Origin of the sequence: Streptomyces sp. NPDC127197, assembly GCF_042672405.1 — a bacterium.
In the GTDB taxonomy this organism is placed as follows: Bacteria; Actinomycetota; Actinomycetes; order Streptomycetales; family Streptomycetaceae; genus Streptomyces; species Streptomyces flavusporus.
Window position 1 is genome coordinate 1 of record NZ_JBHXVG010000015.1, and the last position, 115,343, is coordinate 115,343.

At 70.0% G+C, this 115,343-nt stretch carries 88 protein-coding genes, 1 tRNA gene, 1 other RNA gene and 1 pseudogene (1 of these 91 running past the window's edge); 53 read left to right on the forward strand and 38 right to left on the reverse strand.

Features of this window, described 5'->3' with window-relative positions; genetic code table 11:
- Positions 1 to 118 precede the first annotated feature (118 nt).
- Genes ACFVJQ_RS23245 through ACFVJQ_RS23265 form a run of 5 tightly spaced genes read right to left on the reverse strand, consistent with a single transcriptional unit; the run spans position 119 to position 5,747 of the window.
- Positions 119 to 1,429: a DUF58 domain-containing protein gene (locus ACFVJQ_RS23245; RefSeq protein WP_385512713.1), complete on the reverse strand. Its 1,311-nt coding sequence runs from the start codon at positions 1,427 to 1,429 to the stop codon at positions 119 to 121.
- On the reverse strand, positions 1,429 to 2,418 hold the full coding sequence (locus tag ACFVJQ_RS23250; RefSeq protein ID WP_385512827.1) for an AAA family ATPase: 990 nt from the start codon (positions 2,416 to 2,418) through the stop codon (positions 1,429 to 1,431). The genes ACFVJQ_RS23245 and ACFVJQ_RS23250 overlap by 1 nt, the downstream gene beginning before the upstream one ends.
- Positions 2,418 to 3,614: a DUF4350 domain-containing protein gene (locus ACFVJQ_RS23255; RefSeq protein WP_385512714.1), complete on the reverse strand. Its 1,197-nt coding sequence runs from the start codon at positions 3,612 to 3,614 to the stop codon at positions 2,418 to 2,420. Before ACFVJQ_RS23255 ends, ACFVJQ_RS23250 begins: the two co-directional genes overlap by 1 nt.
- Positions 3,611 to 4,429 carry a DUF4129 domain-containing protein gene (locus ACFVJQ_RS23260; RefSeq protein WP_385512715.1) on the reverse strand — a complete coding sequence of 273 codons (819 nt, stop codon included), beginning with the start codon at positions 4,427 to 4,429 and terminating at the stop codon, positions 3,611 to 3,613. Before ACFVJQ_RS23260 ends, ACFVJQ_RS23255 begins: the two co-directional genes overlap by 4 nt.
- A 4-nt stretch (positions 4,430 to 4,433) precedes the next feature.
- Positions 4,434 to 5,747 carry a hypothetical protein gene (locus ACFVJQ_RS23265; RefSeq protein ID WP_385786417.1) on the reverse strand — a complete coding sequence of 438 codons (1,314 nt, stop codon included), beginning with the start codon at positions 5,745 to 5,747 and terminating at the stop codon, positions 4,434 to 4,436.
- Between the two features lie 140 nt (positions 5,748 to 5,887).
- Between ACFVJQ_RS23265 and mtnA the strand changes: the two genes are divergently transcribed.
- The 7 genes from mtnA to ACFVJQ_RS23300 all read left to right on the forward strand — a co-directional run bounded on the left by mtnA (position 5,888) and on the right by ACFVJQ_RS23300 (position 15,011).
- Positions 5,888 to 7,030 (forward strand): S-methyl-5-thioribose-1-phosphate isomerase, encoded by a 1,143-nt coding sequence (gene mtnA, locus ACFVJQ_RS23270; RefSeq protein ID WP_385512717.1) that lies wholly within the window; start codon positions 5,888 to 5,890, stop codon positions 7,028 to 7,030.
- Between the two features lie 188 nt (positions 7,031 to 7,218).
- Positions 7,219 to 7,908 (forward strand): two-component system response regulator MtrA, encoded by a 690-nt coding sequence (mtrA, locus tag ACFVJQ_RS23275; protein WP_015659998.1) that lies wholly within the window; start codon positions 7,219 to 7,221, stop codon positions 7,906 to 7,908.
- 1 nt (position 7,909) lies between these two features.
- A complete protein-coding gene (mtrB, locus tag ACFVJQ_RS23280; protein WP_385512718.1) occupies positions 7,910 to 9,985 on the forward strand; it encodes an MtrAB system histidine kinase MtrB in 2,076 nt (691 codons plus the stop codon).
- A complete protein-coding gene (locus ACFVJQ_RS23285) occupies positions 9,975 to 11,825 on the forward strand; it encodes an LpqB family beta-propeller domain-containing protein (protein ID WP_385786422.1) in 1,851 nt (616 codons plus the stop codon). The genes mtrB and ACFVJQ_RS23285 overlap by 11 nt, the downstream gene beginning before the upstream one ends.
- A gap of 265 nt (positions 11,826 to 12,090) precedes the next feature.
- Entirely contained in the window at positions 12,091 to 13,050 is a 960-nt protein-coding gene (locus tag ACFVJQ_RS23290; RefSeq protein WP_385786425.1) for a ComF family protein, read from the forward strand.
- Between the two features lie 315 nt (positions 13,051 to 13,365).
- The gene (gene hpf, locus ACFVJQ_RS23295) at positions 13,366 to 14,058 is read left to right on the forward strand and encodes a ribosome hibernation-promoting factor, HPF/YfiA family (protein WP_385512721.1); all 693 of its coding nucleotides are present in this window, start codon (positions 13,366 to 13,368) and stop codon (positions 14,056 to 14,058) included.
- A 206-nt stretch (positions 14,059 to 14,264) separates the two neighbouring features.
- Positions 14,265 to 15,011 (forward strand): response regulator, encoded by a 747-nt coding sequence (locus ACFVJQ_RS23300; protein WP_385786428.1) that lies wholly within the window; start codon positions 14,265 to 14,267, stop codon positions 15,009 to 15,011.
- A gap of 12 nt (positions 15,012 to 15,023) precedes the next feature.
- Here ACFVJQ_RS23300 and ACFVJQ_RS23305 read toward each other — a convergent pair whose 3' ends face one another.
- The gene (locus ACFVJQ_RS23305; RefSeq protein ID WP_385786431.1) at positions 15,024 to 16,220 is read right to left on the reverse strand and encodes a winged helix-turn-helix domain-containing protein; all 1,197 of its coding nucleotides are present in this window, start codon (positions 16,218 to 16,220) and stop codon (positions 15,024 to 15,026) included.
- 98 nt (positions 16,221 to 16,318) lie between these two features.
- On the reverse strand, positions 16,319 to 16,885 hold the full coding sequence (locus tag ACFVJQ_RS23310) for a GNAT family N-acetyltransferase (RefSeq protein WP_385786434.1): 567 nt from the start codon (positions 16,883 to 16,885) through the stop codon (positions 16,319 to 16,321).
- A 302-nt stretch (positions 16,886 to 17,187) separates the two neighbouring features.
- On the opposite strand from ACFVJQ_RS23310, the gene secA reads away from it, so the two are divergent.
- Complete coding sequence (gene secA / locus ACFVJQ_RS23315; protein WP_385512725.1) at positions 17,188 to 19,995, forward strand: preprotein translocase subunit SecA; 2,808 nt, start codon at positions 17,188 to 17,190, stop codon at positions 19,993 to 19,995.
- Positions 19,996 to 20,075: 80 nt separating this feature from the next.
- Here secA and ACFVJQ_RS23320 read toward each other — a convergent pair whose 3' ends face one another.
- Positions 20,076 to 20,753, reverse strand: coding sequence for an Rv3235 family protein (locus ACFVJQ_RS23320; protein ID WP_385512726.1), 678 nt, complete (start codon positions 20,751 to 20,753; stop codon positions 20,076 to 20,078).
- A gap of 313 nt (positions 20,754 to 21,066) precedes the next feature.
- On the opposite strand from ACFVJQ_RS23320, the gene ACFVJQ_RS23325 reads away from it, so the two are divergent.
- Both ACFVJQ_RS23325 and ACFVJQ_RS23330 read left to right on the forward strand, forming a co-directional pair.
- Complete coding sequence (locus tag ACFVJQ_RS23325; RefSeq protein ID WP_224736051.1) at positions 21,067 to 21,582, forward strand: DUF6912 family protein; 516 nt, start codon at positions 21,067 to 21,069, stop codon at positions 21,580 to 21,582.
- A gap of 93 nt (positions 21,583 to 21,675) precedes the next feature.
- A complete protein-coding gene (locus ACFVJQ_RS23330; RefSeq protein WP_385512727.1) occupies positions 21,676 to 22,341 on the forward strand; it encodes an HAD family hydrolase in 666 nt (221 codons plus the stop codon).
- 157 nt (positions 22,342 to 22,498) lie between these two features.
- On the opposite strand, the gene ACFVJQ_RS23335 is transcribed toward ACFVJQ_RS23330, so the two are convergent.
- Positions 22,499 to 23,065: a DJ-1/PfpI family protein gene (locus tag ACFVJQ_RS23335; RefSeq protein WP_129799805.1), complete on the reverse strand. Its 567-nt coding sequence runs from the start codon at positions 23,063 to 23,065 to the stop codon at positions 22,499 to 22,501.
- Between the two features lie 750 nt (positions 23,066 to 23,815).
- Here ACFVJQ_RS23335 and ACFVJQ_RS23340 point away from each other — a divergent pair.
- A complete protein-coding gene (locus tag ACFVJQ_RS23340; protein ID WP_385512729.1) occupies positions 23,816 to 28,744 on the forward strand; it encodes an NAD-glutamate dehydrogenase in 4,929 nt (1,642 codons plus the stop codon).
- A gap of 96 nt (positions 28,745 to 28,840) precedes the next feature.
- Here the strand turns inward: ACFVJQ_RS23340 and ACFVJQ_RS23345 are convergent, their stop codons facing one another.
- Both ACFVJQ_RS23345 and ACFVJQ_RS23350 read right to left on the reverse strand, forming a co-directional pair.
- Positions 28,841 to 29,683: an ABC transporter ATP-binding protein gene (locus tag ACFVJQ_RS23345; protein ID WP_385786710.1), complete on the reverse strand. Its 843-nt coding sequence runs from the start codon at positions 29,681 to 29,683 to the stop codon at positions 28,841 to 28,843.
- Between the two features lie 25 nt (positions 29,684 to 29,708).
- Positions 29,709 to 30,641, reverse strand: coding sequence for an ABC transporter permease (locus ACFVJQ_RS23350; protein ID WP_385512730.1), 933 nt, complete (start codon positions 30,639 to 30,641; stop codon positions 29,709 to 29,711).
- A gap of 175 nt (positions 30,642 to 30,816) precedes the next feature.
- Here ACFVJQ_RS23350 and ACFVJQ_RS23355 point away from each other — a divergent pair, with 175 nt between their 5' ends.
- Positions 30,817 to 31,455, forward strand: coding sequence for a TetR/AcrR family transcriptional regulator (locus ACFVJQ_RS23355; RefSeq protein ID WP_129799801.1), 639 nt, complete (start codon positions 30,817 to 30,819; stop codon positions 31,453 to 31,455).
- Between the two features lie 15 nt (positions 31,456 to 31,470).
- Here the strand turns inward: ACFVJQ_RS23355 and galE are convergent, their stop codons facing one another.
- Positions 31,471 to 32,451 carry a UDP-glucose 4-epimerase GalE gene (galE, locus tag ACFVJQ_RS23360; protein ID WP_385512732.1) on the reverse strand — a complete coding sequence of 327 codons (981 nt, stop codon included), beginning with the start codon at positions 32,449 to 32,451 and terminating at the stop codon, positions 31,471 to 31,473.
- A gap of 101 nt (positions 32,452 to 32,552) precedes the next feature.
- Positions 32,553 to 33,026 carry a MarR family winged helix-turn-helix transcriptional regulator gene (locus ACFVJQ_RS23365; protein WP_385512733.1) on the reverse strand — a complete coding sequence of 158 codons (474 nt, stop codon included), beginning with the start codon at positions 33,024 to 33,026 and terminating at the stop codon, positions 32,553 to 32,555.
- 119 nt (positions 33,027 to 33,145) lie between these two features.
- Here ACFVJQ_RS23365 and ACFVJQ_RS23370 point away from each other — a divergent pair, with 119 nt between their 5' ends.
- Entirely contained in the window at positions 33,146 to 33,559 is a 414-nt protein-coding gene (locus ACFVJQ_RS23370) for an organic hydroperoxide resistance protein (protein WP_385512734.1), read from the forward strand.
- A 49-nt stretch (positions 33,560 to 33,608) separates the two neighbouring features.
- On the opposite strand, the pseudogene ACFVJQ_RS23375 reads toward ACFVJQ_RS23370, so the two are convergent.
- From ACFVJQ_RS23375 to ACFVJQ_RS23395, 5 genes and pseudogenes are all read right to left on the reverse strand, one after another.
- A pseudogene (locus ACFVJQ_RS23375) lies at positions 33,609 to 34,607 on the reverse strand (glycosyltransferase family 2 protein); the annotation flags it as partial.
- A gap of 200 nt (positions 34,608 to 34,807) precedes the next feature.
- Positions 34,808 to 35,698, reverse strand: coding sequence for a carbohydrate ABC transporter permease (locus ACFVJQ_RS23380; protein WP_385512735.1), 891 nt, complete (start codon positions 35,696 to 35,698; stop codon positions 34,808 to 34,810).
- The gene (locus tag ACFVJQ_RS23385) at positions 35,695 to 36,978 is read right to left on the reverse strand and encodes a carbohydrate ABC transporter permease (RefSeq protein ID WP_385512736.1); all 1,284 of its coding nucleotides are present in this window, start codon (positions 36,976 to 36,978) and stop codon (positions 35,695 to 35,697) included. Before ACFVJQ_RS23385 ends, ACFVJQ_RS23380 begins: the two co-directional genes overlap by 4 nt.
- An 82-nt stretch (positions 36,979 to 37,060) precedes the next feature.
- The gene (locus tag ACFVJQ_RS23390) at positions 37,061 to 38,449 is read right to left on the reverse strand and encodes an ABC transporter substrate-binding protein (protein ID WP_385786713.1); all 1,389 of its coding nucleotides are present in this window, start codon (positions 38,447 to 38,449) and stop codon (positions 37,061 to 37,063) included.
- 298 nt (positions 38,450 to 38,747) lie between these two features.
- On the reverse strand, positions 38,748 to 42,347 hold the full coding sequence (locus ACFVJQ_RS23395) for an FHA domain-containing protein (RefSeq protein WP_385786444.1): 3,600 nt from the start codon (positions 42,345 to 42,347) through the stop codon (positions 38,748 to 38,750).
- A 492-nt stretch (positions 42,348 to 42,839) separates the two neighbouring features.
- On the opposite strand from ACFVJQ_RS23395, the gene ACFVJQ_RS23400 reads away from it, so the two are divergent.
- The 4 genes from ACFVJQ_RS23400 (at position 42,840) to ACFVJQ_RS23415 (ending at position 48,103) form a co-directional block, all read left to right on the forward strand.
- The gene (locus tag ACFVJQ_RS23400; RefSeq protein ID WP_385786447.1) at positions 42,840 to 44,552 is read left to right on the forward strand and encodes a serine/threonine-protein kinase; all 1,713 of its coding nucleotides are present in this window, start codon (positions 42,840 to 42,842) and stop codon (positions 44,550 to 44,552) included.
- A gap of 150 nt (positions 44,553 to 44,702) precedes the next feature.
- Positions 44,703 to 45,944 (forward strand): serine/threonine-protein kinase, encoded by a 1,242-nt coding sequence (locus tag ACFVJQ_RS23405; protein ID WP_385786450.1) that lies wholly within the window; start codon positions 44,703 to 44,705, stop codon positions 45,942 to 45,944.
- 153 nt (positions 45,945 to 46,097) lie between these two features.
- Entirely contained in the window at positions 46,098 to 47,204 is a 1,107-nt protein-coding gene (gene prfB / locus ACFVJQ_RS23410; protein ID WP_385786453.1) for a peptide chain release factor 2, read from the forward strand.
- 296 nt (positions 47,205 to 47,500) lie between these two features.
- A complete protein-coding gene (locus ACFVJQ_RS23415) occupies positions 47,501 to 48,103 on the forward strand; it encodes a hypothetical protein (RefSeq protein WP_385786456.1) in 603 nt (200 codons plus the stop codon).
- Between the two features lie 131 nt (positions 48,104 to 48,234).
- On the opposite strand, the gene ACFVJQ_RS23420 is transcribed toward ACFVJQ_RS23415, so the two are convergent.
- The gene (locus tag ACFVJQ_RS23420; RefSeq protein WP_129799790.1) at positions 48,235 to 48,426 is read right to left on the reverse strand and encodes a hypothetical protein; all 192 of its coding nucleotides are present in this window, start codon (positions 48,424 to 48,426) and stop codon (positions 48,235 to 48,237) included.
- 307 nt (positions 48,427 to 48,733) lie between these two features.
- On the opposite strand from ACFVJQ_RS23420, the gene ftsE reads away from it, so the two are divergent.
- The 8 genes from ftsE to ACFVJQ_RS23460 all read left to right on the forward strand — a co-directional run bounded on the left by ftsE (position 48,734) and on the right by ACFVJQ_RS23460 (position 55,651).
- Positions 48,734 to 49,423 carry a cell division ATP-binding protein FtsE gene (ftsE, locus tag ACFVJQ_RS23425; RefSeq protein WP_141314236.1) on the forward strand — a complete coding sequence of 230 codons (690 nt, stop codon included), beginning with the start codon at positions 48,734 to 48,736 and terminating at the stop codon, positions 49,421 to 49,423.
- 55 nt (positions 49,424 to 49,478) lie between these two features.
- Complete coding sequence (ftsX, locus tag ACFVJQ_RS23430) at positions 49,479 to 50,396, forward strand: permease-like cell division protein FtsX (RefSeq protein WP_224738816.1); 918 nt, start codon at positions 49,479 to 49,481, stop codon at positions 50,394 to 50,396.
- 67 nt (positions 50,397 to 50,463) lie between these two features.
- Complete coding sequence (locus ACFVJQ_RS23435; protein ID WP_385786461.1) at positions 50,464 to 51,627, forward strand: S41 family peptidase; 1,164 nt, start codon at positions 50,464 to 50,466, stop codon at positions 51,625 to 51,627.
- Between the two features lie 74 nt (positions 51,628 to 51,701).
- Positions 51,702 to 52,244, forward strand: coding sequence for an SsrA-binding protein SmpB (smpB, locus tag ACFVJQ_RS23440; protein WP_385512830.1), 543 nt, complete (start codon positions 51,702 to 51,704; stop codon positions 52,242 to 52,244).
- Positions 52,245 to 52,335: 91 nt separating this feature from the next.
- Positions 52,336 to 52,704, forward strand: a transfer-messenger RNA (tmRNA) gene (gene ssrA, locus ACFVJQ_RS23445).
- Positions 52,705 to 52,937: 233 nt separating this feature from the next.
- A complete protein-coding gene (locus tag ACFVJQ_RS23450; RefSeq protein ID WP_385786463.1) occupies positions 52,938 to 54,014 on the forward strand; it encodes a DUF4232 domain-containing protein in 1,077 nt (358 codons plus the stop codon).
- Positions 54,015 to 54,356: 342 nt separating this feature from the next.
- Complete coding sequence (locus ACFVJQ_RS23455) at positions 54,357 to 54,584, forward strand: hypothetical protein (protein WP_385786466.1); 228 nt, start codon at positions 54,357 to 54,359, stop codon at positions 54,582 to 54,584.
- A 77-nt stretch (positions 54,585 to 54,661) separates the two neighbouring features.
- A complete protein-coding gene (locus ACFVJQ_RS23460; protein WP_385786469.1) occupies positions 54,662 to 55,651 on the forward strand; it encodes an alpha/beta hydrolase family esterase in 990 nt (329 codons plus the stop codon).
- A 587-nt stretch (positions 55,652 to 56,238) separates the two neighbouring features.
- Here ACFVJQ_RS23460 and ACFVJQ_RS23465 read toward each other — a convergent pair.
- Positions 56,239 to 57,249, reverse strand: coding sequence for a LacI family DNA-binding transcriptional regulator (locus ACFVJQ_RS23465; RefSeq protein ID WP_385512746.1), 1,011 nt, complete (start codon positions 57,247 to 57,249; stop codon positions 56,239 to 56,241).
- Positions 57,250 to 57,319: 70 nt separating this feature from the next.
- Entirely contained in the window at positions 57,320 to 58,648 is a 1,329-nt protein-coding gene (locus tag ACFVJQ_RS23470) for an MFS transporter (protein ID WP_385786473.1), read from the reverse strand.
- Positions 58,649 to 58,732: 84 nt separating this feature from the next.
- On the opposite strand from ACFVJQ_RS23470, the gene ACFVJQ_RS23475 reads away from it, so the two are divergent.
- The 4 genes from ACFVJQ_RS23475 to ACFVJQ_RS23490 all read left to right on the forward strand — a co-directional run bounded on the left by ACFVJQ_RS23475 (position 58,733) and on the right by ACFVJQ_RS23490 (position 64,289).
- Entirely contained in the window at positions 58,733 to 59,704 is a 972-nt protein-coding gene (locus tag ACFVJQ_RS23475; RefSeq protein ID WP_385512748.1) for a LysR family transcriptional regulator, read from the forward strand.
- Between the two features lie 225 nt (positions 59,705 to 59,929).
- Positions 59,930 to 60,877 carry a hypothetical protein gene (locus tag ACFVJQ_RS23480; protein WP_385786477.1) on the forward strand — a complete coding sequence of 316 codons (948 nt, stop codon included), beginning with the start codon at positions 59,930 to 59,932 and terminating at the stop codon, positions 60,875 to 60,877.
- A 20-nt stretch (positions 60,878 to 60,897) separates the two neighbouring features.
- Complete coding sequence (locus ACFVJQ_RS23485) at positions 60,898 to 63,099, forward strand: glycosyltransferase (RefSeq protein WP_385786481.1); 2,202 nt, start codon at positions 60,898 to 60,900, stop codon at positions 63,097 to 63,099.
- Entirely contained in the window at positions 63,096 to 64,289 is a 1,194-nt protein-coding gene (locus ACFVJQ_RS23490; protein ID WP_385786484.1) for an acyltransferase family protein, read from the forward strand. The genes ACFVJQ_RS23485 and ACFVJQ_RS23490 overlap by 4 nt, the downstream gene beginning before the upstream one ends.
- Positions 64,290 to 64,381: 92 nt before the next feature.
- On the opposite strand, the gene ACFVJQ_RS23495 is transcribed toward ACFVJQ_RS23490, so the two are convergent.
- On the reverse strand, positions 64,382 to 67,858 hold the full coding sequence (locus ACFVJQ_RS23495) for a DNRLRE domain-containing protein (RefSeq protein WP_385786487.1): 3,477 nt from the start codon (positions 67,856 to 67,858) through the stop codon (positions 64,382 to 64,384).
- Positions 67,859 to 68,343: 485 nt separating this feature from the next.
- Here ACFVJQ_RS23495 and ACFVJQ_RS23500 point away from each other — a divergent pair, with 485 nt between their 5' ends.
- Positions 68,344 to 75,195 (forward strand): RHS repeat-associated core domain-containing protein, encoded by a 6,852-nt coding sequence (locus ACFVJQ_RS23500; RefSeq protein ID WP_385786490.1) that lies wholly within the window; start codon positions 68,344 to 68,346, stop codon positions 75,193 to 75,195.
- Positions 75,196 to 75,264: 69 nt separating this feature from the next.
- Here the strand turns inward: ACFVJQ_RS23500 and ACFVJQ_RS23505 are convergent, their stop codons facing one another.
- Entirely contained in the window at positions 75,265 to 75,906 is a 642-nt protein-coding gene (locus tag ACFVJQ_RS23505) for a hypothetical protein (RefSeq protein ID WP_385786493.1), read from the reverse strand.
- 222 nt (positions 75,907 to 76,128) lie between these two features.
- Here ACFVJQ_RS23505 and ACFVJQ_RS23510 point away from each other — a divergent pair, with 222 nt between their 5' ends.
- Positions 76,129 to 76,260, forward strand: a complete 132-nt coding sequence (locus ACFVJQ_RS23510) for a hypothetical protein (protein ID WP_385786496.1) — start codon at positions 76,129 to 76,131, stop codon at positions 76,258 to 76,260.
- A gap of 238 nt (positions 76,261 to 76,498) precedes the next feature.
- On the opposite strand, the gene ACFVJQ_RS23515 is transcribed toward ACFVJQ_RS23510, so the two are convergent.
- From ACFVJQ_RS23515 to ACFVJQ_RS23545, 7 genes are all read right to left on the reverse strand, one after another.
- The gene (locus ACFVJQ_RS23515) at positions 76,499 to 76,987 is read right to left on the reverse strand and encodes a hypothetical protein (protein WP_385786499.1); all 489 of its coding nucleotides are present in this window, start codon (positions 76,985 to 76,987) and stop codon (positions 76,499 to 76,501) included.
- A 97-nt stretch (positions 76,988 to 77,084) separates the two neighbouring features.
- Positions 77,085 to 77,309, reverse strand: coding sequence for a DUF397 domain-containing protein (locus ACFVJQ_RS23520; RefSeq protein ID WP_385786502.1), 225 nt, complete (start codon positions 77,307 to 77,309; stop codon positions 77,085 to 77,087).
- A gap of 568 nt (positions 77,310 to 77,877) precedes the next feature.
- The gene (locus tag ACFVJQ_RS23525; RefSeq protein WP_385786505.1) at positions 77,878 to 78,720 is read right to left on the reverse strand and encodes a helix-turn-helix domain-containing protein; all 843 of its coding nucleotides are present in this window, start codon (positions 78,718 to 78,720) and stop codon (positions 77,878 to 77,880) included.
- A gap of 15 nt (positions 78,721 to 78,735) precedes the next feature.
- Entirely contained in the window at positions 78,736 to 79,251 is a 516-nt protein-coding gene (locus ACFVJQ_RS23530; RefSeq protein ID WP_385786508.1) for a DUF6879 family protein, read from the reverse strand.
- Positions 79,238 to 79,465, reverse strand: a complete 228-nt coding sequence (locus ACFVJQ_RS23535; RefSeq protein WP_385786511.1) for a hypothetical protein — start codon at positions 79,463 to 79,465, stop codon at positions 79,238 to 79,240. The genes ACFVJQ_RS23530 and ACFVJQ_RS23535 overlap by 14 nt, the downstream gene beginning before the upstream one ends.
- A gap of 113 nt (positions 79,466 to 79,578) precedes the next feature.
- Positions 79,579 to 79,761, reverse strand: coding sequence for a DUF397 domain-containing protein (locus ACFVJQ_RS23540; protein WP_385786514.1), 183 nt, complete (start codon positions 79,759 to 79,761; stop codon positions 79,579 to 79,581).
- Positions 79,762 to 79,768: 7 nt separating this feature from the next.
- Positions 79,769 to 80,620, reverse strand: a complete 852-nt coding sequence (locus ACFVJQ_RS23545; RefSeq protein ID WP_385786517.1) for a helix-turn-helix domain-containing protein — start codon at positions 80,618 to 80,620, stop codon at positions 79,769 to 79,771.
- A 227-nt stretch (positions 80,621 to 80,847) separates the two neighbouring features.
- On the opposite strand from ACFVJQ_RS23545, the gene ACFVJQ_RS23550 reads away from it, so the two are divergent.
- The 10 genes from ACFVJQ_RS23550 (at position 80,848) to ACFVJQ_RS23595 (ending at position 92,429) form a co-directional block, all read left to right on the forward strand.
- Positions 80,848 to 81,354 carry an ATP-binding protein gene (locus tag ACFVJQ_RS23550; RefSeq protein ID WP_385786520.1) on the forward strand — a complete coding sequence of 169 codons (507 nt, stop codon included), beginning with the start codon at positions 80,848 to 80,850 and terminating at the stop codon, positions 81,352 to 81,354.
- A gap of 35 nt (positions 81,355 to 81,389) precedes the next feature.
- The gene (locus ACFVJQ_RS23555) at positions 81,390 to 82,316 is read left to right on the forward strand and encodes a hypothetical protein (protein ID WP_385786523.1); all 927 of its coding nucleotides are present in this window, start codon (positions 81,390 to 81,392) and stop codon (positions 82,314 to 82,316) included.
- Between the two features lie 190 nt (positions 82,317 to 82,506).
- Entirely contained in the window at positions 82,507 to 83,892 is a 1,386-nt protein-coding gene (locus ACFVJQ_RS23560) for a nitrate/nitrite transporter (protein ID WP_385786526.1), read from the forward strand.
- A 99-nt stretch (positions 83,893 to 83,991) separates the two neighbouring features.
- Entirely contained in the window at positions 83,992 to 85,188 is a 1,197-nt protein-coding gene (locus ACFVJQ_RS23565) for a uroporphyrinogen-III synthase (protein WP_385269802.1), read from the forward strand.
- A gap of 118 nt (positions 85,189 to 85,306) precedes the next feature.
- The gene (locus tag ACFVJQ_RS23570; protein ID WP_385512760.1) at positions 85,307 to 85,903 is read left to right on the forward strand and encodes a CGNR zinc finger domain-containing protein; all 597 of its coding nucleotides are present in this window, start codon (positions 85,307 to 85,309) and stop codon (positions 85,901 to 85,903) included.
- Positions 85,904 to 86,231: 328 nt separating this feature from the next.
- Positions 86,232 to 86,753, forward strand: a complete 522-nt coding sequence (locus ACFVJQ_RS23575; protein ID WP_010039908.1) for a sigma-70 family RNA polymerase sigma factor — start codon at positions 86,232 to 86,234, stop codon at positions 86,751 to 86,753.
- 50 nt (positions 86,754 to 86,803) lie between these two features.
- Positions 86,804 to 87,586 (forward strand): anti-sigma factor family protein, encoded by a 783-nt coding sequence (locus ACFVJQ_RS23580; RefSeq protein ID WP_385512761.1) that lies wholly within the window; start codon positions 86,804 to 86,806, stop codon positions 87,584 to 87,586.
- Positions 87,587 to 87,701: 115 nt separating this feature from the next.
- Positions 87,702 to 89,999, forward strand: a complete 2,298-nt coding sequence (locus ACFVJQ_RS23585; RefSeq protein ID WP_385512762.1) for a HelD family protein — start codon at positions 87,702 to 87,704, stop codon at positions 89,997 to 89,999.
- Positions 90,000 to 90,368: 369 nt separating this feature from the next.
- Positions 90,369 to 91,793 carry an NAD-dependent malic enzyme gene (locus ACFVJQ_RS23590; protein ID WP_385512763.1) on the forward strand — a complete coding sequence of 475 codons (1,425 nt, stop codon included), beginning with the start codon at positions 90,369 to 90,371 and terminating at the stop codon, positions 91,791 to 91,793.
- Positions 91,794 to 92,147: 354 nt separating this feature from the next.
- Positions 92,148 to 92,429 carry an HU family DNA-binding protein gene (locus tag ACFVJQ_RS23595; protein WP_129799764.1) on the forward strand — a complete coding sequence of 94 codons (282 nt, stop codon included), beginning with the start codon at positions 92,148 to 92,150 and terminating at the stop codon, positions 92,427 to 92,429.
- Between the two features lie 103 nt (positions 92,430 to 92,532).
- On the opposite strand, the gene murA is transcribed toward ACFVJQ_RS23595, so the two are convergent.
- On the reverse strand, positions 92,533 to 93,873 hold the full coding sequence (murA, locus tag ACFVJQ_RS23600) for a UDP-N-acetylglucosamine 1-carboxyvinyltransferase (protein ID WP_385512764.1): 1,341 nt from the start codon (positions 93,871 to 93,873) through the stop codon (positions 92,533 to 92,535).
- A gap of 307 nt (positions 93,874 to 94,180) precedes the next feature.
- Here murA and ACFVJQ_RS23605 point away from each other — a divergent pair, with 307 nt between their 5' ends.
- The 7 genes from ACFVJQ_RS23605 (at position 94,181) to ACFVJQ_RS23635 (ending at position 103,368) form a co-directional block, all read left to right on the forward strand.
- Positions 94,181 to 94,753, forward strand: a complete 573-nt coding sequence (locus tag ACFVJQ_RS23605; RefSeq protein WP_129799762.1) for a YqgE/AlgH family protein — start codon at positions 94,181 to 94,183, stop codon at positions 94,751 to 94,753.
- 29 nt (positions 94,754 to 94,782) lie between these two features.
- A complete protein-coding gene (locus ACFVJQ_RS23610) occupies positions 94,783 to 95,070 on the forward strand; it encodes a DUF3039 domain-containing protein (protein WP_030054422.1) in 288 nt (95 codons plus the stop codon).
- Between the two features lie 229 nt (positions 95,071 to 95,299).
- Positions 95,300 to 96,931, forward strand: a complete 1,632-nt coding sequence (locus ACFVJQ_RS23615) for a beta-N-acetylhexosaminidase (RefSeq protein ID WP_385512765.1) — start codon at positions 95,300 to 95,302, stop codon at positions 96,929 to 96,931.
- Between the two features lie 225 nt (positions 96,932 to 97,156).
- The gene (locus ACFVJQ_RS23620) at positions 97,157 to 98,050 is read left to right on the forward strand and encodes an FAD binding domain-containing protein (RefSeq protein WP_385512766.1); all 894 of its coding nucleotides are present in this window, start codon (positions 97,157 to 97,159) and stop codon (positions 98,048 to 98,050) included.
- A complete protein-coding gene (locus ACFVJQ_RS23625) occupies positions 98,047 to 99,720 on the forward strand; it encodes a (2Fe-2S)-binding protein (RefSeq protein ID WP_385786537.1) in 1,674 nt (557 codons plus the stop codon). The genes ACFVJQ_RS23620 and ACFVJQ_RS23625 overlap by 4 nt, the downstream gene beginning before the upstream one ends.
- Positions 99,717 to 102,026, forward strand: a complete 2,310-nt coding sequence (locus tag ACFVJQ_RS23630) for a xanthine dehydrogenase family protein molybdopterin-binding subunit (RefSeq protein ID WP_385786540.1) — start codon at positions 99,717 to 99,719, stop codon at positions 102,024 to 102,026. Before ACFVJQ_RS23625 ends, ACFVJQ_RS23630 begins: the two co-directional genes overlap by 4 nt.
- A gap of 163 nt (positions 102,027 to 102,189) precedes the next feature.
- A complete protein-coding gene (locus tag ACFVJQ_RS23635; RefSeq protein ID WP_385786543.1) occupies positions 102,190 to 103,368 on the forward strand; it encodes an SUKH-4 family immunity protein in 1,179 nt (392 codons plus the stop codon).
- A gap of 11 nt (positions 103,369 to 103,379) precedes the next feature.
- Here ACFVJQ_RS23635 and ACFVJQ_RS23640 read toward each other — a convergent pair.
- Positions 103,380 to 103,454, reverse strand: a tRNA-Cys gene (locus tag ACFVJQ_RS23640).
- Between the two features lie 182 nt (positions 103,455 to 103,636).
- Here ACFVJQ_RS23640 and ACFVJQ_RS23645 point away from each other — a divergent pair.
- From ACFVJQ_RS23645 to ACFVJQ_RS23660, 4 genes are all read left to right on the forward strand, one after another.
- Positions 103,637 to 105,082: an MFS transporter gene (locus tag ACFVJQ_RS23645; protein ID WP_385512770.1), complete on the forward strand. Its 1,446-nt coding sequence runs from the start codon at positions 103,637 to 103,639 to the stop codon at positions 105,080 to 105,082.
- 217 nt (positions 105,083 to 105,299) lie between these two features.
- Complete coding sequence (locus tag ACFVJQ_RS23650) at positions 105,300 to 107,099, forward strand: DEAD/DEAH box helicase (protein ID WP_385512771.1); 1,800 nt, start codon at positions 105,300 to 105,302, stop codon at positions 107,097 to 107,099.
- A gap of 375 nt (positions 107,100 to 107,474) precedes the next feature.
- The gene (locus ACFVJQ_RS23655) at positions 107,475 to 108,116 is read left to right on the forward strand and encodes an IclR family transcriptional regulator (protein WP_224733547.1); all 642 of its coding nucleotides are present in this window, start codon (positions 107,475 to 107,477) and stop codon (positions 108,114 to 108,116) included.
- A 56-nt stretch (positions 108,117 to 108,172) separates the two neighbouring features.
- Positions 108,173 to 108,964, forward strand: a complete 792-nt coding sequence (locus tag ACFVJQ_RS23660) for a S16 family serine protease (protein ID WP_385786547.1) — start codon at positions 108,173 to 108,175, stop codon at positions 108,962 to 108,964.
- Positions 108,965 to 108,976: 12 nt separating this feature from the next.
- Here the strand turns inward: ACFVJQ_RS23660 and ACFVJQ_RS23665 are convergent, their stop codons facing one another.
- The 5 genes from ACFVJQ_RS23665 to ACFVJQ_RS23685 are packed head-to-tail and all read right to left on the reverse strand — an operon-like array spanning position 108,977 to position 113,188.
- The gene (locus ACFVJQ_RS23665; protein WP_385786550.1) at positions 108,977 to 109,939 is read right to left on the reverse strand and encodes a glycine betaine ABC transporter substrate-binding protein; all 963 of its coding nucleotides are present in this window, start codon (positions 109,937 to 109,939) and stop codon (positions 108,977 to 108,979) included.
- Positions 109,936 to 110,796: an ABC transporter permease gene (locus ACFVJQ_RS23670; protein ID WP_385786552.1), complete on the reverse strand. Its 861-nt coding sequence runs from the start codon at positions 110,794 to 110,796 to the stop codon at positions 109,936 to 109,938. The genes ACFVJQ_RS23665 and ACFVJQ_RS23670 overlap by 4 nt, the downstream gene beginning before the upstream one ends.
- On the reverse strand, positions 110,793 to 112,031 hold the full coding sequence (locus tag ACFVJQ_RS23675; RefSeq protein ID WP_224733544.1) for a betaine/proline/choline family ABC transporter ATP-binding protein: 1,239 nt from the start codon (positions 112,029 to 112,031) through the stop codon (positions 110,793 to 110,795). The genes ACFVJQ_RS23670 and ACFVJQ_RS23675 overlap by 4 nt, the downstream gene beginning before the upstream one ends.
- On the reverse strand, positions 112,024 to 112,671 hold the full coding sequence (locus ACFVJQ_RS23680; RefSeq protein ID WP_385512775.1) for an ABC transporter permease: 648 nt from the start codon (positions 112,669 to 112,671) through the stop codon (positions 112,024 to 112,026). Before ACFVJQ_RS23680 ends, ACFVJQ_RS23675 begins: the two co-directional genes overlap by 8 nt.
- 46 nt (positions 112,672 to 112,717) lie before the next feature.
- Entirely contained in the window at positions 112,718 to 113,188 is a 471-nt protein-coding gene (locus tag ACFVJQ_RS23685) for an Lrp/AsnC family transcriptional regulator (RefSeq protein ID WP_224733542.1), read from the reverse strand.
- Positions 113,189 to 113,312: 124 nt separating this feature from the next.
- Here ACFVJQ_RS23685 and hppD point away from each other — a divergent pair, with 124 nt between their 5' ends.
- A complete protein-coding gene (hppD, locus tag ACFVJQ_RS23690; protein WP_385786557.1) occupies positions 113,313 to 114,458 on the forward strand; it encodes a 4-hydroxyphenylpyruvate dioxygenase in 1,146 nt (381 codons plus the stop codon).
- A 56-nt stretch (positions 114,459 to 114,514) separates the two neighbouring features.
- Here hppD and ACFVJQ_RS23695 read toward each other — a convergent pair whose 3' ends face one another.
- Positions 114,515 to 115,343, reverse strand: the 3' portion of a protein-coding gene (locus ACFVJQ_RS23695; RefSeq protein WP_385786560.1) for a tetratricopeptide repeat protein. 623 nt of this gene lie beyond the right edge of the window; 829 of the gene's 1,452 nt are visible here — the last part of the coding sequence; its start codon lies off the right edge, out of view; it ends in the stop codon at positions 114,515 to 114,517.

Here is a 115,343-nt window from a genome sequence, read left to right on the forward strand (position 1 = left end):
TGGTACTGCAGGGGGGACCCTGTGGGAGAGTAGGACACCGCCGAACAATCATTGAGAAAACCCCCGTGCCGTCCGGCACGGGGGTTTTCTGCGTTCACGGGGGTTTTCTGCGTTTCCCTCACAGCCGCCCTGCCGTCTTCAGGGACAGATACGCATCGGCCAGGGCCGGGGCCAATTCGTCGGGGATCGCGTCGACGACCGTAACGCCATGTCGGCGGAGTTGTTCGGTGGTGCGATGGCGTTCGGATTGGGCCTGGGCAGCGGCTGCGGCGTCGTAGACGGATTCGGCGTCGCCGCGAGACGTTGCCATGCGGGCGATATGTGGATCTGCCACTGATGCCACCAGGACTGTGTGGCGCTGGGTGAGTCGAGGGAGGACGGGCAGCAGGCCTTCCTCGACGGGGGCCGCGTCGAGGGTGGTGAGCAGCACGATCAGGGAGCGGCGAGGGGCTGTCCGGAGTGCTGTGGCCGTGAGGCCCCGGGCGTCCGTTTCGATCAGCTCGGGCTCGAGGGTCGCCATGGCGTTGACCAGGGAAGGGAGGACGTCGCCTGCTGTGCGGCCCTGGACGAGGGCGCGCACTCGTCGGTCGTATGCGAGCAGATCGACGCGGTCGCCGGCACGGGACGCGAGGGCCGCCAGGAGCAGGGCCGCGTCCATCGAGGCGTCGAGCCGTGGGGCGTCGCCTACGCGGCCGGCGGAGGTGCGGCCGGTGTCGAGGACGAGGAGGATGTGGCGGTCGCGCTCGGGGCGCCAGGTGCGTACGGCGACCGTGGACTGGCGGGCTGTGGCGCGCCAGTCGATCGAGCGGGTGTCGTCGCCGGGGATGTATTCGCGAAGGCTGTCGAATTCCGTGCCCTCGCCGCGCTGCAGCACGCTCGTGCGGCCGTCGAGTTCGCGTAGGCGGGCGAGTTTGGAGGGGAGGTGCTTGCGGCTGGTGAAGGGGGGCAGGACGCGTACCGTCCAGGGGACTTTGTGAATGCCCTGGCGGGTGAACAGGCGCAGGGGGCCGTATGAGCGGATGGTCACTCGGTCGGCTTGGCGGTCGCCGCGGCGGGTGGGGCGTAGGCGGGTCGTGACGCGGCGGCGTTCGCCGGCGGGGACCGTCAGTTGGTGGCGGGAGGCTGTCACCTCGGTGCCAGGGGGCCAGCTGCTGGGGGGCCAGGCGTCGCGGAGGTCGGCACGGAGTGGCCGGCGGGACGGGTTGCTGACCGTGAGAGTGACGTCGGCTGTTTCGCCCAGGCGTACCGAGGTGTCGCCGGAGCGGGTCAGGCGCAGGCGTCGTACGGGTGCTGCGAGGGCGAAGTCGCAGGCGCAAGCGATCGCCAAGGGTGCGTTCACGGCGAGAATGCCCGTCCAGCTGGGTTCCCACAGGCCGACGGGGAGGGAGCCGAGGGCCGCGAGGAGGGCGGCGCGTCCGGTGAGTGCCATCAGCGGGGTACGGGGACGTGGGCGAGGACGGCGTTGATGACGGAGTCGGCTGTCACGCCTTCCATCTCGGCTTCCGGGCGGAGTTGGACGCGGTGGCGGAGCGTGGGAAGGGCCAGGGCTTTCACATCGTCCGGGATGACGTAGTCGCGGCCGGTCAGCCAGGCCCACGCGCGGGAGGTGGCGAGCAGGGCGGTGGCTCCGCGGGGGGAGACGCCGAGGGTGAGTGACGGCGAGTCGCGGGTGGCTCGGCAGATGTCGACCACATAGGCCGTGATCTCCGGGGACACCGTGGTCTTGGCGACTGCCGCGCGGGCGGCCTCCAGGACGGCTGGGCCCGCTACAGGGCGTACGCCGGCTGCGCGCAGGTCGCGAGGGTTGAAGCCCTCGGCGTGGCGGGTGAGGACGTCGATCTCGTCCTGGCGGGAGGGGAGGGGGATGGTGAGCTTGAGGAGGAAGCGGTCCAGCTGGGCTTCGGGGAGTGGGTACGTGCCCTCGTACTCGACGGGGTTCTGGGTCGCGGCGACCAGGAACGGCTCGGGGAGGGGGCGTGGGATGCCGTCGACCGTGACCTGGCGTTCCTCCATGGCTTCGAGGAGGGACGACTGGGTCTTGGGCGGGGTGCGGTTGATCTCGTCGGCGAGGAGGAGGTTGGTGAAGACCGGGCCGGGCTGGAAGGAGAACTCGGCGGTGCGGGTGTCGTAGATCAGGGAACCGGTCACGTCGCTGGGCATGAGGTCGGGGGTGAACTGGACGCGCTTGGTGTCGAGTTCGAGTGCCGAGGCGAGGGTGCGGACGAGCAACGTTTTGGCGACTCCGGGGACTCCTTCCAGTAGAACGTGTCCGCGGCAGAGGAGTGCGACGACGAGGCCGGTCACGGCGGGGTCCTGGCCGACCACAGCCTTGGCGATCTCGGCGCGCAGGGCCTCCAGGGCGGCTCGGGCGTTGCCCGGGTCCCCGGTCTGCCCGGCGTTGTCAGTGGTCGGGTCCATCATGGACGGCGTACCTCTCTTTCGAGGGCGTCGAGTTGGTCGGCGAGGGCGATGAGGGCCGCGTCGTCGCTGGGCGGCGGGCCGAAGAGAAGGGTGTGCAGGGACTGGCCGTCGCTGTGGAGGTGGGCGGACAGGGCGGGGAGCAGGGCTTCGGGCGCGTGCGCCTGGGCGACGGGGACGCCTACGAGGGGAGCGAGGCGGGTGCGGGTGGTGGAGCGGAGAGCGGCGGCCGCGCGGTCGTGGGCGTTGGCCTTGCGGTAGAGACGGGCGCGGCCTTCGACGGTTTCGGAAGCGCGGATCGCCACGGGGAGTTTTTCGGGCACCAGAGGGCCGAGTCGGCGTGCTCGCCACAGGGCGGCGAGGGCTGCGGCGATGAAGAGCTGCAGGGTGCCCCAGAGCCAGCCCGAGGGGAGGAGGTCGAAAAGGGTTTGGTCGTCGTCCTGGTCGGTGGCCGAGGTGTCGGAAAGCGAGGGGAGGTACCAGACCAGATGGGGGCGCGAGCCGAGGAGTTGGAGGGCGAGCGAAGCGTTGCCCTGCTCGTCGAGGCGGTCGTTGAAGAGGATGTCGGGCGCGCCGAGGACGACGGTGTCTCCGTCCCCGGATGCGTCCGGGACGCGGATCAGGGTGGCCAGGCGTTCGCTGGGGTAGCACTGGTCGGCATCGAGGTGGGTGGTGGTGTAGCGCAGGCCGCCCGTGTCGGCGGTGCCGGCGCGCTGCGCGGCGGGGAAGTCACAGTTGGGGGCGAGTGTCGACTCGAGGCTGGTGGCGGGGTCCGCGGTGACGCCAGGGGCGAGCTGCTCGACGGAGGAGCTGCCGGCGGCAACGAGGACGGTACGTCCACCGGATTCGGCGATCGTGGAACGCAGCACGGTTTGTTGACGGTCCGTCAGCAGATCGGGGACCGCGACCAGGAGGGTGGTGTCCGGGGCGGCTGCGGCGCGTGCCGCGTCCAGGGTGGTGACCACGCGGGTGGACACGCCGCGTTCGGCGAGGAGTTCGGCGATGGCGCGGCTGCCCTCGGGGTCTGCGGAGCGCGGGTCGAGGCTGCCGCGGTGGGTGTCGGAGCGGATGAGGGCGATCGCGACGGCGGCCGCCAGAAGGAGGACGAGGGCGAGTGCGACGCCTCGCGTGCGGGTCCACACCTGGCGGGGGGTGGGCGAGGTCGAGGTGGACGGGAGCGTGGCCTCGGCGGTCATCCGGCGGCTCCCTGGCGGGTGGTGTGGTCGGCGCTGTGGGCGCTGGTGCTGGTGAGCTGTGGTTTGGTGCGTTCCAGGTCGCGGTCGAGTTCGGCGATGCGGCGGTACGACTGCTCGGTCGCCGCGCGTCCGCCGTATGTCACGTCGTCGAAGTCCCGGGCGGCGGCGCGCAGTCGGTCCGTGTGGGAGGGCAGGGCGCGGCCTGCTTCCGCGGCCGCCTCGTCGGCGGTGCGGCCGGGGCGGGCGTCGAGGAGGGCGCGTTCCTCCAGAGAGCGGACGATGGCCCGCATGCGTTCCTGGAGGGCTCGGTTCCAGTGGTGCTGGGCAGCGTGGGCCTCGGCGGCCGCGCGGTGTTCGGCTGCACTGCGGGGACGGTCGTCGAACAGGATGGCGGAAGAGGTCGGTTGGCGGCGCGGGGTGCCCAGGCGCCACCACAGGGCGGCCAGGACGGCGACGACGGCGATGATAATGACGACGAGGCCGAGCGCGCCTCCGGGTGTGGCAGCGGACGCGGCGCCCAACAGGTCGTTGACCCAGCCCCAGAAGGCGTCGAGGGCCCGTTGGAAGAGGCCGGGGTCGTCCTCGTGGTACAGCCGCTTGGACAGCTCGCGCCGGGCCGCCTCCCGCGCGGGGTCCCGCGGGGTCGTCAGCGGCGGTTCGTCGCTCGAGCCGGCGAGGGCCGACACAGACGTGCTGCCGCCGTGGTGCGACGGGCGCACGGCATGGTCGCCGGCGCGGAGCCAGGCACGTACGGCCGTGTCGGTGGCGCGCGACAGGGCCGGCGCGGCTGTGAGGACGTCCCCGGCCAGGCTCACGGCATCAGCTCCCGGGCGTGGTGTCGGCAGTGCCGGAGCCGTAGCCCTGGACGCCGGCGGCGCGGGCGAGTTCGAGGTCGAGAGCCTCGCGGCGGATGCGCTGGTCGATGTAGAGGAGCACGGTCACGCCTGCCGTGATCGGGAACGTGATCATGGAACCGATCACCGAGCCGATCCCGCTGATGATCAGGAACGTCCAGCCGAAGTCGCCGGTGCCTTCCAGGAAGCCGCTGACGCCGTCACCGCTGAGCGCTGCGGCGAGGAACCCGAAGGGGATGACGACGATCGCAGCGACGATGTTCGCGATGATCGTGGCGAGCAGCTGGATGCCGAAGACCCGCCACCAGGAGCCGCGCACGAGCTTCGCAGAGCGGCTCATTGCCTTCATGATGCCCTGCTTCTCCAGCATCAGCGCCGCGGAGGCCAGGGAGAAGCGGATCATCAGCCACAGGGCGACGACACCGGTGCACAGGCTGCCCAGGACGATGAGTCCGGCGCCGGCGGCGCCCCCTCCCGCCAGTGCCACGAGGATGCCGGGGACGGCACCCACGAAGGCGACTCCAACGGCGATGAGGAGCAACAGGAAGATCAGGCCGAACAGTTTCACCACCCGCGGGCGGGCGTCGCCCCAGGCCTCAGCTGTGGTCACGGGCTTGCCGAGGACCGCACGGCTGGTCACGGTGGTGAGCAGCGCGGTCGCCGCGACGGTGCCGATCAGGGAGATCAGGAAGACGACTCCGGAGCTGAGCAGCGCGTCGCCCAGGGCGCGGGTCAGTTCGCCGAGGGTGGCGCTCGGGTCGTTGAGGGCCTCCGTGCTGGTCCTGTCGTTCAGGACGAGGCCCTGGAGCAGGATGACGACGATCTCCGTGACGACCGCGACCGTCAGCGAGATGCCGAGCACGGTGCGCCAGTAGGTGCGCATCGTGGAGACGGCGCCGTCGAGGATCTCGCCGACGCCGAGCGGACGCAGAGGGATCACGCCGGGCTTGGCCGCGGGCGGGGGACCGCCCCACTGGCCGCCCCAGCCGCCGTGTCCTCCAGGGCTTTGCCAGTTGCCGTGGCCGCCGCCGTGTCCGCCGGGGGGCCGGCTGCCCCAGCCGGGACCGGGCGGTGGGGGCGGCGGTGCCTGGCCCGGGCCCGGGGAGCCGCCCGGGGCGGACCACTGGGCGGGTGGCGGCTGCTCCTTGGACCACTTCGAGCCGGGGTCCTGCGGCTGCGAGGCCGGCTGTTCGGGCTGCTCGGCAGGGCCGGACGTGCCGGGTTCCTGCCCGTCGGACGGGGCGGATCCGGGCGAGGCCCAGCCCGGCGTGTCTTTCATCGTCGCTCCTTCACGGTGCCCGTCCGCTGTCGCGGCGGCAGGTTGGCAGACATCGTGCCATGGGGTGGTAGCCCAGGGACCGGCCGCGGTATGGGCTGCACACCTTCAATTGTCCGCCGCACTGCGGGCAGACTGACCGCATGGCTGATCAGTACGCGCAATCCGGCGAGGACAAACCGCCGACCGGGATACCGGCGATCCGTTGGGAAGAGCCCCCCGAGGGTCCGGTCGTGGTCCTGCTCGACCAGACAAGGCTGCCGGCCGAAGAGGTCGAGCTGGTCTGTACGGACGCACCCGCGCTGGTGGAGGCGATCCGTTCGCTCGCTGTGCGCGGAGCGCCATTGCTCGGCATCGCGGGCGCGTACGGCGTCGCGCTCGCCGCCGCGCGCGGGTTCGACGTGGACGAGGCCGCAAACGCGCTGGCGGGCGCCCGGCCCACCGCGGTGAACCTCTCCGTCGGTGTGCGCCGGGCCCGGTCCGCATACTTGGCGGCGCTCGACCGGGGCGGGAGCGCCGGGTCGGCCGCCGAGGCGGCGCTGGCGGCGGCGCGGCAGCTGCACCGGGAGGACGCGGAGGCCAGTGCCCGGATGGCTGCGCACGGGCTGGCGCTGCTGGACGAGCTGCTGCCCGGCGGCGGTCACCGGATCCTCACGCACTGCAACACCGGGTCACTGGTGTCGGGCGGCTCGGGGACGGCGTTCGCGGTGGCGCTCGCCGCACACCGGCAGGGACAGCTCAGGCGGCTGTGGGTGGACGAAACGCGTCCCTTGCTGCAGGGGACCCGTCTGACGGCGTACGAGGCGGCGCGCAGCGGCATGGCCTACACCCTGCTCACCGACAACGCCGCGGGTTCGTTGTTCGCGGCCGGGGAGGTGGACGCGGTGCTGATCGGGGCGGACCGCATCGCGGCCGACGGTTCGGTGGCGAACAAGGTCGGGAGCTATCCGCTGGCGGTGCTCGCGCGGTACCACCATGTGCCGTTCATCGTGGTGGCGCCGGTGACGACGGTGGATCCGGACACTCCGGACGGGGTGTCCATCGAGGTCGAGCAGCGGCCGGGATACGAGGTGACCGAGGTTGCGGCCCCCAACGTGCCGGTGACGGGAGCGGGCGGCGGGGTGCCGGTGGCGCCGCTGGGGACGCAGGCGTACAACCCGGCGTTCGACGTCACACCACCCGAGCTGGTGACAGCGATCGTGACCGAGGAAGGGGCCGTGTCGCCGGTGACCGCTGAGGCCCTGGCCGAGATGTGTGCCAGGTCGCGCCAGGCCGTGATCGGCTGACGAGCACCGTCCTTATGGCCCCTGAGCGGGAGGTCGGGGCCGATTGCTGTGCGCACGGGGCGCGGCCCGGGATCCCCCGCTGAGATCAACGGCGACGGGCGAGGGCAGACAGTAGCGACCTCGTACGACTATCGTCACGGGCCAGTGACCTCCCTCACCAGCGGCCCGGTCACTGTTACGAGAATGGGATGATGTCGTTTATGAAGGGACGAGTCCTTGTCGTCGACGACGACACCGCACTGGCCGAGATGCTCGGCATCGTGCTGCGTGGTGAAGGTTTTGAGCCGTCTTTCGTAGCCGACGGCGACAAGGCGCTGGCCGCTTTCCGGGAGACCAAACCCGATCTGGTACTGCTCGATCTGATGCTGCCCGGCCGGGACGGCATCGAGGTATGTCGCCTGATCCGGGCGGAGTCCGGGGTGCCGATCGTGATGCTCACGGCCAAGAGCGACACCGTCGACGTGGTGGTGGGCCTGGAGTCGGGCGCCGACGACTACATCGTGAAGCCGTTCAAGCCGAAGGAGCTCGTCGCCCGGATCCGGGCGCGGCTCAGGAGGTCCGAGGAGCCCGCTCCCGAGCAGCTCGCCATCGGTGACCTGGTCATCGACGTGGCCGGACACTCCGTGAAGCGGGACGGGCAGTCCATTGCGCTGACACCGCTGGAGTTCGATCTGCTGGTCGCGCTGGCCCGTAAGCCGTGGCAGGTGTTCACGCGTGAGGTGCTCCTGGAGCAGGTGTGGGGCTACCGGCACGCGGCGGACACGCGGCTGGTCAACGTCCATGTGCAACGGCTGCGTTCCAAGGTCGAGAAGGACCCGGAGCGGCCGGAGATCGTGGTGACCGTGCGTGGTGTCGGTTACAAGGCGGGGCCGAGCTGACATGTCCGGGGACAGTGCCGCTTCGGCGCCCGGCAGGTCCGGGGGCGGTGCGGGGCGGCCTGTCGGCCGGAAGGCGGCGGGCTCCCGCTGGGGACGTTTTCTCGAGAGCGGGCTGCTGCAGGGCGGGGTCCAGGGCAGCCCCGTTCTGCGTCTGTTCATGCGCTGGGTGCGTCGGCCGTTGCTGCCCGTCATGCGGTTGTGGCGGCGCAACATCCAGCTCAAGGTCGTCGTCACGACGCTGCTGATGTCGCTGGGTGTCGTCCTGCTGCTCGGCTTCGTCGTCATCGGGCAGGTGCGCAACGGACTGCTGGACGCCAAGGTGAAGGCGTCGCAGAGCCAGGCCACGGGCGGATTCGCGGTGGCCAAGCAGAAGGCCGACGAGGCGGCGAGCGGAACCGGTGACGGGGCGGCCCAGGTCGACGGCCGGCCCTCCCAGAACGTGATCCAGTGGATGAGTGATCTCGTCTCCTCGCTCTCCAGCGGTGGTCAGGGCGCCTTCGACGTGGTGACGCTTCCGGCCGGGGACGACAGCGGCGGTGGGCGTGGCCCGCGTGCCTCCGGCGGTGTGGATCCCAATGAGAGCGTGCCGGAGGCCCTGCGCGCGCGGGTCACCAGCAGTACGGCGGCCGCCCAGAGCTACACCCGCATCGTCTACAGCGGTGAGAAGGAATCCCAGCCGGCGCTGGTCATCGGCAAGGAGGTCGACGACCCGAACGGTGACCCGTACCAGCTCTACTACCTCTTCCCGCTCACGCAGGAGGAGAAGTCACTAAGCCTGGTCAAGGGGACGCTCGCGACGGCCGGTGTCTTCGTCGTCGTACTCCTCGGGGCGATCGCCTGGCTCGTGGTGCGCCAGGTTGTCACGCCGGTGCGGATGGCGGCCGGTATCGCCGAGCGGCTGTCCGCAGGGCGGCTGCAGGAGCGGATGAAGGTCACCGGCGAGGACGACATCGCACGTCTCGGCGAGGCCTTCAACAAGATGGCGCAGAACCTGCAGCTGAAGATCCAGCAGCTGGAGGACCTATCGCGGATGCAGCGGCGGTTCGTGTCGGACGTGTCCCATGAGCTGCGAACGCCGCTGACGACCGTGCGGATGGCCGCCGATGTCATCCACGAAGCGCGGGAAGACTTCGACCCGGTGACCGCGCGGTCGGCGGAGTTGCTCGCCGACCAGCTGGACCGGTTCGAGTCGCTGCTGTCTGACCTGCTGGAGATCAGCCGCTTCGACGCGGGCGCGGCGGCGCTGGAGGCCGAGGCGATCGACCTCAGGGAGGTCGTACGGCGGGTCGTCAGCGGTGCCGAGCCGCTCGCCGAGCGCAAGGGCACGCGGATCCGGATCGTGGGCGATCAGCAGCCCGTCGTCGCCGAGGCCGACGCCCGGCGAGTGGAACGGGTGCTGCGCAACCTCGTCGTGAATGCTGTGGAGCACGGCGAGGGCAAGGACGTCGTCGTCAAGCTCGCCGCGGCGGGCGGGGCGGTGGCGGTCGCGGTGCGCGACTACGGCGTCGGGCTCAAGCCCGGCGAGGCGACCCGGGTCTTCAACCGCTTCTGGCGTGCCGACCCGGCACGCGCGCGTACGACGGGTGGTACGGGCCTGGGTCTGTCGATCGCCCTGGAGGATGCGCGGCTGCACGGCGGCTGGCTGCAGGCATGGGGTGAGCCGGGCGGTGGATCGCAGTTCCGGCTGACGCTGCCGCGGACCGCGGACGAGCCGCTGCGGGGCTCGCCGATACCGCTGGAGCCCAAGGACTCGCGCCGGAATCGTGGACTCAATGACGCGGGTCTGCCGCGCGGCGGCGGGGCGAAGACCGCCACGGTGCCCGCACAGACAACGGGCAGCGGACCGCTGCCGCCGCGGGATCCGATCACGCCCAGGCTGGCCGCCGTTGCCCCCACGGCCGATCCGACGGCGCTGCCCGGCAACGGCGCGCGGGTGGTGCCGCGGCCCGCGGGGGGCGCACGACGGCAGGACGACCAGCCCGCCGTGGAGGCGGCACGCAGCGCGGCCCTGAACCGTTCGACGGAGGCAGGGCCGGACGAGGCGAACGATCAAGGGGAGGCATTTCGTGGGCGCTGACCGCGAGGGGGGCGCCCGGCGGACGTCGGCGCGCGCGGTGGCGTACGTCGCCTGTGGTGCCGTACTTCTGACGGGATGTGCCTCGATGCCGGACAACGGGGATCTGCGGGGCGTCGAGTCGACCCCGCGCCAGGACACTCAGGTGCGGGTCTTCGCCATGCCGCCCCGGGAGGACGCCCCGCCCTCCGAGATCGTGCAGGGCTTCCTCGAGGCGCTGACCAGTGACGATCCGCACTATGCGACGGCGAAGCAGTATCTGACCGCGCAGGCGGCGAAGACCTGGCGGCCGGAGCTGTCCACGATGGTGCTCGCGGACGGGCCGGCCACCGAGGCCGGTCCTGCGGGAGGCCGGGAGGACGGCGACAACGTCTCCTTCACACTCACCGGCACCAAAGTCGCTCTGGTGGACGCGGAGCAGTCGTATGCGCCGGCCGAGGGTGCCTACAGCAGGCAGGTGTACCTCACGCGGGATGAGAAGAACGGACAGTGGCGCATCGACGGGCTACCGCCGGGTGTCGTCATGGGGCAGTCGGACTTCCAGCGCAACTACATGTCCGTCAACAAGTACTACTTCGCCTCGAACTCCGCGGTCGGGGCGGCCTCACAGTCGGCCGCCGTCGCCGATCCCGTGTACGTGCGCCGGCGCGTGGATCCGATGACGTACATCGTGCGCTCGCTCCTCAACGGGCCCACGGCCTGGCTGGGGCCCGTGGTCCGGTCGAGCTTCCCGACCGGTACGGCCCTGGAGAAGGGCGCCGGCTCGCTGACGCCCGACGACCAGAACAAGCTGACGGTGCCTCTGAACGGGAAGGCCACCCGCGTGGGGCTGGCCAAGTGCAACGAGATGGCAGCCCAGTTGCTGTTCACGCTACAGAGCCTCACACCCGCGGTGGACGAGATCGAAGTGCAGGCCGACGGAGCGCAGTTGTGCGTGCTCGACGAGGACGGGGCAGCGGCCGTCGCCGCGCGCGGTTCGGCCGAGCGTCCCGAGTACCTGTACTTCATCGACGGTGAGCACCGTCTGGTACGGATTCCGGGCGGCAGCAGGAGCTCGAACGCCGAACCGGTGCCGGGCGAACTGGGCGAGGGTGCACAGGCGTTGCGGTCGGTGGCGGTGTCGCGCGACGAGGACACCGCGGCCGGGGTCGCCATCGATGGCAAGGAGCTGTACGTCGGCTCGCTCGTGTCGGGCGGTTCGCTCGGGGAGCCGGTGGTGCGCAGTACGGGCAGGACGGAGGATGACCGGCTGACCGCGCCCAGTTGGGACGCGCGGGGCGACCTGTGGGTGGCCGACCGCAACCCCGAGAAGCCGCGCTTGCTCATGCTTCAGGAAGGCAAGGGCGAGCCGGTGGAGGTGGAAGTCCCGGGGCTGGACGGGCGGATCAAGTCCGTGCGGGTGGCGGCCGACGGGGTGCGGATCGCGCTGGTCGTGGAGAACGACGGTAAGCAGTCCCTGCTGGTCGGGCGGATCGAGCGGGCGGCGAAGGACGAGACGGGTGAGAAGGACGGCGAACAGCCCGGGGTCTCTGTTTTCGAACTGCGGCCTGCCGCACCGGCGTTGGAGGAGGTCACCACCATGTCGTGGGCCGGTGACGGCCGGCTCGTGGTGGTCGGACGCGAGGAGGGCGGCGTGCAGCAGATGCAGTACGTCCAGGTCGACGGCTCCACGCCGGAGGGACCGGCGCCCGACGCTCTGACCGGGGTGAAGGCGATTGCCGCCGCCGAGGACGACCGGCTGCCGCTGGTGGCGTACTCGGAGGACGGGATCGTACGGCTGCCGGACGGGACGCAGTGGCAGACGGTGGTCAAGGACGGCTCTGCGCCGGTTTATCCGGGGTGATTCCTGGCCGGGTGTGGCTTTGCCGCTGCGCTGAGCCGGTGCCAGGGGTGGTGGATCGGCGCCCGGCGCGGTGCGGTTGTTGCGCCGTGTTGGTGATGGCGCCGGTCAGGGCTGTGTTGTGACGCGTTGAAGGGCGGCCGTCTTCGTCGAGGAGAGACTCGGCGGAGACGGCCGTTTCTGCTGGTGGTGGTGCGACGGGGAGTTATCCACAGGCAGTTGTCCACAGGGGTGGCCGCTCGGCGCGGGCGTTGGCACAGTGGTGGGCATGCGGGGGTGGTGGCAGGACCTCAGCGACCTGGTGCTGCCGGCCGAGTGCGGAGGCTGCGGAAGGCCTCGCACGGTGCTCTGCCCGGAGTGCCGTGCCGCCCTGAGTGGGGCCGCACCGCGCCGGGTGCGACCGGCGCCGGAGCCGCCCGGGCTGCCGGTGGTGTACGCGGCCGCGCGGTACGCGGACGAGGTACGGGCGGTGTTGTTGGCCCACAAGGAGCGGGGCGCGCTGACCCTCGCCGGGCCGCTCGGCGTCGCTCTGGCCGGGGCGGTGCGGACGGGGCTTCGGCACGCGCGGGAGAGCCGGACGGCGGTGGGCGGTGCGGCGTCGGGGTGTGCGGGGGTTGCGGCGGGCTCGGCCGGGATGCGGCGCGGTGCTGTCGATGGGACGGTGTTGATCGTTCCCGTACCGTCCGGCCGTGGAGCCGTGCGGAAGCGAGGGCATGATCCGGCGCGCCGGATCGCGCTCGCGGCGGCTGCCGAGCTGCGGCAAACGGGGACACCCACACGGGTGCTCGCCGTACTGCGGCAACGGCGAGCCGTCGCTGACCAGTCCGAGCTCACCTCCCGGCAGCGGCTGGAGAACCTCGCCGGTGCTCTCCAGGTGGCGGCCGGTGGTGAAGGGCTGCTGGGCGGCGGTCCGGTGGTGCTGGTGGACGACTTGATGACCACCGGGTCCTCCCTCGCGGAGGCTGCGCGTGCCGTGCGGGCGGCGGTGGCGGACGGGACGGTCACTCACGGAAGTGCGGCGTCCGTGGTACGCGCAGATGTGGAGACGGCCGTGTACGGGAGAGGCAATCGGGAAAGGACAGGGGAACGGATGACGGGATCAACGGACGGGAGTACGGACCTGGGCCGTGTCGTCCCGGGAATGGCGGGGACGACCGGTGCCGGCGAGGTGATCTGCGCGGCTGTGGTCGCGGCGACGCCGGATTCTTTCGAAATGAACCGGAACTGACTGCGATCTTGCGTCGTTGCAGGTAGTGAGAGGGTGTATTCACCTGAACGGAGGTACGCGGCAGTAGAGGGTGACGACATCCGTCCGGGCGAGATATGTTCGGTTGTGAGGGAAAGCCGCAGGCCACACCTCGCAAATCTGAATGCCGTGCCGCGGGTATTCCGCAATCACCCGGGCCGGCTGGGTGGAGATCTTGCCCATGGGGGAGGAGGAGGTGGACGTCACCGAGTCCGAGGTTCCGGGGGTCCCCGGGACCGGGTGCACAAGGGAGATGCTCCGCCACTGAAGCGGAGCGATCCGGGAACGGAGTTCTGCGTGGACATCGTCGTCAAGGGCCGCAAGACCGAGGTGCCCGAGCGGTTCCGCAAGCACGTGGCCGAGAAGCTGAAGCTGGACAAGATCCAGAAGCTCGATGGCAAGGTGATCAGCCTCGACGTCGAGGTGTCCAAGGAGCCCAACCCCCGACAGGCGGACCGCAGCGACCGAGTGGAGATCACGCTCCGCTCCCGTGGTCCGGTGATCCGGGCGGAGGCAGCGGCCAGCGATCCGTACGCGGCACTCGACATGGCGGCAGAGAAGCTGGAAGCCCGGCTGCGCAGGCAGCACGACAAGCGTCACACGCGACGGGGCGTGCGCCGGCTCACGGCAGCCGAGGTCCCCGACCACGTTCCGGGCGTGGCCACCCTCAACGGCACCGGCGGCGCCTTCCAGGCGGAGGAGCCGGGCGGGGTACCCACCAAGAGGATCGGCTCGCTGGAGGTGCAGGGTGAAGGCCCCCTCGTGGTCCGCGAGAAGACCCACGTCGCCGCCCCTATGACCCTTGACCAGGCTCTCTACGAGATGGAGCTGGTGGGGCACGACTTCTATCTGTTCGTCGACTCCGAGACCAAGGCACCCAGCGTCGTCTACCGGCGGCATGCGTACGACTACGGCGTGATCCACCTCGAAACGGACACGATGGTCACCCAGGCGCCCGCACCTGAAGCGGGCGGCCCGCTGGGCGGCTGACCATAACCGGACGACAGCTGATCCGGTGCCCCTGGAGTGCGGGTGCGCCCCCAGGGGCACCGGTGCGCGACCACTTCGTCCGCCGCTCGGTCACCGGAGTGTCGTCCGGGCATGAAATCATGGCGGCAACGGCCCAACCGGTGGGCCGTTGCCTTGGGTTGGCGATGGCACAGGACCACGGGCCACAGCCTTCAGGGGGAGGAACGATGGCGGACAGCTTCGGACCAATGCAGGACGGGGGCACCGACGACGGTGTCGCCGGCATGGGCCCGGACGCGGGCTCTCCACGCAAGGAGCCGATCCGGGTTCTGGTCGTGGACGACCATGCCCTGTTCCGCCGTGGCCTGGAGATCGTGCTCGCGGCCGAGGAGGACATCCAGGTCGTCGGGGAGGCGGGCGACGGGGCCGAGGCGGTGGAGAAGGCCGCCGATCTGCTGCCCGACATCGTCCTGATGGACGTACGGATGCCGAAGCGGGGCGGAATCGAGGCGTGCACCTCCATCAAGGAGGTGGCACCCAGCGCCAAGATCATCATGCTGACGATCAGCGATGAGGAAGCAGATCTCTACGACGCGATCAAGGCGGGCGCGACGGGTTATCTCCTCAAGGAGATCTCCACCGACGAGGTGGCCACGGCCATTCGCGCGGTGGCCGACGGACAGTCGCAGATCAGCCCGTCCATGGCGTCGAAACTGCTCACCGAGTTCAAATCGATGATCCAGCGGACGGACGAACGCCGACTGGTGCCCGCGCCGCGGCTCACCGACCGGGAGCTGGAAGTGCTCAAGCTCGTCGCCACGGGCATGAACAACCGGGACATCGCCAAGGAACTGTTCATCTCCGAGAACACCGTGAAGAACCATGTGCGCAACATCCTGGAGAAGCTGCAGCTGCACTCCAGGATGGAAGCGGTGGTGTACGCGATGCGGGAGAAGATTCTCGAAATCCGGTGACCGGGCCGGGCTTCAGGCCAGCGCGCGGACGAGTTCCGCGGTGAGAGGGGCGTGCAGTTCCGGGGTGTCCACCCGTTCCACGCGTACGTTTGTGCAGTCCACCCAGCTCGCCGCCTCGATCAGGGCCTGGGCCACCGCCGGAACAGCCTTCGGGCCGTCCAGCGTGACCTGCTTGGCCACCAAGGTGCGGCCCTCGCGGGCGGGGTCCACACGGCCGACGAGACGGCCGCCGGCCAGCACCGGCATCGCGAAGTAGCCGTACACCCGCTTCTGCTTGGGGACGTAGGCCTCCAGACGGTGGGTGAAGCCGAAGATCCGCTCCGTGCGCGCCCGTTCCCAGATCAGCGAATCGAAGGGGGACAGGAGCGTGGTGCGGTGGCGGCCGCGTGGGGGTGTCTCCAGGGCCGCCGGGTCCGCCCAGGCAGGCTTTCCCCAGCCCTCGACCGTGACCGGCACCAGGCCCGAATCGGCGATCACCGCGTCGACCTGCTCGCCCTTGAGACGGTGGTAGTCGGCGATGTCCGCGCGGGTGCCGACACCGAGGGACTGGCCGGCGAGGCGGACCAGGCGGCGCAGGCATTCGGTGTCGTCGAGCTCGTCGTGCAGCAGGTCGTCGGGGACCGCGCGGTCGGCGAGGTCGTAGATCCGCTTCCAGCCGCGGCGCTCCACGCAGACCACCTCGCCGTACATCAGGGCCCGTTCGACGGCGACCTTGGCGCCGGACCAGTCCCACCACTCACTGGTGCGCTTCGCGCCGCCCAACTGCGTGGCCGTGAGGGGGCCCTCCGCGCGGAGTTGCTTGATGACCTGGTCGTAGGCACCGTCCGGGAGTTCGTGGTTCCAGTGGGGGCGGTTGCGGTAGGCGCGGCGGCGGAAGGCGAAGTGGGGCCACTCCTCGATGGGGAGGATGCAGGCGGCGTGGGACCAGTATTCGAAGGCGTGGGGTTGTGCCGAGGGCGCGCCGATGGATGCAGTCGTCCAGTAGGCGTCCTCGACGGTTCTGCGGCCCACGGCGCCGAGGCGGGCGTACGGGATGAGCTCGTGGGAGCGGGCGAGGACGGAGATGGTGTCGAGTTGGACTGCGCCGAGGTGGCGGAGTATGCCGCGGACGCCGGCCTTGCGGTTGGGGGTGCCGAGGAGGCCCTGGGCGCGCAGGGCGATGCGGCGGGCTTCGTCTGCGGTGAGGTCCGTGGGGCGCGGGGTCGTCATGCCGTCGAACGATAGGCGGTGGGTCTGACAAAGCGGGGTGAGCTGGGGATTCGTGAACCGGGGCCCTGTGGCTGGGTGAGCGGTGCGCGCCGCCTGGACTAGCGGGGCGGCAGATAGGGCGCCGTCGACGGCAACCCCAGGTCCGATGGCAGGAGGGAACCCACCCAGCAGTCCCGTCGTACCCCGTTGTTGTTGAGCGCGGCGCGCAGCGTGCCCTCGATGGTGAAGCCGGTGCGTTCGGCGACCGCGCGGGAGGCGGTGTTGCCCACTTCGGCGCGCCATTCCAGGCGGTCGATCGACTGGTGGGTGAAGGCCCAGCGGGCGGCGGCGAGGGTGGCCTCGGTCATGTAGCCGTTGCCGCGGTGGCGTTCGGTCGTCCAGAAGCCGAGCTCGCCCACGCCGAGGGAACGCATGGTGATGCCGAGCATGCCTGCCAGTTCTTCCTGGCTGAGGAAGACGCCGAAGGTGAACATCGAGCCGGTCGCCCAGCCGTCGGGGACCAGGTGCTCCGTGAAGCTCTGGGCATGTTCATGGAGGTAGGGCGACGGGATCGTGGTCCAGCGCTGGATGATGGGATCCTGACAGGCGGCGTAGACGGCGTCCGTGTCGTCCTGGCCGACCGTGCGCAGGAGGAGACGGGCGGTGGGGATGGTGACGGGCTCCATCGGCCGATTCTGCTCGGGAGGGCGTGACGATGCCATGCATTTCGCTGCGTGTGACCACGTGATCACGATTCGCGCAATTCGTGGGCGGGTCGCGGCACTATCCGGGACTCCCGGCCGTTGTTCCTGTGAAGACAGAATTGAAGGCAGGTCTGACGTCGGATACGACGTCGATGTGCAGCAGTGACTGTCGTCGCCCGGCAGGCCTCCCGGCGCGGCCGGGTCCTCGCATACGATGGCCGTTGCTCAGTACGTCGAAGGAAAACCGACCGTCCCAGGCCCGACCGGCAAGGAGACCAAGCCCCGTGTCCGTCCTCTCGAAGATCATGCGTGCAGGCGAAGGCAAGATCCTGCGCAAGCTGCACCGTATCGCGGACCAGGTCAACTCCATCGAAGAGGACTTCGTCGACCTCTCCGACGCCGAGCTGCGGGCCCTCACCGATGAGTACAAGCAGCGCTACGCCGACGGTGAGAGCCTGGACGACCTGCTGCCCGAGGCCTTCGCCACCGTGCGCGAGGCCGCCAAGCGCGTCCTCGGCCAGCGGCATTACGACGTGCAGATGATGGGTGGCGCCGCCCTCCACCTCGGCTACGTCGCCGAGATGAAGACCGGTGAGGGCAAGACCCTCGTGGGCACGCTGCCTGCGTATCTGAACGCCCTGTCCGGTGACGGCGTCCACCTCATCACGGTCAACGACTACCTGGCCGAGCGCGACTCCGAGATGATGGGCCGCGTCCACAAGTTCCTGGGCCTGAGCGTCGGCTGCATCCTGGCCAACATGACGCCGGCCCAGCGCCGCGAGCAGTACGCGTGCGACATCACCTACGGCACGAACAACGAGTTCGGCTTCGACTACCTGCGCGACAACATGGCGTGGTCGAAGGAGGAGCTCGTCCAGCGCGGGCACAACTTCGCCATCGTCGACGAGGTCGACTCCATTCTCATCGACGAGGCCCGTACACCGCTGATCATCTCGGGCCCGGCCGACCAGGCCACCAAGTGGTACGGCGACTTCGCCAAGCTCGTCACCCGTCTCAAGCGCGGTGAGGCCGGCCAGCCGCTCAAGGGCATCGAGGAGACCGGCGACTACGACGTCGACGAGAAGAAGCGCACGGTCGCCATCCACGAGGCCGGTGTCAGCAAGGTCGAGGACTGGCTGGGCATCGACAACCTCTACGAGTCGGTGAACACGCCGCTGGTGGGCTACCTGAACAACGCCATCAAGGCCAAGGAGCTCTTCAAGAAGGACAAGGACTACGTCGTCATCGACGGCGAGGTCATGATTGTCGACGAGCACACCGGCCGTATCCTCGCCGGCCGCCGCTACAACGAGGGCATGCACCAGGCGATCGAGGCGAAGGAAGGGGTGCCGATCAAGGACGAGAACCAGACGCTCGCCACGATCACCCTGCAGAACTTCTTCCGCCTCTACAGCAAGCTCTCCGGCATGACCGGTACGGCGATGACCGAGGCCGCCGAGTTCCACCAGATCTACAAGCTCGGTGTGGTGCCGATCCCGACCAACAAGCCGATGATCCGCAAGGACCAGTCGGACCTGATCTACCGCACCGAGGTCGCGAAGTTCGACGCGGTCGTCGACGACATCGCCGAGAAGCACGAGAAGGGCCAGCCGATCCTGGTCGGCACCACCTCGGTCGAGAAGTCCGAGTACCTCTCGCAGCAGCTCAGCAAGCGCGGCATCCAGCATGAGGTGCTCAACGCCAAGCAGCACGACCGTGAGGCGCAGATCGTCGCCCAGGCCGGCCGCAAGGGCGCCGTGACCGTGGCGACGAACATGGCCGGCCGTGGTACGGACATCAAGCTCGGCGGCAACCCCGACGACCTCGCGGAGGCCGAGCTGCGCCAGCGTGGCCTCGACCCCGAGGAGCACATCGAGGAGTGGGCCGCCGCGCTTCCCGCCGCCCTGGAGCGGGCCGAGAAGGCGGTGCAGGCGGAGTTCGAGGAGGTCAAGAGCCTCGGTGGCCTCTACGTGCTGGGCACCGAGCGGCACGAGTCGCGTCGTATCGACAACCAGCTGCGCGGTCGTTCAGGCCGTCAGGGCGACCCCGGCGAGTCCCGCTTCTACCTCTCCCTCGGCGACGACCTGATGCGGCTGTTCAAGGCGCAGATGGTCGAGCGCGTGATGGCGATGGCGAACGTCCCGGATGACGTGCCGATCGAGAACAAGATGGTCACGCGCGCGATCGCGTCCGCCCAGTCGCAGGTCGAGCAGCAGAACTTCGAGACCCGTAAGAACGTCCTGAAGTACGACGAGGTCCTCAACCGGCAGCGTGAGGTCATCTACGGCGAGCGGCGCCGCGTCCTGGAGGGCGAGGACCTGCACGAGCAGGTGCAGCACTTCATGGACGACACGATCGACGCCTACGTCGCCGCGGAGACCGCCGAGGGCTTCGCCGAGGAGTGGGACCTGGACCGGCTGTGGGGCGCCTTCAAGCAGCTCTACCCGGTGAAGGTCACCATCGAGGAGCTGGAGGAGGCGGCCGGCGACCGGGCCGGACTCACCGCCGACTTCATCGCCGAGTCCATCAAGGACGACATCCACGAGCAGTACCAGGCCCGTGAGGCGCAGCTTGGCTCCGAGATCATGCGTGAGCTGGAGCGCCGGGTCGTGCTGTCGGTCCTGGACCGCAAGTGGCGCGAGCACCTCTACGAGATGGACTACCTCCAGGAGGGCATCGGCCTGCGCGCGATGGCGCAGAAGGACCCGCTGGTCGAGTACCAGCGCGAGGGCTTCGACATGTTCACCGCCATGATGGAGGGCATCAAGGAGGAGTCCGTCGGCTACCTGTTCAACCTGGAGGTCCAGGTCGAGCAGCAGGTCGAGGAGGTGCCCGTCGAGGACGCCAAGCCGACCCTGGAGAAGCAGGACGCGGTGCCCGCGCAGGCGGGGGCACGCCCCGAGATCCGCGCCAAGGGCCTGGAGGCCCCGCAGCGGCGGAACCTGCACTTCACCGCGCCGACCGTGGACGGCGAGGGCGGCACCATCGAGGGCGACTTCAACGAGGAGGAGCCGGTGCGGTCCGCGGCCGACGGCCTCACACGCGCGGAGCGTCGCAAGCAGGCCAAGGGCGGGCGGCGCCGCAAGAAGTGACGTCGCCTGAGGCGTCGTAGCGGGGAAGGGCCGGGTCACCTGAGGGTGCCCGGCCCTTCGGCGTGAGTGGGTTACGTGAGTCAGTCGCCGACGGTGGTGCGCGTGCGGGGGCCGCCCAGTTCCACGGCCGTGCAGCGCCAGCGGTGGTCTCGGCCCAGTTCCAGGCGGAACGCCATGGCACGCAGGCGGTCGCCCGCGCCGATGCGGGCGAAGGCCTCGATGGCGCCTGGGCGGGGTTCGTAGTAGCCGACGTCGCGGACGACGGGGCGCGGGCCGCGGGTGCGCAGGGGGCCGCGTTCAGCGAGGCGGGCCAGCTCGTCGTAGGCGGGGCCGGCAGTGTGCCGGAGCATGGCGTGGACGGGGCGTTGCCCACTCAGGACGAGCAACAGCCGGTCGGCGAAGAGGTCGGTGGGGCGGGGCTGCGGGACGACCGGCCTTCGGGTGTGGGAGGCGCTGCGGGGTGGGGCGGGGGCTTGGGGCGTGGATGGGGTGCGGAGGGGGCGTTGGGCGGCTGGGGGTGTGGTGGGTGTGCTGGCGGGGCGCTGGGCGGCTGGGGTCGTAGTGGATGTGCTGGCGGATCGTGCCGCTGCAGGGGTCGTCGTAGAGGTGGTGACGGGGCGTGCTGACGTTGGGGTTGTACGGGAGGGGCCCGCGCCTGGGGGGCGGGGCGGGTTACTGCCGGGGCGGCGGGAGTCGCGGCGGGTTGGGGGACGGGTGCCGGGATGGTGCTGTGGCGTCCTGGTCATGACCTTGTTCATGGGGGTCCCCGTTCGGTGGGCCCGGCGCGTGGTGCGTACCGGGCAGTAACTTGCTGTCGGGGATCTTGTACGGGCCCTGGTCGAGGGCGGGCAAACAAGTGAGGGCGGGGACGCGGGTGGCCGGAATGTTCACCTATCCGGGTGAGGAGCGGGGGCGGGGGCCCGTGGGGAACGGGGTGCATCGGGTGACTTTCCGGCGTCGGGTGGACGCCCTGCGGGGCGCGGGCAGGGACTCGAAAGGGGACCCCGCACGTATCCTGAAGGCCCTCACCGGGGCCTTGTGGAGGCCCTCCGACCACGAAAGCGGCCAACCATGCGCGTCTACGTCCCCCTGACCCTCTCCGGTCTCGCCGAGGCGTACAAGACGGGCGAGGTCGGCGCGGGGCCGCTCGTCGCCTACGCCGTCACGCCAGCCTTGCGTGAGTGGTACCTCTCCGACGACATCGAGGAGTTGGAGTACGCGGCGCTGAGCCGGGCCGCGCTGGCCTCGCTGCGGCTGCTCGCCGCGGACCCGGGGGCACCCCGGCGGCGGGTGGTGGTCGCCATCGACGTCCCTGACGGACAGGCGGCCGCCGACCCAGGACGGGGGCCCGACCCGGCCGCGCTCGGCGAGGTGCGGATCGCCGGCGCCGTACCGCTGGCCAAGGCGGCCTCGGTGCATGTCGACTCGGGTGAGGCGGAGCCGGATGTCGCCGCAGCCGCCGAGGCGCTTCAGGCGGCGGACGGCGGGGACGACGACGCGCAGTTCGTCGTGGACGGGGCCGAGGACCACGAGTTGCTGTGGTACGCGACGCAGGAGATCCCCAACCTGGTCGGCTCGCAGAACTGACGCTCACCGTAGCGCGACTGCTCACAGCTGCTTGATGCCAGGCTGACCTGGAGATCTCTTGATTGTCAGTGGTGGCGGGTAACGTTTTTGGGCATGGGGAAGCACGGAGCTGAGCACATTGTCTGGGACTGGAACGGCACGCTGTTCCACGACAATGACGCGATCATCGGGGCGACGAACGCGGCGTTCGCCGAGCTGGGGCTGGAACCGATCACGATGGAGCAGTACCGGGCGCTGTACTGCGTGCCGGTGCCGAAGTTCTACGAGCGGCTGTTGGGGCGGCTGCCCACCGATGCCGAGTGGGAGGTCATGGATGCGACCTTCCACCGGTACTACGCGGAGCACCGGGTTCGGTGCGGGCTGACGGAGGGGGCGATCGAACTGCTGGCGGAGTGGCAGTTGGCAGGGCGCAGCCAGTCGATCCTCAGCATGTACGTCCATGACGAACTCGTCCCGCTGGTACGGGGGTTCGGGATCGAGACGCACTTCATACGCGTCGACGGGCGGACCGGGCCCTCCGGGGGCAGCAAGGCCGAGCACATGGTGCGGCACCTCGCGGCGCTCGCCGGGGTGGAGCCCGGTCGGACCGTGGTGATCGGTGATGCCGCGGATGACGCGGTGGCCGCGCGGCACGTGGGAGCGCGGGCCGTGCTCTACACCGGGGGCTCGCACAGCCGGGCCAGCCTGGAGGAAACGGGCGTGCCGGTGGTGGACTCGCTCGGGGAGGCGGTCGCTGTGGCGGAGGAGCTGGCGGCCTGAGGGGGCGTGCGTTGGTGCCGGTAGGGCGGTTCGCGCAGCCCGGCGCTGCGGGGTGCCTCCCCCAGGCCCTTAAGGCACTGGGGGAGGCACGACTGCCCGCAGCTCGGCGGCGCGGCGCCGGGGCGTTGCTGGTGGGCGGGGCTCAGGTTGCCGCGGCTCAGGTTGCCGGGGCCTTGGCGCGCAGCACCTTGAGGAACTCGCGCATCCAGGCGGAGTGGTCCGGCCAGGCGCGCGAGGAGACCAGGGTGCCGTCGATCACTGCCTCGGCGTCCTGGAAGGTGGCGCCGGCGGCCTGCATGTCGAGTTCCAGCGCGGGGTACGCCGTGACGCGGCGGCCGCGGAGGCCGTCGATCGCGGCGGTGAGCAGGGGGCCGTGGCAGATCTGGGCGACGGGTTTGTCGGCGTCGAAGAAGGACTTGAGGATCTTGCGGAGTTCGGGGTCGTTGCGGAGGTACTCCGGGGCGCGGCCGCCGGGGATGACCACGGCGGCGTACTGGCCGGGGTCGACCTCCGAGAAGGCGAGGTCGGCGGGCCAGGTGTAGCCGGGCTTTTCGGTGTAGGTGTCGAAGCCGGGTTCGAAGTCGTGGACGACGAATTGCAGTTTCTTGCGGGTGGGGGCTGCGATGTGGACGTCGTAGCCCTCTTCGCGGAGGCGCTGGTAGGGGTAGAGGACTTCGAGGGACTCTGCTGCGTCGCCGGTGACGATGAGGATCTTGGTGGTCATGGCGGTGGGCTGCCCTTCGTGGGTGGCTTCCGGCTGCGTGGGGCGTTCAGGGGCAAGGTGCCTCCGGGGGCGGGGGGTTGCCAAGGGTACGCGCCGGTTTCGGGGCGAGGCGGGGTTGTGAGGCGCGTGGTCCGGCGTTGTCGCGGCTGGCGTCGGTGCTGGTAGGGCGGTTCACGCAGCCCGGCGCTGCGGGGTGCCGCTGCGCCCACCCGTGCCGCCCCAGCGGCGCGACTGCCCGCAGCTGCGGCGGCACGGCTGACCGGAGCTGCGGCGGTGCGACTGCCCGCAGCTCAGGCAGTCACCGTCGCCGCAGCGCGCTTGTCCCTGTGCAGACTGTCAAAGTTCCGGTCCCGGTTTTGTACACATACGGCTCATGACGGGCCCCCGGTAATGAGCGATAGCCTTGTGGCGTGATCAGCGCGATAGTTCGCGGGGGCCTTGGTGTTCCTGCTCTGCGCCCGGAGAGCACGGACGACATCCGTGTCCGGGCGGTGGTCGCTGGTCTTCGCGGACGGGTCGGGGCCCCGAAGGGCTCCACGGTGACGCGCACACTGCGGGCGCAGACGTTGTGGAGAGCAGCGTCACATGCCCCGGTCGCGTTGGAAATGGCTGATAACCCACCGCTCATCTCACCTTGCGGCATAGCGTCGGAACGGACCGGACACCCCGCGTCACGGCGTCGCGTCGGAAGGGCAGAGACCGTACTTCCTTCTACGTCACGCAACGGCGCGCGACAGGAGCCAGAGGACAATGCAGACCAAGCTGGACGAAGCCAAGGCCGAGCTGCTCGATCGGGCCGCCCGGGTAGCTGAGCACAGCCCGGTCGGGGGGCACCTACCGACTGGGACGACGGAACACGGCATCCCCGACCGGGCGGCCGTGCTCGCGTTCCTCCAGCGCTACTACCTGCACACCGCCCCGGAGGACCTCACCGACCGCGACCCGGTCGACATCTTCGGAGCCGCCTACTCCCACTACCGACTGGCCGAAAACCGCCCCCAGGGCACGGCCAACGTGCGCGTACACACCCCGACGGTCGAGGAGAACGGCTGGACGTGCAGCCACTCCGTCGTCGAGGTCGTCACCGACGACATGCCGTTCCTGGTCGACTCCGTCACCAACGAGCTGACGCGCCAGGGACGCGGCATCCACGTCGTCATCCACCCGCAGATGGTGGTGCGCCGCGATGTCACCGGCAAGCTCAACGAGGTACTCACCACGCCGCCCACCGGCGACCTCCCGCACGACGCGCACATCGAGTCCTGGATCCATGTCGAGATCGACCGCGAGACCGACCGCTCCGACCTGAAGCAGATCACCGCCGATCTGCTGCGTGTTCTGTCCGACGTCCGCGAGTCCGTCGAGGACTGGGGCAAGATGCGGGACGGGGCGCTGCGGATCGCCGAGGGCCTGCCCGAGGAGCCCATCGCCGGTGACCTGCCCGAGCAGGAGATCGAGGAGGCCCGTGAGCTGCTGCGCTGGCTGGCCGCCGATCACTTCACGTTCCTCGGCTACCGCGAGTACGAGCTGCGCGACGACGACTCCCTCGCCGCGGTGCCCGGCACCGGTCTCGGCATACTGCGGGCCGACCCGCACCACGAGACCGGCGAGGCCCACCCGGTCAGCCCCTCCTTCGAGCGGCTGCCGGCCGATGCCCGCGCCAAGGCCCGCGAGCACAAGCTCCTCGTACTGACCAAGGCGAACAGCCGGGCCACCGTGCACCGGCCGTCGTACCTGGACTACATCGGCGTCAAGAAGTTCGACGAGCAGGGCAATGTCGTCGGTGAGCGGCGCTTCCTGGGACTGTTCTCCTCCGCCGCCTACACCGAGTCCGTCCGCCGGGTTCCCGTCATCCGGCGCAAGGTCGACGAGGTGCTCAAGCGCGCCGGGTTCTCGCCCAACAGTCACGACGGGCGTGACCTGCTCCAGATCCTCGAGACGTATCCGCGTGACGAGCTGTTCCAGACGCCGGTCGACGAGCTGCAGTCCATCGTCACCTCGGTCCTCTACCTCCAGGAGCGGCGGCGGCTGCGGCTCTACCTGCGCCAGGACGAGTACGGCCGCTACTACTCGGCCCTGGTCTATCTGCCCCGCGACCGCTACACCACCGGCGTCCGGCTCAGGATCATCGACATCCTGAAGGAGGAACTCGGCGGCACCAGCGTCGACTTCACCGCCTGGAACACCGAGTCGATCCTCTCCCGGCTGCACTTCGTGGTCCGGGTCCCGCAGGGCACCGAGCTTCCGCAGCTGTCCGACGCCGACAAGGAACGTATCGAGGCCCGCCTTGTCGAGGCCGCCCGCTCCTGGGCGGACGGATTCGCCGATGCGCTGAACGCCGAGTTCGGCGAGGAGCGCGCTGCCGAACTGCTGCGCCGCTACGGCAACGCCTTCCCGGAGGGCTACAAGGCCGACCACAACCCGCGCGCGGCGGTCGCCGACCTCGGCCAGATCGAACGGCTCGAGGAGGACAACGACTTCGCGCTCAGCCTGTACGAGCCGGTGGGCGCCGCCCTCGACGAGCGTCGCTTCAAGATCTACCGCAAGGGCGAGGCCGTCTCCCTGTCGGCCGTCCTGCCGGTCCTCAACCGGCTCGGCGTCGAGGTGGTGGACGAGCGGCCGTACGAACTGCGCTGCTCCGACGGCAGCGTCGCCTGGATCTACGACTTCGGCATGCGTATGCCCAAGGCGAAGGACGGCGTGGATTACGGCCGCGACGACGCCCGCGAGCGGTTCCAGGAGGCCTTCGCCGCCAGCTGGACCGGCAAGGCGGAGAACGACGGCTTCAACGCCCTCGTGCTGAGCGCCGGGCTGAGCTGGCGGCAGGCGATGGTGCTGCGGGCGTACGCCAAGTACCTGCGTCAGGCGGGTTCGACGTTCAGCCAGGACTACATGGAGGACACCCTCCGAAACAATGTCCACACCACCCGGCTGCTCGTCTCCCTGTTCGAGGCGCGGATGTCGCCGGACCGGCAGCGCGCCGGGCGCGAGATCGTCGACGCCCTGCTCGAGGAGCTCGACGCGGCTCTCGACCAGGTGGCCTCGCTGGACGAGGACCGGATCCTGCGGTCCTTCCTCACGGTCATCAAGGCGACCCTGCGCACGAACTTCTTCCAGGAGGCGTGGGGCGGCCAGCCGCACGAGTACGTGTCCATGAAGTTCGACCCGCAGGCCATCCCGGACCTGCCGGCGCCGCGTCCGGCGTACGAGATCTGGGTGTACTCGCCGCGCGTCGAAGGTGTGCACCTCAGGTTCGGCAAGGTCGCGCGTGGTGGTCTGCGCTGGTCGGACCGCCGGGAGGACTTCCGTACGGAGATCCTCGGCCTGGTCAAGGCGCAGATGGTGAAGAACACCGTCATCGTGCCGGTCGGCGCCAAGGGCGGCTTCGTCGCCAAGCAGCTGCCGGATCCGTCCGTGGACCGGGACGCGTGGATGGCGGAGGGCGTCGCCAGCTACAAGACGTTCATCTCGGCGCTGCTCGACATCACCGACAACATGGTGGCCGGTGAGGTCGTCCCGCCCGCTGAGGTCGTACGGCACGACGAGGACGACACGTACCTCGTGGTCGCGGCCGACAAGGGCACCGCCACCTTCTCCGACATCGCCAACGGCGTCGCGGAGCAGTACAACTTCTGGCTCGGCGACGCCTTCGCCTCCGGCGGCTCCGCGGGCTACGACCACAAGGCGATGGGCATCACCGCCCGCGGCGCCTGGGAGTCCGTCAAGCGGCACTTCCGGGAGCTGGGTGTGAACACCCAGGTCGAGGACTTCACGGTGGTCGGCATTGGTGACATGTCCGGTGACGTGTTCGGCAACGGCATGCTCCTCAGCGAGCACATCCGCCTGGTCGCCGCCTTCGACCACCGGCACATCTTCATCGACCCGAACCCGGACGCGGCCACCTCCTATGCCGAGCGGCGCCGGCTGTTCGAGCTGCCGCGCTCCAGCTGGGAGGACTACAACACCGAGCTGCTGTCGGCCGGTGGCGGCGTCTTCCCCCGCAGCGCCAAGGCGATCCCGGTCAACGCGCACATCCGCGAGGCCCTCGGCATCGAGGGCAAGGTCACCAAGATGACGCCGGCCGAGCTGATGAAGGCCATCCTCAAGGCGCCGGTGGACCTGCTGTGGAACGGCGGCATCGGTACGTACGTGAAGGCCTCGACCGAGTCCCACGCCGACGTCGGCGACAAGGCCAACGACCCGATCCGCGTCGACGGCGCCGACCTGCGCGTCAAGGTCGTCGGCGAGGGTGGCAACCTGGGCCTGACCCAGCTCGGCCGGATCGAGTTCGCGCTGCACGGCGGCAAGATCAACACGGATGCGATCGACAACAGCGCGGGCGTGGACACCTCCGACCACGAGGTGAACATCAAGATCCTGCTCAACAGCCTGGTCGCGGACGGCGACATGACCGTCAAGCAGCGCAACAAGCTGCTCGCCGACATGACCGACGAGGTCGGCCGTCTGGTCCTGCGCAACAACTACGCGCAGAACACGGCGATCGCCAACGCGCTCGCCCAGTCCAAGGACATGCTCCACGCCCAGCAGCGCTTCATGCGCCACCTGGTGCGTGAGGGCCACCTCGACCGGGCGCTGGAGTTCCTGCCCACCGACCGCCAGATCCGCGAGCGGCTCGGCCAGGGCCAGGGGCTGACCGGTCCGGAGACGGCCGTCCTGCTGGCGTACACGAAGATCACGGTCGCCGAGGAGCTGCTGCACACCTCGCTGCCCGATGACCCGTACCTGCGCGGGCTGCTCTCCTCGTACTTCCCGACCGCGCTGCGCGAGAAGTTCCCCGAGCACATCGACAGCCACCCGCTGCGCCGCGAGATCACCACGACCGTGCTGGTCAACGACACGGTCAACACCGGTGGTACGACGTACCTGCACCGCCTGCGCGAGGAGACCGGCGCGTCGCTGGAGGAGATCGTCCGGGCGCAGACCGTGGCCCGCACGATCTTCCGCTCGGCGGCGGTGTGGGATGCCGTCGAGGCGCTGGACAACAAGGTCGAGGCCGCCGTCCAGACCCGGATCCGGCTGCACTCGCGCCGACTGGTGGAGCGCGGCACCCGCTGGCTGCTCAACAACCGGCCGCAGCCGCTCCAGCTCGCCGAGACCGTCACCTTCTTCGCCGACCGCGTCGAGCAGGTCTGGTCGCAGCTGCCCAAGCTGTTGCGCGGCGCGGACCTGGAGTGGTGGCAGAAGATCTACGAGGAGCTGACCGGCTCCGGCGTGCCGGACGAACTCGCCACCCGGGTGGCCGGGTTCTCCTCCGCCTTCCCGGCGCTGGACATCGTGCTGGTGGCCGACCGTATGGGCCGGGACCCGATGGACGTCGCGGATGTCTACTACGACCTCGCCGACCGCCTCGGCATCACCCAGCTCATGGACCGCATCATCGAGCTGCCCCGCGCCGACCGCTGGCAGTCCATGGCCCGCGCGGCCATCCGCGAGGACCTGTACGCGGCCCATGCGGCCGTCACGGCCGACGTCCTCGCGGTGGGCAACGGGGCCTCGACCCCCGAGCAGCGCTTCAAGGTCTGGGAGCAGAAGAACGCGGCGATCCTCGGCCGCGCCCGCGCCACCCTGGAGGAGATCAAGAGCTCGGAGTCCTTCGACCTGGCGAATCTCTCGGTGGCGATGCGCACGATGCGGACGCTGCTGCGGAGTCATTCGTAGTCGGCCAGTAGCCGGGCCATAGCTGGCCAGTACAGCGGGGCGCCCCGAGCCGTTCAGGCCCGGGGCGCCCGTCGTCTGTCGGTGGCCGTCGCGTTGTCAGGAAGGCTGGGCGACCGTCGGCTCCGCTGGCTTGGCTGCGGCCTTCGGCTTCGGTTTCGGCTTGGGCTTCGGCTTGGCGTCCCCGGTGAAGGCCTCGTACTCCTTCATGACGTCCTCGGTGGGGCCGTCCATGCGCAGCTCGCCGCGTTCCAGCCACAGGACACGGTCGCAGGTGTCGCGGATGGACTTGTTGCTGTGGCTGACCAGGAAGACGGTGCCGGCTTCCTTGCGCAGTTCACGGATGCGTTCCTCGGAGCGCTTCTGGAACTTGCGGTCGCCGGTGGCGAGGGCCTCGTCGATGAGCAGGACGTCGTGGTCCTTGGCGGCGGCGATGGAGAAGCGCAGGCGGGCGGCCATGCCGGAGGAGTAGGTGCGCATCGGGAGGGTGATGAAGTCGCCCTTCTCGTTGATGCCGGAGAAGTCGACGATCTCCTGGTAGCGCTCTTTGACCTGCTCGCGGGACATGCCCATGGCGAGGCCGCCGAGGTGGACGTTGCGCTCACCCGTCAGGTCGTTCATCAGGGCCGCGTTGACGCCGAGGAGGGAGGGCTGGCCGCCCGTGTAGATCCGGCCGTTCTCCACGGGGAGGAGGCCGGCGACTGCCTTGAGCAGGGTCGACTTGCCGGAGCCGTTGGTTCCGATCAGGCCGATCGCCTCGCCCTTGTACGCGACGAAGGAGACGTCCCGGACCGCGTGCACCGTGCGCACGCCGGCCGCCTTCTCGGCCTGCTTGCGGCGCAGGATGCGGTTGAGGGCGGCGGTCGCGGAGCCCCGGCCGGCACCGGTGCCGTTGACGCGGTACACGATGTCGACATGGTCGGCGATGACGGTGGGGGTCATGTCGGGCCTGTTCCCGTTGGTGTGCTCAGCCACGGCCGTACGTCTCCTCAGCCTTCCAGAAGTAGATGAAGCCGCCGACTCCGGCGAGCAGCGCCCAGCCCGTCGCCATCAGCCATACGTGCGGCGGCAGCTGGCTCGCGTGGAAGCTGTCGATCAGCGCGAACCGCATCAGGTCGATGTAGACGGCGGCGGGGTTGGCCTGGAGCACGGTGCCCACCCAGGACGGAAGATCGGTGTGGCGGCTGAGGATGTGGTCGATGCTGAACATCACGCCGGAGGCGTACATCCACGTCCGCAGGACGAACGGCATCAACTGTGCCAGGTCCGGCGTCTTCGCCCCCAGCCTGGCCAGGATCATCGAGACGCCCGCGTTGAAGGTGAACTGCAGTACCAGGGCCGGGATCGCCAGCACCCAGGAGGCGGCGACCGGCACGCCGAAGAAGAGCAGGATGACGACCAGGGCGGCCATCGAGAACAGCAGCTGCTGGAGCTGCTGGAGGCAGAAGGAGATCGGCAGCGCGGCGCGTGGGAAGTGCAGGGCGCGGACGAGGCCGAGGTTGCCGGAGATCGCGCGGGTGCCGGCAAGGATCGAGCTCTGCGTGAACGTCCAGATGAACACGCCCGTGACCAGGAACGGCACGTAGTCCGGCACGCCCCTCTTGGTCTGCAGCAGCACGCCGAAGATCAGGTAGTAGACGGCCGCGTTCAGCAGCGGGGTCATCACCTGCCAGACCTGGCCCAGCTTCGCCTGGCTGTACTGGGCGGTGAGCTTGGCCGTCGAGAACGCCGCGATGAAGTGGCGGCGGGCCCACAGCTGGCGGACGTACTGGGGCAGGGACGGGCGGGCGCCGCTGACCGAGAGGCCGTGGCGGGCGGCGAGGGCCGCGAGGTCGTCGTCGGCCGGGGCCGCCGGGGTGGGGGCCGTCTTCAGGGGCGGTGTGTCGAGGACCTGGCTCACATCCGCTGCTTTCGGTCGGGGGTGGGGGATGCGTGCGTGCGGTCGGAGTGTGCGTCTTCCGGCGTTTTCTTACGTGTCTCTGCACGTTTACTTACGTCGGGACGGGACCGTATCGTCGCAACGCGAGCGTATGGCCAGTGGACGTCAGAACGCAACCGTTTCGTCGTAACGCCCTATGCTGGTCCGCATGACGACGAACGCCGACGGGCCCCAGACGCGTCCGCGCCGCCGGACCCCCGCAGGAGCGGCCGTACTCCGCGAGGACGTGACGGAAGCCATTCGGGCGGCCGTGTTCGAGGAGCTCGCCGCCGTCGGCTATGCGCGGATGTCGATCGAGGGGATCGCCCGCCGGGCCGGCGTCGGCAAGACCGCGGTGTACCGCCGGTGGCGCTCCAAGCTGCACCTGGTGCTCGATGTCGTCTCGGCGATAGCGGTGCAGGGCCTGCCCGCGCCGGACACGGGCTCGCTGGAGGGCGATCTGCGGCTGCTGTACGAGGTGACGTCCCGTGCGCTGCGGCACCCGGTGGCCTCGCAGATCATCCCCGACCTCCAGGCGGAGGCGGCCCGCAACCCGGAGATCGCCGAGGCCCTGCAGAAGGCCCTGCGGGAGGGGCAGGAGGGGGTTGCCAGCAAGATCGTGGCGGCGGCGGAGCAGCGCGGCGAGCTCCGCGACGGCGTCGACGAGGAGCTCGCTCTCGATCTGATCTCGGGGCCGCTGTACTGGCGATCGGTGGTGATCCGCAGCCCGAAGCTGCCCAAGGGATACCTGGCGTCCCTGGCCCGGGCGACCGCGGCGGCGGTCAAGGCACTGTGACCGGAGACAGTAGGCCTAGTCCCGCGCCGCCCCCGGATACTGCCGTACCCAGCCGTCCCACGCGGATGTGATCATGTCCTGGACGTCGTGCCGGGCCTTCCAGCCCAGTTCGGCGGTGATGCGGTCGGCGGAGGCGACGACGCGGGCCGGGTCGCCCGGGCGGCGTGGGGTGACCGTCGGCGGGCGGTGGTGGCCGGTGACGGCGTTGATGCGGTCGATCATCTCGCGTACCGAAACGCCTTCCCCACGGCCGATGTTGAGCGTGAGGTCGCGGCCGGGGGATGCCTGCAGAGCGCGGGCGACCGCCACGTGGGCCTCGGCCAGGTCCACCACGTGGATGTAGTCCCGGATGCAGGTCCCGTCGGGGGTGGGGTAGTCGTCGCCGAAGATGCGCGGGGGCGCTCCCTCCGTGAGCTTCTCGAAGACCATCGGGATGAGGTTGAAGACGCCGACGTCCGCCAGCTCGGGGCTCGCGGCACCCGCCACGTTGAAGTAACGCAGGGACGCCGTGGACAGGCCGGTGGCGCGTCCCGTCGCGCGGACCAGCCACTCGCCGGCCAGCTTCGTCTCGCCGTACGGCGACATGGGCGCACACGGCGTCTCCTCCGTGACGAGGTGCACGTCCGGCATGCCGTACACGGCCGCCGACGACGAGAACACGAAGGAGGGCACGCCGGCCGCCGTCACCGCCTCCAGCAGGACGCGCAGGCCCTCGATGTTCTCCCGGTAGTAGTGCAGCGGCAGGTCCACCGACTCGCCGACCTGCTTCTTCGCCGCCAGGTGGACGACCCCGGTGACGGAGTGCTCGGTGAGCACGCGCCCCAGCAGCTCACCGTCCAGCGTCGAGCCGACCACGAGCGGCACGCCGTCCGGCACGCGCTCGGCGACGCCGGTCGACAGGTCGTCGTACACGACCGCCTGTTCGCCCGCGTCGGTCATCGCGCGTACGACGTGCGCCCCGATATAGCCGGCGCCGCCGGTGATCAGCCAGGTCATGTACGGCCGTCCCCTCGTCAGTTGGCCCGTGTGGTGGCCGCCTCGCAGTGCGGCACCCGCGTGATGTCCGCCTTCAGTCAAGCAGGTGACGCGGCGTGCGCTCAGCCGGCGTCCGATGCCTCCGCCCGGGCCGCCGCGTCGAGCGCTGTCGTGAGCTGGTCGAGGCGGTTGCGCAGCTCGCGGATCTCGTCGACGTCGAAGCCGGTCGCCGCGGCGATACGGCGCGGTACCTGAAGCGCCCGCTCGCGCAGGGCGGTGCCGTCCTCGGTCAGGTGGACCTCGACCGAGCGCTCGTCGTGGGCGCTGCGCTCCCGGTGCACCAGTCCGGCCGCCTCCAGCCGCTTGAGGAGCGGTGACAGGGTGCCGGAGTCGAGGCGCAGGTGTTCGCCCAGCTTCTTGACCGGCAGGTCGCCGTGCTCCCACAGCACCAGCATCACCAGGTACTGCGGGTAGGTCAGTCCGAGATCCTTGAGGACCACGCGGTAGACACCGCCGAAGGCGCGCGACGCCGCGTTCAGGGAGAAGCAGATCTGCTGGTCGAGGCGGAGCCAGTCCGCTGTGGGCGTGGTCGTCATGGCTCCAGGGTAGCTCTTGCCCGCCATTTAGTTGTGCGCAATTGAATTGTGTGCTCTACTTAGGGGGTCAGGCCGGCCGGACAGGCCGCCGGAAGACGACTTGAGAGGGATGTTTCTCCATGGACGCGCTCTACACCGCTGTCGCCACCGCCACCCACGGCCGCGAGGGCCGCGCCGTCTCCTCCGACGGCAAGCTCGACCTGCAGCTGGGCATCCCGACCGAAATGGGCGGCAATGGCCAGGGCACCAATCCCGAGCAGCTCTTCGCCGCCGGTTACTCCGCCTGCTTCGCCAGTGCCCTCGGCCTGGTCGGCCGACAGGCCAAGGTGGACGTGAGCGATGCCGCCGTCACCGCCGAGGTGGGCATCGGCAAGCAGGGCGAGGGCTTCGGGCTGGCCGTCACCCTGCGCGTCGAGCTGCCCGCAGGCGTGGACGAGGCGACCGGGCGCAAGCTCGTCGAGCAGGCCCACCAGGTCTGCCCGTACTCCAACGCCACCCGCGGCAACATCCCGGTCGAGCTCGTCATCGAGTAACCCCCCGGATCCCGGCCCGCAGCCAGGCCGCACCGCCGCTCCGCCATCCGGGTGACGAGATGCCGTCGCGGGCCCTCGCCGCCGACCGATGGGCGTGACGCAGGGCGTGGAACGCCGTGTAGGCCCCGAGTGCCAGCAGCCGGTGCTGTACGCCGACGCTGCCGCCGGGTGCGCGGTGGCCGGCCCGAAGATGGCGGCGGTAGAGCACGCCCGCCCGGCGGAAGAAGGCGCGGCGGTGGCGCGCGGGCAGCCGGCGGGGATCGGCCGCCGTCCTCAGGACCACGGCGAAGAGCTGGTCGAACAGGGCGTCGCGCCGCGCGGCGGACAGACGCTGCTCGGCGGCCTGGAACAGCACCAGTCCGACCTGGTCGAGCAGATCGAGCTGGTGCGCGCCCGGAAGGTCGAGCCGGCTGCCCTGCGGGCGCAGCAGATGCCGTACGACGACCGAGTGGAGCACCGCCATCCGCTCGGCCGTCACCGTCACCACCCCGCCCCAGCCGAGGTCTGTGAAGTGCCCGTAGGGGAAGACGAGTTGGTGGGCGGTGAGGAATCCGCGGCGATAGGCCGCGCTCCAGACGGGGCGGTCCACCGACGTCAGCCGCGGTGCCGCGTCGGGAGTGAAGGTTCCTGCGGGGGTCGGCGGGAGCGGGGGAGTGTGCGTGGGGGCGCCCCGCCGGTGCACGCGCTCGTGCTCGAAGTGCAGTACGTCCACCGGGCCCGTCTCCCGCAGCCGTGCGTCCAGTGCGGCCAGCGCGCCCGGTACGAGGGTGTCGTCGCCGTCGAGGAACAGCAGATAGGCGCCAGTGGCCTCGCGCAGGCCGGTGGTGCGCGCCGCGCTCAGGCCGGCGGATGGCGGTGAGTAGGCGGGCGTCACCCTGCTGTCCTGGTCGGCGTACTCGGCGGTGATGTCCGCTGCGGGGGTCTCCGGCTCGTCGCACACCGTGATCAGCTCGAAGTCGCCGTAGGACTGGGCGAGGACCGAGTCAAGGGTCCGGGGCAGCAGGCCCTCCACCCCGTGCGAGGGGACGATGATGCTGAAACGGGGCATGTCGTTCTTTCAGGGTGGGTTGCGTCGAACTGCGGGACATACGGACTCCTGTCAGGTGAAACGGCGATCAGTGGCTTTCGGTGACGGTGAAGTGACCAGAAGGTTGCGGAACGGTGGCTACCAGGAGGGCGTCACGGGGATTCACCGGGAACGCGAAGGGGCGGGCCGATCGGCCCGCCCCGACGGTGTTGCTTCCGCGGTTACTTCACCGCGCCTGCCATCACACCGGACACGAACTGCCGCTGGAACGCGAAGAACACGGCCAGCGGGATCACCATGGAGATGAACGCGCCGGGCGCCAGGACGTCGATGTTGTTGCCGAACTGCCGTACCTGTGTCTGCAGCGCGACCGTGATCGGCTGGCTGCCGGAGTCGGAGAACACCAGCGCGACCAGCATGTCGTTCCACACCCACAGGAACTGGAAGATGCCCAGGCTCGCGATCGCGGGTCCGCCCAGCGGCATCACCACCCGTGCGAACAGGCGCAGTTCACCGGCCCCGTCCAGCCGGGCCGCCTCCAGCAGCTCCCGTGGGATCTCCGCGAAGAAGTTCCGCAGCAGGAACACCGCGAACGGCAGGCCGAAGCCGACATGGAACAGGATCACGCCGAGCATCGAGCCGAACAGGCCGATGTTCCCGAAGAGTTCGGCGATCGGGATCAGGGCCACCTGCACGGGCACGACCAGCAGGCCGACCACCGCCAGGAACCACCAGTCGCGGCCCGGGAACTCCATCCATGCGAAGGCGTAGCCCGCGAGCGAGCCGATGACCACGACCAGCACGGTCGCCGGCACCGTGATCAGGATCGTGTTCACCAACGAGTCGGTGATGTCGCTGTTCTGGAGCAGCTTGTCGTAGCTCTCGAAGGTGAGTCGGGCGGGCTCGGTGAACACCGTCCACCAGCCGCTCTCGTTCATGTCCGCCGGAGTGCGCAGCGAGGAGAGCAGCAGACCGATCGTCGGCACCAGCCAGAACAGGCCGACGACGATCAGGAAGACGCGGACCAGGCCGCCGCTGACGCCCTCGGCGAGGCGGGAGCCGAGGGACGCCCTGGCCTTGCCGGACTCCTTGGTCACGGCCTGCGTGGTCATCGCCGCACCTCCCGCCTGAGCCTGCGGATGTTGAACCACATCACCGGGATCACCAGAAGCAGCAGGAACACCGCGATCGCGCTGGCGATGCCCGGCTGGTCCTCGGAGAAGCCCTTGCGGTACAGCTCCAGGGCGAGCACGTTCGCGTCGTCCTGGGAGGAGCCGGGGGCGATGATGAAGACCAGGTCGAAGATCTTCAGGACGTTGATCATCAGGGTGACCGTGACGACCGCGAGGACAGGTGCGAGGAGCGGGACCGTGACCCGTCTGAACACCTGCCATTCGTTGGCACCGTCGACGCGCGCCGCTTCGAGCAGTTCACGCGGGACACCGGCCAGACCCGCCGCGATCAGCACCATCGCGAAGCCCGCCCACATCCAGATGTACGAACCGATGATGGCCGGCGTGACCAGGGACGGGCCGAGCCAGTCCAGGCCGTTGTACGGCTCCTTGAAGTTGTCGGCGGGCAGCCGCAGTTGGGCTCCCTCGGCGGCGGCCGGGAGCGTGAACGTGCCGTCGTCGGCGGCCGTGGTCGACGCGACCACCTTGCCGTCCTTGACGGCCTCGATCCTCATGCCGGGATAGCCCAGCTCGGAGGCGTCCGGGGCGCCGAGGGTGCCGACGCCCTTGCCGCGCGTGAAGTCCTGCCAGGTCGTGCCGGTGACCTTGCCCGGGTCGGGCTTCGCCGCTACGGCCCTGGCGGCGTCGTCGGGCATCTGGTCGGGGGCGACGCCGACCAGGGGGAGGGTGACCGGCTCGCCCAGGCGGACCGGCTCCTTGGTGATGAAGGCGCCGCCGCCGGCCGCTTCGAGCGGCGACTCACGGCCCGGATGCGCCTTCGGGAACGCCGACGACTGGGCGAACGTGTCGTGCACACCCACCCACACCGCGTTCGCGATGCCCTTGTCCGGATCCTGGTCGTACACCAGGCGGAAGATGATGCCCGCCGCGAGCATCGAGATCGCCATCGGCATGAAGACGACCAGCTTGAACGCCGTGCCCCAGCGCACCCGTTCGGTCAGCACCGCGAAGATCAGCCCCAGCGCGGTCGCGACCGTCGGGGCGAACACCACCCAGATGATGTTGTTCTTCAGCGCGGTGCGGATGCCGTCGTCGGTGAACAGGGCCTCGTAGTTGTCGAATCCGGCGAAGCCGTCACCGGACTGGTCGTAGAAGCTGCGGACGACCGAGTACCCGATCGGGTAGACCACGAGCGCGCCGAGCAGCACTAGGGCGGGCAGCAGGAAGAGGGCTGCCACGGTCCTGCGGGTGCCGGTCACGCTCTTGTGCTTACGGGGAGGGGCCCCGGGAATCTTCGGTTCCGGGACCCCTGCCGTCGGCGCCGACGACATCATCGTCGGCTCAGTTCCCGTACGCCGCGGCCGCGTCGGCCTCCAGCTGTTCCTGGGTGCCCTTGACGTCCTTCGGGTTCTTCAGGAAGTCCTGCAGCGCCTTCCACTCGCCCTTGCCGGGCGTGCCGCCGAACGCCTGCGGGGCCTGGTCGGACATGTCGAAGCGGAAGTCGTCGCCTGCCGCGACCAGCGACTTGGCCATCTCCTGCTGCACCGCGTTCGGATACGCCGACGGGTCCACGTTCTTGTTCGGCGACAGATAGCCGCCGAGCTCCGCCTGGATGGTCGCCGCGTCCGGCGAGGCCAGGAAGGTGGCCAGCGCCTGCGCCGCCTTCGAGTCCTCCAGGATGACGGCCGCGTCACCGCCGGAGACCACCGGCGCGGTGCCGCCGACCGCCGGGAACGCGAACACCTTCGCATCCGTCCCCACCTCGGCGTCCGTCTCCGCGATGTTGACCTGCACGAAGTCGCCCTCGAAGACCATGCCCGCCTTCGGCTGGTCGCCGCCGGTGAAGGTCTGGGTCACCGAGGCCGGGAACTCCGTCTGCAGGGCGCCGTCCGCGCCGCCCGCGATGTAGTCCTTCTTGCCCCAGATCTCCGCGAGCGTCGTCAGCGCCTCGGTCACGGAGGGGTCCGTCCACTTGATCTCGTGCTGCGCGAGCTGGTCGTACTTCTCCGGGCCCGCCTGCGAGAGGTAGACGTTCTCGAACCAGTCGGTCAGCGTCCAGCCGTCGGCACCGCCGATCGAGAACGGGGTGACACCGGAGTCGTAGACCGTCTGTGCGGTGGTGAGCAGGTCGTCCCAGGTCTTGGGCTCCTCGGCGCCCGCGTTCTCGAAGACCTGCGTGTTGTACCAGATCAGGGATTTGTTGGCGGCCTTGTAGTACACGCCGTACTGCTTGCCGTCGACCTTGCCGAGGTCCTGCCAGCCCTGCGAGTAGTTCTTGGTCAACTGCTCCTGGGCTTCCGCACCGACCGGCTTCGCCCAGCCCTTGTCCACGGCCTGCTTGATCGCCCCGACCTGGGGGAGCATCGCGACGTCCGGCGGTGCGCCGCCCGCGATCTTCGAGCCGAGGAAGTTGATGATCGGGTCCTGCGCGGGGACGAAGGTGACCTTGGCGCCCGTGCGCTTCTCGAACTCCTGAAGGACCTTCTTGAAGTTGGCCTGCTCCGGGCCGGTCCAGACGGCGGCGACCTCCAGGGTCTCGCCGTCCAGCTTGGGGAGGGTGACGGTGTTGGCGGTCTCGTTCGCGCCGCCGTCGGTTTCGTTGCCGCCATCGCCGTCGTCGCCCCCGCAGGCGGTGAGCGAGAACGCGAGCGCTCCCGCCAGTGCGGCTGCGGCGGCCCGAGCGGCCCTGCGTGTCCGTGTCCGGCTGGTGGTGCTGCTCCTGCTGTGCATCACGGCCCCGTTCTTCGTTCCTCGTCGAACGTTCGAGCGCTGTCCCGTGCGCTCTGGTCTACGCCGGGGAGATGGGGTCGGCAAGAGCGCATACGGTGTCAAGAGGGTGATCGTGACCGCGTCGTGACTCGGGGTGGTGGCCGAAGGCCGCGGGCAGTCGTGCCTCCCCCAGAGGGGGGACCCCCAGGGCGATGGGGATCCCCCCGCTCGAGCGAAGCCGAGAGTGGGGGAGGGTGGGCGCGGGCGGCACCTGGTCAGCGCCGGCCGCGCGACCTACCCCCAGCGGCAACGCAGGCAGCTACAGAAGTGACGGCACCTCAGGCGCCGCAACCTCCCGCGCCGCCCGTTCCAACGCGCTCGCCAGCAGCGCCAGGTCCGTCGGCCCGTTCCCCAACTCCCGTACGGGACGGCGCGTCGGCGGATCACCCATCCGCTGCCACTCCAGGGGAACGACCGTCGGCCGCAGCGTCGCCGTGCGCGGGATGCGGCCGGTTACCCGACCGCCCTGGAACGGCGTGCCCCGTCCGTCGGGCCGGGTCAGCCGACCGCGCCCCGGCGCCGGTTCGTCCGGCCCCGCGGTGGGCGCGTCGAGGGCGACGCGGAGGGAGGCCCTCCGTGCGGGTTCCGTCTCCGCCGTACGGCCCCCCGGGCCTGCCGCGGCCACGAGGTGGACGCCGAGCCGCTCGCCCTCCCGGGCCACCGCCTCCAGCGCACGCATCACGGACCCGGCCGCGGGTCGTCCCGGCGAGCCCAGCGGGGGCGACACCAGGGCGTCCAGATCGTCGACGACCACGACGAGCCGGGGCAGCGGTGGCGCCGCCTCCGCCTCCCTGGGAGCCGCGGGCCGCAGCCGCAGGGTGGCACTGGGCGGGGTGTCGAGATCCCCGGCACCGGCCGTGCTCGCCGAGCGCTGGGCGACCATCCGGCCCGACACCACACGCCCGGTGTGCCATTCCGTGAAGTCCGACCGGCCGAGCAGCTCGCCGCGCCGCTTCAGCTCGGCCGACAGGGACTGCGCGAACTCCCGCATACGGACCGGGTCGTTGGCGAGGAGATGGGTGGTGACATGCGGGATGTCCATACAGACGCGCAGTCCGTCGCCGGGCCCGCGGCCGGCGCTCACACCGTCCCGGCCGTCCATCAGGACCACGCTCAGCCGGTCCGGCCGCTCGGCCGCGGCGAGCGAGGCGACGATAGCCCGCAGCAGTTCCGTACGTCCGCTGCCCGGTGGTCCCTCGACCAGCAGGTGCGGGCCCTCGGCGACGAGGTCCACGCCGACCGGCCCGCGCGGCCCGGCGCCGAGCATGGCGCACGCCCGGCCGCCGAGCGCCTCGGTGTCGTCGGCCGCGTCCGCCCAGCGCGCCATCAGCGACGCCGGCGTGGCCCGGGCCAGCCCCAGCTCGTCCAGCAGCCGCGCCGCCTGCGGCAACGGCACCGACACGCGCGCGTGCCCCCCATCGGCGGCGGCATCCGTCCGCAGCGGCGCCAGCGCCCGAGCGAACCGCTCGGCCCACGCGGGGGAGACGGCGTCCACGGCGGCCACCGCGCCGTGCCCGACGGGGCCAGGCCGGTCGCCCTGCGCTGTCCCCGCCCGTGCGACCCGCAGCAGCCGCAACGCCGTCGCCACGTCACCGCTGAGCAGCGCGACGGCCCCGCACTCCCGGAACGCCGGCGCCACCGCGCAGGCCGCCTCGTACGTCTCGGTGACGGGCGACGCGGGCGAGGCGGGGTCCGTCTCGGCCAGACACACCACGTGGATGCCGGCGCGGGGGCCCTCCACGACCAGCCGCGTCACCGCGTCCCGCAGTCCCGCACCGCCTGGATCGCCGTCCACGACGACCACGGTGTACGGCCCCTCGAAGCCGCCGACCGGCTCCTCGTCCTCCGGCCCGTCGTCCCGGGCCCAGGAGGGGCGTCGAGGGGGAGTGGCGGGGGCGGTGCCGGCGGGTGGTGTGCTGTTCGGCCGCTCGGGGAGGTGGTCCTCCAGGCGGCGCAGGAGTTCGTCGGTGCGGGCCGCGGCCTGTTCGCGGTCGTGGGCGAGGAGGAGGCGGCAGTCCTGGCCGTGCGCCGGGCGGACATGCGGAAGCCAGCCGAGCCAGGACCACTCGGCGGTGCGCTCCTCGACGGAGCGCGAGCGGTCCGTGCTGATCAGGACGATTTCCAAGGCATCGGGCGCGTGCAGGGCGGCGAGCTGGGCCAGCACCGCGCGCGCCAGCCCGGCCAGTCGGGGGCGCGGTCCGGCCAGGCCCAGCGCCCCGGCCTCGCGCAGGTCGGCGGTCACCGGCACCGCAGGCAGCAGTCCGGAACCGTCGGGCGCGGTCCGGTCGGCCGTGCCGAGCCGCACGGTGAGCGCCTCCGGATGGCCCGGCCCGCGCTCCCACAGCCGCGGCCCCGGCCCCAGGGCCGTCAGCAGCAGGGCCGCCGGGTCCGGCCATGTCTCCGGTGCCGTGGCCCCGGCGGCGGGCCCCGCCGCTCCAGCGGCCGCTTCGGCGTCGTACACCCCGCGTCGTCCGGTCGCCCCCTGCTCGGCCCGCCCACCCGCCAGCCGTCGCGCCCACGCCGTGAGCCCTCCGCGCCTGCGCACGCCCTGCGGTACGTCCATGCCCCGCAGCGGGGTGCCCTTGCGGCGGCCCTCGCCGGCCGGTACGCCATCGAGGTGTCCTACGCCGAATCCGGCGTGCGTCTCGCCGCCGGGGGGCGCCGCCGGGCCGGAGCCCGGGTGCGGGCGCGGGTGCGGGTCGGGGTGCGGCTCCTGTCGGGTCTCGATCCGTGGAGCGCCGCCCTGCTCCGGCACGAGGGGCGCCTCGACGGGCCCGTGCTCCGAGCCGCCGGGCGCTGCGGGGGACGTGGGGAAGGGGCGGCGGCCGTCCTGGGGCGCACCGGCCGAGGGTGTCCGTCGGCTCTCGGAGGGTGCGGCTGCCGGGGTGCTCCGGCGGCTGTCCTGAGCCGTGGCTGCGTGATCCGACCGGGGGTTGTCCTGTGCCGTGCCCGCCGACGGCTCGCCCTGCGGCGGGCCCACCGGACCGGACCGCAGCATGTCCTGTGAGGCGGCCGCCCGGCCATCCCGCAGCGCGCCCTGCGACGCCGCCCCCGACACACCGCCCCGCGGGCCGTTCTGCGCCACCCCCGCAAAGCCGCCCGGCGCCTCCAGGTCCGCCGCCGGGCCGTAGGCGTGCCGGGTCCCGTCGGTCGGGGTGTTCGCGCGCGCGTGGGTCTCGTCCGGCGTCGGGGACACCCGTACGTGTCCCTCCCCGTCAGGGGTCGTCCGCATCCGCGCACCCGGCCCTCCAGCGGGGGCGAGCCGCAGGGTCGACTCGCCGATCCGCAGCAGCACGCCCGGTGTGAAGCGGACCGGGCGGGCACCCACGCGCGTGCCGTCCAGGGTGGTGCCGTTGGTGGAGCCGAGGTCGGCGACCGAGATGCGGCCGTCCGTGTCGAGGGTCACCGCACAGTGCAGCCGGGAGACGTCCGGGTCGTCGAGCGGGACGTCGGCGTCGGCGGAGCGGCCGATGCGGACCTGGCCGCCGTGCAGGAGATGGACGCCGCCGGCGTCAGGGCCGGCGATCACGTCGAGTCGGGCCGGGGCGTCGTCCACCTCGGGGTGGGGCTCGGGCTCTGCCGGAGCGCCCACGGACAGGACGACGCCGTCGAGCAGCGGGGGCTCGCCCAGCGTGCAGCGCTGAGGGTCGAGGCGCTCCGCACCGGCGTACAGCACCACGGCTCCGGACAGCGGGGCGCCGCCGTCTCCGGAGACCGCCGAGGCCAGCGCCGAGGCCACCGCCGACAGAGCCGTGCCGGCCGGGGCCGTGACCAGCACGTCGCGGCTCGCGGCGCGGCCCTGCGCGTCGGCGGGCGCGGGCGGGCCCAGCGGGTCTACGACGGTCAGCCGGATCTGCATCGCCGTCAGCGGTCCCTTCTGCGCGGGCGCCCGCGGAACGGGGCCGAGGCCGCCCCGCGGTCCCCCACCGCGGACTTCCCCCACCACCACACGAGCACGTCGGCCAGTACTGGAGGCATCCTCGCACCTGCCACTGACAACGCGCCCGCCGCCCGCCGTCAAGTGATCTTGATTGGTCGGCTCTGCCCGCAAAAGTGACTGACCAGGGCCGTGCGGATGACCGCTTGAGATCGGTCACGTCCGGGTTCGGCAACCAACGGATCGGGTCGAGCGTCTTTCCTTCGAACATGTACCGGAGCGATGTGCCGGACCAAGTGCTGGACAAGTACGGAGCACGTACCGGAACGAGTACGGAGCGTGTACCGGAACCAGACGGGAACCCGTCCGTAGGCCGCATGGACAGACGACAGCCCGGTACCGAGGACGGCGGCACTACAGTGGGTCGGAAACAGTGGGTCGGAACACGCAAGCAAGCAGCAGGGAGCGCATGACGTGCGGCCGGTAGGCAGCAAGTACCTGCTCGAGGAGCCGCTCGGACGCGGCGCCACGGGCACCGTCTGGCGAGCCCGCCAGCGGGAGACCGCGGGTGCCGAGGCGGCCGTGCCCGGACAGCCCGGTGAGACCGTCGCGATCAAGGTCCTCAAGGAGGAGCTCGCGAGCGATCCCGATGTCGTGATGCGGTTCCTGCGGGAGCGGTCCGTCCTGCTCCGCCTGACCCACCCGAACATCGTCCGGGTCCGCGACCTGGTCGTCGAGGGCGATCTGCTGGCCCTGGTCATGGACCTCGTCGACGGCCCCGACCTGCACCGCTACCTGCGTGAGAACGGCCCCTTCACGCCCGTCGCGGCCGCCCTGCTCACCGCGCAGATCGCCGACGCGCTGGCCGCCAGCCACGCCGACGGCGTCGTCCACCGCGACCTGAAGCCGGCGAACGTCCTGCTCCAGCAGCACGGCGGCCAGATGCACCCGCTGCTGACCGACTTCGGCATCGCCCGGCTCGCCGACTCACCCGGCCTCACCCGCACCCAGGAGTTCGTGGGCACGCCCGCGTACGTGGCGCCGGAGTCCGCCGAGGGCCGCCCGCAGACCTCGGCCGTCGACATCTACGGCGCCGGCATCCTGCTGTACGAGCTGGTCACCGGCCGTCCGCCGTTCTCCGGTGGGTCGGCCCTCGAGGTGCTGCACCAGCATCTGAGCGCCGAACCGCGCCGCCCCTCCACCGTCCCCGAACCGCTGTGGACGGTCATCGAGCGCTGCCTGCGCAAGAACCCCGACGAACGGCCCAGCGCCGAGAACCTCGCGCGCGGGCTGCGGGTCGTCGCCGAGGGCGTCGGCGTGCACGCGAACTCCGCGCAGATCGCCGCGGCCGAGGGCGTCGCCGCCCTCCTCGCGCCCGACCCGGCGCCCGCGCCCGTGCCCGGAACGCCGGGTGCCGCCGACCCGACGCAGGTGCTGCCGCACGGATCGGCGGGGGCGTACGACCCGAACGGCGCGACCAGCGTGCTGCCGCACACCGGGGGCCCGGCGGGTGCCGCCGACCCCACCGCCGTACTGCCGCACACCGGGGCCGCCGACCCGACCGCGGTGATGCCGCCGGTGCCGCCGAACCAGCCCGGCGGGCAGCAGGGGCAGCAGCCCGACCAGCCGCACCCCTGGCAGTCGCAGCTGCGTGCCGCGCGCGACCGCAACGAGCAGACGCAGGTCCAGTACCTCGACCCCAGCGAGGACCCGCTGCGCCGCCGCCCGCAGCGGCAGGTCGCCCGGCCGCAGCAACAGCCGCGGCCCGCACAGCCCCAGCGGCGTCCGCAGCAGGGGCCGCCGCCCGGGTACGGCCATCCGCAGCAGCAACAGCCGCAGCAGTACGCCCCGCCGCCGCACCAGCAGCCCCAGCGGTATGCCCCTGCGCCCACGCCCGAGCCGCAGCGGCCGGCGCGTGAGCCGCGGCAGCCGCGGCAGCGCAGCGCCAGTCCGATGCGGATTCCCGGGCTGGGCTGCCTGAAGGGGTGCCTGTTCACGATCGTCATCCTGTTCGTCGCAGGCTGGCTGATCTGGGAGCTGAGCCCGCTGCAGGAGTGGATCGGCACGGGCAAGGGCTACTGGGAGCAGCTCACGGACTGGGTCAGCACGGTGACGGGGTGGATCGGGGATCTGGGCGGGGACTCCGGGACCTCCGAGGAGGAGCCCGGAGGCACGTCCACGCAGTAGCGGGTGAGTTGATTTGTCGACACCTGGCGGGTGATTTCCCTCTCCGCGGTGAAGGTAACGGCTCCGGGCGCGTAGTTTTGTCGGCTGGGGGTCCGGGGGTGAGCCCCCGGGATGGCGCAGCAGCGACAACACGCGTCCGTAGGAGCAGCCTTGGCACGGAAGATCGGCAGCCGGTACACCGCGAACCAGATCCTGGGACGTGGCAGCGCCGGCACGGTGTGGCTGGGCGAGGGACCCGACGGTCCCGTCGCCATCAAGCTGCTGCGCGAGGACCTCGCGTCCGACCAGGAGCTCGTCGGACGCTTCGTGCAGGAGCGCACCGCCCTGCTCGGCCTCGAGCACCCCAACGTCGTCTCGGTCCGCGACCTGGTGGTGGACGGCAACGACCTCGCGCTCGTCATGGACCTGGTCCGGGGCACGGACCTGCGCACCCGGCTGGAACGGGAGCGGCGGCTGTCCCCCGAGGCGGCCGTCGCGATCGTGGCCGACGTGGCGGAGGGGCTGGCGGCGGCGCACGCGGCGGGGGTCGTCCACCGCGACGTGAAGCCGGAGAACGTCCTGCTGGACATGCAGGGCCCGCTGGGCCCCGGGGGCTCGCATCGAGCGCTGCTCACGGACTTCGGCGTGGCCAAGCTGATCGATTCTCCACGGCGGACGCGCGCCGCGAAGATCATCGGTACGCCGGACTACCTGGCGCCCGAGATCGTGGAGGGGCTGCCGCCGCGGGCCGCGGTCGACATCTACGCCCTGGCGACCGTGCTGTACGAGCTGCTGGCCGGGTTCACGCCGTTCGGCGGCGGCCACCCGGGCGCGGTGCTGCGCCGGCATGTGACGGAGACGGTCGTCCCCCTCCCCGGCATCCCCGACGAGCTGTGGCAGCTGATCGTGCAGTGCCTGGCGAAGGGACCGGCGTCCCGGTTGCGGGCGTCGGAGCTGGCGGCGCGGCTGCGGGAGCAGCTTCCGGCGCTGGCGGGCATGCCGCCGCTGGATGTGGACGAGCCGGACGTGGAGGACGGCGACGTCCCGGCCGAGGCGGCGCCGGTGGCGGGGGAGCCGGAGGTGCCGGTACGGGTGCGGCGGGGGGCCGTGCCCCTGGTACCCGGCGCGAAGCCCGACTCCAACCGTGACACGCATACGTCGATGAGGGTGCCGGCCCCGGACGAGCTGGCGGGCGGTGCGCGGGGGACGGCACGGGCACCGCGCGCGACGGGCGCCCCGCGCCCCGGTTCGGCCCGGCACCGGGCGACCACCCGACGCCGACGCCTGACCCTGGGCGTGGCGACGGTTGTGCTGGTGGCGGCGGCCGGGGTCGGTACGTGGCTGGCCACGTCGGGTGACGACGCGGGGGCAACACCACAGGACACGAAGAATTCGGCACCGGTATCTCCCTGAGCGGGAACTTCTGCCGACCGGGGCTTTTCAGCGCCGGTCGGCAATCTCAGCCCGTCCGGCGTTTGAGGACGAGGCCCGCACCCACGCCGGGAGCGTCCCCAGCCCGACGCTCACCCGGCACTGCCTCCCCGGCGGAGCCGTTACGCTGGGAGCGTGGCAGTCGTCGATGTATCCGAAGAGCTCAAGTCCCTCTCCTCGACCATGGAGTCGATCGAGGCCGTTCTGGACCTCGAGAAGCTGAGGGCAGACATCGCCGTGCTCGAGGAGCAGGCAGCCGCGCCGTCCCTGTGGGACAACCCGGACGAGGCGCAGAAGATCACCAGCAAGCTCTCCCACCTCCAGGCCGAGGTCAGGAAGGCGGAGGCGCTGCGCGGGCGGATCGACGATCTTGCCGTGCTGTTCGAGATGGCCGAGGAGGAGGACGACCCGGACACCCGTGCCGAGGCGGAGTCCGAGCTCGCCGCCGTCCGGAAGGCGCTGGACGAGATGGAAGTGCGGACGCTGCTCAGCGGGGAGTACGACGCCCGTGAGGCGCTCGTCAACATCCGTGCCGAGGCCGGTGGCGTCGACGCCGCCGACTTCGCCGAGCGGCTCCAGCGCATGTACCTGCGGTGGGCCGAGCAGCACGGCTACAAGACCGAGGTCTACGAGACGTCGTACGCCGAAGAGGCCGGCATCAAGTCGACCACCTTCGCCGTCCAGGCGCCGTACGCCTACGGCACCCTCTCCGTCGAGCAGGGCACCCACCGCCTCGTGCGCATCTCGCCCTTCGACAACCAGGGGCGCCGGCAGACCTCCTTCGCCGGTGTGGAAGTGCTTCCCGTCGTCGAGCAGTCCGACCACGTCGAGATCGACGAGTCCGAACTGCGTATCGACGTCTACCGGTCCTCCGGGCCGGGTGGTCAGGGCGTCAACACCACCGACTCCGCGGTGCGCATCACGCACCTGCCGACCGGCATCGTCGTCTCCTGCCAGAACGAGCGGTCGCAGATCCAGAACAAAGCCACGGCCATGAACGTCCTTCAGGCCAAGCTGCTGGAGCGGCGCCGCCAGGAGGAGCAGGCCAAGATGGACGCCCTCAAGGGCGACGGTGGCAACTCCTGGGGCAACCAGATGCGTTCGTATGTGCTGCACCCGTACCAGATGGTCAAGGACCTGCGCACCGAGCACGAAGTCGGCAACCCCGAGGCCGTGTTCAACGGCGAGATCGACGGGTTCCTGGAGGCTGGAATTCGCTGGCGCAAGCAGCAGGAGAAGTAAGCGAAGCGTTTTGTCGACAAGGCAACTGCCGCCCTTCCGGCGGCAGTTGCCTTGTCTGTTCCTGCATGTCTGGGTTTTACATCACACTCACACGCTTCAACGCCCGGCAAAGAAGGCGTAACTGGACATCGCGCGCGCAACGGCCTTGACGTTGCTTTGAAAAATGGGAAGGGTGAAGCGTGGCATGCGTATCTCTGGGGCGCATGTGAACCGGGGGGCTTCACCACAGCTGTCTCCGTCGATCACGGCCCCGAGCGCCGCCTCACTGACGATCAGCTACTGGGGGTAGCAACCACATGACCAAGAAGACGCGGATCCGGATCGCGCGGATCGCGGCCGGTGCCGTGATCGCCGCCGGTGCCTCGCTGACCGCCGCGGGCGCCGCCTCGGCCGCGGAGACCGACGACTGCCTGCTCAGCCTTCTGTGCGCCGACGAGTCGCCCACCCCGACTCCGACCGAGCTTCCCACGGACCCGCCGGTGCCGACGGACCTGCCGACGGACCCCACGGACCTGCCGACGGACCCCACGGACCTGCCGACCGAGCCCACCGAGGAGCCCACCGAGCCCACCGAGGAGCCGACGGAGGAGCCCACCGAGGAGCCGACCGCCGAGCCGACCGACGGCCCGGGCAACGGCAACGGTGGCGGCAACAACAACACCGACCCCGACGGCGGCTCCGGCGACGCCGCCCAGGGTGAGGGCGACTCGGCCCTCACCGACACCGGTACGCAGCCCTCGGCCGACACCTCGGCCCAGGGCGGCGGCGAGGAGCTCGCCGAGACGGGTGCCGCACAGACCACGTTCCTGGTCATCGGTGCCGCCACGATGATCGCCGGTGGTATCGGCTTCCGCGTGCTGCCGCGTCTCGTGGGCGGCCGTGGTGGTGCGGCTGCCTGACGGTAGCTGACAGTATCCAGCGTCTTACGGAACGTACGCACGACGTACAGTGAAGGGCCCGGAGCGCACGCTCCGGGCCCTTCGTATGTCTCTGACGGCAGCTGTCTCCGACGGCCGCGCGGATTACCGGATCACGCGGTCTGATGCGCCAGCAGCGCCACCGCCGCGATCAGCACCGCGAGCAGCGCGATCAGCGTCATCGGGTTCAACGCGGCGAACGGGTTCTCCTGCTGCAGCCGCTCGCGGTTGGCCCGGCACACGGGGCAGCGGCCCTCGCTGACGGGCGACGCACAATTCGCGCACACCAGCCGGTCGTACGTCATGCGCTCGCCCTCCTAGCAGCCGTACCGGTTCACTTCTACAACGCTTGGGGGAACGTGAACGTTCCCCCTCCACTGTGCCAGGTTCCTCCGGAGGGTGCGCCGGGTCGCTCCGAGAGGGGTGGCTTGTCATGTTTCGCGGCTGCGGGTTGTCGGTGGTTTCTCGCGCAGTTCCCCGCGCCTCTGAGGGGCGTGACCTCACCCGCACAAAAGGGCACAACCCTCCCTCAACCCCTACCGGTGCCTGCGCTTGCGTCCCCGGGTCGCGTATGGTCACGCACATCTACCCCCGGCGACCCGTGGTGCATCCGTGATCCGATTCGACAACGTCTCCAAGGTCTACCCCAAGCAGACCCGCCCCGCACTCAGGGATGTCTCCCTGGAAGTGGAGAAGGGTGAGTTCGTGTTCCTCGTGGGGTCCTCCGGCTCCGGAAAGTCCACCTTCCTGCGGCTGATCCTCCGCGAGGAGCGGGCCAGTCACGGGCAGGTGCACGTCCTGGGCAAGGACCTCGCACGTCTCTCCAACTGGAAGGTGCCGCACATGCGGCGGCAGTTGGGGACGGTGTTCCAGGACTTCCGGCTGCTGCCGAACAAGACGGTCGGCGAGAACGTCGCGTTCGCGCAGGAGGTCATCGGCAAGTCGCGCGGTGAGATCCGCAAGTCCGTGCCGCAGGTGCTCGAACTGGTCGGGCTCGGCGGCAAGGAGGACCGGATGCCGGGCGAGCTGTCCGGTGGTGAACAGCAGCGCGTCGCCATCGCGCGGGCCTTCGTCAACCGGCCCAAGCTGCTGATCGCCGACGAGCCCACGGGCAACCTCGACCCGCAGACCTCCGTCGGCATCATGAAGCTGCTCGACCGCATCAACCGGACGGGCACCACTGTGGTGATGGCGACGCACGACCAGAACATCGTGGACCAGATGCGCAAGCGCGTCATCGAGCTGGAGAAGGGCCGCCTCGTCCGCGACCAGGCCCGCGGCGTCTACGGCTACCAGCACTGAGACAGCAACCGCAGACCCCTCGCAGACGTCCACGGAAAGGCTTGAAGCAGACGCCATGCGCGCCCAGTTCGTTCTGTCGGAGATCGGTGTCGGTCTCCGCCGCAATCTGACGATGACCTTCGCGGTCATCGTCTCGGTCGCCCTGTCCCTGGCCCTGTTCGGCGGTTCGCTGCTGATGAGCGACCAGGTGAACACCATGAAGGGTTACTGGTACGACAAGGTCAACGTCTCGATCTTCCTCTGCAACAAGAGCGACGCCGAGTCCGACCCCAACTGCGCCAAGGGCGCCGTCACCGGGGAGCAGAAGGAGCAGATCCTCACCGACCTCAAGAAGATGTCGGTCGTCGACACGGTGACGCACGAGTCGCAGGACCAGGCGTACAAGCACTACAAGGAGCAGTTCGGCGACTCCCCGCTGGCCAGCTCCCTCACGCCGGACCAGATGCAGGAGTCGTACCGCATCAAGCTGAAGGACCCGGAGAAGTACCAGGTCATCGCGACCGCCTTCAACGGGCGGGACGGTGTGCAGTCCGTGCAGGATCAAAAGGGCATTCTGGACAATCTGTTCGGGCTGCTCAACGGCATGAACTGGGCCGCGCGCGCGGTGATGGCGCTCATGCTGGTCGTCGCGCTGATGCTGATCGTCAACACCGTGCGCGTCTCGGCGTTCAGCCGGCGGCGTGAGACCGGGATCATGCGCCTGGTCGGCGCCTCGGGCTTCTACATCCAGGCGCCGTTCATCATGGAGGCCGCGGTCGCCGGACTCATCGGCGGCGGTGTCGCCTGCGCGTTCCTGGTGGTCGCGCGGTACTTCATCATCGATCACGGGCTAGCGCTGTCCGAGAAGCTGAATCTGATCAACTTCATTGGCTGGGACGCCGTTCTGACGAAGCTCCCGCTCATTCTCGCGACAAGTCTGCTGATGCCTGCCTTGGCCGCGTTCTTCGCGTTGCGCAAGTACCTGAAGGTGTGACGCATGCCAAGAGGGCCGTACGGTCAACCCGCCGTGCGGCCCTTCGCGTTGTCCTAGACTCACCGGCATGTCAGGTCCCGACCCGTTCTGTCAGCCCCGCCGCCTGCGCCGTGGGGCCGCCCTGACATTGGTGTTCGCGAGCGTGCTCGTCGCCGGTGCCGCCACCGGCTCGCTGCCGACGTCGGACCGCAAGCCCACCCCCGGCGCCACCCGTACCGCCGCCTCCGCCGCCCGGCCCGACGAGGTCACCGAGGCCGCCGCCGAGGCCATGGCCGAGGGCAAGTCCCCCATGGAGGCCGCGCAGCGCGCCGTCAGCCGCAGCGGGGACCGCTGGGACGCCGTCTACTCCCGGGGCGAGTACGAGGAGTTCAAGGAGGCCCTCGACGGCGAGTACACCGGCGTCGGCCTGTCGGCGCGGCGCGAGCGGGACGGCCGGATCGAGGTGACCGAGGTGGCCGCCGGTTCCCCCGCGGCAGGCGCCGGCATCCGCGCGGGCGACCGGCTGCGCAGCATCGACGGCACGAAGGTCGACGGGCGTCCCGTCACCGAGGTCGTCTCCTTACTGCGCGGTGACGCCACCGACGCGGCCGCCGGGACGTCCGTCCGCCTCGGTCTGGAGCGCGGCACGCGCGCGTGGACCCAGACCCTGCACCGGGCCCGCCTCTCCACCGACTCCGTGACCTCCCAGAAGCTGTCCGACGACGTCACCGCCATCAGGATCGGCGCCTTCACCAAGGGCTCCGGCGACATCGTCCGCAACGCCGTACGGCAGGCCCCGGCCGCCTCCGGGATCATCCTCGACCTGCGCGGCAACTCCGGCGGCCTGGTCGCCGAGGCCGTCACCGCCGCCTCCGCCTTCCTCGACGGCGGCCTGGTCGCCACCTACGACGTCGACGGCGAGCAGCGCGCCCTGCACGCCGAACCCGGCGGCGACACTGCCAGACCCCTGGTCGCGCTCGTCGACGGCGGCACGATGAGCGCGGCCGAGCTGCTCACCGGCGCCCTGCAGGACCGCGGCCGCGCGGTCGTCGTGGGCTCCCGCACCTTCGGCAAGGGCTCGGTCCAGATGCCGAGCCGGCTGCCCGACGGCTCCGTCGCCGAGCTGACCGTCGGCCACTACCGCACACCCGCCGGCCGCAGCGTCGACGGCCACGGCATCACCCCTGACCTGGAGGCCGACCGGCAGGCGCTGCAGCGGGCGGAGACGATTCTGACGGGTCTCGGTCAGTAGCCGCCCGCACCGTAAATCGGCTTCCCCCGGACCCCCTCCGTAGTGCGAAAATGGACGGCACTATGAGCAAGGGAATGTACGTACCGAAGGAGTCCCAGCCCAAGCAGGGCGGGGCGGCCGCGAAGGCCAGGGACGGCGAGAAGGGCGGCAAGCGCAAGATCGTCGCCCAGAACAAGAAGGCCCGGCACGACTACGCCATCATCGACACCTATGAGGCCGGCCTCGTCCTCATGGGCACCGAGGTCAAGTCGCTGCGCGAGGGGCGGACGTCGCTGACCGACGGCTTCGTCCAGATCGACCGGGGCGAGGCATGGCTGCACAACGCCCACATCCCCGAGTACCACCAGGGCAGCTGGACCAACCACTCCGCGCGCCGCAAGCGCAAGCTCCTCCTGCACCGCGAGGAGATCGACAAGCTGGAGGCCAAGTCCCAGGAGACGGGTCACACGATCGTGCCCCTCGCCCTGTACTTCAAGGACGGTCGCGCGAAGGCCGAGATCGCTCTGGCGCGAGGCAAGAAGGAGTACGACAAGCGCCAGACCCTGCGGGAGAAGCAGGACCGGCGGGAGTCGGAGCGGGCGATCGCGGCGGCGAAGCGGCGACAGCGGAGCGCCTGACGGGCGGGAATACAGTGGCATCGTCGTGCGTTGGTCACGTACGATGGCACCAACACCGGCTGGCCCGGTGGGCGCATTGAAAAATCAACATGGGGATGATCGGTTTCGACAGCGGCTGTTGAAGCAGGGGAAGCGTGTCGAGGAAGCGGCAATGATCTCGTAAACCATATGTCGCAAAAAATAATCGCCAACACCAAGCGCGATTCCTTCGCCCTCGCTGCCTAAGTAGCGACTTGCGAAGTGTCAGCCCGGGGCTGTTCCCGACCCGGATCCTGGCATCAGCTAGGGAACTAAACCTTGATCCCGGTCACGGGGTGAAGAGGGAAACCAAACAGTGACTGGGCCCGTCGGCGACTTGTTCGCGTGATCGCCGGGGCCGAGAAAATCACAGCGGACTGCACACGGAGAAGCCCTGATTCTGCACCGTTGGACGCGGGTTCGATTCCCGCCATCTCCACGATCGGGAGGTTTCCGGACCTCCCTGACCCATGTGGGCAAAGGCCCCGCCGCCTCCGGGCAGCGGGGCCTTTGTCATGCCGGAATCGCGAAGCACGGCGGCATTGCCTGTTCCTGCAGATCCTCGTCACGCCGTGGGCGGCGACGGCCTTGTCCAGAGTGATCTGTGACACTGCTGTGACCGGAGGTGTGGGTTCCGCCACAGCCTGTGGGTGCGGGCCCTGGTGAGGTGGGCGGATGCCTACCGCCTCGCGCACCGTTCCCGCCGCCCTCGCCGGTGCTCTGCTGCTTGCCGCGTGTGGTTCCCAGAGCGCCTCGCAGGGCGACGACGCGACGGGTGCCGGCGGCGACGGTCGAGTCCGAGCCCACGCGCTGTGCCCGTCCGACTTCTCGCAGTACGGCAGTCCGCCGCCGTCCTCCGAGCCGTCCGTCACCCCCTCCGGTACGCCGACGCCGCTTCCCCTGCCCTCCCTCGATGGTCCGGGCGAGGACGGGGTCAAGGTCACCGGCCTGTACGCCTGGGGTGCGGAGAACGGATGCGCGGCGGACTTCTCCGCCGAGTTCGAGGTCACCAACCGAGGGACGAAGGCGGCCACTTACACGGTGACCATCGGGTTCCTGACAGGTTCCGGAGGCGCGGTCGACAACGTCGAGACGACCGTCGAGTCGGTCGGGCCGGGGCGGACCGTCAAGGGGACCGTCGCCATGACGGAGCCGGCTGGGGACGCACCCGAGGTGTCGGGCGTGGAGGTGATCAAGGTGCGCAGCGTTCCCGCCGACGAGGCGCCGTCCGCCTCGGGGCCGTGCCCCGCGTCCGGCGTCCACGTCTACGCGGACAAGGGGGACGCCGCCATGGGGCTGCGCGTCGTCGGCCTGCATCTCGTCAACTGCGGCACCGAGACCTATCGGCTCAACGGCTACCCGGAGCTCGAACTCCTCGACGAGGACCACGACAAAGTCGACGGCGTGCGGATCCTCCAGGGGACCGACCGGATCAGCACCGCCACCGGTGGGAGCGGCAGCCCGCAACCCGTTGTTCTGCGGCCGGGTGAAGCCGCGCAGTCGACGCTGGCGTGGCGGAACACCACGGAGGCCGGCGTCGGCGACCCGGTCAACGCGCCGTACGTCCGCGTGCGGGCGAAGCCCGGTGCCGGCCCTGTGGTGGTCGAGCCGGAACTGGACCTCGGGACGACGGGTCAGCTCGGCGTCGGGCCGTGGAAGAGGGACGAGACGCACCGAGGGACCGACACCGACACCGCACGGCCGATGCCGCCGTACCCGTCCGTCGTCCCTTCGTCCTTCCCGTCGCCCTGAGCCCTCGGTGATCGGTTTCCTGGTCCTCCTCGCGTGGGCGGGAGCGCTGTACCTGCTCGCCCTTCCGCGTGTCGCGCCCGGCGTCAAGGTCCTTGTCCTCACCGCGCCCCCGGTGGCCGTGGTGGTCTGGCTCCTGGACGCGGTCCTCGGAATGCCTTCCGCCGCCGCCTGGGTCGTCGCGGTGTTCGTCGTCGTACTGATCGCGCTGAACGGGCTCGTCGGCCATCCCTGCATGCCGACCTGGACGAAGATCACCGTGTTCGTCACGGCTCCGGTGGCGGCGCTGGCCTGGCTGCTGGTCGTCACGGCGGACGACACGATCAAGGATCCCGGCGAGGACCCGTGCTCCATGCGCTACGGGGCGTCGGCGTCTCCAAGGCGTTTCCCCCGCAGGCGTACTGCCTCCACGAGGGCGGCAGCACCGACAATCTCGCGTCGGGCGCCCAGTTCGTGTTCTGGGTCTGTTTCGTCAGCAGCCTGCTGCTGCTCGCGGTCGGCCTGTGGCAGGTTGCGCGGGACCCGAAGACGCTTGCGCGGCAGTTCCGTACGGGCAGGTCGCTCACTCGGTGAACCACCATGGTGGACGCGTCCGTTGTGGTGTCCCACTCCATATCGGCGGGTCGTTCACGCTTCTACGGTCCCTCCGCATGACACAGACCAGAGCCGCAAGCCGTCGTAGCCACATCCCCGTCCTGGCGACCCTTCTCGTCGCCCTGATCGCCGCCGTCCTCACCCCGGGCCGGGCGGCTGCCGCATCCCTCCAGGAAGTCACCGGGTTCGGGACCAACCCGGGCGCGCTGCGGATGTTCCGGTACGTCCCCGACGGCCTCCCGACCGGGCGCCCCGTGGTCGTTGCGCTGCACGGGTGCACGCAGAACGCCTTCGGATACGGCACCGGCAGCGGATGGATGCAACTCGCCGACCGCTGGGGCTTCTCCGTCGTCCTGCCGCAGCAGCAGACCGCCAACAACGCCTCGTCCTGCTTCAACTGGTTCCAGAGCGGCGACATCGCACGAGGCCAGGGCGAAGCCGCGTCCGTCGCGCAGATGGTCGACCGGCAACTCGCCGACACCTCCGGCGACGCGTCGCGCGTCTACGTCACCGGGCTGTCCGCCGGGGGCGGGATGACCGCCGTGATGATGGCGGCGTACCCGGAGAAGTTCGCTTCGGGCGGGATCGTGGCCGGGCTGCCGTACGGGTGTGCGCAGGCCGCCGGGTCGCCGTATGTGTGCATGTACGTCGGTGCCACACAGACCCCGAAGCAGTGGGGCGACCGGGTGCGCGCCGCCCGGCCCGGGTACACCGGCCCCTGGCCCACACTGATCGCCTTCCAGGGCACGGCCGACTACACCGTGAAGCCCGTCAACATGACCGACCTGATGCGGCAGTGGACCGATGTACACGGGGCCGATCAGGCCGCCGACGTCAGCGACACCGTCGCCGGCTATCCCCACCAGGTCTTCAAGGAAACGGGCGGGCGTGCGGTCGTGGAGACGTACAGCATCACCGGGATGGGACACGGGCAGCCCGTCGATCCCGGGAGCGGGAGCGAGCAGTGCGGGAGCGCCGGGGCGTATGTCCTCGACGTGAACCTGTGCGCCGCATTCCGGATGGGGCGGGCCTGGGGGCTGGGCTGAGCCGAAGTGTTCTGTCGCTGTCGGCATGAACGGCAACCTCGAGTGCTCGTGGCGCAAGTCCGCCCGCTGTTGAAAGACCTGGCACAGCAACGGCGTTGGAGACGCTAGCATTTGTCCGGTGACGCGCCCTATGGGTGCGTCCTCCCTTCACACCGGGCCCCGTCCCCTCGGGGCCCGGCCCGACGAGAGCGGCCCCGGGACCCTGTTAGGCCGCCTCACGTCGAAGGGAGGACGCCCCCACATGGGTTGTCACGAGGAGCAGAAACCGACTCTCGTCATGCGGCTGATCCGGCTCTTGCCGGAACGGGCTGCGAAGCACGCGAGGAGGTGGCTGCTCTGGTGGCTCAGCAGGTAGCCGGATATCCCCAAGGGGCCTGGGGACATCCGACAGGCTCCTGTTGAGCCGGGCCCACCTTCTCTGGTGGCTCAGCAGCTAGCCGTATATCCCCACGGACCTGGGGACATCCGACAGGCTCCTGGTGAGCTGGGGCATCCGCCTGAGTAAAGCATCACCGGCTCAGTGCGGCGCCCTCTGCGTCCAAGTACAGCACACCAGCCCCCCACCCGGCACCGTGATCAGCCACTGTTCACGCAACCGCCCGCCGCGCCGTACTCCCCCGCTCCGTCATCCTCGGCGCCAGCAACGTCGCCTCCGGTACGGCCTTTCCGCCCAGCTTCTTCACCAGCAACTCCACCGCCCGCGCCCCCACCTCACCAGACGGCAAGGCGATCGACGTCACCGGCACCCGCAGCGACTCGGCCAGCTCGTCCGGGCAGATCGCGGTGACGGACAGGTCGCCCGGCACCCGCAGCCCCAGCTCCTCGAAGGCGTCGATCAGGGGCTCCAGGATCGCCTCGTTGTGGACGACGACGCCCGTCAACGCGGGCTGCTCCCGCAGCAGTTGCTCCGCGACAGCGCGAGCCGCCGCGGGTGACGCCTCGCACGGGTGCACGGACGACGCGAGTCGCCCCCGGTCGGCGGCGGCCGTGAAGCCCTGCACCACCCGCTGGGCGAACGCCGTCTGCCGTACGTACACCTCCGGCGGTGACCCCACCAGCGCCACCACCCGGTGCCCGAGCCGCGCCAGATGGTCCACGCACGCCTCACCCGCCGCCTTGAAGTCGAGGTCGATGCAGGTCAGCCCGGCCGGCTCGGCGGGGAAGCCGATCAGTACCGACGGCCGGTCCAGTGAGCGCAGCAACGGCAGCCGGGAGTCGGCGAGTTGGACGTCCATCACGATCAGCGCGTCCACCAGCGCGGTGTCCGCGACCCGCCGGAGCCCCTCCTCGCCCTCCTCCTGCGTCAACAGCAGCACGTCGTGGTCGTGCCCGCGTGCCGTCGTCACCACCGACACCGCGAACTGCATCACCACCGGTACGTGGATCCCGGCCCGTAACGGCACCACCAGCGCCAGCACGTTCGACCTGCTGGTGGCCAGCGCGCGGGCGCCGGCGTGCGGGCGGTAGCCGAGGGCGCGGATGGACGCCTCGACGCGCTGCCGGGTCTCCTCGGAGATCGGGCGCTTGCCGCTGAGCGCGTAGGACACGGTGCTGGGAGAGACTCCAGCGTGCCGGGCCACGTCCGTGATCTTGACCATCAGTCCAGCTCCAGGGAGAGAAACGTCGAAGCGCTTCGACGGGGGAACGTATGGGGGAGCTGTCAGGGCGTCAATGGGTTGCGCGGGAACTTGCGCGGGAATCCGTGAGGCGGTTCGGGCCGCCGAACGAACCGAGCGAGACCGCCAGCGCCAGGGTGGCCGCTGCGACGGGCACGCCGTACCCCGCCGTCACCGACAGCTGCTCCACCGCCCAGCCGCCGACGGCGCTGCCGCAGGCGATGCCGCCGAGGAGGGCGGTCACGGCGAGGGTCATGCCCTCGTTGAGGCGGTCGGCGGGCGTGCGGCGCTGGAGAAGCGTCATGGCGGTGACCATCGTGGGGGCCGTTGCCATGCCGGCCAGGAGCAGCGCGGCCGCCAGGGCGACGAGGGAGGGCGTCAGGTTCGCGGCCAGCAGGGGGAGGGTCATGAGGGACGCCATCGCGGCCATGCACCACGGCAGCCGGCGTTCCGCCGGTCCCGTCGGCCGCAGCGTGCCGAACAGCAGCCCGGCCGCGCCCGAGGCCGCCGCCTGGAGGCCGAGCAGGACACCCGCCGCCGTGCGGCTGCCCTGTGCGTCGGCGAAGGCGATCGTGACCACCTCCATCGAGCCGAACACCGCGCCGGTGGCCAGGAAGGCGGCGAGCAGCCGGGGGATGCCGGGTGAGCGGAGCGGGGACCGGGTCTTCCGGAGGGGTCCGACGGGCGGCTGCGTCGAACGCTGTGCGGTGAACAGCAGCATGCCGGTGAGCAGCAGCACCGCACCGGCCAGCGTGCCCGCCTCCGGGAAGAGCGTCCCGCACAGCAGGGCCGCGAGCACCGGGCCCAGCATGAAGCACAGTTCGTCCGCGGACTGCTCGAAGGAGTTCGCGGTGTGCAGGGCCTCGGGGTCGCCGCGCAGCAGATGGGCCCAGCGGGCGCGGGACATGCCGCCGATGTTGGGGGTCGTCGCGGTGGCGGCGTACGCGGCGAAGAGGGTCCAGTCGGGGGCGTCGTAGTGCACGCAGAGCAGCAGGGCCAGGCTGCCGAGGACCGCCAGCAGCGTGGCCGGTACGGCGATCCGGGCCTGGCCGTGGCGGTCGATGAGCCGGGCGACCCACGGAGCGACCACCGCGGTCGCCGCGAGGCCGGTCGCGGTGACGGCGCCGGCGAGGGCGTACGAGCCCCGCGTACCGGCGATCATCACGACCGCGCTCACGCTGAACATGCCCATGGGAAGCCGGGCGATCAGGTTCCCGGCCGTGAAGGCCCGGGTGCCGGGGATCGTGAACAGGCGGCGGTACGGGCCGGGCCGGCGGTCGCCGGAGCGGGGGGAGAAGTCGACGGTGACGAGGGTGTCTGCGGTGACGGTGTGGAGGGGCTGAGGGGTGACGCTGTGGAGGGGCTGAGGGGTGTCCGGCATGGGGGCAACCGTCGCCCGTGAACGATCACCGGGTCCAACACTTACTCCGTACCGATTCACGCACCCGTGTTGTAAGTTCGCCGGATGCCCGCCCCGACCCACCTCGACCCCCGCCTCCTGCGCGCCTTCGTCACCGTCGCCGAGGAACTGCACTTCACCCGCGCCGCGGCCCGCCTCTACGTCGCCCAGCAGGCGCTCAGCAGGGACGTACGGCGGCTGGAGCGGGAGCTGGGCGCCGAGCTGTTCGTACGGACCACCCGGCAGGTGACGCTGACGGCGGACGGCGAGCGGCTACTGCCGTACGCGCGTCGGGTGCTGACGGCGCAGGAGGAGCTCCTCGCCGCCTTCGGACAGGCCCGCCCCCTGCTCGTCGACCTGAACTCCCCGGGGCTCGGCACCCCGCGCCAGGTGCTGCACCGGGCCCGCGAACTCGCCCCGGAACATGAGCTGATGGCCCGCTACGAGAGCGGGCTGACCGGCGCGGCGGGGGAGCTGCTCGCCGGGCGGCTGGACGCGTCGTTCGGGCGGTTCGCGGGGCTGGAACCGGCGCTGCGGGCGCAGTTGGAGCACCAGCTCGTCCGGTACGAGCCGATGGCGATCGTGCTGCCCGAGGACCACCGGCTGGTCTCCCTGAAGGCGGTGCCGCTCGCCGAGCTGGCGGGCGAGACCGTGTACGCGGGGGCGGGGAATCCGCGGACGCCGGAGTGGACCGACCTCGCGCGCCGTCTGTTCGAGGGGCGGGGGATCGAGATCGCGCCACCGCTTCCCCTGGCCGTCGGCGACGAGGAGTTCGAGCGGATCATGGCCAAGACCCGCAGCCCGGTGCTCGCCGTGGTGGACTTCCCGGACATGCCCCGGACGGTACGGCGGCCGCTCGTCGATCCCGTTCCGCTGTCACCGGTGTCATTGGTGTGGCGGAAAGGGCTGGTGCATCCGGCGTTTGACGCACTGCGTCGGGCCGCTGCCGGGCTGGCGGCCGAGGAGGGGTGGCTGCGGCTGCCGGTCGGTGGCTGGATCCCCGCCATCGACAAGCGCTTGCCGAATGTCCAGAAATGACACCCCGCACACACACAACCTCCGCGTGCGCTACATTCATGGCCCGAGCACGGTGTGGTAAATGGGGCGCTCGAACCTCAAGGGGGCTTGGTTCGGTCGACGGGTGCTCGGTGTCGTCTGCGCACCCGGAACTGTCCCGTGGGGGGAAGTGCGCGCGTGAGCAAGTGGCGAGAAGACGCCCGACCTGAAGCAGAGTGGCCCGAACCTGCGTCCCCAACGGGGGAAGTGCGGGGACTGCCGGGCCGGGGTCGGGGCCGGGCCGGGGAGACCCAGGCCTTCCCGGAGACCGGAGGTACGTCGGCCGTACAGGACGACGACCGCGATCCGGAGACCAGGGCGATCGCCCTACGTGATCCCTGGGCGGAACCCGAGGAGAGCGGACACACCGGCGGACGTGCCGACGGTGCGGCGGGCAGGCAGGCCGAGATGTCCCCCGAGATATCCGGCGTCCCCACCCACGACCCCCACGAGGTCACCGTCCAGCTCGACGCCGTAGGCCTGCACCTGGGTCAGCTGGTCCCCGGGCAGCCGGGACCCGCGCGGCCGGGCGGCGCGCAGGACGCCTCCGACGGGCCCGTGTTCGTGGACGAGTCGGGCCGCAGAAGCCGTACGTTCCGCCGTATAGGCATGGCCGTGGGCCTGGCCTGCGCGATCTACGCCGTCGTCATCGTCGCGACCCTCCTGTCCGGCAGCTCCAACGCCCCCTGGTTGCCCGTCCCTGACCAGAACGGCAAACCGGCCGGCAAGGTCGACAGCCCTCCGCTGCCCGCGCAGTCGGCGCAGCCCTCCGCCCCCGGCGTCGCCACTCCGAGCAGCACGCCGACGGCCGGCACCGACACCACGCCGGTGCCGGGCGACGCCGACGCCACCGCCCCCGGCACCGCCACCACCCCCGACGCGCCGGGCACGTCCGCCGACCCCACGCCCACCGCGACGCGGACGACCCCCGACCCCGGCACCAGCGACCCGGCCCCGCCCGTCCCGTCGTCGCCGGTCACCAACTCGCCCGACCCGAGCCCCACCGGCGGCACCTCGGCCGACCCGTCCCCGTCGACGGGCGGTGACAGCGGGGGCACGAGCGCCGGCACCGGCACGGTGGCGGACGGCCCGCCCCAGCCGGTCCCTGCTCCCCAGGACCAGGCTGCCGCCGCGCTCACCACCCCGTCCCTGTAGTCCCTGGAGTACCTCCTCTGATGGCATCCCGCCCAAGCCGTCAAGGTGCCGGCCGGACCGGAGCCCGCGACGGCTCCCGGCGCCGCCGCCTGCCCCTGCGCTATCTGCTGCCCGTGCTCGTCCTCGTCGCCCTGATGGCGATGCTGATGCTGCGCGGCTATGTGCACAGCGAGATCCTGGCCGACCACCGCGTCCGCCCCCCGGCCGCCACCGACCGCGTACCGGAGCGGATCCTGAACGGCGGCCCGGTCATCGACACGCGCAGCGGCCGCACCGCGAGCCTGAGCGTGCCCGACCACCGCCTCGTCCTCACCTTCGACGACGGCCCGGACCCGGTCTGGACGCCGAAGGTCCTGGACGTACTGAAGAAGCACGACGCGCACGCCGTCTTCTTCGTCACCGGCACCATGGCCTCGCGCTATCCCGACCTGGTCAAGCGCATGGTGGAGGAGGGCCACGAGGTCGGCCTGCACACCTTCAACCACCCCGACCTCTCCTACCAGTCGAAGCAGCGCATCGACTGGGAGCTGTCCCAGAACCAGCTCGCGATATCCGGCGCCGCCGGCATCCGCACCTCGCTCTTCCGCCCGCCGTACTCCTCCTTCTCCGCCGCCATGGACAACAAGTCCTGGCCGGTCACCGAGTACATCGGCAGGCGCGGCTACATCACCGTCGTCAACAACACCGACAGCGAGGACTGGCGCAGGCCCGGCGCCGACGAGATCATCCGCCGCTCCACCCCGGCCGACGGCAAGGGCGCGATCGTCCTGATGCACGACTCCGGCGGCGACCGCAGCCAGACGGTGGCGGCGCTGGACCGGTTCCTGCCGGACATGAAGGACCGGGGCTACGAGTTCGACAACCTCACCGAAGCCCTCGACGCGCCCAGCGCGCACACACAGGTCAGCGGCCTGGAGCTGTGGAAGGGCAAGGCGTGGATCGTCCTCGTCCAGGCCTCGGAGAACATCACCGACGTGCTGGTGGTCGGCCTGGCGGCGGTCGGCTCCCTGGTCATCGGCCGCTTCGTCCTGATGCTCGTTCTCTCCGGCTGGCACGCCCGCCGCGTCCGGCGCCCCGGCTTCCGCTGGGGACCGCCGGTCACCGAACCGGTGTCGGTGCTGGTCCCGGCGTACAACGAGGCCAAGTGCATCGAGAACACCGTCCGTTCCCTGATGGCGAGCGAGCACCCGATCGAGGTGATCGTCGTCGACGACGGCTCCTCCGACGGCACGGCCCGCATCGTCGAGGCGATGGGCCTGCCCAACGTCCGGGTGGTACGCCAGCTCAACGCGGGCAAGCCGGCGGCGCTGAACCGGGGCCTGGCGAACGCCCGTCACGACATCGTCGTCATGATGGACGGCGACACCGTCTTTGAACCCTCCACTGTCCGCGAACTCGTCCAGCCCTTCGGCGACCCGCAGGTCGGCGCGGTCGCGGGCAACGCGAAGGTCGGCAACCGCGACTCACTCATTGGTGCATGGCAGCACATCGAGTACGTGATGGGCTTCAACCTCGACCGCCGCATGTACGACATCCTGCGCTGCATGCCGACGATCCCGGGCGCGGTGGGAGCGTTCCGCCGATCGGCGTTGGAACGAGTCGGCGGCATGAGCGACGACACCCTCGCCGAGGACACCGACATCACCATGGCGTTGCACCGCGACGGCTGGCGAGTCGTCTACGCGGAGAACGCCCGCGCCTGGACCGAGGCCCCGGAGACGGTCCAGCAGCTGTGGTCGCAGCGTTACCGCTGGTCGTACGGCACGATGCAGGCCATCTGGAAGCACCGCCGCGCCCTTCTGGACCGAGGCCCGTCGGGCCGCTTCGGCCGCGTGGGCCTGCCGCTGGTGTCCCTGTTCATGGTCCTGGCCCCTCTCCTGGCCCCGCTGATCGACGTGTTCTTGTTGTACGGCATCATCTTCGGCCCCACCGGCAAGACGATCATGGCCTGGCTGGGCGTCCTGGCCATCCAACTGTTCTGCGCGGCGTACGCCTTCCGCCTGGACCGCGAACGCATGACCCACCTCATCTCGCTCCCGCTGCAGCAGATCCTCTACCGCCAGCTCATGTACGTGGTCCTCCTCCAGTCCTGGATCACCGCCCTGACGGGTGGCCGGCTGCGGTGGCAGAAGCTGCGGCGGACGGGAGCGGTCGGGGCGCCGTTGGGGGCGGTCCCCAGCCCGCGGACTACGAGCAGTGAGGATCGGAGGCCGGTGGGATGAGCAGCCCGGCCACCATGCCGCCCGGCACGGACGCCCCAGATCAGCCACCCTCCCATTCCCAGGGGCGGGTCAGAGACCGCTACTTCGACCTGCTCCGCGCCATCGCCCTCTTCCGAGTAGTCCTCTACCACCTGACAGGCTGGGCGTGGCTGCCGTTGGTGTTCCCGTCCATGGGCGTGATGTTCGCCCTCGCGGGCAATCTCATGGCCCGCTCGCTCAAGCGTCCGCCGTTGTCCGTCGTACGAGGCCGGCTCCGCCGACTGCTTCCTCCGCTGTGGCTACTGGGTGCGATCGGCGTGGCGGGGATGCTGTTGCAGGGCTGGGGACCGGAGGACGACGGCCACCCCGGTTCGTGGTGGCTCCACCTCACGTTTTGGATCCTGCCGCTCAGCGATCCGCCGTACGCCGAGGGCCTGCCCGGCATCCAAGGTCTCCTCGGTGAGGACTGGGCCACGGAACTGGCCGGACCGCTGTGGTACGTCCGCGCCTATGTCTGGTACGTCCTCCTTTCCCCCCTCCTGTTGCGAGCCCTGCGCCGGCTGCCGTGGTCGACGATCCTGATGCCGATCGCCCTGTCGGCCGCCCTCGAATCCGGCCTGCTCTCCCTGCCCGGTGAGCGAATCGACTCCGCCGTCACGGACTTCAGCACGTTCGGCGCTTGTTGGATCCTCGGCATGGCGTACCAGGAAGGCGTCCTGAAGCGCCTGCCGCGCTACGTCATCCCGTCCGTCGCCCCGTTCATCGCAGGCCTGGGCCTCTGGTACGCCGTGAACCACAACTTCACCACGGACCACGATCTGGACAGCATGCCCTTGGCCCAGGCCTTGTGGTCCTTCGGAACGGTGTTGCTGCTGTTGCACGTCAGCCCGTCCTGGTCCGAGTGGCCCCATCGGTTGCGCCGCTGGTCCGGCCTGATCGAGCTCCTTAATTCCCGCGCCGTGACGATCTACCTCTGGCACAACATCTGCATTCTCGTGGCCGCGACGCTGTGGGACCGGCTGTGGGGTGTGGAGACATTGGAGCTGCACTACTCCTGGCTGCTGGAGAGTCCATGGCCGGTCCTGGCCCTCACTTGGGTGCTCATCGGGGGCTGCATCGTCTGGTTCGGCTGGGCGGAGGACCTGGCGGCGAAGAGGAAGCCGCAGCTGTGGCCGGACGGGGGTCGCAAGAGGCGCACACACGCCAGGTAGGGAAATACCGGCCTGGCTGGAGACCGTTTCCTTTCTTCTGTCTCGCGCGGCACCCGGCCGCCAGTGTCGTCAACTGGCGGCCAGGGACGGCGTCACCCGATCGCGATGCGCGTCTTCCAGTAGCTCGCCGGAGCGATGATCTCTGTGCCGGACCCCGGGACGGTGGTCCGGCCGCCCGCGTAGAACCGTACGGATCCGTCGGACCGCACGCCCCATACGTCGGGGATGGCGTCGCCGTTGGCGTCGGGGGTGCCCATCAGCAGCGGGAAGTTGCTGACTGCCCAGCCCGAGGCGCCGTACTCGCTGTCGGCACCCCCGGCCGAACTTCCGGCGTTACCCAGGGAGGCGAGGTTGACCCCGCCTCCGGAGGCGGCGATGCCCTTGCGCAGCAGGAGCCTGCCCGACGTGTCGGACCGGTAGACGAGGTCGGTGACACCGTCGCCGCTGACGTCCAGCGCGGTGACGATGTCCCGGCTGGTCCAGCCCGAGGCCCACAGCCGGGTCGCCTGGTCGATGGTTGCTCCGTGGTAGCCGGTGAAGACCCACAGCTCGTCGCCGATGGTGGCGAAGAAGTCGGTCCGGCCGTCTCCGGTGGCGTCGCCTGCCGACACGAACTGGGTCAGGTCGGCGGGGCTGGGGGCGCCGTCGGGGAGGAGGATCTCGCGCCGCTTGTCGATGTTGACGGCGCCGTAGCCGTCACCGGGATACACCCACAACTTGCCCCCGACGCGAACGACCAGGTCCTGGAGACCGTCGCCGCCGTAGATGTCGCCGTTGTGGGTGATCAGCGCGCCCTTGAAGTGACCGTTGGGCGCGGCCACATAGGGGGGCAGGTCATCGCCGTTGGGGTCTTTGTCTGGGTTGTCCCGGTAGGCGCCGGGCATCGAGTAGTCCAGGTCGCCGCTGCCCTTGGCGAGGTCGGTGGTGGCCTGCGAGGGATACATGGCCAAATTGCCAGCCTCGGTGACCACCATCATGTCGGGAAGTTTGTCGCCGGTGAAGTCGCCGGGCGCGTCGGCCTGGTCCCGGGGCGTGACGTAGAAGAAGTACTTCGTCGCCTGTGAGGGGTTGCCCGCGCTGTCCACGGCTCTGACGTAGAGCACGTTGGGCCCGGCCGTCGGCGGTTTGGCGTTCGAGATGGTCGCGCTGACGCTGGTGGCCGTGCCGGCGGTGCGGGTGAGGCTGCCGGTGTAGGTGGGCGAGTTGAAGCCATATTCGTAGCGCACGACGTCGCTGTTGAGCGCGCGGACCGTGAACGATCCGGGTGTGCCGAACTTCTTGGTGGACCAGTTGGCGTCCTCGGCGTCGTTACCGAAGCCGTTCTCGCTGCCGTCGGCGTTGGGGAAGTCGGTGGAGCTGACCTTCGGCGGCCTGGGCGCGGTGGTGTCGAGGACGAAGCGGCACGGCGTCTTGGCCGGTGCGTAGCTCGAGCTGGTACCGGCGTCGTCGACGGCGCGCACCCGCCACGAGTACAGGGTGCCGTTGGTGAGCTTGCTGGTGGAAAAGCCCGTCGTCGTGCGCAGTGCGGTGTCCTTGTCACCGCCGACGGAAACCTTGCCGGTGGAGCCCAGCAGATCGCCAGTCGTCTCCCACTTGCCGTGCGGCCACAGGTCGAAATCGAGGTAGTCGAGGTTGCTGTCCTTGTCGGACGCTCGTGCGGTGAACGTCAGGTTGCCCGAGCCCATGCGGACGTACGGCTCGGTGGTGGTGCACTTGCCATCCGGGCCGAGATCGAGCGACTTGGCGTCCATGGTCGGTTTGCGGTTGTAGACGAGCTCCAGCACGGGCGCGTTGTCGCCGTTGGCCTGGAACTTCTTCCACGCGTACTGCGAGTGCTCGTCACGTGCGCGCAGGCCGAAGGTGATGGTGTCCTTGCCCTGGTCGGCCTGCTTCTGGGCCGCCTTCCGCACGTCGAACGTCTCGTACGCGTCCCGGCAACCGGACTTGTAGCCGTGCGCGAAGCTCTTGGTCGCGAACTTGTTGCCGTCATGCAGCTTGGGTGCGTTCTTCCAGTTGGTCTTGCTGTTGACCGGGCCGGTGAGGTGCACGCTCATCGAACGGGCGCTGCACGACCAGGAGTACGTCTCCAGCATCCGCAGCTTCGCGCTGGTGATCTTCGTTCCCTTGAGGTCCTTGTCGAAGGCGATGTTGAAGTACGAGCGCGAGATGCCCCAGGTGTCCGACTCGAAGCCGACGCGGGCCTCATGCGTACCACCCTTGTTGAAGCCCCTGCCGTTGTAGAAGGTGGCGTTGGGGTGGCGGCTGTAGGCGGTGGTCCAGTCCTGCGTGTGCTTCTTCACCGACGGGTCGATGAAGACCGGGTACGTGGTGGCCGGGTCGTTGAGGAAGGCCAGGTCGGGGATGAGTACCCAGTTCGCCCCATTCAGGCTGGGCTCGACCAGCTCGCCGCGCGAGTCGGGAGAGGGCCCGTCGAGGCCGGGCAAGCTGAGCGTGGCCGCCGAGCCGGTCTGTGAGGGCGCGGGCGTCGGCTCGGTCGGGGCGGACGGCAGCGGGGACTCGGACACCGAGGGCTCGGGGCCGTCGGTGGCCGCCGGCAGGGTCTCGGGGGCGGTGTCCGCCTGTTCGTCGGTCTCGATGAGCTCCTCGGTGGGGCTCGGGCTCTCGCTCGGCCCGTCGGTGGCCGACTCGGTCGGTACGGGGCCTTCCGACGTGGTCGGCTGGGCGGTGGCGCCGACGGATCCGTCGGTGACGGCCGGCTGGCCGCTGTTGTCCCACATCAGCGGTGTCGGCGACATCGCGACCTCGTTGGCGTAGGCGTCCTCGGCGGTGAGGACGCCCGTGACCGGATCCAGCCGGAAGTTCAGCGTTGCGGAGGTGATGCCGTACGAGATCTGCCGGGCCCGCGGATCGGCCGCGGCCTGCCGGTTCTTAAGGACCAGCAACTGGGCGAACCCGTCGTCGTCGGCCGTCAGCACCAGGTCGGCGCCTGGGAAGATCTCGGGGTACAGGGCGCGCGAGCCGTCGATGATCGGGGCCGGGACCGTGCCCGGCCACGTGAGCTGGATCTCGTGTCCGTCGACGGTGAGGGTGACCAGGGGGCTCGCGGTCTCGTCAGCGGCGGCGCTCTTCAGCCCTTTCACCAGGGAGACCCGGCGCACGGTGGAGCGCGAGGCGCGCTGTTCCCCGTCGCGCGGCTCGGAGCCGGCCGAGAACACGATCCGCGCGTTGGTGGCACTCGGCTCCCAACCGGCCTTCGTGCGGTGGAGGTCGTAGTCGATGTCCCTCCATTCGCCGCCCACTTTGGCCCGGATCGGTGACGAGTACAGATTCTTGGCCATCAGACCGTCGGGCCGCGCCCATGTGGTGGAGCGCGCGGTGCGCAGCGCGGTGACCTCGACAGACTTGCCGGTCTTTGTCGCCCGCGCGATCGCGGCGGCCTCGGTCACGGGCTTCGCCTTCGGCTCTTGGCCTGACCCGTCGCGCGAACCTGGGTCGTCCAGACCGAGGCCGATGAAGGTGATGCCGGTAGCGGCGAGCGCCGCGGTCAGTACGGCGGCGGTGGTCCGACGTCCGGGCACACGGCGCCAGTTGCGCGTCTTGCGCGTCATCGGGCGAGCTCCCCTTCCCCCCTTGGAACCGGCGCGGGACAGGGCGCGGCCGGGCGAGCCGATGATGACCTATGAGCGGGCTGTCGTCACCCTTCGCGAGCGGGGAAGGGGGTTGAGCCAATCAACCTTCCGGGTCGTAAGGGTGGTTGTCGTGAAGTGCATCAACTCAAGTGAGTCACCGTGGGCTTGGGGGGCAAAACGCCGCGAATTATTCATCAACACTCTTGATTTGACGGCTATTTGCCAGGGCAATCGACGAATTTCGCGATTGGTCGCGGAGGTGCAGTGTTTTCCGTTATCTCGGGTAGGTGGCGGACCCGGGCATCACGTGCCGCTATGGAGCACTACGCACCGTGATGGTCATCGCATCCGCACAGTCGATCTAGCGGAACTCCACAGAGGCATCACAAAATCTCCGGCATCTGATACGCCATCACGCGTGGTCCGTTCCCGGTCCCGCCTTGAGTGGTCCGGGGGGCCTCGTCGTGTTCGGTCGCTCTTCGCATGCCCGTCGCCGCCGTCTGCGTCGTCTGCGCACGGCCGTCGTACCCACCATCGGGGCCGCCCTGCTCGTGGGTCTCCTGCCCGCGCAGTCGCTGGCGCTGCCGCCCGATCCATCGGTCGCCGAAAAGGGCCGCGAGACCCTGGACCTGGAGACGCTCGCCCAGGACGAACTCGTTGCCGGCCAGGTCTTCGAGCGGGACCTGGAGTCCCTGAAGGTCGATATCCCCCCGGATCAGCAAGCGGCCCCGGCGGGCACGACGACAGCCCCGCAGCCCGACACCGGCACGGTGAGCTTCGGCGCGACGGCTTCCACCACGACCCAGGCCTCGGCCCGCACGGTCACGACCGCCCAGCCGGTCGCCCTGACCCCCGTCGACGACCTCCCCGTCAGCCTCGGGCAGGCCCCGGACCAGCCGGCCCCCACCGGCACCTGGTCCGTCCAGGTCTTCGACCGCACCGCGCCGGTGTCCCAGGGCGTCGACGGCGCCGTCGTCAAGGTGCAGGCGCCCGCGACCGGCTCGGTCCCTATTTCGGTCAAGCTCGACTATGCCAAGTTCAAGAACCTCTACGGCGCCGACTGGGCCTCCCGCCTGCGCTTCGTCCAATTCCCCGAGTGCTACCTGACCACGCCGGACGACGAGGCGTGTCAGGTGTACGAGGAACTGGAGACGACCAACGACACCAAGACCCAGTCGATCACGGCGACGGTCGACACGGCGGCGGACGGAACGGTCACCCCGGCTTCGGCGGAGAGAACCACTGCGGCCGACGGCCCGTCGATCGCCCAGGCGGCGTTCCGTACCTCGGCCACCCCTGCCGCCGCGACGGGCGACACGGCCGTCGTCGGCGCGGTGGACTCCGGCGGCGGCGCGGGCGGCACCTTCAAGGCCACGCCCCTGGTCTCCAACGGCAAGTGGGAGGCGGGCGGTTCATCGGGCGCGTTCACCTGGTCGTACCCGCTGACGATCCCGGCGGCTCCGGCCGGCCCGGCTCCCAGCATCTCCTTCAACTACAACTCCCAGACGGTGGACGGCCGTGTCGCGGTTTCCTCTCCCCAGTCCTCCTGGATCGGAGAGGGCTGGGACTACGACCCCGGCCACATCGAACGCCGCTACCGCACCTGCCAGGACGACCGCAAGGCGCTGAAGTCCGGTACGCCCAACAACACGGCCAAGAAGGACAAGACGTCCGACCTGTGCTGGGTGTCGTACAACGCGGTGATGTCGCTGGGCGGCAGGAGCGTCGAGCTGGTGCGGGACGTGGCCGCGGGCAGCAACCCTGAGACCGACACCGAGATCTACCGCCCCCAGAGCGACGACGGCACCCGCATCGAGCGCCGCACCGGCGGTACCAACGGCGACAACAACGGCGAGTACTGGATCGTCACGACCCAGGACGGCACCAAGTACTACTTCGGTCTCAACCAGGTGGGCGGCGGCCACGCCGACACGACCTCCGTTTCCACGGTCCCCGTCTTCGGTAACCACCCTGGCGAACCCTGCCACGCCACCGCCTTCGCCGACTCCCGCTGCGGTGCGGGCAAGAAGCAGGCCTGGCGCTGGGGCCTGGACAAGGTCGTCGACGTGCATGGCAACACGATGGTCGTCAACTGGAAGCAGGAGACGAATCACTACGCCGTCAAGAAGAAGTTCACGACTCCCGAACTGTACGACCGTTACGCCTACCCGAGGTCGATCGAGTACGGCATGCGCTCGTCCGATCTGACCAAGCCGTCCGCCATCGTCGAGTTCGGCGTCGAGCAGCGCTGCTTGAAGTCGGAGACGGCCTGCGACCCCGCCAACTTCGCCAAGACGGACGACCCCGGCGCCTACCGCCCTTGGTGGGACACCCCCGGCAACTTCAACTGCAAGTCGACGTCGAAGCTGTGCCCGCCCTTCCCGAGCTTCTGGACGCAGATGCGCCTGGACTCGGTGACGACGAAGGCCGCCCGCGCGGGACAGACCGGCCTCGGCAAGGTGGACACGTACGAGCTCCACCAGTCCTTCCCAGAGGACTGGTACGACACGGCCCCCGGCCTGTGGCTGAACTCGATCACCCGTCGCGGTTTCGCGCCCGGCGACACTACGGGCACCCTCCAGCACAAGGACGGCGTGAGCTTCGCCGAGTACTCGGTCGGCTCGACCTCACCCCTGCGTACCCGTCTGAAGGACCGCCAGCTTCCGAACCTTGTGCCAAGCGGCCCGAACGACCAGCGCCCCGCTTTCACCCGCCCGCGCATCGGCACGGTCGCCACGGAGTACGGCGGTGACATCGAGGTCGAGTACAAGGGCGGCTGCGCCACCGAGCCGTCCGAGGACAAGGGCGAGAGGAACGGCACCTGTTACCCCGTCCGCTGGTCGCCCGACGGTGACGAGAAGACACCCGCGAAGTCCTGGTTCAACAAGTACGTTGTCGACTCCGTGACCGAGACCGACAAGGTCACCTCCCACGGCAAGCCCGTCCACACGACGTACGAGTACTCGGAACCAGCCTGGGCCAAGAGCGACGACGAGTTCACCCGCCCGTCCCTGCACACGTTCAGCGTCTGGCGCGGCTACCGCCAGGTAGCCGTCACCAAGGGCAGCAGAACCAGCAACCAGCTGAACTTTCCGCAGGCCCAGTCGTACTCCGAGACCCGGTACTTCCAGGGCGTGGGCGGGACGGTCAAGGACTCCACGGACAAGTACACGCTGCTCGCCGACGACGCACCGCAGTACGCGGGCATGACGGCGGAGACCATCACCTACCGGGACGCCGACAAGCGGATCCACAAGCGCACGCTCAACTACCCCTGGTCGAAGCAGACCGCGTCCCGCGCGCGGGAGGCCGAGAACGGCACGGACATGGATCCGCTGCTCGCGCACCGCAGAGGGATCGAGCGTACGGAGGAGATCCAGCCGGTCGACAGCAGCTGGCGGGCTGTCCGGACTCTGACGACGGTTGACGACACATACGGCCTGCCGATCCAGGTGGAGACCGCCGTGGTCAAGCCGAACGGCAGCACCGGTGAGACCCTCTCCGACCAGACCTGTACCAAGACGTCGTATGTGCACAACACGTCCGCGTGGCTGATCGGTCTGCCGAAGGAGCAGCGCAGTACGGGCACATCCTGTGCGGCCCACGACACGGCGGACCCGGCGACCAAGCTCATCAAGGCGGTGCGGAACAGCTACGACGACCTGGGATACGGAGAGACGCCGACGAAGGGGCTGGTCACCTCCACTGCCGGGGTCAACGGCGCGGGAACTTCGTACTCGGTCGTCACCAAGACCACGTACGACCCACTGGGCCGCATCCGTACCATCACCAAGCCGGAGGTCGGTACCACAGAGACGCAGTACACGCCTGGGGATACGGGCGGGCCGGTCACCTCGGTGAAGACGATCAACGCCAAGGGCCACGGCGTCATCACGACCTTCGACCCGGGCCGCAGCCTGGCACTGACGGTCACCGACGCCAACGGCCGGGTCATGCGCAACGAGTACGACGCCCTCGGCCGCCTGGTGAAGGGCTGGTCGCCGTCGCGTTCCTCGGGCGGCAAGTCCCCGGACGTGGAGATCGCGTACCAGGCGGCGGTGGCCACCTCCGCCGAGACCAGGCCGGCCGCTGTCACCACGAAGACGCTGAAGGACGATGGTACGTACAGCCGTCAGGTGACGATCTACGACGGCCTGATGCGCCAGGTCCAGACCCAGTCCGAGGCGCACGGCCCCGGCCGGATCATCACCGACACGAAGTACGACGACCATGGCCTGGTCGGTGAGCAGACGAGCGGCTACCTCGCGAAGGGCGAGCCGGCGGCCGAGTTGTTCGCGCCGAGATCGAAAGCGCTGATTCCTAGCCGGGTCCAGTACGGCTACGACGGTCTGGAACGGCCGTCGATCCAGCTGACGTACCACGGCGATGCCTACCGGTACGCGTCGTACACCTTCTACGACGACACCAGCGCCTTCACGGACCCGGTGGGTTCGACCGCCCCTCAGACGCGCACGTACACCGACGCCCTCGGCCGGGTCACCGCGATCCGCCACTACAAGGACAACGTCGCCTCGACCAACTGGGACCCCGCCACCTCCGAGAGCAGCGGCCGCAAGACGTCGTACGAGTACGACGCCCGCGGCTACCGCACGAAGGTAACCGACCCGGCAGGCAACACCTGGACCTACACGTACGACGCCCGGGGCCGCGTGACGTCGACCAACGACCCGGACACCGGCAGGACGGAGACCTGGTACGACGACGCCGACCGCCCGGTCAAGGTGACGGACGCCAAGTCGCGGACGACGTACACGGAGTACGACGAGCTCGGCCGGGTCACGCTCGTCCGTGAGGGCTCGGCAACCGCCGCCCCGGTCAAGTCGTTCACGTACGACAGCCTGCCGGGCGCGCTGGGCCAGCCGGTCGCCTCGACTCGGCACACCGTGAACGGCGACTACATCAACCGCGTCACCGGCTACGACATCGAGTACCGGCCCACGGGCAGCGAGACGGTGATTCCGGCCAACTCGATGACGACGGGTGTCTCCGGCACGTACACGTACACGTACACCTACACCCAGACCGGCAAACCCCAGTCGATCACGGTGCCTGCGGCGGGCGGCCTGGCACGAGAGAAGGTCGTCACCCGCTACAACGGCGACGGCTTGGCCGAGTCGACCTCTGGCCTCGCCTGGTACACGTCCGACGCGACCTACTCGCCGTATGGCGAGGTTCTGCGCACGGTGTCCGGTGCCCAGCCCTACCGGGTGTGGACGACCAACTTCGTTGACCCGCACACGGGCCGCCTCCAGCGCACGGTCGCCGACCGCGAGACCTCCGGCCCGCACCGCATCACGGACAGCTACTACTCGTACGACCTGTCCGGCACCATCACGTCGAACGCCCGCAAGCTGTCGGAGGCTTCGGGCGCTACGTGGGACACCCAGTGCTTCACGTACGACGTGATGGGCGAGCTGGTGAACGCCTGGACGTCGAACATCACCCCGGCCGGCAACGCCACCGGCTGCAAGGCGTCGAACGGCACGACGTGGGGCTATCGCACCGACTACCGGAACTCCTCCGGCCCGGTGGCCCATGCTCCGGACACGGCGGGCGACAAGTCGAGCCCGGACGCTTCTTTGTCGTCGACCTTGGCGGCCACGGCTCCCGACGCGACGACCGTGGCCACGGGCGCGACGGCATACCACCAGTCGTTCACCTTCGACTGGCTGGGCAACCGCGCCACGCTGACGGAACATGATCCGGCGGACGCGACCAAGAACGTCATCTACACGTACGGCTACGCCACCACCGCGCAGCCGCACACGATGAAGTGGATCAGCTCCAACCCGTCGGGCAAGGGCAGCAGCTACTCGTACGACGCGGTGGGCAACACCGAGATCCGTTCCCTGTCCGCCACCACGCAGAACCTGACCTGGACGTCCGAGAACAAGCTCGACACGATCACCGACGACGGCAAGAAGACAACGTACGTCTACGACGCCGCCGGCAACCGCATCCTGGAGAACTCACCGTCGGGCTCGACGCTCTACCTGGGCGAGACCGAGGTGACGACGAACGCCACGGGCGCCATCATCCGGGCCTCCCGTTCCTATGCGCAGTCAGGCGCCCCGACGGTCGTTCGCACCGCAAACAACGCCTCCACGACGGGCCACAAGCTGAACGTTCTGCTCGCCGACCACCTGGGAACGGCGGACACGACGGTGGTGCTGTCGAGCGGCCAGCCGGTCACCCGCCGCGCGTTCAAGCCGTACGGCGAACTGCGCGGCTCGAAACCGGCCGAATGGCCCAACAAGCGAGGCTACCTGGGCGTCGGAATCGACGACGCGGCAACGGGTCTTACTCACATAGGCGCCCGCGAGTACGACCAGAACTCCGGCCGTTTCCTGTCGGCGGACCCAATCATGAACCTCGCGGATCCGCTGCAGATGAACGGGTACGCGTACAGCAACAACAGCCCGGTCAGCAAGAGCGACCCCACCGGGCTGTGCCCTTACATTGACTGCCCGACCCGTCCCAGCCCTGGTGCCGAAAACACCACTCCGGGGCACGTTCCAGGCAAAAAGAAGAATTCCCAGAATTATCAAGCGGCCCTGGACGCTGGCAACGTCACCCCATCTGTCGTTACGAAGAAGTACCAGGAGGTTTACCCGCACGTCTTTGTTGAGCGTAATTGGAAGTACGCCAACCAGTACGGGCACATCCTTAACCAGGTAATCGACAACTACTGCAAGTACGCGCTGGGACCGTGTCTGGCTGGAGCAGAGACCCCAGAAGCAGCCCAAATGGATAAGCAGCAGCTGGCACTGTTGAAATTCCGAGCCTGTGCGATTCTTGGGCGCAATAGCGGATGCATGGGTAAGGTCGCGTCCCTGGGCATGGCTGCAGCGGCAGTCTTCGGATTGACGGGAGGGGGAAGCGGCGAAGGTGTTGGCGGCCTGGGTGGCATCAGGCTGACCGACGCACAAGGACTTTCAGCAGCGAAGGCGGCAGCGAAGAATTTCGATAAACCAGGTGGCACGAATGGTGCACTCTACGTCGAAGGGCATGATGACCCGATTGCCTTGTCGTCAGGAAGTCAAAATCTCGCAGACGGATTCGTGCGACCTCCGGGTGCCAACACGTCAAACTATCATCATGCTGAGACGCAAGCAGCAGCTCTAATGCGAGATAAGCGTTGGAGTAATGCGCATCTCTATATCGATCAAGACTATATATGCGGACGGTGCTTCGATCATCTTGATCGCATGATCCCGGAAAATGCAACGCTGAAGGTTACATATCGCGATTCGGCGGGCAGGGTTCGAACCGAAACATTCGGTGTCGGGGAATAATTTAGGCGCTTTCCTCGGATGCACGCCGAGGAAAGCGTCACAATTTTCTATCGCCTAGAGTCGGAGGTGCTAGTACCAGTCAATCTCTGGGATATCATTTAGGTAGGATAGTGCCGAAGATGTGGTAGCGCCGATCTGCACCTCGCTGTGACCAGGCTTATTTCCCCACGGGGCCCGGTCCTCCATTGCGGGACCAATGTCTGCAATCAGGGTTTCACTCATGAAGATCCGGTGTCCTGGACGCGGCCACTGCCATCCGCCGAAGGCGACTTCCGTCATCGGGGCGACGATCTCGGCGATTTGGGTATCCTCTACCGAATCGCAGGATCTTGTGTGCGGGGCGTTGTGAGCGGCCTCATTCATGGCGTTGTGGGTTAGGAATTCTGGCAGGCTTTCTGGTAGCTCCACCCATTCTCCGTAAAGCCGTCCCTCGTACACATCCATTGGGCTTTCTGGATCGAATGCCCAAATTGCATCGCCGGGATCAGTCATGAATATGGCCTTACCATCCCGCATGATGATCTCGTCTGGTGTCAAGATTTTTTTGAGTCTTACGAGAGGGGTAGACCACCTTGTCGACAGCTCGTGCCACGCCTGCAGTGGTGCGGGCAATTGTGTATATCCCCTCCCTCCGATCTCTGGGCTGCGGTCGGGTTTGCCGTACCACTTCGTGATGAATTGGTGCAATTCGATGCTCGCGGGATCGATCATACGTTGATTATGGCACAGTAGTGCGCGGCGCGCATGATCAATTTGTTCGCGGAGAATGTTACTAACCAAAACGAGGCAAGTGGTGTTAGGGCTAGCGGTCCTGAATGCTGTAGTCCATGGCAGGCGCGAGTGCGCAGAGGTGCGGCAAGAAAATTCCGAGTTGATTACGGAGGTAATGGAAAATCTTTCCTTTGGGGGCGAGTGTGGCCAGCTGAAGGGTTCTTGATCTACGGCACCGCACAGGTCAGCGCCGAGCGGGTGTCCGGCTATCTGACCATCACCCAACCGAGCGAGATCGCCATGTACGAGCGGGCCTTCACTGAGCTGGGCGAACTCGCCGTCCACGGCTCCTAGGCCCGTCAGTTGACCAGGGTGGCCTTCAGCTCGCTGAGCTGAAGGCGTAGAAGTTCGTGCAATCAGTTGGAGCCTGACTCCACGCGGCTCCTGGCGTGTTGGAAGGCTGCCGGACGCCCTCGCTCCCGCTCCTCACGCCCAAGCCCGGCGGGGTTCGGGCTGCTCCTCGCACCAGGGGTGCCGCCGCAGCTCGTTGAGATCACTGGCTTCGACCCCGTGCGGCCAGTGGGCCCGAGATTCATTTCGGTGGGTCCGGACAGGCCAGTTCGGGCTTCGAGTGGTTCGGGGAGCACGTAACCAGTGCCAAGGACAGGTACGAGGGACGTTCGAGGTAGAAGCCGTACGACACGTCCCTGCCAGATTCCAGTCGGTCGGCAGCAGAGTTGATGAGCACGGCCAGTCGGGTGGTGCCCCGTTCCCGCTCGGAGGCAAACCGGTGCATGTACTCGGTCAGTCGTTCCGTGAGCCAGGCCGCCGCGTCCTTCGCCTCGTCCCACGTTCCACGCACGAGTGAACGCGGCTTGATGAGCCAGTACGCCGTTTCCAGGGGTGGCAGGTCGGAGGTCGGGAACTCTGCCGTCACTTCCCGGTAGCGCTGGAGCAGGCGTTCTCCGGCGGGGTCGTTGAAGGCCGGCGGGGGCGGAGGCTCAGGATGCGGAGGTCGGCGAAGCGCCTCCTGATCAAAGCGCTCTTTCGGGCCGGTCCACAGATAGCCGTGGTGGTGCACCTGTTGTTCCCGTTCAGTGTCGGCAGCCGATGAGTCAGCAGGGCCCAGCCCAAAGGAAGGAACGGGGGTGAGCTGGGCCCTGCTGGGGGGAGGAGGGTCAGACGTTCAAGCCGAAGCGCACCGGGTCGACCCCGGCCGCGTCCAGCTCTGCCGTGGTGAACCGCAGAGGCTGTGCGTCCGGCTGCTTGCTGTCACCAAGGGCCCACGCGTCCTCGCCGATCCAGGCCAGGGTCACGCACCCCTCGGTGCAGGGGCCGCCGCACGCCTTCACGAACGAGGCCCCGCTGATGTCGAGCGCGTACAGATCACTTCCGTCCAGCATCACTGCACCTTCCTGCTCAACTGATCGCGGCCATGACTGACCGCCGCCGCCCACCAGGACGGGAGTTCATAGGAGGAGAGGCAGAAGCCTCAGCTACCGGAGCCGGTACCGCGTTCAGTGCAGCGTCGGCACTGACACGGAGGCCATTCCGTCGTGATCAGGGGCGGAAGGCCATCGGTCGTGAACACGGCCCGCTCAGGCCCCCAGGTCTGCCCGGAGTCATGAGAGACCCGCATGGTCATCAAGGGACGGTCGGCGAAGAGATTTGAGCCCGTTCCCTTGCTCATGACGCGTGCGCCTCTGCGTGGTGCTGACGCATCCGTACGTTGGCGTCGGATACGGCGCTGTAGTCACCGATGGACCGGGCGTTCTGCCTGGCGACCACAAAGGACAGGCACTCGGCACAGCCAGGTACGGCGGAGGGCTCGGTAGGCAGCTCGGTCCGGCCGCAATCCTGCGGCTTCTGCGTCTCCATACGTCGTCTCCACGGCTGATCGGCTCTCGGTGCAACGAACGTATGGAGAGAGCGGGTTGCCAATCCACGGACTTGCATGAGCTTGCGCAGCGATCACCCGATGGTGTCGATAGCGGCGGTGATGAGCGACCTGGCCTGTGCGCCGTACACGGCAATGGCGGACAATTCGGCGAACGTCTTCGCGTACTCCGCTATCTCGCTGGGTTGGGTGATGGTCAGGTGCGCGGAGACGAGTTCCACGTTGACCTGTGCGTCGTCGTACATGGTGAACGATTCAACAGGCCATCCTGCACCGCGCGGTGTGCCGAGAGGGATGACGCCCAGGCTGACGGAAGGGAGCGACGCGACAGAGATCAGGTGGCCGAGTGCTCCGGCCATGGTGTCGTTGTCGCCGAGGACCGTGCGCAGTACCCATTCCTCGACGAGCATGGCGAACCGGTGGTCGCCGGAGTGCAGGATGTGCTGCCGGTCCATGCGGACGGCCACGGCGTCGTCGATGTCGTCGGGCACGTCTCGGAGATGGGCCACGGTGCTCAGTACGGCGCGGGTGTAGGCGGCCGACTGGAGCAGGCCCGGAATCACCCAGGATTGGTAGACGCGGAAGCGGCGGGTGCGCTCGAAGAGCGGCGCCACAGACTGCTGTACGCGCCGCAGGCCCGCCCGCTCCATGCGCCGCCATTGGACGTACGCGCCCTCAATACCACGTGCCGTGGCGATCAGGTCGGCGGTTTGGTTCTGGGCGGCGCAGAGCGTCGTGTACGTTCGAATGTCCGCGTCTGACGGGTGTGTGCGCCCGTTCTCAAGTCGCGAGCACTTCGACTCGTGCCAGTCGGCGCGCCGGGCCAGCTCCCGTGCGGTAAGGCCGGCGTCCTTGCGAATCTCGCGAAGACGCCGACCAAGGGCCTGCCGTGCCTGCTGAACACTGGATGAAGTCACGCCGAGGATTGTGGATCAGACGAGCCTGTAGGCCGCGTGCGGCACCGCCAGGGCCCAGACGGCCTCGAACGCATCCGCACACAGCTTCACGACGGCCGGATCGTCAGTGAACTCCTCATCGTTCGACGCCAGTTCGCCATCGCCGGCGAAGTGGTGGAAGACCACCGAGCTGTAGTCGAAGAGCCAGAAGTCGTTCCCGGGCAGGGCCAGCCCGGACGCGCGACGGCGAGGCAGCCAGCGCACTTGCTCACCCGCCTCCACGTTGGGGCCGGTCAGATGGTGCTCGAATCGGATGTAGTCCGACACGGGCTCCGACACGATCCGGGCCCTGCGTACCTCAACCCCCTGGGCCATGAGGTCGGCGACGAGCCGTAGCCACGGCCGACGCTCCGGGTCGCTGTCGGCGGGATCGTTACGGACACCGTTCTGCCAGGCGACGAACCGAGGGTCGGAGCGCATGTACTCGTCGCGCATCTCCAGATGGACGGCGGACCGGGTGCAGCGCCGCAGCCGGTCCTCAAGAGTCGGCACCGCCACGGTTCTTCACCCCCGGGAAGAACCGCACCATCCGCTTCGGGATCTCGATCACGTCCTCGTGGCCGGGAAGGTCCAGCTGCGAGCGCCGGGCCTCATCGACCACCTTCCAGCCCTGCACCAGGTAGGTGCCCTTTTCGTCGTCGAGGTAGATGGTGGGCGATTTGCCGTCCGGGCTCTCGGGATCCTGGCCAAGTTTGATCAGAGCCATCGCTGCCTCCTTGTCGTTGGGCGCCTGTGCTCGATCTTGTGCCCAACGCCGATCGGAGGCCAGGAACTTGCAAGAACTTGCGCCCTGATCACCCGAGCGAGTGTGCCTCGTGCTCAGCGCCGTGCGTCCGCCACATGCGAGAGGAAGTCCGCCCAAGCGGTGGACTGGAGGGTGAGGCAGGGGCCGGCCGGGTTCTTGGAGTCGCGGATGTGGATGGTGGCGAGGGTGGTGGCTATCTCGACGCAGTTCGAGGCGTCGGGGCTGTAAGTGGACTTCTTCCAGTGGAGTTCGGACATGGTTCCCTCAGACGGTCTGGGCGATGCGGTGGATCAGGTCACGGGACTCTGCGGGTTTGAGGGCGTTCGCCTCCATACGGTCGAGTACGAGACGGTACTTGTCCAACTGGGCCTCGGCGTCCAGGAACTCGCAGCCGTGATGGGTGTCCAGCTGAACAGTGTCCAGCTGAGGAACCGGCCCCACCAGATAGTCGACGGACTGTCCGGTGCCGGGAAATGAGCCCTTTCCGAACGGGATCACCCTTACGGTGATGTGACCCAGCTCGCTCATGTCCAGTAGGTGCTGGAGCTGAGCGCGCACCGTAGCGGGGCCGCCGTATCCCATGTGCAGTGCGCACTCGTGGATCACCGCCGTGTACGGGGGCGGGCTTTCGCGGTGGAGGACTCCCTGCCGCTTGATCCGGTGACTGACTCGATGCTCGATCTCGTACTGCCGCAAGGGCGGCACCGCCTCCTTGAAGAGGGCGCGCGCATGGTCGGTCGTCTGGAGCAGCGCGGGGATGTGGATGACCAGCGCCACGCGCAATGTCGCCGCGTGGTGTTCCAACTCGGCCAGGTCGATGAGGCCGACGGGCAGGTGATCGCGGTAGTCGTCCCACCAGCCTCGTGTCGGTCGCCGGGCCATCGCGGCTAGGGCGTCAACGAGTTGAGTGTCTCCGCAGTCGTATGCGCGCGCGAGGGAGCGGATGCGGTCTGCGCTAAGGGAGCTGCGACCTGTCTCGATCATGCTGACTCGCCCCTGGTTGACGCCGAGCCGTGCGGCTGCGCCCGTGGCTGTGAGCCCCGCTCGCTCGCGGAGTTTTCGCAGTTCAGCACCCAGGCGGCGCTGGCGCAGGGTGGGAGTGCTGGTGGGTGGCAAGGCTCCTCCTTTCGGGCCGCAGCGCGGCGCTCGGGTACCTCACAAGAGGTAATGAGAGGTGTACTTCTCTCGACTCCTTGAGAAGTATCTCTCCTCCCGCGCTAGCGTAAGTGCTGTACCGCTCAACTCCCCGCGTCCATAAGCCGGAAGCGCACCACTTCAGGCACTGCCACCGCAGGGCGAAGCCGTTGGGCGAGTTCAAGTCCTCTTCCTCCCGGAGGTGTTCCATGGTCACCGTAGCCCTGCCCAACACCTGGGTGTACGCCCTCCGTCTGCCGCATGACCCACGCGCCGCACGTGTCGCACGTATGACCGTGCGGGCAGCGCTCGACGGGCACGGCATGCATGAAGTCCTGGATGTCGTCGAGCTGTTGACCTCCGAGTTGGTCAGCAACGCGTACCGGCATACGCACGGCCCCGCCTCGCTGCGGCTGACCGCACTCGGCGACGGGCGATTGCGGGTCGGAGTCTGGGACAGTCACCCGCATGTCCCCGCCCCTTTCGGCAAGTCGCCCAGGGATCGGGTCCGGCCCGCTCCCGTGGACGCCGACAGCGGACGCGGGCTGCACCTCGTGCAGCAGTACGCCGATGCGTGGGGCGGCTGGCCGCTCGGGGACGGCCCGCTCAACCGGGGTGCCGGAAAGCTGCTGTGGTTCGAGGTGGGCTCTCGACCGGCGGAGCGTGGTTCCGCAGCCACAGACTCGTGTGGAAAACTGCCCACGTTGCGCAAGTGAACAGGGCGGCCCAAGCGGCGGGGGAGTTGGTTGCGGTGAGCAAGCGGCAGGTGCAGAAGATGCTGCAGTTGATGGCCGGGGGTGGGCCGGTTCAGCTCACCAGTCCCATGGCCTCCGTGAAGAAACTCGCCCGGCTCGCCTTCATCGCCCAGCAGTTCGGGTACGAGTACGCGGATGCACGGCAGACCGGCTCCCGCAACAACGCGCTCGTGATGATGATCGTGCCCGACCCCAGTCCCCACGCCCGTGCGCGGGCCGCGCAGAACTGGGCGCAGTATCCGAACGCCGGCGACGGCGTCTCGCTGCCGCCCCTTGTGCCGGACGCCCTCGAGCTCCTCAAGGCGCGGATCAACTTCGATCTCACCGGCCGGCACTCCGAGAAGCAGCGGCTGGGGTACGCGGCGATCGCCATCACTGTCGGGTCCTTTGTCGTCATCGTGAACGTCGGCGGGGACACCGGCCTCCTCATCGGCGGGATCATGTGGGCCGTGACCATGGGCCTGCTCGGTTTCGCGCTCACCTGGGGCCGGAAGCGCAACGCCAAGTTCGCCGCCCTTCTCCAGGCCGCCGGGTTCGCGCCGATCACCGACGAGAGCGGGCGGCTGCGGTATCTGCCGCCGGGGGCGCAGCTTCCGGGGCACGGGAATCCGTTCGCGAGTGGGCCGTACGGGGGGTCGGCCGGTGGGCCGTACGGCGGTCAGCCGGGTGCGCCCGGTGGTTACGGGCAGCAGCAGGCGCCGGGGCCGTACGTCCCTCCGCCCGCGTCCGGGACGCCGGGGCCCTACGCCCCTCCGCCCGCATCCGGGCCGTACCCCGCCGCCCCCCAGGCCCAGCCCCAGCCGGGGCCCCAGTCATACGGCCCCCCTCAGCCGTATCCACAGCAGTCACCTCAGCCCCACCAGCCCCAGGCCCACCACCCTCAGCCCCAGCAAAACCCCCACTGGCAGCCCCCACAGCACTGACCCGGCACCAACCCGGCACCACCCCCAGGCCACCCCGCGCCGAAGAAACCTCTCATCCCACCCCCGCCCAGGGTGAGAGCAAAGTTCCTTTCCGGTCACCCACAGCCACAGACCGGAAACGCGCCCTCCCTACCTTCGGGACTCAACCGCTCAGAGCAGTACCCGAGTCCCGGAGCACCGTGGAGGCGTCATGACAGCCCCGAGTACAGCCCCCGCACCCCCGAGCAGGGGCGGCCGCTGGATCCAGCACTGGGATCCGGAGGACGAGACCTTCTGGAACGAGACGGGTGAGAAGGTCGCCCGGCGGAACCTGTTCTTCTCCGTTCTCTCCGAGCACATCGGGTTCTCGATCTGGACCCTCTGGTCCGTGATGGTGCTCTTCATGGGGCCGGAGTACGGGCTCACCCCCGCCGACAAGTTCACGATCGTCTCGATGGCCACGCTGGTCGGCGCCATCGTCCGGGTGCCGTACACCTTCGCCGTCGCCATCTTCGGTGGCCGGATGTGGACGGTCATCTCGGCGAGCCTGCTGCTCCTGCCGACGGTCGCCGCGTTCGCCGTGATGGAGCCGGGGACGTCGTTCACCACGTTCCTGCTGTGCGCGATGCTGGCCGGTGTCGGTGGCGGGAACTTCGCCTCCAGCATGACCAACATCAACGCCTTCTTCCCCCTCCGTAAGAAGGGGTGGGCGCTCGGTCTGAACGCCGGCGGCGGCAACATCGGCGTGCCCGTGGTGCAGCTCGTCGGTCTCGCGGTCATCGGCGCCAGTGGCGGCCCGCGCCTGCTGCTCGGGATCTACATCCCGTTCATCGTGATCGCCGCCGTCCTCGCGTGGCTCAAGATGGACAGCATCTCGTCCGTCAGGAACGACACCGGCGCAGCCAAGGACGCCGCGAAGGACGCCCACACCTGGATCATGTCCTTCCTCTACATCGGCACCTTCGGTTCGTTCATCGGCTACAGCTTCGCCTTCGGGCTGGTCCTCCAGACCCAGTTCGGCCGTACGCCGCTGCAGGCCGCCTACGTCACCTTCATCGGCCCGCTGCTCGGCTCCCTGATCCGCCCGCTGGGAGGCGCGCTCGCCGACCGGTTCGGCGGCGCGAAGATCACGCTGTGGAACTACGTCGCCATGGCCGCCGCCACCGCGGTCATCATCGTGGCCTCGATGCAGAAGTCGCTGCCGCTGTTCACCACCGCGTTCATCGCCCTGTTCGTCCTGTCCGGTCTCGGCAACGGCTCGACGTTCAAGATGATCCCCGGCATCTTCCACAACAAGGCCCTCGCCAAGGGACTCACCGGTGAGGAGGCCGCCGCCTACGGCCGCCGGCTGTCCGGCGCCTCCATGGGCCTCATCGGCGCGGTGGGCGCGCTCGGCGGGCTCGGGATCAACCTGGCCTTCCGCCAGTCGTTCCTGAGCGTGGGCTCCGGCACCGGCGCCTTCGTCGCCTTCCTGGCCTTCTACGGCCTGTGCTTCGTGGTCACCTGGGCCGTATACCTTCGCCGCCCGGCCGCCCCGGAGACCGACGCCACACCGGCCTCGGAGGCGAAGCCGCAGCTCAGCTACGCCGAGGTGTGACGTAACACGGGCGACATCGAGCCGAACCGAGCCTGTCACGCACCGTTGACAGGCTCGATCGGCATGTAGGTGCAACGACTCGAGTGCGGGACGAGAGTTATGTACGAGCAACAACAGCGACCGGATCAGCCGGCGAGGCAGGCGGCGGACATGGTGGGACAGCGGGCGGAACACGGGCCCCTCGCCGGGTTCACCGTGGGTGTGACGGCCGCGCGCCGGGCCGACGAACTCGGGGCGCTGCTGCAGCGGCGCGGCGCCGCCGTCCTGCATGCTCCCGCCCTGCGCATCGTGCAGCTCGCCGACGACAGCGAGCTGCTCGCCGCCACCAAGGAGCTCATCGACCGCGTACCGGATGTGGTCGTGGCCACCACCGCGATCGGTTTCCGGGGCTGGGTCGAGGCCGCCGACGGGTGGGGGCTCGGGGAGGCGCTCCTGGACCGGCTGCGCGGGGTGGAGCTGCTCGCGCGCGGGCCGAAGGTGAAGGGGGCGATCCGGGCCGCGGGGCTGACCGAGGAGTGGTCGCCGTCCTCCGAATCCATGGCCGAGGTGCTCGACCGGCTGCTGGAGGAGGGCGTCGACGGGCGGCGGATCGCCGTACAACTGCACGGGGAGCCGCTGCCCGGGTTCGTGGAGTCGCTCAGGGCGGGCGGGGCCGAGGTCGTCGGCGTTCCCGTCTACCGGTGGATGCCGCCGGAGGATCTCTCGCCGGTCGACCGGCTGCTGGACGCCACCGTCTCGCGCGGGGTGGACGCGCTCACCTTCACCAGCGCGCCGGCCGCCGCGTCCCTGCTGTCCCGGGCCGAGGAGCGCGGGCTGCTGCCCGAACTGCTCGCCGCGCTCCACCACGACGTGCTGCCGGCCTGCGTCGGGCCGGTCACCGCGCTGCCGTTGCAGGCCCGCGGCGTCGACACGGTGCAGCCCGAGCGTTTCCGGCTGGGTCCCCTCGTACAGCTGCTGTGCCAGGAGCTGCCCGCGCGGGCGCGGTCGCTGCCGATCGCCGGGCACCGGGTGGAGATCCGCGGGCATGCGGTGCTGGTGGACGGCGACCTCAAGCCCGTACCGCCCGCCGGGATGTCACTGCTGCGCGCGCTGTCCCGGCGGCCCGGCTGGGTGGTCGCGCGTTCCGAGCTGCTGCGCGCGCTGCCCGGCGCCGGCCGGGACGAGCACGCCGTGGAGACGGCGATGGCCCGGCTGCGTACGGCGCTGGGGGCGCCGAAGCTGATCCAGACCGTCGTCAAGCGCGGCTACCGGCTCGCCCTCGATCCGGCTGCCGACGCCAAGTACGCCGACGTCTGACGGCCGGATCGAGCACGGCGAGAAGCGCTCGGTACGCGGGGTTCCGGTCGCCGCGGCGGGCAGGCACTGTGAGAGGGAACGGTTCCTCAGCCTCCCCCGGCTAGGCGGTGACGCGCGCATGGCACTGGGTACGGCCCCGGCCCCGTACGAGCTGCGGTTCGACGCCGGGCGGATCTGTCTGGACCTGCTGGCGACCACCCACCCGGTGGAACGGCTCGGCTCCGTCGAGGTGCTGCGCGCCTGGATCACCGGGTCGGGGCTCGTCCCGCCCGGCACCCCGCTGGCGCACGCCGACGCCTCCTGGCTGGTCGGCGTCCGCGAACTGCGCGCCCACGTCGGCCAGTTGGTGCACGGCACGCTGTCGACCACGACCCGGCCGTACGATCTCGCGCTCGCCCGCGTCAACGAACTCGCCCGCACCGCACCACCGGCGCCGCGCGCCCTGCGCGCCGAGGACGGCACGCTCGTACGGGAGTTGGACGGGCCCCCTGAGTGCGCCGCACTGCTCGGTGCGATCGCCCGGGATGCCGTGGAACTGCTCACCGACCCCGTCGCCCGGGCGAGCCTGCGGCAGTGTGCGGGCGACAACTGCCCGATCGTCTACCTCGACACGTCCCGGGGCCGGCGCAGGCGCTGGTGTTCCAGTGAGGTGTGCGGGAACCGGGAGCGGGTCGCCCGGCATCGGCGTCGCACGGCCGCACTCACTCGTGGCTGACGGTCCCTTATCTGCCTTATGTGGCATGTCGGTTGGTGTGCCGTCGAAGTGATTTCGACAACATCGCGTTTCGGACTCCGGACGCCCCGCCGCCGTAACGATCTTGCCAGTGTGGCGAAAATGTGAAGGTCGGGCGGGGGGATTGTGCACCCATGTCCCGCTCGTCACGTCACTCCGAAGAAAAATGTCATCTCACTTTGAACACACAACGGCCTGCGTTCGTACCCGGTGTTGAGCGACCGACTGGGGGAACCCCCGGACACCGGAGGTGGGCGTGCGCAAGGATGCGGCCGTGGCCAATGAACGTGGATCGAGGGCCCGACATCGCATGTCCCAGCCCTCGGAACCCGACGAGGAGCTGATGCGTGCGCTGTATCGAGAGCACGCCGGACCGCTGCTCGCGTACGTGCTGCGCCTGGTCGCCGGAGACCGGCAGCGCGCCGAGGACGTCGTGCAGGAGACGCTCATCCGTGCCTGGAAGAACGCCGGTCAGCTCAACCGAGCGACCGGATCGGTACGCCCCTGGCTGGTGACGGTCGCCCGGCGCATCGTCATCGACGGCCACCGCAGCCGGCAGGCCCGGCCGCAGGAGGTCGACCCGTCGCCGCTGGAGGTCATCCCCGCGGAGGACGAGATCGACAAGGCGCTGTGGCTGATGACGCTGTCGGACGCACTCGACGACCTGACCCCGGCCCACCGGGAGGTGCTCGTCGAGACGTACTTCAAGGGGCGTACCGTCAATGAGGCGGCAGAGACGCTGGGCATACCCAGTGGCACCGTGCGTTCACGGGTGTTCTACGCCCTGCGTTCGATGAAGCTGGCACTGGAGGAGCGGGGGGTGACGGCGTGATGAACACATACGGGGGATACGGAGCAGGGGGTCCGGGTATGTCTGGCCCCATGCAGGGAACACAGGGCGGCGGATCACTGGGCCCGAACGAACACGAGACCGTCGGTGCCTACGCCCTCGGGATTCTCGACGACGCCGAAGCAACCGCTTTCGAGGCCCACCTCGCCACCTGCGAGTGGTGCGCCCAGCAGCTCGACGAGCTCGCCGGGATGGAACCGATGCTGGCCGCCCTCGCCGACCTGCCCGGCGCCGGCACGCCCTCGATCGGCGAGTCGCTGTCCGCCAGGCCCAGCCCACGGCTCGCGGAGAAGCTGGTCGACGAGGTCGCCGAGCGCCGCGCCCAGAAGCGCCGCCGCGGGATGTACATGGTGGCCGCGGCCGCCGCGCTGATCGTCGGCGGCCCGCTGGTCTCCGTCGCGGCGACCGGCGGCGACGACTCCGGAGGCGGCAACGTCCCGCTCCAGGCGTCCAGCCCCGCCAAGGCCGCGTTCGACGGTATGCCCGACCGGGTCGCCGCGACCGACCCGAAGACCAAGGTCAGCGCGACCGTGGCCATGGAGGAGAAGCCCCACGGCACCGACGCCGTCCTGGAACTCAAGGGCGTCAAGGGCCCCGAGAAGTGCTCCCTGATCGCCGTCGGCAAGAACGGCGAGCGCGAGACGCTCAGCAACTGGTCCGTCCCGAACTGGGGCTACGGCCTCCCGAACGCCAAGACCGAGCAGGCCAAGAACCCGCTCTACGTCCAGGGCGGCGCCGCCTTCGCCCCCAACGAGATCGACCACTTCGTGGTCATGACCTTCGACGGTGAAGTGCTGGTCGAGGTCGACGCGTAAGTCGTACGGCAGGCCCCGGGGTGTTGTGGACAACGGACCCGGGGCCCATGCGTAGCCTTTCCGGGTCCCCTTCGCGTACGGTGGACGGCTGCCCAGCACGTCAGAAGGGGGCCCGGTGGCCGCTCAGGCTCAACAGGAAACCGCGCTCGGCTCGGTCCATGACTCCGTACGCGACCGAGAGATCGGCGTGGAACAGGAACACCTGGACCGGGTGTACCACCGCCTGGAGGAGAAGATCCACGAGGCGGAGTTCCTCATGCACGACGCGGCCAAACGCGGCCAGGTCGGCACGCCCGGTGCGCTCGCCGAGCGCGACGCGCAGGTCTTCCGGGCGGGCGTCCACCTGAACCGGCTGAACAACGAGTTCGAGGACTTCCTCTTCGGCCGCATCGACCTGCTGCCCGGCAAGGACGGCAAGAAGGGCCCGGACGGCGCGTACACCGCGGTCGAGCCCGCCGAGGGCGCGGTCCGCGACGACGGTACGGCCGACATCGCCGAGACCCTGCACATCGGCCGCATCGGCGTCCTCGACCAGGACTACGCGCCGCTGGTCATCGACTGGCGGGCCCCCGCCGCGGCCCCCTTCTACCGCTCCACGCCGGTCGACCCCGGCCGGGTGGTCCGCCGCCGGGTGATCCGCTCCAAGGGCCGCCGTGTCCTCGGCGTCGAGGACGACCTGATGCGCCCCGAGCTGAAGGCGTTCCTCGACGGCGACGAACTGCCCGTCATCGGCGACGGCGCCCTGATGGCCGCCCTCGGGCAGGCCCGCAGCCACACCATGCGGGACATCGTCGCCTCCATCCAGGCCGAGCAGGACCTGGTCATCCGTGCCCCCGCCGCCTCCGTGACGTACGTCGAGGGCGGCCCCGGCACCGGCAAGACCGCCGTCGCCCTGCACCGCGCGGCGTACCTCCTCTACCAGGACCGGCGCCGCTACGCGGGCGGCATCCTGATCGTCTCGCCGACCCCGCTGCTGGTCGCGTACACCGAGGGCGTGCTGCCCTCCCTCGGCGAGGAGGGCCAGGTCGCCATCCGCGCGATCGGTTCGCTCGTCGACGGCGCCGAGGCGACGCTGTACGACTCCCCGTCCGTGGCCCGTGCCAAGGGCTCGTACCGCATGCTCAAGGTGCTGCGGAAGGCCGCCCGCGGAGCGCTGGAGCTGAACGATTCACCGCAGCGGCTGCGAGTCGTCGCCTTCGGCCGGCGGCTCGAACTGGAGGCCGCCGAGCTGGAGCGGATCCGGCGCAGTGCGCTGGGCGGCACGGCTCCGGTGAACCTGCTGCGCCCTCGGGCGCGCAGGCTGCTCCTCGACGCGCTGTGGGAGCAGTCGGGCGGCGCGACCCGCCACTCCGACCCCGAGCTCGCCGCCGAGCTGCGCTCCTCGTTCGACGAGGACGTGACATCGGAGGACGCCTTTGTGGGCTTCCTCGACGCCTGGTGGCCGGAGCTGACCCCGCAGCATGTGCTGCGGGTCATGGCCGACGAGAAGCGGCTGGGCCGCTGGGCCCGCCGGATCCTGAACCCGGGCGAGGTGCGCAAGGTGGCCCGCTCGCTCCGGCGGGACGGCCACTCCGTGCACGACATCGCCATGCTCGACGAGCTGCAGGCCCTCCTCGGTGTCCCCGCCCGCCCCCGGAAGAAGCGCGAGCTCGACCCGCTCGACCAGCTCACCGGCCTGGAGGAGCTGATGCCGGTGCGCGAGGAGTCGCAGCGCGAGCGGGCCGAGCGGCTGGCGCAGGAGCGCACCGAGTACGCGCACGTCATCGTCGACGAGGCCCAGGACCTCACGCCCATGCAGTGGCGCATGATCGGCCGGCGTGGTCGGCACGCCACCTGGACGGTCGTCGGCGACCCGGCCCAGTCCTCCTGGTCCGACCCGGACGAGGCGGCCGAGGCCCGCGACGAGGCGCTCGGCACCCGCCCCCGCCGCCGCTTCCGCCTCACCGTGAACTACCGCAACCCGGCCGAGATCGCCGAACTGGCGTCGAAGGTGCTGGCCCTCGCCATGCCTGGCTCCGAGTCGCCGTCGGCCGTCCGTTCCACGGGCGTCGAGCCCCGCTTCACCGTTGTACGGGAGTCCTTGGGGCACACCGTGCGCGAGGAGGCGGCCCGGCTCCTCGACCGCGTGGACGGCACGGTCGGTGTGGTGGTGGCCATGAACCGGCGTGAGGAGGCCCGGCGCTGGCTGGCCGGACTCGGTGACCGGGTGGTGGCGCTCGGCAGCCTGGAGGCGAAGGGCCTGGAGTACGACGCGACGGTGGTCGTCTCGCCCGCAGAGATCGCCGACGAGTCGCCCGCCGGGCTGCGGGTGCTGTACGTCGCCCTGACCCGGGCCACCCAGCAGCTGACGGTCGTCTCCGACGCGCGCGACGAGCCGGACACGGCCGGGGTGCCTGACCTGCTCAGAGACTGACGCGGAAGAGACCGACCCGGATGGACTCCCGGGACGGGAATGGCCGTGCGGGATCCGTTTGTTAGCCTTGACGTGACACCGGCCCGATCCAAGCCCCCGGGCCCAACCTTCGTCGCTTCGAGCGACCACTTGCCGCGAGGCGAGCATGGCGGGTCGGTGTCACTGACCTGAGAGAGGCCCACGTCACGATGTGACGTGGGCCTCTTTCGTTGCCTGATCGTTTCTCGTATGGTGGAAGATATTTTCCGAAATCGCACCCCGGGTGTGAACTAAATGAGCGCAATCCCGGGCGGCTACCGCGTACTCAGGGGTAGGTGCGACGATCGGACGGCACAACGCAGCATTCGGTGAAAGCAGAGGAAGTCGGCCATGGCAACGGCGCCCAGCGTCTCCTACTCGATGACCATCCGGCTGGAGGTGCCTGCGAGCGGAACCGCCGTCTCGCAGCTCACCACCGTCGTGGAGTCCTCCGGAGGCTCGGTGACCGGCCTCGACGTCACCGCGTCCGGCCACGAGAAGCTCCGCATCGACGTCACCATCGCGGCGACCTCCACCGGCCACGCCGACGAGATCGTCGAGAAGCTCCGCGGCATCGAGGGCATCACGCTCGGCAAGGTCTCGGACCGTACGTTCCTCATGCACCTCGGCGGCAAGATCGAGATGGCGTCGAAGCACCCCATCCGCAACCGTGACGACCTGTCCATGATCTACACGCCGGGTGTGGCCCGCGTCTGCATGGCGATCGCCGAGAATCCCGAGGACGCCCGCCGCCTCACCATCAAGCGCAACTCCGTTGCGGTCGTGACGGACGGCTCCGCCGTGCTGGGCCTGGGCAACATCGGCCCGAAGGCCGCGCTGCCCGTCATGGAGGGCAAGGCGGCCCTCTTCAAGCGGTTCGCCGGTATCGACGCCTGGCCCATCTGCCTGGACACCCAGGACACCGACGCCATCGTCGAGATCGTGAAGGCGATCGCCCCGGGGTTCGCCGGCATCAACCTCGAGGACATCTCCGCCCCCCGTTGCTTCGAGATCGAGGCGCGGCTGCGCGAGGCCCTCGACATCCCCGTCTTCCACGACGACCAGCACGGCACCGCGATCGTCGTCCTCGCCGCCCTCACCAACGCACTTCGCGTGGTGGGCAAGGCAGTTGGGGACGTCCGGGTCGTCATGTCCGGCGCGGGCGCGGCCGGTACGGCGATCCTGAAGCTGCTGCTCGCCGCGGGCGTGAAGCACGCCGTTGTCGCCGACATCCACGGTGTCGTGCACGCCGGCCGCGAGGACCTGGTCGACGCCGCCCCCGACTCGGCGCTGCGCTGGATCGCCGACAACACCAACCCCGACGGCATCACCGGCACCCTCAAGGACGCCGTGCGCGGCGCCGACGTCTTCATCGGCGTCTCGGCTCCCAACGTGCTCGACGGTGACGACGTGGCCGGGATGGCCGACGACGCGATCGTGTTCGCGCTCGCGAATCCGGACCCCGAGGTCGACCCGGCAATCGCCCGCCAGACCGCGGCAGTTGTGGCCACCGGCCGCTCCGACTTCCCCAACCAGATCAACAACGTCCTGGTCTTCCCGGGCGTCTTCCGTGGCCTGCTGGACGCACAGTCCCGTACTGTTAACACGGAGATGATGCTCGCCGCCGCGAAGGCGCTGGCGGACGTGGTGACCGAGGACGAGCTGAACCCGAACTACATCGTCCCGAGCGTGTTCAACGACAAGGTCGCCGGTGCGGTCGCGGGTGCGGTGCGGGAAGCGGCGAAGGCTGCCGGAGCGTCGGCGACGGCGTTGTAGCACATGCGGCGTCGACGTCAACCCGCGCTGGGCTGTGGCTGTGAGGATTGCCACGGCTGCGCTGGTCAACGGCGCGTCGTGGAACCACCCGGCGTCGGCTGCCATCTAGGGTGGCGGCCGGTCAGTGGCGCTTTTCGTGTGACTCCCAAGGGTGTTCTCACGACTCCTGCGGGTGCCGGATTGGCATTCCCGCCGCAGGTGGGGGCAGGATGCGTCCCTGGGCGCGAGCGTCGGACGACGGACCCGGGTCCGGGGACTGTCCGAGGACCCTGGCAGCATCGGCTTCGCTGTGCCTGATATGCGGCTCCGCCGCGTGGCACGCCTCAACGGCAAGAAGAACACGGGAGTAACAAAATGAACCGCAGTGAGCTGGTGGCCGCGCTGGCCGACCGCGCCGAGGTGACCCGCAAGGACGCCGACGCCGTGCTGGCCGCGTTCGCCGACGTGGTCGGCGAGATCGTCTCCAAGGGCGACGAGAAGGTCACCATCCCCGGCTTCCTGACCTTCGAGCGCACCCACCGTGCCGCTCGCACCGCGCGCAACCCGCAGACCGGCGACCCGATCCAGATCCCGGCCGGTTACAGCGTGAAGGTCTCCGCGGGCTCCAAGCTCAAGGAAGCCGCCAAGGGCCAGTAATCCTGCCCGTACACCACGGGACGGTGTACGGAGCCTGAGCAACGCCAATGGGGCGGCCACCCGGCATCCGGGAGGCCGCCCCATCGTCGTAGGACCGGACCTGTCAGCCGAGCGCCTTGCCCGGCAGCTCCACCTTCGCGCCCAGCTCGACGAGCTTCTCCATGAAGTTCTCGTAGCCCCGGTTGATGAGGTCGATGCCGTGGACCCGGGACGTGCCCTGGGCGGCCAGCGCGGCGATGAGGTACGAGAAGCCGCCGCGGAGGTCGGGGATGACCAGGTCGGCGCCCTGGAGGCGGGTGGGGCCGCTCACGACCGCCGAGTGCAGGAAGTTGCGCTGGCCGAAGCGGCAGTGCGAGCCGCCCAGGCACTCGCGGTAGAGCTGGATGTGGGCGCCCATCTGGTTGAGCGCGGACGTGAAGCCGAGACGGGACTCGTAGACCGTCTCGTGAATGATCGACAGCCCCGTCGCCTGCGTGAGGGCGACGACCAGCGGCTGCTGCCAGTCGGTCTGGAAGCCGGGGTGGACGTCCGTTTCGAGGGCGATGGACTTCAGCTGCCCGCCCGGGTGCCAGAAGCGGATGCCCTCGTCGTCGATCTCGAAGGCGCCGCCCACCTTCCGGTAGGTGTTGAGGAACGTCATCATCGACCGCTGCTGAGCGCCACGGACATAGATGTTGCCCTCGGTCGCGAGCGCCGCGGACGCCCAAGAGGCGGCCTCCAGGCGGTCCGGGAGGGCGCGGTGGGTGTAGCCGCCGAGCGTGTCCACACCGGTGATGCGGATCGTGCGGTCGGTGTCCATCGCGATGATGGCGCCCATCTTCTGCAGTACGCAGATGAGGTCCTCGATCTCCGGCTCGACCGCCGCGTTCGAGAGTTCCGTCACGCCCTCCGCGAGGACGGCCGTCAGCAGCACCTGCTCGGTCGCGCCCACGGACGGGTACGGCAGCTGGATCTTCGTACCGCGCAGCCGCTGCGGGGCCTCCAGGTACTGCCCGTCCGCCCGCTTCTCGATCCGCGCGCCGAACTGTCGCAGCACGTCGAAGTGGAAGTCGATGGGCCGGCCGCCGATGTCGCAGCCGCCGAGGCCCGGGATGAACGCATGGCCGAGACGGTGCAGCAGGGGGCCGCAGAAGAGGATCGGGATGCGCGAGGAACCCGCGTGGGCATCGATGTCAGCGACGTTCGCGCTCTCCACCCGGGTCGGGTCGAGGACCAGCTCGCCCGGCTCCTCGCCCGGACGCACGGACACGCCGTGCAGCTGGAGCAGACCGCGGACCACACGGACGTCACGGATGTCCGGGACGTTGCGCAGTCGGCTCGGCGCACTGCCCAGCAGGGCGGCGACCATGGCCTTCGGTACGAGGTTCTTCGCACCACGGACACGGATCTCGCCCTCCAGCGGGGTTCCGCCGTGGACAAGCAGGACATCGTCGTTGACGGTCATGAATCTCGCGTTCCGATGAGTTGGGCAGGGGCCGGAGGGACAGACTAATGGCCGCCGACCCCCCTCCTGTAAGCCCGAGCAGCCCCCAGCTCTGTCATATCTCTGTCACAACACGAACCGTTCCCAATCGGGCACATGGGGTCACTGGCAGGGGCGTGCGCCGGGAGTGCTTCCGCCCACCCTCCCGTCTCCCACCACCACCCTCAAACGAGGCCTTATCAGGCCACTCCTTCAATTCATGGCTGCATTCACTCCCGACCCCCCATTGGCTCCCCACGCCGGGCGAAGATGCGGGATCATGTCTGCCATGACCGAGGTGTCCTCGCTCACAGGGCGGCTGCTCGTGGCAACGCCCGCCCTGGCGGACCCGAACTTCGACCGCGCGGTGGTGCTCCTTCTCGACCACGACGAGGAGGGCTCGCTGGGTGTCGTTCTCAACCGTCCGACGCCGGTGGGGGTGGGCGACATCCTGGAGGGCTGGGCGGAGCTGGCCGGCGAACCCGGCGTGGTCTTCCAGGGCGGGCCGGTCTCCCTGGACTCCGCTCTCGGTGTGGCGGTCATCCCGGGCGGCGCGTCCGGGGAGGCCGTCCCGCTCGGCTTTCGGCGGGTGCACGGCGCGATCGGCCTGGTCGACCTGGAGGCCCCGCCGGAGCTGCTCGCCTCGGCCCTCGGCTCGCTCAGGATCTTCGCCGGATACGCGGGCTGGGGCCCCGGCCAGCTGGAGGACGAGCTGGTCGAGGGCGCCTGGTACGTGGTCGAGTCCGAGCCGGGCGACGTCTACTACCCGGCTCCCGAACGGCTCTGGCGCGAGGTGCTGCGCCGACAGCGCAACGAGCTGGCGATGGTGGCCACCTATCCGGACGACCCTTCGCTCAACTGATGCGTGTGAGCTTCAGTACCCTTGGCCGTATGAGCACTCTCGAGCCCGAGCGCGGGACTGGTACGGGGACACTCGTAGAGCCCACGCCGCAGACTTCCCACGGCGACGGTGACCACGAGCGCTTCGCCCACTACGTCCAGAAGGACAAGATCATGGCGAGCGCCCTCGACGGTACGCCCGTCGTGGCGCTGTGCGGCAAGGTCTGGGTGCCCGGCCGCGACCCGAAGAAGTACCCCGTGTGTCCCATGTGCAAGGAGATCTACGAGTCCATGGGTGCCGGCGGGGACGACAAGGGCAAGGGCGGCGACAAGAAGTAGGCCGGTAGGCCGTGGGTCCGTAGCCGGGCAGCTCTGCTCGTCTGTTTCCGGGAGGTCCCCCGGGGTGTGCTTTGCGCGCCCCGGGGGCCTTCGTGTCAGGCCCCTCCCCGGACTCCTTCCGGCGTTTCTTCGGAGAGCAGGAATTCGGCCGGCAATTCTTCAACAGGCCTGGTCGCCAAGTCCCTCATCATCAGCGACACTTCGCCAGTCGACGCAAAGGACTGACGACGTGACTGCATTGACGGATCTGATTCCGGCGCCGCGCGCCGTCGAGGGACCCATGCGCTGCGAGGTGCTGTTCGACCCGGAAACGGCCCTGTGGGCCGCCCCGGGCACGGGCGCCACGGAGCGCTGGCTGCGCTCCACCGTGGGTGCGGCTCTCGGCCTGCCGTTTCCGTCCGGACCGGAGGACCGGCCCGGCTCCGTACGGCTGTACCTGGACGACGCGCTGGAGCCGGAGGCGTACCGGCTCTCCGTCGGCGCAGACCAGGGTGTCGAGATCCGGGGCGGCAGCGCGGCCGGCGTCTTCTGGGGTGCGCAGACACTGCGCCAACTCCTCGGCCCCGACGCATTCCGACGCGCCCCCGTACGCCCCGGAACCACCCTCGGAATCCCGCACCAGATCATCGAGGACGCCCCCCGATTCCGCTGGCGCGGCCTCATGCTCGATGTCGCCCGGCACTTCATGCCCAAGGAAGGCGTGCTGCGCTACCTGGACCTGATGGCGGCGCACAAACTCAACGTCTTCCACTTTCACCTGACGGACGATCAAGGATGGCGGATCGAGATCAGGCGGTACCCGAAGCTCACCGAGGTCGGTTCCTGGCGGGCGCGCACGAAATTCGGCCACCGGGCCTCGCCGTTGTGGGAGGAGAAGCCGCACGGTGGCTACTACACCCAGGACGACATCCGGGAGATCGTCGCCTACGCCGCCGAGCGGCATATCACCGTCGTCCCGGAAATCGACGTACCGGGACACTCGCAGGCCGCCATCGCCGCGTATCCGGAACTCGGCAACACCGACGTCATCGACACCACCGCCCTCACCGTCTGGGACACCTGGGGGATCAATCCGAACGTACTCGCCCCCACTGACAACACCCTGCGTTTTTACGAGGGGGTGTTCGAGGAAGTCCTGGAGCTGTTCCCCTCGGAGTTCATTCATGTCGGCGGCGACGAATGCCCGAAGGACCAGTGGAAGCAGTCGCCGGCCGCACAGGCGCGGATCAGGGAACTCGGGCTCGCCGACGAGGACGAGTTGCAGTCCTGGTTCGTCGGCCACTTCGACAAGTGGCTCTCCGCGCGCGGGCGCAGGCTCATCGGCTGGGACGAGATCCTGGAGGGTGGGCTCGCGGACGGGGCGGCCGTGTCGTCCTGGCGCGGCTACGCGGGCGGAGTCGCCGCCGCGCGGGCCGGTCACGACGTCGTCATGTGCCCCGAGCAGCAGGTGTACCTGGACCACCGCCAGTCCGCCGGCGCGGACGAACCCGTACCGATCGGCTATGTGCGCACCCTGGCGGACGTCTACCGGTTCGAGCCGGTCCCGCCGCAGCTCAGCGGGGAGCAGACGCGCCATGTCCTGGGCACGCAGGCCAACGTGTGGACCGAGGTGATGGAGGACCAGGGCCGGGTGGACTACCAGGTCTTCCCGAGGCTTGCGGCCTTCGCCGAGGTCGCCTGGAGTGCCCTGCCCGCCCCGGCGGAACGGGACTTCGAGGACTTCGAGCGGCGGATGGCCGTCCACTACCGGCGGCTCGACGCCCTGGGAGTCGCGTACCGGCCGCCCGCCGGACCGCAGCCCTGGCAGCGGCGTCCCGGCGTGCTCGGCCGACCGATCGACGGTCCGCCCCCGAACAAGTGATGGAAAAAGCGCCCAAGCGTCACCGAAGAGTGGCAATTCCAACGCACGGGTGACGAATGTCCGAATCGGACCATTTCCCCGGTGAGGTGGGCGAACGCCTCCTAGCGGACCCCCGCGTTCGGGTCCTGCGAAGATGTGCCAGAGTTGCCACGTCCGCCCTGTCAGCACGTACCGTACGGCAGCACAGGCGGGACCAGGTGGGGCAGCGGGAAGGGGCAAGCCGGTTTGACCACGCACGCACCGCAGGCGGCGCAGGCCGTCACGCTGCCCGCCACGCTGGACGAGGCAGTGGCGGCGCTCATCGCCATGCCCGCCGCAGTGCCCGTGGCCGGCGGCACCGATCTGATGACCGCCGTCAATTCGGGGCAGCTCAGGCCTGCCGCGCTGGTCGGCCTCGGCAAGATCAGCGAAATCCGCGGCTGGCAGTACCAGGACGGGCACGCCCTGCTCGGCGCGGGCCTCACCCACGCGCGTATGGGTCGCCCCGACTTCGCCGCGCTCATCCCGGCGCTCGCCGCCGCCGCGCGCGCCGCCGGTCCGCCGCACATCCGCAACGCCGGCACCCTGGGCGGCAACATCGCCACGGCCGCCCCCACCGGCGATGCGCTGCCGGTGCTGGCCGCCCTGGAGGCGACGCTGATCGTCGCGGGCCCGGGCGGGGCCCGCCGGGAGCTCCCGGTGTCGCACCTGCTGGCCGGCATGGAGATGCTGCGCGCCGGCGAACTCATCGGCTACGTGCGCGTGCCGCTGCTGCACGCGCCGCAGGTCTTCCTGAAGGCGACAGGCCGCACCGGCCCCGGGCGGGCCGTCGCGTCCGTCGCGCTCGTCCTCGACCCGGCCCGCCGCGGAGTCAGGTGCGCCGTCGGCGCCATAGCGCCGATGCCGCTCAGGCCCCTGGAAGCCGAGCAGTGGGTCGCGCAGCTCATCGACTGGGACAACAACCGCGCGATCGTCCCCGAGGCGCTGAACGCCTTCGGTGAGTACGTCGCCGCGGCCTGCATCCCCGACCCGGTCCCGGCCGAGGACGGCTCCGTGCAGCAGCTTCCGCCCGCCGTACTGCACCTGCGGCGCACCGTCGCCGCGCTGGCCCGACGAGCACTGGGGAGGGCGCTGTCGTGACCGACGACCAGCACGAAGGGGGCACGCCCCAGGGCGGCGGCCGCTGGGACCCGCTGCCCCAGGGCGACTACGACGACGGCGCCACCGCCTTCGTGAAACTCCCCGAGGGCGGCGTCGACGCGCTGCTGGCCGCCGCCGAGAGCCCGCTCGCCGCGCCCGGCCACGGCTATGTGCCCCCGCAGATAACGGTCACGCCCGCCACCACCGCCGGCACCGACCCCGCCGCCACCGGCACCTGGGCGATGCCCTCCGAAGGCGTGCAGTGGCCCGACCCGAACGCGGTGCCGCAGGACGCCTCCGGCCAGGATCAGTTCACGTACAACCCCCCGGCCACGGGCCAGTGGACCTTCGAGGACGCCAACGCCGCGGAGGCACCCGCGGCACCCGGCCACGACGTGACCGGGCAGTGGTCGATCCCCGTTGCGAACGGTGATCTTCCGGACGAATCGGGCGAGTTCACCACCTCGTCCCTCGTGGAGCAGTGGGGCGGCACACCACCGGCCACGCTTCCCGGGGGTGCAGCCGCGCCCTGGGCGACCGAGTCGGTGGGGCAGCCGTGGAGCCGGGAGCCGTCGCCGGACGCGGGGACGGAGCCGTCCGGACATGAGCACGGTGAGCCGGGGCCGTCCGGGGACCGGCGCCATGAGCCGGAACGGTCCGGTGCCGCCGCGCAGCAGCCCGATCCGGGGCACTCCGGGCACTCCCATCCGGGGCAGGCCGCGCCCTCCGCGTCCGCGTCGGCCGCGGGCGCCGAGGAGGCCGCTCAGGCCGCCCGTCCCGCCCAGCCGTACGCGGAGGCTCCGCCGCCCGCCCCTGTGGCCGGTGAGACGGTCGAGGACACCCCGGGTGCCCATGGGCCCGAGGAGGCCGCTGAGAGCCCCGCTGAGTCCTCCGCGCCGCCCGCACCGGCCGGAGGTGCAGGCACCGGGCCGGAGGGCGCCGAGCAGCCCGTGACGGACGCCGACGGCGAGACCACGGACGACGCCCCGGAGGAGGCCGGCGCACCGGCCGCCCCGTCCGCACACGAAGAGCACCCGCTCGCCTCGTACGTGCTGCGCGTCAACGGCACGGACCGCCCCGTCACCGAAGCGTGGATCGGCGAGTCGCTGCTCTACGTCCTGCGGGAGCGGCTCGGCCTCGCGGGCGCCAAGGACGGCTGCTCGCAGGGCGAGTGCGGGGCCTGCAACGTCCAGGTCGACGGCCGGCTCGTCGCCTCCTGCCTGGTGCCTGCGGTCACCGCGGCCGGCAGCGAGGTGCGCACCGTGGAGGGCCTGGCCGCCGACGGGCAGCCCTCGGACGTGCAGCGGGCGCTCGCCAGGTGCGGTGCGGTGCAGTGCGGTTTCTGCGTGCCGGGCATGGCGATGACCGTGCACGACCTCCTGGAGGGCAACCCGGCGCCGACCGAGCTGGAGACCCGCCAGGCGCTGTGCGGCAACCTGTGCCGCTGCTCCGGCTACCGGGCCGTCCTGGACGCCGTCAAGGACGTCGTCGCCGAACGCGAGGCGCACTCCGCGGCCGACGCGGCCGAACACGACGCCGACGAGGCACGTATCCCCCACCAGGCGGGGCCCGGGGCCGGCGGCGTCAACCCGTCGGCGTTCGAGTCCCCCGGGACACCCGGACCGCATGACCAGCCGTACGGACAGGGACAGGACGGAGGCCAGGCGTGAGTAACGAAGCCGCCACCGCGACCACCACCGCGGAGGCCGTCCCCGCCGCCGAGTCGATCCCGCACGGCCTCGGCGCCTCCCTGCCCGCGGCGGACGCCCGCGCGAAGACCGAGGGCACCTTCCCGTACGCGGCCGACCTGTGGGCCGAAGGCCTGCTGTGGGCGGCCGTGTTGCGCTCACCGCACCCGCACGCGCGCATCGTGTCCATCGACACCTCCCACGCGCGCGAGATGCCCGGCGTACGGGCCGTCGTCACGCACGAGGACGTGCCCGGCGCGCCGCTGCACGGCCGCGGCAGGTCCGACCGTCCGGTGTTCGCCTCCGAGGTCGTACGCCACCACGGTGAGCCCATCGCCGCCGTCGCCGCCGACCACCCGGACACCGCGCGGATGGCCGCTGCGGCCGTCATCGTCGAGTACGAGGTACTCGACCCGGTGACCGACCCCGAGCAGGCCTTCGAGGCCGAGCCGCTGCACCCCGACGGCAACCTGATCCGGCACATCCCGCTGCGCCACGGCGACCCGGAGGCGGCCGGCGAGGTCGTCGTCGAGGGCCTGTACCGCATCGGCCGCCAGGACCCGGCGCCCATCGGCGCCGAGGCGGGCCTCGCCGTGCCGCGCCCCGACGGCGGAGTGGAGCTGTACCTGGCGTCCACGGACCCGCACACCGACCGCGACACCGCTGCCGCCTGCTACGGCCTGGAACCGGAGCGCGTGAAGGTCGTCGTCACCGGCGTGCCCGGCGCCACCGCCGACCGCGAGGACCAGGGCTTCCAACTCCCGCTCGGCCTGTTGGCGTTGAAGACCGGCTGCCCGGTGAAACTGACCGCCACGCGCGAGGAGTCCTTCCTGGGCCACGCGCACCGGCATCCGACCCTGCTCAGGTACCGCCACCACGCGGACGCCGAGGGCAAGCTGGTGAAGGTCGAGGCGCAGATCCTGCTGGACGCGGGCGCATACGCCGACACCTCTTCGGACGCCCTCGCGGCCGCCGTCTCCTTCGCCTGCGGCCCGTACGTCGTTCCGAACGCCTTCATCGAGGGCTGGGCCGTGCGCACCAACAACCCGCCCTCCGGCCATGTGCGCGGCGAGGGCGCGATGCAGGTGGCCGCCGCCTACGAGGCGCAGATGGACAAGCTGGCGAAGAAGCTGGGCGTCGACCCGGCGGAGCTGCGCCTGCGCAACGTCATGGCGACGGGCGACGTACTCCCCACGGGCCAGACGGTGACGTGCCCGGCTCCCGTCGCGGAACTCCTCCAGGCCGTACGGGACTTCCCCCTGCCGGCCCTGCCCAAGGACACGCCCGAGGACGAGTGGCTGCTGCCCGGCGGCCCCGAGGGCGCGGGCGAACCGGGCGCGGTGCGCCGCGGCGTCGGATACGGCCTCGGCATGGTGCACATGCTCGGCGCGGAGGGCGCCGACGAGGTCTCCACGGCGACGGTGAAGGTCCAGGACGGCGTGGCGACGGTGCTCTGTGCGGCCGTCGAGACCGGCCAGGGCTTCAGCACGCTCGCACGTCAGATCGTCCAGGAGACGCTGGGCATCGACGAGGTGCACGTGGCCCCCGTGGACACCGACCAGCCGCCGGCCGGCGCGGGCTGCCGCGGCCGCCACACATGGGTGTCGGGCGGTGCGGTGGAGCGGGCGGCGAAGATGGTCCGCACGCAGCTGCTGCAGCCGCTGGCGCACAAGTTCGGCATGTCCACGGAGCTGCTCCAGATCACCGACGGCAAGATCACGTCGTACGACGGAGTCCTGTCGACCACCGTCACCGAGGCGATGGACGGCAAGGAACTGTGGGCGACCGCGCAGTGCCGCCCGCACCCGACCGAACCGCTCGACGCGACCGGCCAGGGCGACGCCTTCGTCGGGCTCGCCTTCTGCGCGATCCGCGCCGTGGTCGACGTCGACATCGAGCTCGGTTCCGTACGGGTGGTGGAGCTGGCGGTCGCCCAGGACGTCGGCCGGGTGCTGAACCCGGCGCAGCTCGCGGCCCGTATCGAGGCGGGCGTCACCCAGGGCGTGGGCATCGCCCTCACGGAGAACCTGCGCACCCCGCGCGGAGTGATACGGCATCCCGACCTCACCGGGTACGCCCTGCCGACCGCCCTGGACGCCCCCGACATCCGGATCGTCAAGCTGGTCGAGGAACGCGACGTGGTCGCTCCCTTCGGCGCGAAGGCGGCCAGTGCGGTGCCGGTCGTGGCGTCGCCGGCGGCGATCGCGTCGGCCGTGCGCGCCGCGACGGGCCGCCCGGTGAACCGACTGCCGATCCGCCCGCAGGCGGCGGTGGTGACGGGCCAGTGAGCCACAGCCGCTGATTCTCCGACGGACGTTGTTCGCTCGCTGTTTGCGCAGGTCGGAGCGATTGTCAGTGGTGCCGCGTAGTGTTCTGGGCAGTGGGGACGGCCGGTGCCGCGAGGCACGGACGACCGGCGTCACCCTGGGGACAACCATGCGCGGGGGAACCATGAGCACGATCGATGCCGCTCCGGCAGTGATCACCTTGACGGAGGACGAGCTGGATCCGTACGTCACGCATGCGCCGACGCGCCGCTGGCTGATGGATCCCGGACTGCCGGGCGACAGCGGGCTGTTGACGTTCGACGCGCTGCGCAGCGACGGCCTGCGTACGGTGGCGGACTCGACGGGCGACCCCGACCGCCTGGCGGCCCAGCTGCGCGAACAGCTGGTCATAGGTGGACTCCTGGCCTCCGAGGGCCTGGAGGGCGAGTCGGTCCTGCTCGACGGCGCGACGGGCGAGGTCTCGACGACGTACTTCTTCCCCGACCGCCCCGACCTGATGGACACCCGCCCGCTCGCACCGTCGCTGCGGACGTTGGTGCGGTTCGCGTCGACGACGGAGGAACTGGCCCAGCTGCGCGGCCAGTTCGCCGCCTACGCGGGCCGCTTCGGGCCGAAGGCGGTGGCGGAGGCGTCACGGCAACTGCTGGCGGTGTTCGAGGAGGAGACGGGCCCGAACGGTGAAGTGCCCCCGTTCTGGCGGATGGCGGCACTGATCCGCCCCCTCGCCCTGGTGGCGGGCCCGGGTACGGCATCCGGCCTCACCCTCGACCTGCCGTCCCGCCTGCTGGACCAGGAGTTCGGTCCGGGCCGGGTCGCCCGCTTCGAGGACGTCGACTTCCCCGCCACACTCACCCACGAACCGACCCGCCGCTTCCTGCGCGAGACGGGCCTGCCCGAGGACGGCTTCCTCTTCTCCCTGGACACGGACGTCCCGCTGCCGACCCTGACCGAGTACTACGCGGACGAGCGCCCCGGCGACTACCCGACCGAGCAACTCCCCGCACGCGCCGACCACCTGATACGTCTCGGATACCTCATCGAGGACAACAGCCTGGTCGTCGACGGCGCGACGGGCGAGGTGCTGAACTGGAGCGAGCCCGACGCGAGGCTGTACGCCCTCAACACGGACGTCTCCACGCTGGCCTTCACCCTCTGGCTGCTGCACCGGGAGAAGGCGATCGACGAGGAGTCGGACCACGCGCTCACGACCCACGCCTACGACCAGCTGGCGGCGACGATGATCCAGGTCCTGAGAACCGTCGACCCGACGGGCACGACACCCTCCTCGCCCTGGCACTACTGGACGGAACTGTTCCAGGACGAGGCGGGCGGGGTGCTGTGACATGGCTGGCGTGGAGGCCGTGATCGGAATCGAACCGACGTAACTCGCTTTGCAGGCGAGCCCCTCAACCACTCGGGCACACGGCCGTGTGATTCGAAGGTAGGGCGGGCCGACGGGGGCCTCAAGGAAAGCCGGGGCGCTGCAATGGGACTGCCATACGGCGTTCATGAAAGCTCAGGAAGGGGCCGCGGGCCTACGACCATGGGCTGAGACCAGTACCGTCTCCCGACAGGGGTCACACCAGGTTGTGCCCCTTACGCTGGCGTACATGGCTGCCCTGGACCCCCGCGACACCGACGTCGCAGACACCCGCACCGTCCCGTCGGAATCCGACAGCGACAGTGTGTTGAGCCGGTCCTACCGGGCGCTCAGCATCGGGATCGTCTCCGTGGTGCTGCTGATCGCCTTCGAGGCGACAGCGGTCGGGACCGCGATGCCGGTCGCGGCGCGGGAGCTGGACGGTGTGTCGCTGTACGCGTTCGCGTTCTCGGGCTACTTCACGACCAGCCTGTTCGGGATGGTGCTCGCCGGTCAGTGGTCGGACCGGCGCGGCCCGCTCGGCGCGCTGACCACGGGTATCGCGGCGTTCGCCGCGGGGCTGCTGCTGTCCGGGACCGCGGCTGCGATGTGGCCGTTCATTCTCGGGCGGGCGGTGCAGGGGCTCGGCGGCGGGCTGGTGATCGTCGCGCTGTACGTCGTCGTGGGCCGCGCCTACCCGGAGCGGCTGCGGCCGGCGATCATGGCGGCGTTCGCGGCGGCCTGGGTCGTGCCGTCGATCGTGGGACCGCTCGCCTCGGGGACGGTGACCGAACACCTCGGCTGGCGTTGGGTGTTCGTCGGGATCCCGGTGCTCGTCGTCCTTCCGCTGGCGCTCGCGCTGCCGCAGATACGGCGCCGGGCGTCCGGGGCCGTCGACGACTCGGCGGACGGCGCCTCCTTCGACCGCCGCCGGATCCGGCTCGCCCTCGGCATCTCCCTGGGCGCCGGGCTGCTGCAGTACGCCGCGCAGGATCTGCGGCCCCTCTCCCTCGTCCCCGGCATCGCGGGTGCGGCGCTGCTCGTCCCGGCGGTGCTCGGGCTGCTCCCGCGCGGCACCTACCGGGCGGCACGCGGACTGCCCTCCGTGGTGCTGCTGCGCGGTGTCGCCGCCGGGTCCTTCATCGCCGCGGAGTCGTTCGTGCCGCTGATGCTGGTCACCCAGCGGGGGCTGTCGCCGACGCTCGCCGGTTTCTCGCTGGCGGCGGGCGGGGCGACGTGGGCGCTGGGTTCGTGGGTGCAGTCCCGGCCCCGGCTGGAGCCGTACCGGGAGCGGCTGATGACGCTCGGGATGGTGCTGGTCGCCGCGGCGATCGCCACCGCGCCGAGCGTCCTGATCGACTCGGTGCCTGCCTGGACCGTGGCCGTCGCCTGGGGCTTCGGCTGCTTCGGGATGGGCCTGGTGATCTCCTCCACCAGCGTCCTGCTGCTCCACCTCTCCGCCCCCGAGGAGGCCGGCACCAACTCCGCCGCCCTCCAGATCTCCGACGGTCTGTCCAACGTGGTCCTCCTCTCGGCAGGCGGCGCGGCCTTCGCGGCCCTGGGCGGCGGCACCGTGAGCCACACGGCAACGGAGGCGTCCGGTTCGCATCCGGCGGCCTTCGCGGCGGTGTTCCTGCCGATGGCGGGGGTGGCGCTGGTGGGGGCTTGGGTGACCACGCGGTTGCGGAAGCGGTAAGCCGTAAACCGATCGCCGCTGCGTGACCGTGGCCCCGGTCCTCCTCGCATGCAAGAGCTCACTCTCGGTCTCGTTCGCGGGACGGCTGCGGGAGTTGTGATGTGGATCCCACCCACGGGCGACCCGGCCTCGTCCGCGCGTTGACACGGTCGGCCCGCCGGTAGGGTGGCCCGGTTGTCCTACGCAGCCGAGCCGCCCGACCCACCCCCCGGAGACCGTGACTACCACCGCCGCTTCCTCCTCGTCCTCCCATCACCTCTCGCCCGCGTTCCCCGGCCGCGCCCCCTGGGGTACCGCCAGCAAGCTGCGTGCCTGGCAGCAGGGTGCGATGGAGAAGTACATCCAGGAGCAGCCGCGTGACTTCCTCGCGGTCGCCACGCCCGGCGCCGGTAAGACGACCTTCGCGCTGACGCTGGCGTCCTGGCTGCTGCACCACCATGTCGTGCAGCAGGTCACCGTGGTCGCGCCCACCGAGCATCTGAAGAAGCAGTGGGCGGAGGCCGCGGCGCGCATAGGGATCAAGCTCGACCCCGAGTACAGCGCCGGTCCGCTCGGCAAGGAGTACCACGGCGTCGCCGTCACGTACGCGGGTGTCGGCGTGCGGCCCATGCTGCACCGCAACCGCGTCGAGCAGCGCAAGACCCTCGTCATCCTCGACGAGATCCATCACGCCGGTGACAGCAAGTCCTGGGGTGAGGCCTGTCTCGAGGCCTTCGAGCCCGCGACCCGCCGGCTCGCGCTCACTGGTACGCCCTTCCGGTCCGACACCAACCCCATCCCCTTCGTGACGTACGAGGAGGGGAACGACGGGATCCGGCGGTCGGCCGCCGACTACACCTACGGGTACGGCAACGCGCTCGCCGACCACGTCGTGCGGCCCGTCATCTTCCTCTCCTACAGCGGCAACATGCGCTGGCGGACCAAGGCCGGCGACGAGATCGAGGCCCGGCTCGGCGAGCCCATGACCAAGGACGCGATCAGCCAGGCCTGGCGTACCGCGCTCGACCCGCGCGGCGAATGGATGCCCGCCGTGCTGCGCGCCGCCGACCAGCGGCTGACCGAGGTCAGGAAGGCCATCCCGGACGCGGGCGCGCTCGTCATCGCCTCCGACCAGGACTCGGCACGCGCCTACGCCAAGCTCATCCGGGACATCACTGGCAACAAGGCCACCCTCGTCCTGTCCGACGACGCCGGCGCCTCCGACCGGATCGACGAGTTCAGCAACAACACCGACCGCTGGATGGTCGCGGTGCGGATGGTGTCCGAGGGCGTCGACGTGCCGAGGCTCGCGGTCGGGGTGTACGCCACCACCATCTCGACGCCGCTCTTCTTCGCACAGGCCGTCGGGCGTTTCGTACGGTCCCGCAGGCGTGGCGAGACCGCGTCCGTGTTCCTGCCGACCGTGCCCGACCTGCTCTCCTTCGCCAACGAGATGGAGCGCGAGCGCGACCACGTCCTCGACAAGCCGAAGAAGGACGGCGAGGAGGACCCGTACGCCGAGGAGGAGAAGCTCCTCCGGGAGGCCGAGAAGCAGCAGGACGAGGACACCGGTGAGCAGGACATGCTCCCCTTCGAGGCCCTCGAGTCGGATGCGGTCTTCGACCGGGTCATGTACAACGGCGCCGAGTTCGGCATGCAGGCCCACCCGGGGAGCGAGGAGGAGCAGGACTACCTGGGCATCCCCGGACTGCTGGAGCCCGAGCAGGTGCAGCTGCTGCTGCAGAAGCGGCAGGCCCGGCAGATCGCACACAGCCGAAAGAAGCCCGACACCGAGGCCGACCTGCTGGAACTGCCCGCCGAGCGGCGGCCGGTGGTCTCGCACAAGGAACTGATGGAGCTGCGCCGGCAGCTCAACACCATGGTCGGCGCGTACGTCCACCAGAGCGGCAAGCCGCACGGCGTCATCCACACCGAACTGCGCCGGGTCTGCGGTGGACCGCCGAGCGCGGAGGCCACGGCGGGACAACTGCGGCAGCGGATCGCCAAGGTGCAGGAGTGGGCCACCCGGATGAGGTGACGCTGGGCGCTGTGCCTGAGCTGGTCTTTTCGGGGGGCACCTGTCGCGCTTCGGCTGCGGGGCGTCTGTGGCTGGTCGCGCAGTTCCCCGCGCCCCTTGGGGCGTACATATCGCTGCAAATCAAAACAGTCCGTACCGGCCACTGCCCGGATTCTGGACGGAGCCTTCCGCTCAGCGAACCCCCTTCGCTACTGTCCCGCTACGCATACGCCCCGTGGCAGCGCCGCCGCGGAGCGCAGCCGTGAAGCGACTGGGTCCGGACCACCGGCCGGGCCGTCAGCCGATCGGCAGCCTCTGAAGCGCGTCGCTGACGGGACTCGGCGACGCATCCGCCGCGAGGGGGCTGTCGACCTCACCACCAAAGGAGTGGGCGTCGTGACCGCGGAGACCTCTCAGACGCTCGACCGGGGACTGCGCGTCCTCAAACTGCTGGCCGACACCGACCACGGGCTGACCGTCACCGAACTGTCCACCAAGCTGGGCGTGAACCGGACCGTGGTGTACCGGCTGCTCGCCACGCTGGAGCAGCATGCGCTCGTACGACGTGACCTGGGCGGACGTGCCCGGGTCGGGCTGGGTGTGCTGGGGCTCGGGCGCCAGGTGCATCCGCTGGTACGGGAGGCCGCGCTGCCGGCGCTGCGGTCGCTGGCCGAGGACATCGGTGCGACCGCGCATCTGACGCTGGTGGACGGGGCCGAGGCGCTCGCCGTCGCCGTCGTCGAACCGACCTGGACGGACTATCACGTGGCCTACCGGGCGGGCTTCCGGCATCCGCTGGAACGTGGCGCCGCCGGCAAGGCGATCCTCTCCGCCCGGCAGCGGCCGGCCGGTGAACCCGGGTACACCCTGACACAGGGGGAGTTGGAGGCAGGGGCCTGTGGGGCCGCCGCACCGTTGGTCGGGGTCACCGGGGTCGAGGGCAGCGTCGGGGTCGTGATGCTGGCGGACGCGGTGCCGGAGCGGGTCGGCCCGCGGGTCGTGGACGCGGCACGGGAGGTCGCGGAGGCGCTGCGCTGACCGGCGTGATCCGAACCGGGGGCGGCTCGAACACGCCGTCGCGTTAGATTGACCTCGTGCTCTCTCGTCTCACACGCTCCCAGGCTCTCGCCGTCTGCGCTCTGCCCGTCGTGGGCCTGATCACCACGGCGGTGTTCGCCCCGCTGCCGTTCTCGGTGGCGCAGCCCGGGATGACGGCGAACGTCCTCGGCGAGAACCAGGGCACGCCGGTGATCACGATCTCCGGCGCCCCCACCCGGGACACGAGCGGGCAGCTGCGGATGACGACGATCGAGGCGACCAACCCGGACGCGCACATCTCGCTCGCCAAGGTGATCGACGCGTGGTGGCGTACCGACCAGGCCGTCATGCCGCGCGACGCGGTCTATCCGAGCGGTGACAGCGTCAAGGAGATCGAGCGGCACAACGAGGCGCAGATGCGTCAGTCCCAGGACGAGGCGACCCAGGCCGCGCTGTCCTACCTGGACCGGGGCGACGAGAAGATCAAGGTCGACCTCGAACTCGCCGACGTCGGCGGCCCCAGCGCCGGCCTGCTGTTCTCCCTGGGCATCGTCGACAAGCTCGACGGCGACGGCAGCGGCGGCGACCTCACGGGCGGCCGCACCATCGCCGGTACGGGCACGATCGACGCCGACGGCACGATCGGCGCGGTGGGCGGCGTGGCCCTGAAGACGCAGGCCGCACGGCGGGACGGGGCGACGGTGTTCCTGGTGCCACGGGCCGAGTGCGCCGACGCCGAGTCGGAACTGCCGAAGGGGCTGCGGCTGATTCCGGTGACCACGCTGAAGGGCGCGGTGGAGTCCCTGGTGAACCTGGAGAAGGGAACCGGCTCGGTGCCGAGTTGCTAGGGCGAGCACGGCTCACCCCTCCTTGACGAATCCCTCCTCCACCAACCAGTCCAGCGCCACCTGGTGCGGATCCTCCCCGTCGACGTCCACCTTCGCGTTGAGCGTCTGTGCCACGGAGTTGTTCAGCTTCTTCGTGATGGGGTCGAGGATCTGTGTGATCGCCGGCCACTCCTTCAGTGTCCTGGTGTTGATCACGGGCGCCGCGTTGTAGTTGGGGAAGAACTTCTGGTCGTCCTCCATCACCACCAGGTTCATGGACTTGATGCGCCCGTCGGTGGTGAACACCTCCCCGAAGGTGCAACTCCCCTTCGCCGCCTGGGTGTAGATGATCCCGGTGTCCATCTGGGTGATGCGGGCCGGCGGGATGTTCATGCCGTACGCCTTCTGCATCCCCGGCAGCCCGTCCGCCCGGTTGGCGAACTCGCCCTCCACGCACAGCGTCACGGCCGAGGGATTCGACCTGGACAGGGCGGCCACGTCGGAGAGGGTCCTCGTGCCGTACTTCTTGAAGTTGGCCTGGTTCATCGCCAGGGCGTAGGTGTTGTTGAGGGACGCCGGCGGCAGCCAGGTCAGGCCGTTCCTCAGGTCCGCGTCGTGCACCGCCTGCCACTGCTGCCGGGGGTCGGTGATGGGCTCGCTGTTGCCCATGTACGTGATCCAGGCGGTGCCGGTGTACTCGTAGACGCCGTCCGCGTCACCGCTCTTGACCGCCTCGCGGGAGCCCACGGAGCCCTGGATGCCGGTGCGGTCCAGGACGTTCGCGCCGGCCGCCTCGAAGGCGATGCCCATGATCGCGCCGAGGATGAGCTGCTCGGTGAACTCCTTCGACGTCACGGTCAGATCGGCGCCCCTGAGCGGCTCACCCCGTCCGATCGAGCCCGGCTGCACGTCGTCCACCATCGGCGAACCGCTCGTCAGGCCACAGCCGGAGACGGCCACCAGCAGCCCCGCCAGCAGCAGACACCCGCGCCTCATCGCCCCACCTCCAACCCCTGCGGCCGCAACAGCAGTTCCGCCAGCGAGGCCATCCAGTCCACCAGCAGGGCCAGCGAGACGGTGAGGATCGAGCCCAGCACCAGCACCGGCATCCGCTGGCTGGTGATGCCGGTGGTGATCAGCACGCCCAGTCCGCCGCCTCCGCCGAAGGTCGCCAGGGTCGCCGTACCGACGTTCAGGACCAGCGCCGTACGGACGCCGGCCAGGATCAGCGGGACCGCCAGGGGGAGTTCGACCTTCGTCAGCACTCCCGTCGGGGACATGCCGATGCCCCGCGCGGCCTCCAGCAGGCTCGGGTCGGTGGCCTTCAGTCCGGCGATGGTGTTCGACAGCACCGGCAGCACGGCGTAGATGATGATGCCGATCAGGGCCGCCCTCCGGCCGATGCCCAGCCAGATCACCAGCAGGGCGAGCAGGCCGATCGCCGGGGTCGCCTGGCCCATGTTGGCGATCGCCATGGCCGCCGGGGTCGCCCTGCGGAAGGCCTTGCGGGTGAGCAGGATGCCCAGCGGGATCGCGATGATCAGCACGAAGAACGTGGAGATCACGGTCAGTTCGATGTGCTGCCACAGCGCCTTGGACACCCGGCCGCCGGACAGCGCGTTCTCGGAGATCGTGTCCAGGTCGGCCTGTGCGAACCACAGCCAGGTCCCGAGCAGCAGCGCCACCAGGAACGCGGGCAGGACGGTCAGCTTCTGCCAGCTGATCCGGGGGCCCGTCGGACTCGGCGGGGGAGGCGGCTCCTCGTCGGCCAGGAGCTCGCCCTCCTCCAGGTAGGGGTGGCCCTCGACGTCGTGCTCGCCCGCCGGCCGGTTCTGGTCCGAAGAGGTGGTCACGCCTTCGCCTCCCCTCCGTTGCCCTCCTGCTCGGCATGCGTCTGGGCGGCCCTCGCCTCCTCCAGGTCGTGCTGGTGCGCCATGGCCTCCAGCCGGTCGGCCTCCAGCAGCTCGTGCACGGAGTTGATGAGCGTCTCCATGTCGACGACGCCGGTGTACTCGCCGCGCCGCCCGGTCACCGCCACCCGCCCGGCGCTGTCCGTGAGCACCGCCTCCAGCGCGTCCCGCAGCGTGGCGTCCCGGGTCACCGTGTCGTACACGAGCGTGCCCGCGCGCGCCAGCGAGCCCTTGGCCCGCATCAGGTCGCCACGCCTGAGCCACTTGTACGGGCGGCCCCGCTTGTCCAGCAGGAGGATCTCGTTGGTGCCGCTGGAGCGGAGCAGGTTGAAGATGGACTGAAGCGGGTCGTCGACGGTCACCGTCGGGTAGTCGGTGATCTCCACATCCCGTACGCGGGTCAGGTTCAGCCGTTTCAGCGCCGCCCCGGCGCCGACGAAGCCGGAGACGAAGTCGTCCGCCGGGTTGGTGAGGATCGCCTCCGGGGTGTCGAACTGCGCGATGTGCGAACGCTCGCGCAGCACCGCGATCCGGTCGCCGAGCTTGATCGCCTCGTCGAAGTCGTGCGTGACGAACACGATCGTCTTGTGCAGCTCGCGCTGGAGCCGGATCAGCTCGTCCTGGAGGTGGTCCCGGGTGATCGGGTCCACCGCGCCGAACGGCTCGTCCATCAGCAGCACCGGCGGATCGGCGGCCAGCGCCCGGGCCACGCCCACCCGCTGTTGCTGGCCGCCGGACAGCTGGCGGGGATAGCGGCCGTGGAACTCGCGCGGGTCGAGCCCGACCAGGTCGAGCATCTCCTCGACCCGCTCCCGGATCCGCGTCTTGGACCAGCCGATCATCTTCGGGACGAGCGCGATGTTCTGCGCCACCGTCATGTGCGGGAACAGGCCGGACGCCTGGATCGCGTACCCCACATGGCGGCGCAGCTTGACCGGATCCATGCGGGTCACGTCTTCCTCGTTGATCCGGATGCGACCGCTGCTCGGCTCGATCAACCTGTTGATCATCTTGAGCGTGGTTGATTTTCCGCATCCGGACGGACCGACGAAGATGACGGTCTCGCCCGCATTGATGTGCATGCTGACGTTGTCGACAGCGGGGGCCGGGTTGCCCGGGTAGCGCTTGCTGAGGTTCTCCAGCTCGATCGCGGCCCCCCTGGCGGACGTCTCAGGCACGGATCCCCCTGGGGATGGTCAGCCGTCCGATGAGGACGTACACGGCGTCGAACAGCAGGGCCAGGATGATGATCGCGAGCGTGCCGGCGAGCACCTGGTTGAGCGCGTTCTTGCTGCCCAGGGACGCCAGACCGCGGAAGATCAGATTGCCGAGGCCGGGGCCGGAGGCGTACGCCGCGATGGCCGCGATGCCCATCAGCATCTGCGTCGAGACCCGGATGCCGGTCAGGATCGGCGGCCAGGCGAGCGGCAGTTCGATCCGCACCAGGCGCATCGGCCGGGACATCCCGATGCCCGTGGCCGCGTCCACCAGCGTGGGGTCCACGCCGCGCAGCCCCACGATCGCGTTCCGCACGATCGGCAGCAGCCCGTACAACGTCAGTGCGATCACCGTCGGCGGTACGCCGAGCCCCACGACCGGGATCAGCAGACCGATCATCGCCAGCGACGGAATGGTCAGGATGGTGGAGGTGGCCAGGGTGGCGAGGTTGCCCGCCCACTCCGACCGGTAGGTGACGACGCCGATCAGCACGCCCAGCAGAGTCGCCACGACCATGCACTGGAAGACGGCGCTGGCGTGTTGGTAGGCGTCGGTGAGCAGCTGCTGGTGGCGGCTGCCGAGGTACTCCCAGAAGTTCACCCGCCATCACCCCACAGCCTTGCTCACTCCCACCGGTCGCGGTGGCTCACTCCTGAAGCGCCGCCTGCTCCACCAGCGGGATGATCCGCAGCGGAACGGGGTTCTCCATCACGATCGCCGTGGCGGCCCGGACGATGCCATCAAAACCGACGACCCGGTCGATCACACGTTGAAGGTCGGCGTTGGAGCGGGCCACCAGCCGGCACAGCATGTCGCCGCTGCCGGTGGTGGTGTGCAGCTCCAGTACCTCCGGTACGGTCGCCAAATGGGCCCGTACGTCGGGCCCTTGGCCCTGCCGGATCTGCAGGGTGGCGAAGGCGGTGACCGGGTAGCCGAGGGCCGCCGGGTCCACCTGCGGGCCGAATCCGCGGATGACGCCATTCGACTGAAGCCGGTCCAGCCGCGCCTGCACCGTGCCGCGCGCGACGCCGAGCCGCCGCGACATCTCCAGTACGCCGATCCGCGGCTCACGGGCCAGCAGCACGATGATGCGGCCGTCCAGATGATCGATTGCCACAGCGGGCCTCCCAGCTGGTCATCCTGTACACAACGCTCGCCGATACGGGCATCCCACTGGTCACATTGCCCAGCGAGAACGCAAACTATTGCGCACCTTGCGGGGCCGGAGAGACGCTGCGGCTATGACGCAGACCACACACCACACTCCCGACACCGCACGGCAGGCCGACCCCTTCCCGGTCAAGGGAATGGACGCGGTCGTGTTCGCCGTGGGCAACGCCAAGCAGGCGGCGCACTACTACTCCACCGCCTTCGGCATGCGCCTGGTCGCCTACTCCGGACCGGAGAACGGCAGCCGCGAGACCGCGAGCTACGTGCTCGAGAACGGCTCCGCCCGCTTCGTGTTCACCTCGGTGATCAAGCCCGCCACCACCTGGGGCCACTTCCTCGCCGAGCACGTGGCCGAGCACGGCGACGGCGTCATCGACCTCGCCATCGAGGTGCCCGACGCACGCGCCGCGTACGCCTACGCCGTCGAGCACGGGGCCCGGTCGGTCGCCGAGCCGTACGAGCTGAAGGACGAGCACGGCACGGTGGTCCTCGCCGCGATCGCCACGTACGGCCAGACCCGCCACACCCTGGTCGAACGCTCCGGCTACGACGGCCCCTACCTCCCCGGCTTCGTCGCCGCCGCGCCCATCGTCGAAGCGCCCGCCCAGCGCACCTTCCAGGCCATCGACCACTGCGTCGGCAACGTCGAGCTCGGCCGGATGAACGAGTGGGTCGGCTTCTACAACAAGGTCATGGGCTTCACGAACATGAAGGAGTTCGTGGGCGACGACATCGCCACCGAGTACAGCGCGCTGATGTCCAAGGTGGTGGCCGACGGCACACTCAAGGTCAAGTTCCCGATCAACGAGCCCGCCATCGCCAAGAAGAAGTCCCAGATCGACGAGTACCTGGAGTTCTACGGCGGCGCGGGCGTCCAGCACATCGCGCTCAACACCAATGACATCGTCCAGACGGTACGGACGATGCGGGCGGCCGGTGTGCAGTTCCTGGACACGCCCGACTCGTACTACGACACCCTGGGGGAGTGGGTCGGCGAGACCCGCGTCCCCGTCGACACCCTGCGCGAGCTGAAGATCCTCGCGGACCGTGACGAGGACGGCTACCTGCTCCAGATCTTCACCAAGCCGGTCCAGGACCGCCCGACCGTCTTCTTCGAGATCATCGAACGCCACGGCTCGATGGGCTTCGGCAAGGGCAACTTCAAGGCGCTGTTCGAGGCGATCGAGCGGGAGCAGGAAAGGCGCGGCAACCTCTGAGCGCTCCCGACGAGGGCAGCGGTGGAGTCCGGTACCGCCGGACTCCGCTCACCCCCCTACGCGTCGTCCGGCTCACCCAACTCCCCCAGCGCCGCCTCTGCCACGGGCACGTGCAGCGGCGAGAAGTACGGGTTGATCCGCAGCGCCTCCCGCAGATGCCGCCGCGCGGGCCCGTCCAGCCCCAGCTCCTTCTCGATCATCCCCCGGTGGTACGAGTACAGCGCACTGCGCACCTCACCCCCGTGCTCCCTGTTCGTCGCCCGCTCCGCGAACCACAGCGCCTCCTCGTGCTCGCCCGCCCGGTGCAGCGCCCACCCCAGCGCGTCGGCCACCGCGAGCCCGGGCTGGCGCCGCCACTCGGCCCGCAGCCGCTCCACCGCCGCCTCGGGATCACCGTGGTCCGCCTCGAACCGCCCGAGCATCAGCTCCTCGTCGACCCCGCCCTCGGCGGCGCTGTGCACCTGCGACCGCAGCCGCTCGAACTGCACCCCCGCCGCCTCCTGCAGCCCCAGCGACTCGTACAGCTCGCCCAGCTCCAGGGCGTAACCCGGCGACGGCTGCTTGTCGAGCGCCACCCGGTACGCGCTCAGCGCCTGAGCCGTCCGCCCCAGCGCCGCCAGCACCCGCCCCTGCCCGGCCTGCGCGGCCCGCTGGTCGGGATCGAGCCGCACCGCCTCCTCGAAGTACCGCAGCGCCACCTTGAGGTCCCCGCGTTCCCAGGCGAGCTGCCCGGCCCGCTCCAGCCACGCCGCCCGCTCGGCCGGAGAGGCGGCGGCCGCCGCCGCGTCGGACAGGGTCGCCGCCGCGTCCTCACGCCAGCCACGGTCCCAGTACACGCCGGCCGCCCGGGCCATGACCGCGGGACCGGAGTGCAGTTCCTGGAGC

Bases quoted from the DNA above. Each gene is read 5' to 3' on its own strand.
- ACFVJQ_RS23465 (WP_385512746.1), bottom strand. From the start codon at position 57,249: ATGGTCAAGATCACGGACGTGGCCCGGCACGCTGGAGTCTCTCCCAGC.
- ACFVJQ_RS23330 (WP_385512727.1), top strand. From the start codon at position 21,676: ATGGGGAAGCACGGAGCTGAGCACATTGTCTGGGACTGGAACGGCACG.
- ACFVJQ_RS23420 (WP_129799790.1), bottom strand. From the start codon at position 48,426: ATGACGTACGACCGGCTGGTGTGCGCGAATTGTGCGTCGCCCGTCAGC.
- galE (WP_385512732.1), bottom strand. From the start codon at position 32,451: ATGACCTGGCTGATCACCGGCGGCGCCGGCTATATCGGGGCGCACGTC.
- ACFVJQ_RS23595 (WP_129799764.1), top strand. From the start codon at position 92,148: ATGAACCGCAGTGAGCTGGTGGCCGCGCTGGCCGACCGCGCCGAGGTG.
- hppD (WP_385786557.1), top strand. From the start codon at position 113,313: ATGACGCAGACCACACACCACACTCCCGACACCGCACGGCAGGCCGAC.
- mtrB (WP_385512718.1), top strand. From the start codon at position 7,910: ATGTCCGGGGACAGTGCCGCTTCGGCGCCCGGCAGGTCCGGGGGCGGT.
- mtrA (WP_015659998.1), top strand. From the start codon at position 7,219: ATGATGTCGTTTATGAAGGGACGAGTCCTTGTCGTCGACGACGACACC.
- ACFVJQ_RS23475 (WP_385512748.1), top strand. From the start codon at position 58,733: ATGCCCGCCCCGACCCACCTCGACCCCCGCCTCCTGCGCGCCTTCGTC.
- ACFVJQ_RS23395 (WP_385786444.1), bottom strand. From the start codon at position 42,347: ATGCAGATCCGGCTGACCGTCGTAGACCCGCTGGGCCCGCCCGCGCCC.
- ACFVJQ_RS23570 (WP_385512760.1), top strand. From the start codon at position 85,307: ATGGCACTGGGTACGGCCCCGGCCCCGTACGAGCTGCGGTTCGACGCC.
- ACFVJQ_RS23325 (WP_224736051.1), top strand. From the start codon at position 21,067: ATGCGCGTCTACGTCCCCCTGACCCTCTCCGGTCTCGCCGAGGCGTAC.
- ACFVJQ_RS23415 (WP_385786456.1), top strand. From the start codon at position 47,501: ATGACCAAGAAGACGCGGATCCGGATCGCGCGGATCGCGGCCGGTGCC.
- ACFVJQ_RS23265 (WP_385786417.1), bottom strand. From the start codon at position 5,747: ATGAAAGACACGCCGGGCTGGGCCTCGCCCGGATCCGCCCCGTCCGAC.
- ACFVJQ_RS23540 (WP_385786514.1), bottom strand. From the start codon at position 79,761: ATGTCCGAACTCCACTGGAAGAAGTCCACTTACAGCCCCGACGCCTCG.
- ACFVJQ_RS23450 (WP_385786463.1), top strand. From the start codon at position 52,938: ATGCCTACCGCCTCGCGCACCGTTCCCGCCGCCCTCGCCGGTGCTCTG.
- ACFVJQ_RS23340 (WP_385512729.1), top strand. From the start codon at position 23,816: ATGCAGACCAAGCTGGACGAAGCCAAGGCCGAGCTGCTCGATCGGGCC.
- ACFVJQ_RS23490 (WP_385786484.1), top strand. From the start codon at position 63,096: ATGAGCAGCCCGGCCACCATGCCGCCCGGCACGGACGCCCCAGATCAG.
- ACFVJQ_RS23665 (WP_385786550.1), bottom strand. From the start codon at position 109,939: ATGAGGCGCGGGTGTCTGCTGCTGGCGGGGCTGCTGGTGGCCGTCTCC.
- ACFVJQ_RS23290 (WP_385786425.1), top strand. From the start codon at position 12,091: ATGCGGGGGTGGTGGCAGGACCTCAGCGACCTGGTGCTGCCGGCCGAG.
- ACFVJQ_RS23255 (WP_385512714.1), bottom strand. From the start codon at position 3,614: ATGACCGCCGAGGCCACGCTCCCGTCCACCTCGACCTCGCCCACCCCC.
- mtnA (WP_385512717.1), top strand. From the start codon at position 5,888: ATGGCTGATCAGTACGCGCAATCCGGCGAGGACAAACCGCCGACCGGG.
- ACFVJQ_RS23520 (WP_385786502.1), bottom strand. From the start codon at position 77,309: ATGCTGGACGGAAGTGATCTGTACGCGCTCGACATCAGCGGGGCCTCG.
- ACFVJQ_RS23250 (WP_385512827.1), bottom strand. From the start codon at position 2,418: ATGGACCCGACCACTGACAACGCCGGGCAGACCGGGGACCCGGGCAAC.
- ACFVJQ_RS23310 (WP_385786434.1), bottom strand. From the start codon at position 16,885: ATGGAGCCCGTCACCATCCCCACCGCCCGTCTCCTCCTGCGCACGGTC.
- ACFVJQ_RS23435 (WP_385786461.1), top strand. From the start codon at position 50,464: ATGTCAGGTCCCGACCCGTTCTGTCAGCCCCGCCGCCTGCGCCGTGGG.
- smpB (WP_385512830.1), top strand. From the start codon at position 51,702: ATGTACGTACCGAAGGAGTCCCAGCCCAAGCAGGGCGGGGCGGCCGCG.
- ACFVJQ_RS23345 (WP_385786710.1), bottom strand. From the start codon at position 29,683: ATGACCCCCACCGTCATCGCCGACCATGTCGACATCGTGTACCGCGTC.
- ACFVJQ_RS23495 (WP_385786487.1), bottom strand. From the start codon at position 67,858: ATGACGCGCAAGACGCGCAACTGGCGCCGTGTGCCCGGACGTCGGACC.
- ACFVJQ_RS23370 (WP_385512734.1), top strand. From the start codon at position 33,146: ATGGACGCGCTCTACACCGCTGTCGCCACCGCCACCCACGGCCGCGAG.
- ACFVJQ_RS23610 (WP_030054422.1), top strand. From the start codon at position 94,783: ATGAGCACTCTCGAGCCCGAGCGCGGGACTGGTACGGGGACACTCGTA.
- ACFVJQ_RS23335 (WP_129799805.1), bottom strand. From the start codon at position 23,065: ATGACCACCAAGATCCTCATCGTCACCGGCGACGCAGCAGAGTCCCTC.
- ACFVJQ_RS23565 (WP_385269802.1), top strand. From the start codon at position 83,992: ATGTACGAGCAACAACAGCGACCGGATCAGCCGGCGAGGCAGGCGGCG.
- ACFVJQ_RS23305 (WP_385786431.1), bottom strand. From the start codon at position 16,220: ATGACGACCCCGCGCCCCACGGACCTCACCGCAGACGAAGCCCGCCGC.
- murA (WP_385512764.1), bottom strand. From the start codon at position 93,873: ATGACCGTCAACGACGATGTCCTGCTTGTCCACGGCGGAACCCCGCTG.
- ACFVJQ_RS23505 (WP_385786493.1), bottom strand. From the start codon at position 75,906: ATGATCGATCCCGCGAGCATCGAATTGCACCAATTCATCACGAAGTGG.
- ACFVJQ_RS23460 (WP_385786469.1), top strand. From the start codon at position 54,662: ATGACACAGACCAGAGCCGCAAGCCGTCGTAGCCACATCCCCGTCCTG.
- ACFVJQ_RS23320 (WP_385512726.1), bottom strand. From the start codon at position 20,753: ATGAACAAGGTCATGACCAGGACGCCACAGCACCATCCCGGCACCCGT.
- ACFVJQ_RS23300 (WP_385786428.1), top strand. From the start codon at position 14,265: ATGGCGGACAGCTTCGGACCAATGCAGGACGGGGGCACCGACGACGGT.
- ACFVJQ_RS23390 (WP_385786713.1), bottom strand. From the start codon at position 38,449: ATGCACAGCAGGAGCAGCACCACCAGCCGGACACGGACACGCAGGGCC.
- ACFVJQ_RS23635 (WP_385786543.1), top strand. From the start codon at position 102,190: ATGAGCACGATCGATGCCGCTCCGGCAGTGATCACCTTGACGGAGGAC.
- ACFVJQ_RS23380 (WP_385512735.1), bottom strand. From the start codon at position 35,698: ATGACCACGCAGGCCGTGACCAAGGAGTCCGGCAAGGCCAGGGCGTCC.
- ACFVJQ_RS23535 (WP_385786511.1), bottom strand. From the start codon at position 79,465: ATGGCTCTGATCAAACTTGGCCAGGATCCCGAGAGCCCGGACGGCAAA.
- ACFVJQ_RS23560 (WP_385786526.1), top strand. From the start codon at position 82,507: ATGACAGCCCCGAGTACAGCCCCCGCACCCCCGAGCAGGGGCGGCCGC.
- ACFVJQ_RS23470 (WP_385786473.1), bottom strand. From the start codon at position 58,648: ATGCCGGACACCCCTCAGCCCCTCCACAGCGTCACCCCTCAGCCCCTC.
- ACFVJQ_RS23245 (WP_385512713.1), bottom strand. From the start codon at position 1,429: ATGGCACTCACCGGACGCGCCGCCCTCCTCGCGGCCCTCGGCTCCCTC.
- ACFVJQ_RS23355 (WP_129799801.1), top strand. From the start codon at position 30,817: ATGCTGGTCCGCATGACGACGAACGCCGACGGGCCCCAGACGCGTCCG.
- ACFVJQ_RS23365 (WP_385512733.1), bottom strand. From the start codon at position 33,026: ATGACGACCACGCCCACAGCGGACTGGCTCCGCCTCGACCAGCAGATC.
- ACFVJQ_RS23575 (WP_010039908.1), top strand. From the start codon at position 86,232: ATGTCCCAGCCCTCGGAACCCGACGAGGAGCTGATGCGTGCGCTGTAT.
- ACFVJQ_RS23485 (WP_385786481.1), top strand. From the start codon at position 60,898: ATGGCATCCCGCCCAAGCCGTCAAGGTGCCGGCCGGACCGGAGCCCGC.
- ACFVJQ_RS23550 (WP_385786520.1), top strand. From the start codon at position 80,848: ATGGTCACCGTAGCCCTGCCCAACACCTGGGTGTACGCCCTCCGTCTG.
- ACFVJQ_RS23580 (WP_385512761.1), top strand. From the start codon at position 86,804: ATGCAGGGAACACAGGGCGGCGGATCACTGGGCCCGAACGAACACGAG.
- ACFVJQ_RS23605 (WP_129799762.1), top strand. From the start codon at position 94,181: ATGACCGAGGTGTCCTCGCTCACAGGGCGGCTGCTCGTGGCAACGCCC.
- ACFVJQ_RS23645 (WP_385512770.1), top strand. From the start codon at position 103,637: ATGGCTGCCCTGGACCCCCGCGACACCGACGTCGCAGACACCCGCACC.
- ACFVJQ_RS23590 (WP_385512763.1), top strand. From the start codon at position 90,369: ATGGCAACGGCGCCCAGCGTCTCCTACTCGATGACCATCCGGCTGGAG.
- ftsX (WP_224738816.1), top strand. From the start codon at position 49,479: ATGCGCGCCCAGTTCGTTCTGTCGGAGATCGGTGTCGGTCTCCGCCGC.